The organism is Streptomyces sp. NPDC049837, from assembly GCF_040674455.1.
In the GTDB taxonomy this organism is placed as follows: Bacteria; Actinomycetota; Actinomycetes; order Streptomycetales; family Streptomycetaceae; genus Streptomyces.
Genome location: NZ_JBFAMP010000008.1, coordinates 112,126 through 224,287, shown reverse-complemented (window position 1 = coordinate 224,287; position 112,162 = coordinate 112,126). Strand labels below are relative to the sequence as shown.

Annotated in this window: 109 protein-coding genes and 1 pseudogene (2 of these 110 running past the window's edge); 77 read left to right on the top strand and 33 right to left on the bottom strand. The window is 71.9% G+C overall.

Going from position 1 to position 112,162, the window contains the following annotated elements; translation table 11 throughout:
- The 3 genes from AB0J57_RS22885 to AB0J57_RS22875 all read left to right on the top strand — a co-directional run.
- Nucleotides 1-105 carry the end of a lytic transglycosylase domain-containing protein gene (locus AB0J57_RS22885; RefSeq protein WP_366130128.1) on the top strand. 1,599 nt of this gene lie to the left of the window's left edge, so only the last 105 of its 1,704 coding nucleotides appear in the window; its start codon lies off the left edge, out of view; its stop codon occupies nt 103-105.
- A 124-nt stretch (nt 106-229) separates the two neighbouring features.
- A complete protein-coding gene (locus tag AB0J57_RS22880; protein WP_366130127.1) occupies nt 230-370 on the top strand; it encodes an SPW_0924 family protein in 141 nt (46 codons plus the stop codon).
- A 13-nt stretch (nt 371-383) separates the two neighbouring features.
- Nucleotides 384-1,403: a DUF3068 domain-containing protein gene (locus AB0J57_RS22875; protein ID WP_366130126.1), complete on the top strand. Its 1,020-nt coding sequence runs from the start codon at nt 384-386 to the stop codon at nt 1,401-1,403.
- Here AB0J57_RS22875 and hrpB read toward each other — a convergent pair.
- Both hrpB and AB0J57_RS22865 read right to left on the bottom strand, forming a co-directional pair.
- Nucleotides 1,360-3,885 carry an ATP-dependent helicase HrpB gene (gene hrpB / locus AB0J57_RS22870; protein ID WP_366130262.1) on the bottom strand — a complete coding sequence of 842 codons (2,526 nt, stop codon included), beginning with the start codon at nt 3,883-3,885 and terminating at the stop codon, nt 1,360-1,362. The genes AB0J57_RS22875 and hrpB overlap by 44 nt on opposite strands.
- On the bottom strand, nt 3,882-4,676 hold the full coding sequence (locus AB0J57_RS22865) for a class I SAM-dependent methyltransferase (RefSeq protein ID WP_366130125.1): 795 nt from the start codon (nt 4,674-4,676) through the stop codon (nt 3,882-3,884). The genes hrpB and AB0J57_RS22865 overlap by 4 nt, the downstream gene beginning before the upstream one ends.
- A 350-nt stretch (nt 4,677-5,026) precedes the next feature.
- Here AB0J57_RS22865 and rpsA point away from each other — a divergent pair, with 350 nt between their 5' ends.
- Entirely contained in the window at nt 5,027-6,529 is a 1,503-nt protein-coding gene (gene rpsA, locus AB0J57_RS22860; RefSeq protein WP_366130124.1) for a 30S ribosomal protein S1, read from the top strand.
- A 98-nt stretch (nt 6,530-6,627) separates the two neighbouring features.
- Here the strand turns inward: rpsA and AB0J57_RS22855 are convergent, their stop codons facing one another.
- On the bottom strand, nt 6,628-7,635 hold the full coding sequence (locus tag AB0J57_RS22855) for a right-handed parallel beta-helix repeat-containing protein (protein ID WP_366130123.1): 1,008 nt from the start codon (nt 7,633-7,635) through the stop codon (nt 6,628-6,630).
- Nucleotides 7,636-7,875: 240 nt separating this feature from the next.
- On the opposite strand from AB0J57_RS22855, the gene AB0J57_RS22850 reads away from it, so the two are divergent.
- The 3 genes from AB0J57_RS22850 (at nt 7,876) to AB0J57_RS22840 (ending at nt 10,013) form a co-directional block, all read left to right on the top strand.
- Entirely contained in the window at nt 7,876-8,814 is a 939-nt protein-coding gene (locus AB0J57_RS22850; RefSeq protein ID WP_366130122.1) for a PAC2 family protein, read from the top strand.
- Between the two features lie 32 nt (nt 8,815-8,846).
- Complete coding sequence (gene coaE, locus AB0J57_RS22845) at nt 8,847-9,470, top strand: dephospho-CoA kinase (protein WP_366130121.1); 624 nt, start codon at nt 8,847-8,849, stop codon at nt 9,468-9,470.
- Between the two features lie 150 nt (nt 9,471-9,620).
- Nucleotides 9,621-10,013: a tetratricopeptide repeat protein gene (locus AB0J57_RS22840; RefSeq protein WP_366130120.1), complete on the top strand. Its 393-nt coding sequence runs from the start codon at nt 9,621-9,623 to the stop codon at nt 10,011-10,013.
- A 47-nt stretch (nt 10,014-10,060) separates the two neighbouring features.
- Here AB0J57_RS22840 and AB0J57_RS22835 read toward each other — a convergent pair whose 3' ends face one another.
- Nucleotides 10,061-10,321 (bottom strand): DUF6343 family protein, encoded by a 261-nt coding sequence (locus AB0J57_RS22835; RefSeq protein ID WP_366130119.1) that lies wholly within the window; start codon nt 10,319-10,321, stop codon nt 10,061-10,063.
- Nucleotides 10,322-10,427: 106 nt separating this feature from the next.
- Here AB0J57_RS22835 and AB0J57_RS22830 point away from each other — a divergent pair, with 106 nt between their 5' ends.
- From AB0J57_RS22830 to AB0J57_RS22800, 7 genes are all read left to right on the top strand, one after another.
- A complete protein-coding gene (locus AB0J57_RS22830) occupies nt 10,428-11,135 on the top strand; it encodes a class I SAM-dependent methyltransferase (RefSeq protein WP_366130118.1) in 708 nt (235 codons plus the stop codon).
- 64 nt (nt 11,136-11,199) lie between these two features.
- Nucleotides 11,200-11,625 carry a DoxX family protein gene (locus AB0J57_RS22825; protein ID WP_366130117.1) on the top strand — a complete coding sequence of 142 codons (426 nt, stop codon included), beginning with the start codon at nt 11,200-11,202 and terminating at the stop codon, nt 11,623-11,625.
- 97 nt (nt 11,626-11,722) lie between these two features.
- Nucleotides 11,723-13,165, top strand: a complete 1,443-nt coding sequence (locus tag AB0J57_RS22820; RefSeq protein ID WP_366130116.1) for a carboxylesterase family protein — start codon at nt 11,723-11,725, stop codon at nt 13,163-13,165.
- 81 nt (nt 13,166-13,246) lie between these two features.
- Nucleotides 13,247-16,096, top strand: a complete 2,850-nt coding sequence (locus AB0J57_RS22815; protein WP_366130115.1) for a DEAD/DEAH box helicase — start codon at nt 13,247-13,249, stop codon at nt 16,094-16,096.
- A complete protein-coding gene (locus AB0J57_RS22810; protein WP_366130114.1) occupies nt 16,093-17,475 on the top strand; it encodes an SWIM zinc finger family protein in 1,383 nt (460 codons plus the stop codon). The genes AB0J57_RS22815 and AB0J57_RS22810 overlap by 4 nt, the downstream gene beginning before the upstream one ends.
- 45 nt (nt 17,476-17,520) lie before the next feature.
- Complete coding sequence (locus AB0J57_RS22805; protein ID WP_366130113.1) at nt 17,521-18,033, top strand: hypothetical protein; 513 nt, start codon at nt 17,521-17,523, stop codon at nt 18,031-18,033.
- Between the two features lie 169 nt (nt 18,034-18,202).
- Entirely contained in the window at nt 18,203-18,934 is a 732-nt protein-coding gene (locus tag AB0J57_RS22800) for a chaplin (protein WP_366130112.1), read from the top strand.
- Nucleotides 18,935-18,982: 48 nt separating this feature from the next.
- On the opposite strand, the gene AB0J57_RS22795 is transcribed toward AB0J57_RS22800, so the two are convergent.
- Both AB0J57_RS22795 and AB0J57_RS22790 read right to left on the bottom strand, forming a co-directional pair.
- Complete coding sequence (locus AB0J57_RS22795; RefSeq protein ID WP_366130111.1) at nt 18,983-19,651, bottom strand: DUF2293 domain-containing protein; 669 nt, start codon at nt 19,649-19,651, stop codon at nt 18,983-18,985.
- A 1-nt stretch (nt 19,652) separates the two neighbouring features.
- Entirely contained in the window at nt 19,653-20,099 is a 447-nt protein-coding gene (locus AB0J57_RS22790; RefSeq protein WP_366130110.1) for a hypothetical protein, read from the bottom strand.
- Nucleotides 20,100-20,156: 57 nt separating this feature from the next.
- Between AB0J57_RS22790 and AB0J57_RS22785 the strand changes: the two genes are divergently transcribed.
- Nucleotides 20,157-20,894, top strand: a complete 738-nt coding sequence (locus AB0J57_RS22785) for a hypothetical protein (protein ID WP_366130109.1) — start codon at nt 20,157-20,159, stop codon at nt 20,892-20,894.
- Nucleotides 20,895-21,259: 365 nt separating this feature from the next.
- Here the strand turns inward: AB0J57_RS22785 and AB0J57_RS22780 are convergent, their stop codons facing one another.
- Complete coding sequence (locus tag AB0J57_RS22780) at nt 21,260-22,471, bottom strand: pyridoxal phosphate-dependent aminotransferase (protein ID WP_366130108.1); 1,212 nt, start codon at nt 22,469-22,471, stop codon at nt 21,260-21,262.
- Nucleotides 22,472-22,556: 85 nt separating this feature from the next.
- On the opposite strand from AB0J57_RS22780, the gene AB0J57_RS22775 reads away from it, so the two are divergent.
- Together AB0J57_RS22775 and AB0J57_RS22770 are read left to right on the top strand one after the other, a co-directional pair.
- Complete coding sequence (locus tag AB0J57_RS22775) at nt 22,557-23,237, top strand: helix-turn-helix domain-containing protein (protein ID WP_366130107.1); 681 nt, start codon at nt 22,557-22,559, stop codon at nt 23,235-23,237.
- A 154-nt stretch (nt 23,238-23,391) separates the two neighbouring features.
- Nucleotides 23,392-24,045 (top strand): uridine kinase, encoded by a 654-nt coding sequence (locus tag AB0J57_RS22770; RefSeq protein WP_366130106.1) that lies wholly within the window; start codon nt 23,392-23,394, stop codon nt 24,043-24,045.
- Between the two features lie 30 nt (nt 24,046-24,075).
- On the opposite strand, the gene AB0J57_RS22765 is transcribed toward AB0J57_RS22770, so the two are convergent.
- Both AB0J57_RS22765 and AB0J57_RS22760 read right to left on the bottom strand, forming a co-directional pair.
- On the bottom strand, nt 24,076-24,969 hold the full coding sequence (locus AB0J57_RS22765; protein WP_366130105.1) for a sugar kinase: 894 nt from the start codon (nt 24,967-24,969) through the stop codon (nt 24,076-24,078).
- Complete coding sequence (locus AB0J57_RS22760; RefSeq protein ID WP_366130104.1) at nt 24,966-25,874, bottom strand: pseudouridine-5'-phosphate glycosidase; 909 nt, start codon at nt 25,872-25,874, stop codon at nt 24,966-24,968. The genes AB0J57_RS22765 and AB0J57_RS22760 overlap by 4 nt, the downstream gene beginning before the upstream one ends.
- A 94-nt stretch (nt 25,875-25,968) precedes the next feature.
- Between AB0J57_RS22760 and AB0J57_RS22755 the strand changes: the two genes are divergently transcribed.
- Complete coding sequence (locus AB0J57_RS22755) at nt 25,969-26,325, top strand: cupin domain-containing protein (RefSeq protein ID WP_366130103.1); 357 nt, start codon at nt 25,969-25,971, stop codon at nt 26,323-26,325.
- Between the two features lie 24 nt (nt 26,326-26,349).
- On the opposite strand, the gene AB0J57_RS22750 is transcribed toward AB0J57_RS22755, so the two are convergent.
- From AB0J57_RS22750 to AB0J57_RS22740, 3 genes are all read right to left on the bottom strand, one after another.
- Nucleotides 26,350-27,618 carry an MFS transporter gene (locus tag AB0J57_RS22750; protein ID WP_366130261.1) on the bottom strand — a complete coding sequence of 423 codons (1,269 nt, stop codon included), beginning with the start codon at nt 27,616-27,618 and terminating at the stop codon, nt 26,350-26,352.
- Nucleotides 27,619-27,786: 168 nt separating this feature from the next.
- Nucleotides 27,787-28,329, bottom strand: a complete 543-nt coding sequence (locus tag AB0J57_RS22745) for a methylated-DNA--[protein]-cysteine S-methyltransferase (protein ID WP_366130102.1) — start codon at nt 28,327-28,329, stop codon at nt 27,787-27,789.
- Between the two features lie 58 nt (nt 28,330-28,387).
- Nucleotides 28,388-29,215, bottom strand: coding sequence for a glycerophosphodiester phosphodiesterase family protein (locus AB0J57_RS22740; RefSeq protein WP_366130260.1), 828 nt, complete (start codon nt 29,213-29,215; stop codon nt 28,388-28,390).
- Nucleotides 29,216-29,553: 338 nt separating this feature from the next.
- Between AB0J57_RS22740 and AB0J57_RS22735 the strand changes: the two genes are divergently transcribed.
- From AB0J57_RS22735 to AB0J57_RS22710, 6 genes are all read left to right on the top strand, one after another.
- Nucleotides 29,554-30,429, top strand: a complete 876-nt coding sequence (locus AB0J57_RS22735; RefSeq protein ID WP_366130101.1) for an MHYT domain-containing protein — start codon at nt 29,554-29,556, stop codon at nt 30,427-30,429.
- 164 nt (nt 30,430-30,593) lie between these two features.
- The gene (gene uvrB / locus AB0J57_RS22730; RefSeq protein ID WP_366130100.1) at nt 30,594-32,750 is read left to right on the top strand and encodes an excinuclease ABC subunit UvrB; all 2,157 of its coding nucleotides are present in this window, start codon (nt 30,594-30,596) and stop codon (nt 32,748-32,750) included.
- Nucleotides 32,751-32,886: 136 nt separating this feature from the next.
- The gene (locus tag AB0J57_RS22725) at nt 32,887-33,465 is read left to right on the top strand and encodes a TerD family protein (RefSeq protein WP_366130099.1); all 579 of its coding nucleotides are present in this window, start codon (nt 32,887-32,889) and stop codon (nt 33,463-33,465) included.
- A 108-nt stretch (nt 33,466-33,573) separates the two neighbouring features.
- Nucleotides 33,574-35,550 carry a TerD family protein gene (locus AB0J57_RS22720; RefSeq protein ID WP_366130098.1) on the top strand — a complete coding sequence of 659 codons (1,977 nt, stop codon included), beginning with the start codon at nt 33,574-33,576 and terminating at the stop codon, nt 35,548-35,550.
- 245 nt (nt 35,551-35,795) lie between these two features.
- Nucleotides 35,796-36,788, top strand: a complete 993-nt coding sequence (locus AB0J57_RS22715; protein ID WP_366130096.1) for a TerC/Alx family metal homeostasis membrane protein — start codon at nt 35,796-35,798, stop codon at nt 36,786-36,788.
- A 124-nt stretch (nt 36,789-36,912) separates the two neighbouring features.
- Nucleotides 36,913-37,215, top strand: a complete 303-nt coding sequence (locus AB0J57_RS22710; RefSeq protein WP_366130095.1) for an RNA-binding protein — start codon at nt 36,913-36,915, stop codon at nt 37,213-37,215.
- Nucleotides 37,216-37,227: 12 nt separating this feature from the next.
- Here the strand turns inward: AB0J57_RS22710 and AB0J57_RS22705 are convergent, their stop codons facing one another.
- The 3 genes from AB0J57_RS22705 to AB0J57_RS22695 all read right to left on the bottom strand — a co-directional run bounded on the left by AB0J57_RS22705 (nt 37,228) and on the right by AB0J57_RS22695 (nt 40,005).
- Nucleotides 37,228-38,511: an MFS transporter gene (locus AB0J57_RS22705; RefSeq protein ID WP_366130259.1), complete on the bottom strand. Its 1,284-nt coding sequence runs from the start codon at nt 38,509-38,511 to the stop codon at nt 37,228-37,230.
- A 126-nt stretch (nt 38,512-38,637) separates the two neighbouring features.
- Nucleotides 38,638-39,294 carry an MBL fold metallo-hydrolase gene (locus AB0J57_RS22700; protein WP_366130094.1) on the bottom strand — a complete coding sequence of 219 codons (657 nt, stop codon included), beginning with the start codon at nt 39,292-39,294 and terminating at the stop codon, nt 38,638-38,640.
- Between the two features lie 9 nt (nt 39,295-39,303).
- Nucleotides 39,304-40,005, bottom strand: coding sequence for a maleylpyruvate isomerase family mycothiol-dependent enzyme (locus AB0J57_RS22695; RefSeq protein WP_366130093.1), 702 nt, complete (start codon nt 40,003-40,005; stop codon nt 39,304-39,306).
- A 195-nt stretch (nt 40,006-40,200) separates the two neighbouring features.
- On the opposite strand from AB0J57_RS22695, the gene uvrA reads away from it, so the two are divergent.
- Nucleotides 40,201-43,197: an excinuclease ABC subunit UvrA gene (gene uvrA / locus AB0J57_RS22690; RefSeq protein WP_366130092.1), complete on the top strand. Its 2,997-nt coding sequence runs from the start codon at nt 40,201-40,203 to the stop codon at nt 43,195-43,197.
- Nucleotides 43,198-43,506: 309 nt separating this feature from the next.
- On the opposite strand, the gene AB0J57_RS22685 is transcribed toward uvrA, so the two are convergent.
- On the bottom strand, nt 43,507-44,409 hold the full coding sequence (locus tag AB0J57_RS22685) for a carbohydrate kinase (RefSeq protein WP_366130091.1): 903 nt from the start codon (nt 44,407-44,409) through the stop codon (nt 43,507-43,509).
- 123 nt (nt 44,410-44,532) lie between these two features.
- Here AB0J57_RS22685 and AB0J57_RS22680 point away from each other — a divergent pair, with 123 nt between their 5' ends.
- On the top strand, nt 44,533-44,961 hold the full coding sequence (locus AB0J57_RS22680) for a Rieske (2Fe-2S) protein (RefSeq protein ID WP_366130090.1): 429 nt from the start codon (nt 44,533-44,535) through the stop codon (nt 44,959-44,961).
- 32 nt (nt 44,962-44,993) lie between these two features.
- Here AB0J57_RS22680 and AB0J57_RS22675 read toward each other — a convergent pair whose 3' ends face one another.
- The gene (locus AB0J57_RS22675; protein WP_366130089.1) at nt 44,994-45,923 is read right to left on the bottom strand and encodes a hypothetical protein; all 930 of its coding nucleotides are present in this window, start codon (nt 45,921-45,923) and stop codon (nt 44,994-44,996) included.
- 224 nt (nt 45,924-46,147) lie between these two features.
- Here AB0J57_RS22675 and AB0J57_RS22670 point away from each other — a divergent pair, with 224 nt between their 5' ends.
- The 17 genes from AB0J57_RS22670 to AB0J57_RS22590 all read left to right on the top strand — a co-directional run bounded on the left by AB0J57_RS22670 (nt 46,148) and on the right by AB0J57_RS22590 (nt 66,261).
- Nucleotides 46,148-46,756, top strand: coding sequence for a papain-like cysteine protease family protein (locus AB0J57_RS22670; RefSeq protein ID WP_366130088.1), 609 nt, complete (start codon nt 46,148-46,150; stop codon nt 46,754-46,756).
- A 5-nt stretch (nt 46,757-46,761) separates the two neighbouring features.
- Nucleotides 46,762-47,556, top strand: coding sequence for a hypothetical protein (locus tag AB0J57_RS22665; RefSeq protein ID WP_366130087.1), 795 nt, complete (start codon nt 46,762-46,764; stop codon nt 47,554-47,556).
- Between the two features lie 183 nt (nt 47,557-47,739).
- Nucleotides 47,740-49,737, top strand: coding sequence for an excinuclease ABC subunit UvrC (gene uvrC / locus AB0J57_RS22660; protein ID WP_366130086.1), 1,998 nt, complete (start codon nt 47,740-47,742; stop codon nt 49,735-49,737).
- A 10-nt stretch (nt 49,738-49,747) separates the two neighbouring features.
- Nucleotides 49,748-50,719 carry an RNase adapter RapZ gene (rapZ, locus tag AB0J57_RS22655; RefSeq protein ID WP_366130258.1) on the top strand — a complete coding sequence of 324 codons (972 nt, stop codon included), beginning with the start codon at nt 49,748-49,750 and terminating at the stop codon, nt 50,717-50,719.
- Entirely contained in the window at nt 50,716-51,738 is a 1,023-nt protein-coding gene (gene yvcK, locus AB0J57_RS22650; protein ID WP_366130085.1) for a uridine diphosphate-N-acetylglucosamine-binding protein YvcK, read from the top strand. The genes rapZ and yvcK overlap by 4 nt, the downstream gene beginning before the upstream one ends.
- Complete coding sequence (whiA, locus tag AB0J57_RS22645; RefSeq protein ID WP_366130084.1) at nt 51,729-52,718, top strand: DNA-binding protein WhiA; 990 nt, start codon at nt 51,729-51,731, stop codon at nt 52,716-52,718. Before yvcK ends, whiA begins: the two co-directional genes overlap by 10 nt.
- Before the next feature lie 289 nt (nt 52,719-53,007).
- Nucleotides 53,008-55,974, top strand: coding sequence for a M14 family zinc carboxypeptidase (locus AB0J57_RS22640; RefSeq protein WP_366130083.1), 2,967 nt, complete (start codon nt 53,008-53,010; stop codon nt 55,972-55,974).
- Between the two features lie 251 nt (nt 55,975-56,225).
- Nucleotides 56,226-57,230, top strand: coding sequence for a type I glyceraldehyde-3-phosphate dehydrogenase (gene gap, locus AB0J57_RS22635; RefSeq protein ID WP_366130082.1), 1,005 nt, complete (start codon nt 56,226-56,228; stop codon nt 57,228-57,230).
- A gap of 123 nt (nt 57,231-57,353) precedes the next feature.
- The gene (locus AB0J57_RS22630) at nt 57,354-58,565 is read left to right on the top strand and encodes a phosphoglycerate kinase (RefSeq protein ID WP_366130081.1); all 1,212 of its coding nucleotides are present in this window, start codon (nt 57,354-57,356) and stop codon (nt 58,563-58,565) included.
- Nucleotides 58,566-58,571: 6 nt separating this feature from the next.
- Nucleotides 58,572-59,348, top strand: coding sequence for a triose-phosphate isomerase (gene tpiA / locus AB0J57_RS22625; protein WP_366130080.1), 777 nt, complete (start codon nt 58,572-58,574; stop codon nt 59,346-59,348).
- A 173-nt stretch (nt 59,349-59,521) separates the two neighbouring features.
- Nucleotides 59,522-59,752, top strand: a complete 231-nt coding sequence (gene secG, locus AB0J57_RS22620; RefSeq protein WP_064073089.1) for a preprotein translocase subunit SecG — start codon at nt 59,522-59,524, stop codon at nt 59,750-59,752.
- Between the two features lie 110 nt (nt 59,753-59,862).
- Entirely contained in the window at nt 59,863-60,198 is a 336-nt protein-coding gene (locus tag AB0J57_RS22615; RefSeq protein ID WP_003957010.1) for an RNA polymerase-binding protein RbpA, read from the top strand.
- 122 nt (nt 60,199-60,320) lie between these two features.
- Nucleotides 60,321-61,586 (top strand): MFS transporter, encoded by a 1,266-nt coding sequence (locus AB0J57_RS22610; RefSeq protein ID WP_366130079.1) that lies wholly within the window; start codon nt 60,321-60,323, stop codon nt 61,584-61,586.
- A gap of 58 nt (nt 61,587-61,644) precedes the next feature.
- Nucleotides 61,645-63,297, top strand: coding sequence for a glucose-6-phosphate isomerase (pgi, locus tag AB0J57_RS22605; protein WP_366130257.1), 1,653 nt, complete (start codon nt 61,645-61,647; stop codon nt 63,295-63,297).
- A 4-nt stretch (nt 63,298-63,301) separates the two neighbouring features.
- Nucleotides 63,302-63,802 (top strand): PH domain-containing protein, encoded by a 501-nt coding sequence (locus AB0J57_RS22600; protein ID WP_366130078.1) that lies wholly within the window; start codon nt 63,302-63,304, stop codon nt 63,800-63,802.
- Nucleotides 63,799-65,355 (top strand): PH domain-containing protein, encoded by a 1,557-nt coding sequence (locus AB0J57_RS22595; RefSeq protein WP_366130077.1) that lies wholly within the window; start codon nt 63,799-63,801, stop codon nt 65,353-65,355. Before AB0J57_RS22600 ends, AB0J57_RS22595 begins: the two co-directional genes overlap by 4 nt.
- Before the next feature lie 57 nt (nt 65,356-65,412).
- The gene (locus AB0J57_RS22590; protein ID WP_366130075.1) at nt 65,413-66,261 is read left to right on the top strand and encodes a poly-gamma-glutamate hydrolase family protein; all 849 of its coding nucleotides are present in this window, start codon (nt 65,413-65,415) and stop codon (nt 66,259-66,261) included.
- Between the two features lie 73 nt (nt 66,262-66,334).
- Here AB0J57_RS22590 and pgl read toward each other — a convergent pair whose 3' ends face one another.
- Genes pgl through tkt form a run of 5 tightly spaced genes read right to left on the bottom strand, consistent with a single transcriptional unit; the run spans nt 66,335 to nt 72,946 of the window.
- On the bottom strand, nt 66,335-67,117 hold the full coding sequence (pgl, locus tag AB0J57_RS22585) for a 6-phosphogluconolactonase (protein ID WP_366130074.1): 783 nt from the start codon (nt 67,115-67,117) through the stop codon (nt 66,335-66,337).
- Nucleotides 67,114-68,172, bottom strand: a complete 1,059-nt coding sequence (gene opcA / locus AB0J57_RS22580; protein ID WP_366130073.1) for a glucose-6-phosphate dehydrogenase assembly protein OpcA — start codon at nt 68,170-68,172, stop codon at nt 67,114-67,116. The genes pgl and opcA overlap by 4 nt, the downstream gene beginning before the upstream one ends.
- Nucleotides 68,169-69,701, bottom strand: coding sequence for a glucose-6-phosphate dehydrogenase (zwf, locus tag AB0J57_RS22575; protein WP_366130072.1), 1,533 nt, complete (start codon nt 69,699-69,701; stop codon nt 68,169-68,171). Before zwf ends, opcA begins: the two co-directional genes overlap by 4 nt.
- 3 nt (nt 69,702-69,704) lie before the next feature.
- A complete protein-coding gene (gene tal / locus AB0J57_RS22570; RefSeq protein WP_366130071.1) occupies nt 69,705-70,823 on the bottom strand; it encodes a transaldolase in 1,119 nt (372 codons plus the stop codon).
- 35 nt (nt 70,824-70,858) lie between these two features.
- Nucleotides 70,859-72,946 (bottom strand): transketolase, encoded by a 2,088-nt coding sequence (tkt, locus tag AB0J57_RS22565; RefSeq protein ID WP_366130070.1) that lies wholly within the window; start codon nt 72,944-72,946, stop codon nt 70,859-70,861.
- A 356-nt stretch (nt 72,947-73,302) separates the two neighbouring features.
- Here tkt and AB0J57_RS22560 point away from each other — a divergent pair, with 356 nt between their 5' ends.
- From AB0J57_RS22560 to AB0J57_RS22550, 3 genes are all read left to right on the top strand, one after another.
- A complete protein-coding gene (locus AB0J57_RS22560; protein ID WP_366130069.1) occupies nt 73,303-74,244 on the top strand; it encodes a heme o synthase in 942 nt (313 codons plus the stop codon).
- Between the two features lie 57 nt (nt 74,245-74,301).
- Nucleotides 74,302-74,652, top strand: a complete 351-nt coding sequence (locus AB0J57_RS22555; protein WP_366130068.1) for a hypothetical protein — start codon at nt 74,302-74,304, stop codon at nt 74,650-74,652.
- Between the two features lie 82 nt (nt 74,653-74,734).
- Nucleotides 74,735-75,814 (top strand): amidohydrolase family protein, encoded by a 1,080-nt coding sequence (locus AB0J57_RS22550; RefSeq protein WP_366130067.1) that lies wholly within the window; start codon nt 74,735-74,737, stop codon nt 75,812-75,814.
- Here the strand turns inward: AB0J57_RS22550 and AB0J57_RS22545 are convergent.
- From AB0J57_RS22545 to AB0J57_RS22535, 3 genes are read right to left on the bottom strand one after another with little or no spacing between them, the layout of a single operon-like run.
- Nucleotides 75,811-76,791: a COX15/CtaA family protein gene (locus AB0J57_RS22545; RefSeq protein WP_366130066.1), complete on the bottom strand. Its 981-nt coding sequence runs from the start codon at nt 76,789-76,791 to the stop codon at nt 75,811-75,813. The two genes, AB0J57_RS22550 and AB0J57_RS22545, sit on opposite strands and share 4 nt — an antisense overlap.
- A 46-nt stretch (nt 76,792-76,837) precedes the next feature.
- Nucleotides 76,838-77,605, bottom strand: coding sequence for an ABC transporter permease (locus AB0J57_RS22540; protein WP_366130065.1), 768 nt, complete (start codon nt 77,603-77,605; stop codon nt 76,838-76,840).
- The gene (locus tag AB0J57_RS22535) at nt 77,602-78,528 is read right to left on the bottom strand and encodes an ABC transporter ATP-binding protein (protein WP_366130064.1); all 927 of its coding nucleotides are present in this window, start codon (nt 78,526-78,528) and stop codon (nt 77,602-77,604) included. The genes AB0J57_RS22540 and AB0J57_RS22535 overlap by 4 nt, the downstream gene beginning before the upstream one ends.
- Nucleotides 78,529-78,825: 297 nt before the next feature.
- On the opposite strand from AB0J57_RS22535, the gene AB0J57_RS22530 reads away from it, so the two are divergent.
- From AB0J57_RS22530 to AB0J57_RS22460, 15 genes are all read left to right on the top strand, one after another.
- Entirely contained in the window at nt 78,826-79,554 is a 729-nt protein-coding gene (locus tag AB0J57_RS22530; RefSeq protein ID WP_366130063.1) for a metalloregulator ArsR/SmtB family transcription factor, read from the top strand.
- On the top strand, nt 79,551-80,966 hold the full coding sequence (gene sufB / locus AB0J57_RS22525; RefSeq protein WP_366130062.1) for a Fe-S cluster assembly protein SufB: 1,416 nt from the start codon (nt 79,551-79,553) through the stop codon (nt 80,964-80,966). The genes AB0J57_RS22530 and sufB overlap by 4 nt, the downstream gene beginning before the upstream one ends.
- A gap of 139 nt (nt 80,967-81,105) precedes the next feature.
- Nucleotides 81,106-82,302, top strand: a complete 1,197-nt coding sequence (gene sufD, locus AB0J57_RS22520) for a Fe-S cluster assembly protein SufD (RefSeq protein WP_366130061.1) — start codon at nt 81,106-81,108, stop codon at nt 82,300-82,302.
- The gene (locus AB0J57_RS22515; RefSeq protein ID WP_073752594.1) at nt 82,302-82,619 is read left to right on the top strand and encodes a non-heme iron oxygenase ferredoxin subunit; all 318 of its coding nucleotides are present in this window, start codon (nt 82,302-82,304) and stop codon (nt 82,617-82,619) included. The genes sufD and AB0J57_RS22515 overlap by 1 nt, the downstream gene beginning before the upstream one ends.
- Nucleotides 82,620-82,626: 7 nt before the next feature.
- Entirely contained in the window at nt 82,627-83,391 is a 765-nt protein-coding gene (gene sufC / locus AB0J57_RS22510) for a Fe-S cluster assembly ATPase SufC (RefSeq protein ID WP_366130060.1), read from the top strand.
- Nucleotides 83,388-84,644, top strand: a complete 1,257-nt coding sequence (locus AB0J57_RS22505; RefSeq protein WP_366130059.1) for a cysteine desulfurase — start codon at nt 83,388-83,390, stop codon at nt 84,642-84,644. The genes sufC and AB0J57_RS22505 overlap by 4 nt, the downstream gene beginning before the upstream one ends.
- Before the next feature lie 8 nt (nt 84,645-84,652).
- Complete coding sequence (gene sufU / locus AB0J57_RS22500) at nt 84,653-85,117, top strand: Fe-S cluster assembly sulfur transfer protein SufU (protein ID WP_366130058.1); 465 nt, start codon at nt 84,653-84,655, stop codon at nt 85,115-85,117.
- A 92-nt stretch (nt 85,118-85,209) separates the two neighbouring features.
- A complete protein-coding gene (locus AB0J57_RS22495; protein WP_366130256.1) occupies nt 85,210-85,524 on the top strand; it encodes a metal-sulfur cluster assembly factor in 315 nt (104 codons plus the stop codon).
- A 55-nt stretch (nt 85,525-85,579) separates the two neighbouring features.
- Nucleotides 85,580-85,945, top strand: coding sequence for a VOC family protein (locus AB0J57_RS22490; protein WP_366130057.1), 366 nt, complete (start codon nt 85,580-85,582; stop codon nt 85,943-85,945).
- 24 nt (nt 85,946-85,969) lie between these two features.
- Nucleotides 85,970-86,290 carry a multidrug efflux SMR transporter gene (locus AB0J57_RS22485; protein ID WP_366130056.1) on the top strand — a complete coding sequence of 107 codons (321 nt, stop codon included), beginning with the start codon at nt 85,970-85,972 and terminating at the stop codon, nt 86,288-86,290.
- Nucleotides 86,290-86,847: a TetR family transcriptional regulator gene (locus AB0J57_RS22480; RefSeq protein WP_366130055.1), complete on the top strand. Its 558-nt coding sequence runs from the start codon at nt 86,290-86,292 to the stop codon at nt 86,845-86,847. Before AB0J57_RS22485 ends, AB0J57_RS22480 begins: the two co-directional genes overlap by 1 nt.
- Nucleotides 86,848-86,908: 61 nt before the next feature.
- Complete coding sequence (locus tag AB0J57_RS22475) at nt 86,909-87,508, top strand: RNA polymerase sigma factor (RefSeq protein WP_366130054.1); 600 nt, start codon at nt 86,909-86,911, stop codon at nt 87,506-87,508.
- Complete coding sequence (locus AB0J57_RS22470) at nt 87,501-88,409, top strand: hypothetical protein (RefSeq protein WP_366130052.1); 909 nt, start codon at nt 87,501-87,503, stop codon at nt 88,407-88,409. The genes AB0J57_RS22475 and AB0J57_RS22470 overlap by 8 nt, the downstream gene beginning before the upstream one ends.
- Nucleotides 88,410-88,596: 187 nt before the next feature.
- Complete coding sequence (gene dapD / locus AB0J57_RS22465) at nt 88,597-89,580, top strand: 2,3,4,5-tetrahydropyridine-2,6-dicarboxylate N-succinyltransferase (protein ID WP_366130051.1); 984 nt, start codon at nt 88,597-88,599, stop codon at nt 89,578-89,580.
- 91 nt (nt 89,581-89,671) lie between these two features.
- Nucleotides 89,672-89,878 (top strand): hypothetical protein, encoded by a 207-nt coding sequence (locus AB0J57_RS22460; protein WP_366130050.1) that lies wholly within the window; start codon nt 89,672-89,674, stop codon nt 89,876-89,878.
- Here AB0J57_RS22460 and AB0J57_RS22455 read toward each other — a convergent pair.
- Complete coding sequence (locus AB0J57_RS22455; protein ID WP_366130049.1) at nt 89,854-90,780, bottom strand: 4-hydroxy-tetrahydrodipicolinate synthase; 927 nt, start codon at nt 90,778-90,780, stop codon at nt 89,854-89,856. The two genes, AB0J57_RS22460 and AB0J57_RS22455, sit on opposite strands and share 25 nt — an antisense overlap.
- Before the next feature lie 143 nt (nt 90,781-90,923).
- On the opposite strand from AB0J57_RS22455, the gene AB0J57_RS22450 reads away from it, so the two are divergent.
- From AB0J57_RS22450 to AB0J57_RS22435, 4 genes are all read left to right on the top strand, one after another.
- The gene (locus tag AB0J57_RS22450; protein ID WP_366130048.1) at nt 90,924-91,313 is read left to right on the top strand and encodes a phage holin family protein; all 390 of its coding nucleotides are present in this window, start codon (nt 90,924-90,926) and stop codon (nt 91,311-91,313) included.
- Nucleotides 91,310-91,567 (top strand): DUF3618 domain-containing protein, encoded by a 258-nt coding sequence (locus AB0J57_RS22445; protein WP_366130047.1) that lies wholly within the window; start codon nt 91,310-91,312, stop codon nt 91,565-91,567. Before AB0J57_RS22450 ends, AB0J57_RS22445 begins: the two co-directional genes overlap by 4 nt.
- Nucleotides 91,568-91,576: 9 nt before the next feature.
- Entirely contained in the window at nt 91,577-91,861 is a 285-nt protein-coding gene (locus tag AB0J57_RS22440) for a DUF4235 domain-containing protein (protein WP_366130046.1), read from the top strand.
- A 111-nt stretch (nt 91,862-91,972) separates the two neighbouring features.
- Nucleotides 91,973-92,689 carry an antibiotic biosynthesis monooxygenase gene (locus tag AB0J57_RS22435; protein ID WP_366130045.1) on the top strand — a complete coding sequence of 239 codons (717 nt, stop codon included), beginning with the start codon at nt 91,973-91,975 and terminating at the stop codon, nt 92,687-92,689.
- A 5-nt stretch (nt 92,690-92,694) separates the two neighbouring features.
- On the opposite strand, the gene AB0J57_RS22430 is transcribed toward AB0J57_RS22435, so the two are convergent.
- A complete protein-coding gene (locus tag AB0J57_RS22430) occupies nt 92,695-94,542 on the bottom strand; it encodes an endonuclease/exonuclease/phosphatase family protein (RefSeq protein ID WP_366130044.1) in 1,848 nt (615 codons plus the stop codon).
- A gap of 195 nt (nt 94,543-94,737) precedes the next feature.
- On the opposite strand from AB0J57_RS22430, the gene AB0J57_RS22425 reads away from it, so the two are divergent.
- Nucleotides 94,738-96,201 carry a hypothetical protein gene (locus tag AB0J57_RS22425; RefSeq protein WP_366130043.1) on the top strand — a complete coding sequence of 488 codons (1,464 nt, stop codon included), beginning with the start codon at nt 94,738-94,740 and terminating at the stop codon, nt 96,199-96,201.
- A 361-nt stretch (nt 96,202-96,562) separates the two neighbouring features.
- Here the strand turns inward: AB0J57_RS22425 and AB0J57_RS22420 are convergent, their stop codons facing one another.
- The 3 genes from AB0J57_RS22420 to AB0J57_RS22410 form a co-directional block, all read right to left on the bottom strand.
- Nucleotides 96,563-97,339 (bottom strand): SDR family oxidoreductase, encoded by a 777-nt coding sequence (locus tag AB0J57_RS22420; RefSeq protein ID WP_366130042.1) that lies wholly within the window; start codon nt 97,337-97,339, stop codon nt 96,563-96,565.
- A gap of 5 nt (nt 97,340-97,344) precedes the next feature.
- A complete protein-coding gene (locus AB0J57_RS22415; protein ID WP_366130041.1) occupies nt 97,345-98,559 on the bottom strand; it encodes a TerD family protein in 1,215 nt (404 codons plus the stop codon).
- Between the two features lie 61 nt (nt 98,560-98,620).
- Entirely contained in the window at nt 98,621-99,430 is an 810-nt protein-coding gene (locus AB0J57_RS22410; RefSeq protein WP_366130040.1) for an NAD(P)-dependent oxidoreductase, read from the bottom strand.
- Nucleotides 99,431-99,675: 245 nt separating this feature from the next.
- Here AB0J57_RS22410 and AB0J57_RS22405 point away from each other — a divergent pair, with 245 nt between their 5' ends.
- Together AB0J57_RS22405 and AB0J57_RS22400 are read left to right on the top strand one after the other, a co-directional pair.
- Nucleotides 99,676-100,605, top strand: a complete 930-nt coding sequence (locus AB0J57_RS22405) for a 5-dehydro-4-deoxyglucarate dehydratase (protein WP_366130039.1) — start codon at nt 99,676-99,678, stop codon at nt 100,603-100,605.
- The gene (locus tag AB0J57_RS22400) at nt 100,602-101,783 is read left to right on the top strand and encodes a hypothetical protein (RefSeq protein ID WP_366130038.1); all 1,182 of its coding nucleotides are present in this window, start codon (nt 100,602-100,604) and stop codon (nt 101,781-101,783) included. Before AB0J57_RS22405 ends, AB0J57_RS22400 begins: the two co-directional genes overlap by 4 nt.
- A gap of 1 nt (nt 101,784) precedes the next feature.
- Here AB0J57_RS22400 and AB0J57_RS22395 read toward each other — a convergent pair.
- From AB0J57_RS22395 to AB0J57_RS22385, 3 genes and pseudogenes are all read right to left on the bottom strand, one after another.
- Nucleotides 101,785-102,009, bottom strand: a pseudogene (locus tag AB0J57_RS22395) (MFS transporter); the annotation flags it as partial.
- A gap of 22 nt (nt 102,010-102,031) precedes the next feature.
- A complete protein-coding gene (locus AB0J57_RS22390) occupies nt 102,032-102,484 on the bottom strand; it encodes a hypothetical protein (RefSeq protein ID WP_366130037.1) in 453 nt (150 codons plus the stop codon).
- Between the two features lie 29 nt (nt 102,485-102,513).
- The gene (locus AB0J57_RS22385; protein ID WP_366130035.1) at nt 102,514-102,840 is read right to left on the bottom strand and encodes a ribbon-helix-helix protein, CopG family; all 327 of its coding nucleotides are present in this window, start codon (nt 102,838-102,840) and stop codon (nt 102,514-102,516) included.
- 193 nt (nt 102,841-103,033) lie between these two features.
- On the opposite strand from AB0J57_RS22385, the gene AB0J57_RS22380 reads away from it, so the two are divergent.
- The 9 genes from AB0J57_RS22380 to AB0J57_RS22340 form a co-directional block, all read left to right on the top strand.
- Complete coding sequence (locus AB0J57_RS22380; RefSeq protein WP_366130034.1) at nt 103,034-103,681, top strand: GntR family transcriptional regulator; 648 nt, start codon at nt 103,034-103,036, stop codon at nt 103,679-103,681.
- 20 nt (nt 103,682-103,701) lie between these two features.
- On the top strand, nt 103,702-104,604 hold the full coding sequence (locus AB0J57_RS22375) for a dihydrodipicolinate synthase family protein (protein WP_366130033.1): 903 nt from the start codon (nt 103,702-103,704) through the stop codon (nt 104,602-104,604).
- Nucleotides 104,601-106,316 (top strand): L-arabinonate dehydratase, encoded by a 1,716-nt coding sequence (araD, locus tag AB0J57_RS22370; protein WP_366130032.1) that lies wholly within the window; start codon nt 104,601-104,603, stop codon nt 106,314-106,316. Before AB0J57_RS22375 ends, araD begins: the two co-directional genes overlap by 4 nt.
- 97 nt (nt 106,317-106,413) lie before the next feature.
- The gene (locus AB0J57_RS22365; protein WP_366130031.1) at nt 106,414-107,352 is read left to right on the top strand and encodes a sugar ABC transporter permease; all 939 of its coding nucleotides are present in this window, start codon (nt 106,414-106,416) and stop codon (nt 107,350-107,352) included.
- Entirely contained in the window at nt 107,349-108,263 is a 915-nt protein-coding gene (locus tag AB0J57_RS22360; RefSeq protein WP_366130030.1) for a carbohydrate ABC transporter permease, read from the top strand. The genes AB0J57_RS22365 and AB0J57_RS22360 overlap by 4 nt, the downstream gene beginning before the upstream one ends.
- 15 nt (nt 108,264-108,278) lie before the next feature.
- The gene (locus AB0J57_RS22355) at nt 108,279-109,394 is read left to right on the top strand and encodes a Gfo/Idh/MocA family oxidoreductase (protein WP_366130029.1); all 1,116 of its coding nucleotides are present in this window, start codon (nt 108,279-108,281) and stop codon (nt 109,392-109,394) included.
- A complete protein-coding gene (locus AB0J57_RS22350) occupies nt 109,391-110,221 on the top strand; it encodes a PmoA family protein (RefSeq protein ID WP_366130028.1) in 831 nt (276 codons plus the stop codon). Before AB0J57_RS22355 ends, AB0J57_RS22350 begins: the two co-directional genes overlap by 4 nt.
- On the top strand, nt 110,218-111,798 hold the full coding sequence (locus AB0J57_RS22345; RefSeq protein ID WP_366130026.1) for a family 43 glycosylhydrolase: 1,581 nt from the start codon (nt 110,218-110,220) through the stop codon (nt 111,796-111,798). Before AB0J57_RS22350 ends, AB0J57_RS22345 begins: the two co-directional genes overlap by 4 nt.
- Nucleotides 111,799-111,826: 28 nt before the next feature.
- Nucleotides 111,827-112,162, top strand: the 5' portion of a protein-coding gene (locus AB0J57_RS22340; protein ID WP_366130025.1) for a pectinesterase family protein. The gene runs 1,656 nt beyond the window's last position; only the first 336 of its 1,992 coding nucleotides appear in the window; the start codon lies at nt 111,827-111,829; its stop codon lies beyond the right edge, outside the window.

The window sequence follows — 112,162 nt, the reverse complement described above, 5'->3', positions numbered from 1 at the left end:
CTCACGCTGCCGAAGATCTTCGCGGACGGCCAGACCGGCACGTTCCTGCTCCGCCTGACCACCACCGGCGGCGCGACCCTGACCATCGAGCTCAAGGTCGCCTGACCGCCCCCTGGCACCGCACGCACCGCCCCACCCGCCGGTGGGGCGGTGCTACGTGTTCTCATCTCGCGGCGCGATTGCTACGGTGCCTGCCACCTGACGGAGCATCAGACAGGGAGGCCGACCCATGCGCGCCCTCGTAGCCGCCGCCATAGGCCTGGCTCCAGTCCTGCTCCTGGTCCTGCTTCTGGCCGTGACCAACCCCGCGCCCGAGGGCGAGACCTCACCCGAGCCGCTGCTCACGACGGTCCCCGGACCCAAGAAGTAAGGGGGCGCCCGCCATGCGCCGCCGAGCCGGGCTCGTCCTCCTCTCCTTCGCGGTGTTCTTCGCCGCCATGGCACCCACACTGCGCTGGTACGCCTTCCCGCGCCTGGCGAAGATCCCGGCCGGCCAGTACCAGGAGATGGTGCTGGAGGCGAAGCCCGCGACCCTCCTGAAGTACGACACCATGAAGGCCGAGCAGGTCGACAAGGTCACCATCGTCCAGACCCTCAAGGGCAACGTCGAGGAGTCCCGGAGGATCGAACGCGACGCCGGCCGCGACGTCGTCGTCTGGGACACCCTCTCCCACGTCGTCGGCCCCGACGGCGCGATGGTGTCCCAGATCCCCGAGCGCTACATCTTCGACGCCCACACCCAGCAACCCGTCCACGCCACCGGCGAGACGGTCGACGGCGACCCCGTGCGACGCGAGGGCATCGAGTTCAAGTGGCCCTTCCTCACCGAGAAACGGGACTACGAGTACTTCGACGCCCAGACCCGCACCTCCGCTCCCATCCACTACAAGGGCACCCGTACGTTCCGGGGCCTTGAGGTCTACTACTTCGAGCAGACCATCCCGTGGACGAAGGTGCCGTACCCCAAGAAGATGCCGCTGCCGGGCATCGACGCGACGCGACTGGAGCAGCAGACCGGCACCACCCGCTGGTACACCACCAAGCGCATGTTCTGGGTGGAACCGGTCACCGGCGCCCCCGTCAACGGCGAGGAGATCCACCGGGAGGAACTGCGCGGCGGCACCCTGCTCGGCGGCCGCGACAAGGTCACCGCCTTCGCCGGGCACGTCAGGATGCGCGAGGACTACCTGGACCACACCGTCGACCTGGTGCGCTCCCAGCGCCGCCTGGTCCTGCTGATGACGTCGTACCTGCCCTGGGGCTTCCTGTCCCTCGGTACGGGACTGGCGGCGCTGTCCCTGTGGCTGGAAGCACGCGCACGGCGCGGTGCCGTCGAGGGGCCGCCACGCCGCCCGGCCGTCAGCGGCGCCCGTTCGTCCGCCGGGTCGGCTCCGCCGCCGTAGGGTCCTCCGGCCACGGGTGCTTCGGGTACCGGCCGCGCAGCTCCGCGCGTACGGAGCGGTACCCGTCGCGCCAGAAGGACGCCAGGTCCGCCGTGACGGCGGCAGGGCGCCCGGCCGGGGACAGCAGGTGCACCAGAACCGGAACGCCCGCTATGGAGGGCGTTTCCGACAGGCCGAACATCTCCTGGAGCTTCACCGCCAGTACGGGCTGCCCGTCGCCGTACTCGACACGGATCCGCGACCCGCTCGGCACCTCGATCCGCTCCGGCGCCAGCTCCTCCAGGCGGGCCGCGTCCCCCGTGGACCACGGCAGCAGCCGCTGAAGGGCTTGCCCCGCGTCGATCCGGCCCAGGTCCGCGCGGCGCCGGGCGCGCGACAGCTCCGGCTCCAGCCACTCCGCCGCACGCTCCAGCAGCGCGCCGTCCGACACGTCGGGCCACGGCGTGCCCAGCACCCGGTGCAGGAACGCCAGCCGCTGCCGCAGCTCGACCGATCCCTGTGACCAGCGCAGCAGCCCCAGTCCGTCGCGCCGCAACCCCTCCAGCAGCGCCTCCCGCACGAGCGCGGGCTCCGGGTCCCTCAGTGGCCGTACGGCCGTCTCGACGGCGCCCAGCCGCTCCACCGAACGCGCGACGACGTCGCCGTCCTCCCAGCGCACCTCCTCGCCCGCCACGAGCAGATGCCGGGCCGCCGCCCGGGCGGTCTCCTCATCCACCACGGCGGCCAGCCGCACGCGCGCGGAGACGGCGTGCGAGGGCCGGTCCGCGACCGCGACGGCCAGCCAGGGAGCCGCCCGCAACCGGGACCCCTCCCCGAGCTCCGCGCCGGTCCCCGACGCCATGAGGAAGGCCCCCTCGCCCCTGGCCCGTGCCACCCGCTCGGGAAAGGCCAGCGCGGCGACGAGCCCGGTGACGGCATCGTCATGCGGCGCACCGGACGCACTCGCCGATGACCCGGACGCACCGGACGATGACCCGGAGGCGTCTGACGAGCCAGTCGCCTCCAACTGCCCCGCCAGCCGCCGGGCCTCCTGGCGCCACCGCGCCCCATACGCGTCACCGCCCCGCCGCGCCGCGCGCCACGCGGCCGACAGGTCGTCGCCGTACTCGCGCGGCGGCTCCTCGCTCAGCAGCGCCACCACCTCCGCGGCGCGCCGCGCACCCACCACCGGCGCCCCGTCCAGCAGCGCGCGGGCCAGCCGCGGGTGCAGGCCCAGCCGGGCCATCCGCGCGCCCCGGTCCGTCACCCGGCCCGCCCCGTCCACGGCGCCGATCGCCGCCAGCACCGACCGGGCGGCGGCCATCGCGCCCGCCGGCGGCGCGTCCAGCAGTGCCAGCCCCGCCGCGTCCGGGTCGCCCCAGGCGGCCGCCTGGAGCGCGAACGCGGCCAGGTCGGCCACCTGGATCTCGGGCGCCGGGTACCGGGGCAGGCGCCCGTCCTCCGCCTCCGTCCAGCACCGGTACACCACGCCCGGCGCCTCGCGCCCGGCCCGGCCCGCCCGCTGCCGGGCGGCCGCCCTGGACGCCCGTACCGTCGTCAGCGAGCCGAGGCCCCGCGCGTGGTCCACGCGCGGCTCACGGGCCAGGCCCGAGTCCACCACCACCCGCACACCGGGCACGGTCAGCGAGGACTCGGCGACGGACGTCGCGAGCACCACCCGCCGCCGACCGCCGGAACCGGCCAGCACCGCGTCCTGCACGGCCGCCGCTGCCCGCCCGTGCACCTGGAGCACCTCGGCGTCCACGGAGGACAGCAGGCCCGCCACGCGCGCGATCTCCCCGACACCGGGCAGGAAGCACAGGACGTCACCCGAGCGCTCCACCAGCGCCCGCCGCACCACCGCCGCCACATGCGCCGGCAGCGCCGGGTCCACCCTCATCCCGTGCGGCGGCCGCACCGTCCCGGCCGGAGGAGCCCACACCACCTCCACCGGATGGGCCGTGCCCCGTGCCTCCACCACGGGCGCGCCGCCCAGCAGCCGGGCCCAGCCCTCGGCGTCGGTCGTCGCGGAGGCGGCCACCAGCCGCAGGTCGGGCCGCAGGGTGGCCCGTACGTCCAGCAGGAAGGCGGCGGCGGTGTCGGCGTCCAGGTGCCGCTCATGGCACTCGTCCAGGATCACCACGTCCACCCCGGCCAGCTCCTGGTCCCGCTGGAGCCGCTGGAGCAGCACGCCCGTCGTGACCACCTCGACGACCGTCCCTCGCGAGACGGCCCGCTCGCCGCGCACCGTGAAGCCCACCCGGCCGCCCACCTGCTCGCCGAGCAGCCAGGCCATCCGCCGGGCCGCCGCCCGCGCCGCGATCCGCCGCGGTTCGGCGACCAGCACCCGGGCGCCCTTCTCGGCGAGCGCCAGCGGCACCAGCGTCGTCTTGCCGGTCCCCGGCGGCGCGCACAGGACCGCCGCCCCGTGCCCGTCCAGCGCACGCTCCAGGGCGGGCAGGGCGGTGCGTACGGGAAGTTCCAGCGCCTCGGCACGCATCAGGCGCGCTCGCACACGAAGACCGCCGTCCCCGGGATCAGGTTGCCGCGCAGGGGGGACCAGCCGCCCCACTCCTGGGTGTTCCAGGCAGGCCACTCCGGCTCGACGAGGTCGACCAGGTGGAAGCCGCCCGCCACGACGTCCCGCACCCGGTCCCCGATGGTCCGGTGGTGCTCCACGTACACGGCCCGTCCTTCCTCGTCCTGCTCCACATAAGGGGTGCGGTCGAAGTAGGAGGCCGAAATGGACAGGCCCTCCGGGCCCGGCTCGTCGGGGAAGGCCCACCGGATCGGATGGGTCACCGAGAACACCCACCGCCCGCCCGGCCGCAGCACCCTGTGCACCTCCCGGAAGACCCGCACCGGATCGGCCACGAAGGGCACCGCCCCGTACGCCGAACACGCCAGGTCGAAAGCGCCGTCCCGGAAGGGCAGCGCAGTGGCGTCGGCCTCCACCAGGGGCACGTCCTGTCCGATACGGAGGGCGTGCTGGAGCTGCCGGTGGGACAGGTCCAGCGCGACGGGACGGGCACCCTGGGCGGCCAGCCACCGCGAGCACTGGGCGGCGCCCGCGCCGATCTCCAGTACGTCGAGCCCCGCGACGTCCCCCAGGAGGCCCGCCTCGGCCTCGTCCAGCCCCTCCGGGCCCCACACGAACCGGTCGTCCCCGAGGAACGCCCCGTGCTCGCTCTGGTACTCGTCCGCGTTCCGGTCCCACCAGCCACGGCTCGCCCGGCTGCTCTCCTGGTCACCGGCGTGGCGCCGAGTGGCTTCAGGCTCGTACTCTTGGATCATCCCGCCCGCCGTTGTAGGTTGCGCACGGCCCTCCGGAAGCGGCAGCCGCGGCCACGATGGCCTTGGGAAACTTTAAATGTGCCGGGTATGCGGCGTTCTGCCCCGGGTGTGCGCCTTCGCGCATTGACCGTGTCCGGCCGTCCCCGTATGCTAAAGGTTGCGCTGCGGGCCTGCGCGCCTCAGACGGAGCAGGTCGCGCTCGCATCTGTTGTATGTCCCCTCGGTTGTCGAGGCGCCTCCCCTGGCAGGGTTGGGCGCTTCCTTGGCTGTCCGGCTTCTTCAGCTGCGATACGGGCTCTCGGCGTAGCAGTACCTACGACTTCAATGTCCGTACCGGAGCCCTTTCCCACATGACGAGCAGCACCGAGACCACCGCCACCACCCCGCAGGTTGCGGTCAACGACATCGGTAACGAGGAAGCCTTCCTCGCAGCGATCGACGAGACGATCAAGTACTTCAACGACGGCGACATCGTCGACGGCGTCATCGTGAAGGTCGACCGGGACGAGGTCCTGCTCGACATCGGTTACAAGACCGAAGGTGTCATCCCGAGCCGCGAGCTCTCGATCAAGCACGACGTCGACCCGAACGAGGTCGTCAAGGTCGGCGACGAGATCGAGGCCCTTGTTCTCCAGAAGGAGGACAAGGAAGGCCGCCTGATCCTCTCGAAGAAGCGCGCCCAGTACGAGCGTGCCTGGGGCACCATCGAGAAGATCAAGGAAGAGGACGGCATCGTCACCGGCACCGTCATCGAGGTCGTCAAGGGTGGTCTCATCCTCGACATCGGCCTCCGTGGCTTCCTGCCGGCCTCCCTCGTCGAGATGCGCCGTGTCCGCGACCTCCAGCCCTACGTGGGCAAGGAGCTCGAGGCGAAGATCATCGAGCTGGACAAGAACCGCAACAACGTGGTCCTGTCCCGCCGCGCCTGGCTCGAGCAGACCCAGTCCGAGGTGCGCCAGACGTTCCTCACGACCCTGCAGAAGGGTCAGGTCCGCTCCGGCGTCGTCTCCTCGATCGTCAACTTCGGTGCGTTCGTGGACCTGGGCGGCGTCGACGGTCTGGTTCACGTTTCCGAGCTGTCCTGGAAGCACATCGACCACCCCTCCGAGGTTGTCGAGGTCGGCCAGGAGGTCACCGTCGAGGTTCTCGACGTCGACATGGACCGCGAGCGTGTCTCCCTGTCGCTGAAGGCGACGCAGGAGGACCCGTGGCAGCAGTTCGCCCGTACGCACCAGATCGGTCAGGTCGTCCCGGGTAAGGTCACCAAGCTGGTTCCGTTCGGTGCGTTCGTCCGCGTGGACGAGGGCATCGAGGGCCTGGTCCACATCTCCGAGCTGGCCGAGCGCCACGTGGAGATCCCGGAGCAGGTCGTCCAGGTCAACGACGAGATCTTCGTCAAGGTCATCGACATCGACCTCGAGCGCCGCCGCATCAGCCTCTCGCTGAAGCAGGCCAACGAGTCCTTCGGTGCCGACCCGGCCTCGGTCGAGTTCGACCCGACCCTGTACGGCATGGCCGCGTCGTACGACGACCAGGGCAACTACATCTACCCCGAGGGCTTCGACCCGGAGACCAACGACTGGCTGCCGGGCTACGAGGCCCAGCGCGAGGCGTGGGAGACCCAGTACGCCGAGGCGCAGCAGCGCTTCGAGCAGCACCAGGCCCAGGTCATCAAGTCCCGCGAGGCCGACGAGGCCGCCGCTGCCGAGGGTGGCGCCGCCGCTCCGGCCGGTGCCCCGGCGGGTGCCTCCGGCGGCTCGTACTCCTCGGAGTCGGACGACCAGTCCGGCGCCCTGGCGTCGGACGAGGCCCTGGCCGCGCTCCGCGAGAAGCTGGCCGGCGGCCAGAGCTGAGCCATCGGCTCCGGCTCACCGCTGAGCGGTAGAGGCTGAACATTGAGGCCCGTCCCCGGAAGGGGGCGGGCCTCAGTCGTGTGCCTGGCCGCAGGTCGCTAGCCGATGGGTACGCCCGGTGTGACCAGGCCCCGGCCGCCGGTGCGGGTGTTGTCCGCGTACACCGTCGTCCGGCACGAGGACGAGTAGTGCGGGACGTGGATGGCGTACCGGTGGGCGCCCGTCGCGCCGGTCAGGTCGGCCTTGTTGGCTCGGAAGACGGTGCCGCAGCCCCAGCCGCTCTGCTGGGTGTGGACCTCGAAGCCGTTGTTGAGGGTGTTGCGGCCCGTGTTGTTCTCGACGAGGACGTTGTTGCCCTTCACGTCGACCCACGAGTCGTCGTAGTGGACCCCGGTCATGCCGCGGCCGTCGAAGGTATTGCCGATGATCTTCGCGCCGGTGGTGCCCTCCTTGATGTCGATGCTCTCGCCCCCGACGTCCGGGCCTATGACGTTGCCGAGGATCTGTACGTTGTCACTGCGGTCCGACAAGGTGTTCGCCGTGCCCACGTAGACGCCCTCGCCCATGCCTCGGCCGTCGTTCCCGGTGTCGTATATGCGGGAGTTCTTGATGACGCCGTTGCTGCTGGACTTGCGGAAGTGGACGCCCTCCATGTCGAGGCCGTGGACGGTGACGGAGTCGACGACGACCCCGGTCGCCGTGTCGATCATGATGCCCTTCTGGCCGCCGGTGACGCTGATCCCCTTGACGGTCCAGTGGGAGGCGCCGTTGAGGTGCAGGCCATAGCCGCCGCCCGCCGTGAGTACGGCCCGCGAGGAGCCGGTGAGGGTGATGCGGGCGGAGGCGGTCGCGGGGGTCGTGGCCTTGAAGTTGCCGGTGTACGTGCCGTCGGCGAGGCGGATCGTGTCGCCGGGGCGGGCGGAGGTCAGGGCGGACTTCAGTTGGGCGGCGGTCGTGACGTCGATGACCGCGGCGGTCGTGGCTCGGCCGGTGGACGGCGCTCCGTCGGCGGGCGTTGCTCCGCCGGCGGTCGGGGCGAGGGCGGTGAGTCCTGCGGCGACGGCGAGCGTGGTCGCCAGGGCGGGGAGCAGTGTTCGGGTGCGCATGTGGGGGTGCCTTCCCGTGGGGGCGCGAGGGCTGTTCGCGTATATGTACGCCGGGCGGGTTTCTGAACCAGCGCGTTGCCCCGTGACGGTAGGGATGGGGTGTGGGCATGTCAAGGTCTGGACCAAGACCCCACAGGCAACTGCCCGTCCTGTACCGCAGGCCGGATATGGGCCCTCCATGGGGAATGCCTGTACGGCGAGTGACGTTCTTCCGTACGAACACGAGGAGGAGCGGTAATCGTGCTTGATCCGCAGGATTTGTACGAATGGGAGCCGAAGGGCCTGGCCGTCGTCGACATGGCGCTGGCCCAGGAGTCGGCCGGCCTGGTCATGCTCTACCACTTCGACGGATACATCGACGCGGGTGAGACCGGCGAGCAGATCGTCGACAGCCTGCTGGACTCGCTGCCCCACCAGGTGGTGGCCCGCTTCGACCACGACAGGCTCGTGGACTACCGGGCACGCCGCCCGCTGCTGACCTTCAGGCGCGACCGCTGGACCGCGTACGAGACCCCGGCCATCGAGGTCCGCCTCCTCCAGGACGCCACCGGCGCGCCCTTCCTGCTGCTGTCCGGGCCCGAGCCGGACGTGGAGTGGGAGCGGTTCGCCGCGGCCGTCCGGCAGATCGTCGAGCGGCTCGGCGTGCGCCTTTCGGTCAACTTCCACGGCATCCCCATGGGCGTGCCCCACACCCGCCCCGTCGGCCTCACGCCGCACGGCAACCGCACCGACCTGATGCCGGGCCACCGCAGCCCGTTCGACGAGGCGCAGGTGCCGGGCAGCGCCGAGGCGCTGATCGAGTACCGGCTGATGGACGCCGGGCACGACGTCCTCGGTGTCGCCGCCCACGTCCCGCACTATGTGGCCCGGTCCGCCTACCCGGACGCGGCACTGACCGCCGTGGAGGCCATCACGGCCGCCACCGGTCTCGTCCTGCCCGGAATCGCGCACTCCCTGCGTACGCAGGCACAGCGGACCCAGACCGAGATCGAGCGCCAGATCGGGGAGGGCGACGAGGAGCTGATCGCGCTCGTCCAGGGGCTTGAGCACCAGTACGACGCGATGGCCGGCGCAGAGACGCGCGGGAGCCTGGTCGCCGAACCGGTCGACCTGCCCTCGGCGGACGAGCTGGGCCGCGAATTCGAACGGTTCCTCGCCGAGCGGGAGGGCGACCTGTAGGGCCCGTTCGGCAAGGGCCTAGGCTTCCGCTCATGCTGAAGGTTGGGTTGACCGGCGGAATCGGCGCCGGGAAGAGCGAGGTGTCGCGGCTGCTCTCCTCGTACGGGGCGGTGATCGTCGACGCCGACAAGATCGCCCGCGAGGTCGTCGAGCCCGGAACGCCTGGGCTCGCGGCCATCGTGGCGGCGTTCGGGCCGGACATCCTGACGCCCGAGGGGACCCTCGACCGCCCCAGGCTCGGCTCGATCGTCTTCTCCGACGCCGAGCGGCTGGCCACGCTGAACGGCATCGTCCACCCGCTCGTCGGTGCCCGCTCGGCCGAGCTCGAAGCCGCGGCGGGGCCGGACGCGGTGGTCGTCCACGACGTACCGCTGCTCACGGAGAACGGCCTGGCGCCGCTCTACGACGTCGTCGTGGTCGTCGACGCGTCCCCCGAGACGCAACTGGACCGGCTCGTACGGCTGCGCGGCATGACCGAGTCCGAGGCCCGCGCGCGGATGGCCGCACAGGCCACCCGCGAGGAGCGGCGAGCCGTCGCGGACCTGATCATCGACAACGACGGCCCGCTGGAGGACCTGGAACCCCAGGTCCGCAAGGTCTGGGCGCGGCTCACCGGACGCGCCGCCGCCGGTCCGTCGGCCGACCGGGGCGTGTGAGTCCGCCGGGGCGTGTGAGCGCGGCGGTACGGGAGAGACGCCGGGAGGGGGCAGCGGGCGGCCCGGAGGTATCCGGCAGCCGGAGGTATCCGGAGGAATACCGCCCGCGCCAGGCATGTTGAACCGCCGCAGCGAGGGAAGGATGCGAGCGTGCCCGAGACCAACCCGGAGACCCACGTCATCGACTACCGCGCGGCGGAGCAGCTCCTCGCCGCACGGGACCCACGCGGGGCCGTCAAACTGCTCGATTCCGTGATCGCGGCCCATCCCGAGAACACCGCCGCCCGGCTGCTGCGCGCCCGCGCCTTCTTCGCGGCCGCCCAGCTCCGGCCCGCCGAGCTGGAGTTCGAGCTGGTGCTGGAGCGCGAGCCGGACAACGCCTTCGCGCACTTCGCGCTGGCCCGCACCTTCCAGCGCTCCGGCCGCCCCGAGCAGGCCAAGCGCCACTTCCGCCTCGCCGCCGCCCTCGACCCCAAGCCGGAGTACCTGGAGGCGGCGCGTTTCCCCGTCGACTTCCCGGCCGACCTCCCGCCCGAGGAGTGACCACGCCCTGACCGGTCCTGGCGGACATGCGGCCGGCCGGGCACTCCCTAGCGCCGGTCGTCCGGTTCGTACGGGGGGACGTCGCGGCCCGGCTGGAAGTGCGGGCCCTGGCGGATGTGGCGGACGATGACCACGAGGTCCACCAGGACGACCACGGCCAGCAGCCCGCAGGCCACCGCCCAGCCGGTCCGGCCGGCCAGGGCGAAGGCCGCCGTTCCGGCGCCCGCCCAGATCAGGCCCCACACACCCAGCCAGAAGCGGATCCGAAGGGGGCTGCGTGCGGTTCTCGGTTCACTGCCAGTACGCATGGTGATCGCTCTCCCTGCCCGCCGGGTACCCGGCCATGAACCGTTCGATCCAAGCCAAAGGAGCACCGGGCGGGAACGGGCCCCTGATGCCGGCCGTTCAGGGCACATGAGCGGACAGACGCGCGAGGGTTACGGGGGCACGGGCCCGGGGGCGATCACCCCGGACGGTTGTGCCGTGGACCTGTACAGCAGGCTCGTCGCGGGCCCCGAGCCCGGCATCATCGCCGCCGCCGTCCCGGCGCGGGCGACCCTGCTCGAACTCGGCAGCGGGGCGGGCCGGATGACCGGGCCACTGGTCGACCGCGGCCTGGCTGTGACGGCCGTGGACGAGTCGGCCGAGATGCTGGAGCGGGTCCGTGAGCGGGTCCCCGGCATCAGGACCGTACAGAGCCCGATAGAAACGCTCGACCTGGAGGAGCGGTTCGACGTCGTGCTGCTCGCGTCGTTCCTGGTGCACACGGCCGACCGGCGGGTGCGCGACGGGCTGCTCGCGACCTGCCGACGGCACGTCGAGGACGACGGGTGCGTACTGATCCAGCGCGAGGGCGTGGACTGGCACACCCACGTGCCGCGTGAGCGGGTGGACCCGTCCGGCTGCACGGTGCGGATCGCGTCGGCGGAACCGGTCGGGGACGGGGTGAACTCGGTGGTCGCCGAGTACGTCTTCCCCGACGCCCGCTGGACACAGACCTTCCTGTCACGGCCGTTGACGAAGGAGGACTTCGAGGGCTGCCTGGACCGGGCCGGTCTCACCGTCGAGACGTACCTGACCGACGACGGCACCTGGGTGCGGGCACGGCCGAAGGACCGATGAGTTCCGGGCGGCCGTCCGGTCTACCTCCATGACACGTACGCAACACCCCTAGGAGGAGACCGACATGACCACCCCTGCCGCCCCCGCCCCCGCCGCTCCCGTACTGAGCCGCCGCGCCGACATCGGGGTGTGGACGCTGCAAATCGTCCTGGCCCTCTTCTTCGCGATCCCGAGCGCAGCGCCCAAGCTGGTCGGGCACTCCTCGGCGGCGGAGGCCTTCGACACGATCGGGTTCGGGGACTGGTTCATGTACGTGGTGGGCGCCCTGGAACTGGCCGGTGCCATCGCCCTGGTGATCCCTGTCCTGTCCGGGGTCTCCGCCCTGGCACTGATCGGTCTGATGGCCGGCGCGCTCGTCACCCAACTGGTCTTCCTCGGCGGGCAGTACTGGTTCACGCCGGTGATCTTCGCCGCGCTGCTGGGCGTCGTCGCCTGGCACCGCCGCCACCAGAACACCCGGCTCCTGGCGCTGCTCCGCGCGCGGCGGTAGACCCGGGACGCCTACCGGAGGACGCCTTTACGCCGGGCGCGGCGGCACGGTACGAGAGAGGCACCACGACGAAGGGATGCCGATGCGACCGGTGTGCATGACCAAACAGGGGGCGGTACGCGGCACCGTCTCGGCCGACGGGACCGCCTCCTTCCTCGGCATCCCGTACGCCGCCCCGCCCTTCGGCGCCCGCCGCTTCCAGCCACCGGCCCCGCCGGCCGCGTGGACCGGCACACGGGACGCGACGACCCACGGCCCGACCCCGCCCAAGGCGCCCTACACCCCGCCCTTCGACGCCCTCATCCCGGAGGCCATGATCCCGGGCGAGGACTGCCTCAACCTCAACGTATGGACACCGTCGCCCGGCCCCGGCGCCCGACTGCCCGTCATGGTCTGGCTGTACGGCGGGGCCTTCGCCAACGGGGCGGCGTCGACGTCCGCGTACGACGGCAGCGCCTTCGCCCGGGACGGTGTGGTGTTCGTGTCGCTCAACTACCGCCTCGGTACGGACGGGTTCCTGCACCTGGACGGAGTGCCGGACAACCGGGGACTGCTGGACCAGATCGCCGCGCTGGAATGGATACGCGACAACATCGCGGCCTTCGGCGGTGACCCGGACCGGATCACCCTCTTCGGTCATTCGGCCGGCGCGATCAGCATCGGCGTCCTGCTGAACGACACACGGGCGCGTGGCCTGTTCCACCGGGCCATCCTCCAGAGCGGTGCCGCCCACCACTTCCTCCGCCCCGCGTCGGCCCGCCGGATCACCGCCCACCTGGCCGGCAAGCTCGGGATCGAACCGACCGCCGACGCCTTCGCCGCCGTACCCCTCGACCGGCTCCTGACCGCGCAAGCGGAACTGCGCCGTGAGATCGGCGCCCGCCCCGACCCCGCCGTGTGGGGCGAGGCCGCGCTCAACGCGATGCCCTTCGAGCCGGTCATCGACGGCCTGGCGCCGGCGGGGCCCGACTGCGGCGTCGACCTGCTGGTCGGCAGCAACCGCGAGGAGTACCGGCTCTTCCTCGTCCCCACCGAGCGGCTCCACCTGCTGTCCGAGACGAAGCTCCGGGCCACCGCCGAGGCCTACGGCCTCGACCCGGACAAGGCCCTGCCCGTCTACCGGGACGCGCGGCCCGGCGCCGTGCCGGGGGAGATCTTCGACGCCATGGTGACGGACTGGTTCTACCGGATTCCGGCGATCCGGCTGGCCGAGTCGGTGCCGGGGTCGTACATGTACGAGTTCGCCCGGCGCTCCTCCGCCTTCGACGGGCGGCTCGGCGCCTGCCACGGCGGCGAGCTGGCCTACGTCTTCGACCGGCTCGACGACCCGGCGTACGCCCCGATGACCGGCGAGGACCCGGCCCGGGCCGTGGCGGACGCGATGCACGGGGCGTGGGTGGCCTTCGCGACGACGGGCGAGCCGGGGTGGGCCGCGTACGAACCCTCCAGCCGTACGACGATGATCTTCGACGACACCGGGCCGGGCGTCGTGAAGGACCCGCGAGCGGCGGAGCGCGCCCTGTGGGAGGGCGTGCGCTGAGGGGGCTCGGGCCGATTGTCAGACCCTCGCCGTAAGGTCGTAGATCCACGGAACGACCAGCGTGAGGGGAGGTGACCGGCCATGGGACAGGCCCCGCTGCACACCTGTGCCGCCGTCTTCCTCCCCGCCGCGCTGCCGCGCGAGGGCCGCGTCGCCTTCTGGTCCCCGGACGCCCGCCCCCTGCCCTCGCCCTGGGAGCCGGGGAGCACCGCGCAGCGGGGCGCTCACGAGGAAGGCGGCGGCACGGACGACACGATCACGGTGGTGCGGGCGCACGGGGCCGGCGTCCGGAGCCGTACCGTCCCCGCGCTGGTGCTGCCCGTCGCCGATGCCCTGCCCGTGCTGGTCGCGGCCCGGCACGACCCGGCCGCGCACCCCGCCGCCGCCTGCTGGGGCGCGGCCGCCCTGCACGCCCTCCACCTGGCCGGGCGCGGCCGGCTCCTGCCCGGGCTCACCGCCGACGACCTGGACGCCTGGCGGGCCGGCCCCCTCGACGCCGACGACATCGCCCACCTGCGGGCCGTCGCGGCGGCGATGCCGTACGAAGCCCATGCCGTGCCCGTCGCCGGCCGGCGCCCGCTCCAGTTGCCCGAGCCGGAGGCGCTGGTGCGGGCGTTCCTCGACGCGGTCGCCGACACGCTGCCCCGCACACCGGCCGCCGCGTACGCCGCCGGGGCACCGTTCGCGGCCCGCACCCCGCAGCACCTGCCCCGCGCGCGTGCCTGGGCCGCCGAGGCCGCGGCGGGCATGGACGCCGGCGTCCGCGTCTCGTTGCGCCTCGACCTGTCCGGGTACGAGCTGTTCGACACCGTCCAGGAGGGCGGCGCCGAACGGGAGGCCGCCGCCGCGCTGGTCCAGGTCCACAGCCTCGCCGACCCCACCCTCGTCATCGACGCGGCCGCGCTGTGGGCGGGCGAGGGCACCGAGCACTTCGGGCCGCGCGCCCGGATCGACGCCGTGCTGGCGCTGCGGCGCGCGGCCCGCGTCTGGGCGCCGCTCGCCCGGCTGCTGGAGCGGGACGTCCCCGACGTCGTCTCCCTCACCGAGGACGAGCTGTACGAGCTGCTGGGCCCCGCGGCGACCCGGCTCGCCGGGGCCGGCGTGACCGTGCACTGGCCCAGGGAGCTGGCCCGGTCCCTCACCGCCACCGCGGTCGTCCGGCCCGCGCCCGGCTCGGCCACCGACGGCACGGCCTTCTTCGACGGCGAGGAGCTGCTGAGGTTCAACTGGCAGCTCGCGCTGGACGGCGACCCGCTGACCGAGCGGGAGATGGACGCCCTCGCCGAGGCCCACCGCCCCGTCGTGCGGCTGCGCGACCAGTGGGTGGTCGTCGACCCCGCGCTCGTACGCAAGGCGCGCAAGCGGGAGCTGGGCCTGCTGGAGCCGGTCGACGCGCTCGCCGTCGCCCTGACCGGTACCGCCGAGGTGGACGGTGAAACGGTCGAGGCCGTGCCCGTGGGTGCGCTCGCCGCGCTACGCGACCGCCTCATGGCGGGCCCCGGCGACATCGCCCCGCCACCCGGCCTGGACGCCACGCTGCGCGACTACCAACTGCGCGGCCTGGCCTGGCTGGACCTGATGACGTCCCTGGGCCTCGGCGGCTGCCTCGCCGACGACATGGGCCTCGGCAAGACCGTCACGCTCATCGCCCTCCACCTGCGCCGCGCCCGCCGTGCCCCCACCCTCGTCGTCTGCCCGGCGTCCCTGCTCGGCAACTGGCAGCGCGAGATCGCCCGGTTCGCCCCCGGCGTCCCCGTGCGCCGCTTCCACGGCGCCGACCGCACCCTGGACGGGCTCGACGGCGGCTTCGTCCTCACCACCTACGGCACGATGCGCACCAGCGCCGAGCGGCTGGCCGCCCACGAGTGGGGGATGGTCGTCGCCGACGAGGCCCAGCACGTCAAGAACCCGTTCTCCGCCACCGCCAAGGCGCTGCGCACCATCCCCGCGCCCGCGCGCGTCGCCCTCACCGGCACCCCCGTCGAGAACAACCTCTCCGAGCTGTGGGCGCTGCTCGACTGGACGACCCCGGGGCTCCTCGGCCCGCTCAAGGCGTTCCGCTCCCGGCACGCGCGAGCCGTCGAGAACGCCGAGCAGATCGAGAACGACGAGGCGGTCGAGCGGCTCGCCCGGCTCGTCCGCCCCTTCCTGCTGCGCCGCAAGAAGTCCGACCCGGGCATCGTGCCCGAGCTGCCGCCCAAGACCGAGTCCGACCACCCCGTGCCCCTCACCCGCGAACAGGCCTCCCTCTACGAGGCGGTGGTGCGCGAGACGATGGCGCAGATCGAGGGCGCGGAGGGCATCGCACGCCGCGGGCTGGTCATGAAGCTGCTGACGTCCCTGAAGCAGATCTGCAACCACCCCGCCCAGTACCTGAAGGAGGAGCCCGCGCGGCTGGCCGGCCGCTCCGGGAAGCTCTCGCTTCTCGACGAGCTCCTCGACACGATCCTGTCCGAGGACGGCTCCGTCCTCGTCTTCACCCAGTACGTGACCATGGCCCGGCTCCTCACCTCCCACCTGGCGGCCCGCGCGGTCCCCTCCCAACTCCTGCACGGCGGGACGCCGGTGGCGGAGCGGGAGCGCATGGTCGACCGGTTCCAGTCCGGCGAGGTCCCCGTGTTCGTCCTGTCCCTCAAGGCCGCCGGCACCGGCCTCAACCTCACCCGGGCCGGCCATGTCGTGCACTACGACCGCTGGTGGAACCCGGCCGTCGAGGAGCAGGCCACCGACCGGGCGTACCGCATCGGCCAGACCCAGCCGGTCCAGGTCCACCGGCTGATCGCCGAAGGAACGGTGGAGGACCGCATCGCGGAGATGCTGCTGGCCAAGCGCGCCCTCGCCGACGCGGTCCTCGGCTCCGGCGAGGCCGCCCTGACGGAGCTGACCGACCGCGAGCTGGCCGACCTCGTCTCCCTGAGGAGGCTGTCATGAGCCCCCGCAGCCCCGGCCCCGGCCTCAACGGCCCCGACCGACCCGGCCCCGGCCTCAACGGCCCCGACCGACCCGGCCCCGGCCCCAACGGCCCCGACCGACCCGGCCCGGGCCCCGGCTCCCGTCCGCGCTCCGGCGTTCGGCGCGCCCCGCTGCACGACGACCGGCGCCGTACGTTCCCCCAGCTCGCCCCGGCGCAGGGCCCCGAGGGGAAGTTCGCCGCCACCTGGTGGGGCAACGCGTGGGTGGAGGCCCTGGAGGACACGGCCCTGGACGCGGCGCGCCTGGCGCGGGGGCGTGCGTACGCGTCCACCGGCCACGTCGACGCGATCACCGTCACGCCGGGCCGGGTCGTGGCGTACGTCCACGGCAGCCGCCCCCGCCCGTACCGCACGGAGATCCGGCTGCGGGTCCTCGGCGACGGCGACTGGGAGCGTTTTCTGGATGCCGCCGCCGCGCGCCCCGACCACATCGCCGCCCTCCTCGACAAGGACGTCCCGCACGCCCTGGCCGCGGCGGTCGACCTGCTGCCCGGCCCCGGCGACCTGATCCCCGACTGCTCCTGCCCCGACCACGGCTATCCCTGCAAGCACGCGGCCGCCCTGTGCTACCAGGCGGCGCGGCTCCTCGACGAGGACCCGTTCGTGCTGTTCCTGATGCGCGGCCGGGGCGAGCAGGAGATCCTCGCGGCGCTCAGCCACCGCAACGCCGCCCATGAGGCGGCCGAGACCACCGCCGCGCCCCCGCCCATGCCGGCCGTGCCCGCCCGCGCGGCCGTCGCCTCCCCGCCCGCCATGCCCCTGCCGCCCCCGCTGCCCGTTCCCGACCGGTCCGGCCGGCCGCCCCTCTACCCCGAGGACCCGGACGCCCCCGACCCGCTGGCCCTCGAAATGCTGGCCACCGAGGCGGCCGCCCGCGCGCACACGTTCCTGGCCACCGGGCAGGACCCGGTCGCCGCCCTCACCCCCTGGCAGGACGCCGTCCGCCTCGCGGCCGCCCACCCGGGCTCCGGTCTGACCGCCTCCACCCGGGCCCTCTACCGTGACCTCGCCGCCGCCCTGGACCGCACCCCCGCCGACCTGGCCCGCGCGGTCGCCGCCTGGCGCCAGGGCGGACCGGCCGGGCTCGCCGTCCTGGAGGAGCCCTGGGACCCGCCCGCCGGCCCGTTCGACCGTGCGCGCCCCGCCCTGATCGCCGCCGACCTCCCGCACTTCCGCCCCTGGCGCAACCGCCTCTCCACCCGCTCGCTGCAACTGCGTTACGGCCGCGACGGCCTGTGGTACGGGTACGAATCGGACCCCGACCGCGAGGACTGGTGGCCGAGAGGCACCCCTGACGCGGACCCGGTCGGAGCGCTCACCGACCTGCTGGAGCGCTGATGGGTACGCTGCTGTACGTACCGCCATTGGCGAATGGGGGGTCCGGTGGAAGCCGAGTTGGTGGCACTGGCGACGGCGGGGGCGACCGCCCTCGTCCAGCAGATGGTCGGCGAGAGCTGGGAGCAGGTGCGCGGCCGGGTCGTCGACTTCTTCGCCCGCCGAAGCGCCACGGCCCCCGGCCCGGAGTCCGGAAGCACCGGACCGGAGTCCGGAACCAGTGGCCCTGACCCGGAGACGGTGGCCGCCGAGCTGGAGACGGTCCGCGCGGAACTGCTCGCCGCCGAGGCGTCGGGCAGCGAGGAGGCCACCGCCGACGCCCAGAGCGAGGCCCGCACCGAATGGCGGGCCCGGATGCGCCGCACCCTCCGGGCGGACCCCGCCGCGGCGGCCGAACTGCGAGCCATTCTGGCCGAGTTGATGTCGGCCCCGCCGCCCGTGGTCACCGCCCGCTCCGGCGACGTCCACAACACGGTCAGCGGAGGCGTCCAGCACGGTGGTGTGATCCAGGCGGGCTCCGTCGGCAGCGTCAATCTCGGCGGCCAGGGGGACGTCAGGTAAAGAGCATGTGAGGGTTCGAATGAGGTGCCACTCGATGGGGTGAATGGCGGATGCGTCATAACCCCCGTTGGCTGTAACGCGTTAACTCCGGTGCGGGCGGGTGCCCGTGAAAGTCTCCGGAAGGCAGGAAGCCATGAGGCACACTCGCCGAAATGGTCTGGTCACACTGATGGCCACGGGTGGCGCGCTCGCTCTGGCGGCGGGTTATGCGCAAGCCGACTCGGACGCGAAGGGCGTCACGGCCGATTCGCCGGGGCTGATCTCCGGCAACACCATTCAGTTGCCCGTGGACGTCCCGGTCAACATCTGCGGGAACACCGTCAACGTGGTCGGGGTGCTCAACCCCGCGGCCGGCAACAAGTGCGAGAACAAGGACAAGGGCCACCACCACAAGGACCGCCCGGGCACGCCGCACGGTGAGCACGGCGGCAAGGGAAGCAAGAACGGCGGCAAGAAGGGCAGCGGAGGCGGCGGCGCTTCGGCGGACGGCGCCGCCGTGAAGTCGCCCGGTGTGATCTCCGGCAACGGCATCCAGCTCCCCATCGACCTGCCGGTCAACGTCAGTGGCAACTCCATCAGCCTGGTCGGCATCCTCAACCCGGCCTTCGGCAACGCGTCCAGCAACGGCGGCAGCAAGCCCCCCGTCATGCCGCAGAAGCCGAAGCCGCAGAAGCCGCGCGAGCCCGTCGCGCCGCCGGAGCACGACGAGCCCGCCGCCCCGGCTCCCGCCCCGGCCGACCGGGCCCCGTCCACGCCGCTGCCGCAGACCAGCTCGACGTCGCTGGCGGAAACGGGCGCCGGCGCCGGCCTCATCGGCATCGGCGTGCCCGCCGCCATGGGCCTGATGATCGGCGGCGGCCTCCTCTACCGCCGCTTCCGCCCCACGTCCGACCGCGCGTAACGCGTCCCGGAGGCGGCCGGTCGCCCCGAGCACCAGGCCGCCCCGGAGTCACCGCCGCCAGGCGGCCAGCACCGCCTCGATGACCGGTGCCACACGGTTGCGCGCCTGGCGGCGGGGGACACCGCGCATCAGCAGGGCGTCGTACTCGGTGTCGAGGTGCCGTACCGACGCCCGTACCGCCGCGGTGACCGCCCCCTCGTCCAGCGCCCGCCCCGCCGCCGTACGGCCCACGCGCCCACTCCCGCGCTCCCCGGCGTGCCCGGCGATCTCGGCGGCACGCTCCGGCGGGCAGCCCGGGAACAGGCGCAGGACCTCCGCCGCCAGCACCGCCCTGAACCGTTCGTCCTCGGCGGTGCGGCGCACCGCGTCCCGGGCCCGGCGGCGGGCCCGGGCCTCCGCGTCGGCCAAGCACGCGGCCTCGGCCCGCGCGAGGGCGGCCTCCTCCACGAGGATGCCCTGGCGTTCGTACCGCGTACGGCGCCGGTTGTGGCGCACGACCACCGCCCACAGGCCGCTCGCCTCGCGGGCCCGGCGGGTGAGTGCCGCGTCGCCGCGCGGCAGGTAGACCAGGTGGCCGAGGTCGGCGCAGTCCAGGCAGAGCGGCGCGTTGAACTCCAGGACCAGCCGGGCCAGCGGCCCGCCGCGGCACTCCGCGCAGTGGCGCCGCTTGCGCGGCTCGATCACCACGAGCGAGGCTGATACCGCCGGGGCCGCCATGTCAGCGCACGCCGGGGGCCGCGGCCTCGATGAACGCGGTCAGCGCCTCGACGGCCTCCTCGGAGCGCCGCGTCCGCTCGTCCTCGTCCTTCGCCTCATGCATGCAGTGCGTCACCTCGAAGGCCTTCCGGGCCAGTTCCACGGTCGCCGCCTCGTCGCACACCAACTGCACTCGGACGAGGGCCTGCCGGGCGGCGGCGCGCCGCTCGTACGACTCCAGGCGCGTCGACTCGGCGTGCGAGCCGTTCCTGCGGTACCAGCGGGCGTTCTGCGCCCTGCGGTACTCGACGACCGCGTCCGCGAACGCGCTGTACGTCGAGATCCGCTCCTGGCGCAGTTGTTCGGCGCGCGTCAGGGCGGCGGCGCGCTGGGCCGCTCGGCCCTGGAAGAAGTGCGTGACGACCGCGCCGAGCAGCGTGCCGATCACGGCTATGAGCGCCGTCTCCATCGCTCGCTCTCCTAAATTCGTTCGATCCGCGCACACCGGTGCTGATTCAATTCCCCCGTGGCAACGACAAGACTCAATCAGATCATCGCCGTTGAGAAGGGCGTCAAGGCGAAGGCCCAGCAGGACCTGAGCGCGGCGCACCAGGCGTTGCAGAAGCCGGCGCTGCTCGCGGGCATCTCCCGGACGTACCAGCCGAAGGACGAGGAGGGCGAGCAGTTGCCGCCCGAGTCCACCCTGGTGCAGGTCAAGGCCGAGGACGTGCTGCGGGACACGGCGAAGACGCTGACCAGGCTCTTCGATGTCACCGCCACCAAGGACTGGGCGAACTGCGCGGCGCACGCGGACGTCACCGTGGACGGGCGGGTGGTCCTGAGCCAGGTGCCCGTCGCGTATCTCCTCTTCCTGGAGAAGCAGTTGACGGACATCGCCGGCTTCATCCGCAAGCTGCCGGTGCTGGACGCGGCCGAGTCGTGGAGCCAGGACCCGTCGACCGACGCGTGGAAGACCGAGCCGGTACGGACGGTGCGGACGAAGAAGGTGCCGCGCAACCATGTGAAGGCGGAGGCGACCGAGAAGCACCCGGCCCAGGTCGAGGTCTACTACGAGGACATCCCGGTCGGGTACTGGACCACGGTCAAGTTCTCCGGCGCGCTGCCCGCGCGGCGCGTCAACGAGCTGCTGGAGCGGGTGGACAAGCTCCAGCAGGCCGTGAAGTTCGCCCGGGAGGAGGCGAACAGCGCGGAGGTCACCGACCAGCGCGTCGGCGACGCCGTGTTCGGCTACCTGTTCGGGTAGCCGGGGCGCGGTACACAGAAGACTCCCCGGCCGTACGCACCGTAGGGCCGGGGTGCGCGAGGAGCGCAAAGCTGAAGCTGAAGCTTGTCGTGATGGAGCGGTTCCGGTAAGGCACCGCCCTCAATCTCAGACTCTTGCTCCAGACTCAGCATTCGCCGCTCATCGCCGGAACGACCGGGCCCGGGCCCTGGTGCGTCGAAATGCCGGTTCGACTCCGGCCCGCGCAGCTCGATGTGCGGTCGTCTAAAGGCAGGACGCGGCGACATAACGACTGACCCGGGCACAACCGTGCCGGCGTGTGATGTGAGCGGTATCCACAGGGCTCGGGGGCCGGCTACGCCTCCGGGCCCGCTCCTTTTCCGGTGCTACTGGCGGTATCCGCTCAGGAAGCGGCCGATCCGGCTGATCGCCGCGTCGAGGTCGTCGGCGTGGGGGAGGGTGAGGATACGGAAGTGGTCCGGGTGGGGCCAGTTGAAGCCGGTGCCCTGGACGACCTGGATCTTCTCGCGCAGCAGCAGGTCCAGGACGAACTTCTCGTCGTCGTGGATGCGGTGCACCTTCGGATCGAGGCGCGGGAACGCGTACAGCGCGCCCTTGGGCTTGACGCACGAGACGCCGGGGATGTCGTTGAGCTTCTCCCACGCCTTGTCGCGCTGCTCGTGGAGGCGGCCGCCGGGGGCGCACAGTTCGCGGATGGACTGGCGGCCGCCGAGGGCGGCCTGGATGGCGTACTGGGCGGGCGCGTTGGGGCACAGGCGCATGGAGGCGAGCATGGTGAGGCCCTCCAGGTAGTTGCGCGCGTGCTGCTTGGGGCCGGTGACGACGAGCCAGCCGGAGCGGAAGCCGGCGACGCGGTACGTCTTGGAGAGGCCGGAGAAGGTCAGGACGACCAGGTCGGGGGCGAGGGAGGCGGCGGTGTGGTGGACGGCGTCGTCGTACAGGACCTGGTCGTAGATCTCGTCGGCGAACACCATGAGCTGGTGGCGCCGGGCGAGGTCGAGGATGCCCTCGATGATCTCGCGCGGGTAGACCGCTCCGGTGGGGTTGTTGGGGTTGATGATCACGACGGCCTTGGTGCGGTCGGTGATCTTCGCAGCCATGTCGTCCAGGTCCGGGTACCAGTCGGCGGACTCGTCGCACAGGTAGTGCACGGGCCGGCCGCCGGCGAGGGTGGTGACGGCGGTCCACAGGGGGTAGTCGGGCGCGGGGATGAGGACTTCGTCGCCGTCCTCCAGGAGGGCCTGGACGGCCATGGAGATGAGTTCGGAGACGCCGTTGCCGAGGAAGACGTCGTCGACGTGCACATCGGTGAGGCCGAGGGTCTGGTAGCGCTGCGCCACGGCGCGGCGGGCGGAGAGGATGCCGCGGGAGTCGGTGTAGCCATGGGCCTGGGGGAGCATCCGGATCATGTCCTGGACGATCTCCTCGGGCGCCTCGAAACCGAAGAGTGCCGGGTTGCCGGTGTTCAGGCGCAGGACGCTGTGACCGGCCTCCTCCAGGGCGTTGGCGTGTTCTATCACCGGGCCGCGGATCTCGTAGCAGACCTCGCTGAGTTTGCTCGACTGCCGGAACTCCATGCGCGACGACCTCCCAGAAGTGGTGTTGCTTGGTTTTACCAAGTGGGAGCTTGGAAAGTCCAACAACATGTCTAGACTGCGTCGCATGCCACGTCGACGAAGTTACGACCAGTACTGCGCCGCCGCCCGTGCCCTGGACGCCGTCGGGGACCGCTGGACGCTGCTGATCGTCCGCGAACTGCTCGCGGGTCCGCGCCGGTACACCGACCTGCACGCCGATCTCCCCGGCGTCAGCACGGACATGCTCGCCTCGCGGCTCAAGGACATGGAACGCGACGAACTGGTCACCCGGCGCCGCCTGCCCCCGCCCGCCTCCGCGTATGTGTACGAACTCACCGACCGGGCACGGGGCCTGCTGCCCGTGCTCCGCGCACTGGCGGCCTGGGGCGCCCCGGCGCTCGATACGCCCCGCCCCACGGACGCGGTACGGGCGCACTGGTTCGCCATCCCGTTGCTGAGCGCCCTGGAGGCGGCCATGGGACCCGGTGTCGTCGAAGTGCGGCTCGACGAGGGGACGTTCCACGTGCGGGTGGGCGGCGCCGACGGCGAAACGGCGTACGCCGACGGCCCCGCCGCCCAGGAGCCGGACGTCCGCCTGCGGATGGACGCCGAGACGTGCGTTGCCGTGGCACGCGGGGACCTGTCGGTCGCGGAGGGCGTGCAGGCTGGGCGTATCGAGGTCCTGGCCGGGCGGATCGAGGCGGTACTCGGGACGGCCCTCGGCACCGGCGGGGCCGGGGCGCATGCGGGGAGCGCGCGTATGTGACGGGTTTGAGGCAGGGGCCGGGGCCGGGTGTCGGGGCCCGGGGTGGGGGCCGGGGGTCGGGGCCGGGTGTCTCCAACGTCGGCCCGCCGTTCGGGAGATGTCGCCGGTGCGCATGTACGCGGACGGCGGCACCCGCGTCGTGCAGCATGGAGCCGTGCGACTCGAACCGATCACCTGGGAACGGCTGGCCGACACCCTCGCTGCGCACGTGGACGGGCTGAGCCCCGGCGACGGCGGGCCGTGGCTGAAGGTCGCCGTCGACGGGGCGCCCGCGGCGCGGCCCGACGAGCCGGCCCGGCTGCTGGCGGAGGCGCTGCGGCTGCGCGGGCGGGCGGTGATGACCGTGGGCACGGAGGGGTTCCTGCGGCCGGCGTCGCTGCGGTACGAGTACGGCAAGGAGGACCCCGACGCGTACTACAGCGGCTGGTTCGACACCGGCGCGCTGTGGCGGGAGGTCTTCGGGCCGCTGGAGCCGGGCGGGAGCGGGCGGGTGCTGCCCGATCTGTGGGACCCGGTCACGGACCGGGCGACGCGCACCCCGTACGCGACGCTGCCGCCGGGCGGGGTGCTGGTCCTCCACGGGCCGTTCCTGCTCGGCCACTGGTTCCCCTTCGACCTGACGGTCCACCTGCGGCTGTCACCCGGCGCGCTGGCCCGCCGCACGCAGCAGGCGTGGACGCTCCCGGCCTTCGAGCGGTACGAGGCCGAGGTCGGCCCGGCGGACACCGCCGACGTCGTCGTCCGCGCCGACGACCCCCGCCACCCCGCCTGGACGGGTCTGGGCCGGCCGGGGGAGCCCACCGACTGAGGACGGGCACCGCGCTGCCGGCAGGTCACCTCACCGGACTTCCGGGCGCCCGCCCACCAGGGTGACCGCCCTCGCTCCCGCGCGGCAGCCGGCTTCGGCGGCGGCGGTGGGGTCCGCGCCGGACAGGCGGGCCGCCAGGAAGGCGCCGGTGAACGCGTCACCCGCGCCCGTGGAGTCGACCGCCCGTACCGCGGGGGCCGGGACGCGCGAGACGACCCGCCCCGACACGGCGACCAGCGCGCCCGCCGAGCCCAGGGTCACCGCGACGAGCGGGAAACGGCGGCTCAGCGCGGCCGCCGCGGCGGCGGGGTCGGCCAGGCCCGTCAACAGCGCCGCCTCGTCGGCATTCGGCAGGAACACGTCCACGCCTTCCACCGCGGCCAGGAAGGGGGACACGCCCAACTCCGAGACGAATCCGGCCGATGCGGGGTCCACGCTCACCGGAACGCCCCGCTGCCGTGCTGTTGCCAGGGCCAGCCGCGCCGTCTCGCGGCTGGTCCCGGCAAAAAAGAGATACCCGGACAGGTGCAGGTGGGACACCCCGTCCAGCAGGGTTGGCGACCAGTCGCCAACGCCGAGCCGGAGTGCCGCGCCGCTGTCCGTGAGGAACGTCCGCTCGGCGGCCGCGTCGACCAGCGCCACCACCGTCGCGGTCGGCGCCCCCGGGTCCCGTACCAGCAGCGGCCGTACCCCCGCGTCCCGTAGCCGCTCCTCGTGCCAGGCCGCCCAGTCGGTTCCCACCCGCGCCAGTATCCGCACGTCCGCGCACCCGGAACGCGCCGCCCAGCACGCCACGTTCGCCCCCGCCCCGCCCGGCAGCGTCCGGATCCGCGCGGCCGTGTCGGTGGCCGGGGCGAGCGGCGCGCCGTGCCGGGCCACGACGTCGGTGACCACGTCCCCGACCACGAGCAGCGCGCCGCTCACAGCGCGGCCGCGATACGCGCCGCCAGCCGCACATTGCCCCGCACCGCCGCGAGGTTGGCCTCCAGGGACGCCCCGTCGGTGTGCCGCATCAGGTACTCCAGCAGGAACGGCGTCACGCCCTGCCCGGTGATCCCGCGCTCCCGGCACTCGTCCAGCGCCCGCGCGAGCACCCGGTCGTGCAGGCCCGGGTCCAACTGCTCCTCCTCCGGCACCGGATTGGCGACGATCAGCGCCGCCTCCGGGCCGCCCAGCGCGTCCTGCGCCCGCATCACCGCCGCGACCTCCTCCGGCGACCGCACCGTCCAGTCGACCGGCTCGCCGGAGGACGTCAGGTAGAAGCCGGGGAAGTGGTCCGTCCCGTAGCCCAGGACGCCGACGCCCAGCGTCTCCAGGCGCTGGAGCGTCGCGGGCACGTCCAGGATGGACTTGACCCCCGCGCACACCACGGTGATCCGGGTCCGCGCCAGCAGCCGCAGGTCGGCCGACTCGTCCTGGGTCTGTGCCCACTCGCGGTGGACGCCGCCGAGCCCGCCGGTCGCGAAGACCCGGATGCCCGCCCGCGCCGCCAGGAACGCGGTGGCCGACACCGTCGTCGCACCGCTCGCCCCCGCTGCCACGGCGGGCGCGAGGTCGCGGTGGCCCAGCTTGCGCATGCCGGGATCGGCCGCGACCCGCTCCAGCTCCTCCTTGCCCAGTCCCACCCGCGCCACGCCGTCCAGCACGGCCACCGTGGCCGGGACGGCGCCGCCCGCCCGTACCAGCGCCTCCAACTCCTCCGCCACGGCCAGGTTCCGTGGCCGGGGCAGGCCGTGGGCGATGATCGTCGACTCCAGGGCGACGACGGGCCGGCGCGCGGCCATCGCCTCCCGTACCTCTTCCGACAGGGTCACTGTGGTCTCCGGCATGTCCCCATCCCTGGCGCGATGACGCCCCGCGCAAACGTCCGAACGGTCACCTGTGTCACACGGCTCCCACCGGCCCCCGCTACAGTCACCGGCCATGACGACCATGGACCGACCCTCGTTTGCCGTGCACATACCCGACGCCGAGTTGGAGCCCGAGCCGCTGGACCCCGGGCAGATCGTCTCCGGCGACCCGGTCGTGACCGGCAAGGTGCTGTGGGAGTCCGCCGACGGCACGCAGGTGCGCGGCATCTGGCAGATCACCCCCGGCGTGGTGACCGACACCGAGGCCAACGAACTCTTCGTCGTCGTCAGCGGCCGCGCCACCGTGGAGGTCGAGGGCGGCGACACCCTGGAACTCGGACCGGGTGACGCCTGCGTGCTCCGCGAAGGCGACCGTACGACCTGGACGGTGCACGAGACGCTGCGCAAGGCGTACCACATCTGCCTCTGACGCGACCGGCCGCGCGGCCGGTGATCAGACCCGCTTGCGCCGTACCGCCAGGGCGGCCAGCGGGAGGAGGAGCAACGCCCCCACCGCGTTCAGCCAGCCGTACCCCGCCTGGGCGACGATCAGGCCGGCCCCCACGCCGCCGACGCCCGCCGCCGTGTTCATGGTCAGGTCCGACAGACCCTGCACGGCGGCGCGGGCGGCCTGCGGCACGGAGTCCGTCAGCAGCGCGGAGCCGGACACCAGCCCCGCCGACCAGCCCAGCCCCAGCACGAACAGCCCCGCCGCGGTCTGCCCATGGCTCGCCCCGGCCGTCCCGGCCAGGAGCGCGGCGACGGCCAGCAGCCCCACCGCCAGGCCGATCACCGACAGCCGGCCCAGCCGGTCCGACAGCCAGCCCATCACGGGCGAGAACGCGTACATGCCCGCGATGTGACCGCTGATGACGAGCCCGATCAGGGTGATGTCCGCCCCGTGGTGGCTGAGCGCCACCGGAGTCATCGACATGATCGAGACCATCGCGGTGTGCGAGACCGCCACGGTCACCAGCGCCAGCCGGGCGCGCGCCGACTCCCGCACCGCCCGCACACCGGCCCGCAGCGACCGGCCCTCGGACCCCTCGGCCTCCTCGGCGCCCGCCGCCAGGGCCCGCGCGGTCAGCAGCGGATCGGGCCGCAACAGGACCGCGACCAGTGCCGCCGACACGAGGAACACCCCGGCCGCCCACAGGAACGGGCCCGCTGCCGCCGGTATCCCCAGCCCCGCCACGCTCCGCCCGGCGGGCGCGGCGATGTTGGGCCCCAGCACCGCGCCGATGGTCGTCGCCCACACCACGGTGGAGATGGCCCGCCCGCGCCGCTCCGGCTCCGCCAGGTCCGCCGCCGCGAACCGGGCCTGGAGATTGGCCGACGACCCGGCGCCGAACCCCGCCATGCCGGCCAGCAGCAGCGGGAAGCTCCCGAGGACCGCGGCGATCACCACCACACCCGCCCCGGCCGCGCCGATCAGATACGCCAGCACCAGCCCCGGCCGCCGCCCCCGCGCCGTCATCAGCGCGGCCAGCGGCATGGACAGCAGCGCCGTCCCGGCGACGGTCGCGGTCGGCGCCAGACCCGCGAGCGCCTCGGTCCCGCTCACCTCCTGCGCCAGTACGGAGGCGAGCGCGATCCCGGTCGCCACCCCCAGCCCTCCCAGGATCTGGCTGGCGATGAGGACGGCCGAGATCCGCCGCCGCAGCGCGGGCAGTCCGGCGGCCGTGACGGAGGCCGTGACGGACGCCGTGACGGGCGCCGGCACGGCTTCGGGTGCGACCCCGGAACGAGCGCCCGAGCGGGTGCGGGGGCTGGAGGGGGCGTCGAAGGGGGTGCTGGAGGGGGTGTCGGAGCGGGACGTCCTCACTGGCCCGGAGGCCGGCGGTATGTCGGGGTCTGTAGTCACCGCGGCAGTTTGCCACCCCTTACAGGATCAGAACAGTGGCTGCGGCAACACCCCTTCCAGCGCGAGCAGCCGGCGCTTGGTCTCCAGCCCTCCGCCGAACCCGCCGATTCCCCCGTCGCTCTCCACCACGCGATGGCACGGCACCACCACCGGCAGCGGATTGGCGCCCATCGCCGCGCCGACCGCCTGTGCGGCACCCGGCTGGCCCACCCGGTCGGCCAGGTCCCCGTACCCGACGACCGTTCCGTACGGCACCCCCGATGCCAGCTCGCGCAGCACCTGCCGGTTGAACCCGGTCGTCAGCGACCAGTCGAGCCGCAGCCCGAACTCCCGCAGCCCGCCCGCGAAATACGCCTCCAGCATGCGTATCGGCTCGGCCAGCCGCCCCGTCGCACTCTCCACGAGCTCCGCGCCGAGCTGCCCCTCCAGCCGCTTCAGCGCCCGGTCGCGCACCGCGTCGTCGGCGTGGAACGCCACGCTCACCAGCCCCTCGCCCGTCGCGGCGAGGAACAGCGGGCCGATGTCGCTGCCGACGACGGCCCACTCCACGAACTGCCCGTTGCTGTCCATGCCGACCACCGTACGACCGGCCACTGACAACGCCGGCCGGGACGAGGAACGCCCCAGGTCAGCGCACCGCTTCCCGTACCACGTCCGGGTTGTTGGTGATGATCCCGTCCACTCCGAAGCCGTCGGCCCGCACCGCGCCCACCGCGTCGTTCACGGTCCACGTGTTCACCCGCAGCGGCTTGCCGTGCGCGCCCTTCAGCCGGTGCACGGCCGCGACGTAGTCGGCGGTGAGAGTCGTGTGGGCGGGATTGATCTGGTCGGTGAAGGCCGCGTAGGACGGCAGGTCGCCGACCGCCGGGGTGCCGAGGAACCCGGTGGTGATGTCGGGCCGCCGCTGGTGCACCGCCTTCACGGTCGCGGCGCTGAAGCTCTGGATGACCAGCCGGCCGGCGACGTGCCGGCGGTCCAGCCAGCCCTCCTCGCCCAGGACGCGCAGGGTGTCCCGCTCGATCCCGGGGTACAGCTCCGGCTTCTTGATCTCCAGGAGCAGCTTCTGGTGGTTGCGGTCCACACGGTTCAGGTACTGCTCCAGCGTCGGCACCCGCGCGCCGGCCCACTTGTCGCCGAACCAGCCGCCGGCGTCCAGCGTGGCGATCTCCGCGGCCGTGAAGTCCGCGACCTTCCACGGGGCCCGGCCGGGGAAGCGCTGTTCCACGTCCGTGGTGCGGGCCAGGCTGTCGTCGTGGAGGACGACCAGTTCGCCGTCCTTGGTGCGCTGGACGTCGTTCTCCACCCAGGTGAAGCCCATGTCGCGGGCGAGGTCGATCGCGGCCAGGGTGTTCTCCGGCGCGTACGCGGAAGCGCCGCGGTGCGCGATGACGAGCGGATCGCCGTCCCGGACCGCCGCCGGGGCCCCGGCGGCCGTCGCGGAACCGGTGGGGGACAGCACGAGGGCGCCGGCCGTGGCGAGCGCGGCGGCCGTGACCAGTGCGGGCCGTAGGGACACGTGAGCTCCTCGGGTCGGGGGTGTCCGGACGGCCCGAGCCTGGCAGGTTACTGTCAACGGGGCACAGGCGAAGGATGGCCGGAATGTGAACGGTTCGGCCCCCGCCCCCGCGTCGGCACCCTTCTGTCGACAAATCTCCGTGCAAATGTTTGTTCGGTCCTTGACGCGCCATAGCCTCGCCCCCGTACCAGCGGGTACACATGGCACCAGCACCGGCGCCGCCGCACGCGCGCGAGGCTTCCGGACAGGCGGGGCACCAGGAGTGAAGGGCGTACGGGATGCAGGGCACGGTCGACGGATTCAGCTACGGCTTTGTCACACCCGTGGCCGCTTTTCTCATGGCGTGCCTGGGCGGTGCCCTGGGGCTGCGCTGCACCACCAGGTCCCTTCGCAAGCACGGCCCCGCCAAGATCGGCTGGCTGACACTCGGCGCCACCTCCATCGGCTCGGGCATCTGGACCATGCACTTCATCGCGATGATGGGCTTCACCGTCCAGGAAGCGCCGATCGGCTACGCCCCATTGATCACCTTCGCCAGCCTCGCCGTGGCGATCGTGATGGTCGGCATCGGGATCTTCATCGTCGGATACCGGGGCGCCACCGCGATGGCCCTGGTCACCGGCGGCACCCTCACGGGTCTCGGCATCGCCACCATGCATTACCTCGGCATGGCCGGAATGCGCCTGCCGGGCCGGCTCCAGTACGACACCCTCACCGTCGCCCTCTCCGTCGTGATCGCGGTCGTGGCGGCGACCTCGGCGCTGTGGGCGGCCGTCTCGATCCACGGGTTCCTGCCCAGCCTGGGCGCCAGCCTGGGCATGGGCGTCGCGGTGACCGGGATGCACTACACGGGCATGGCCGCCGTCAGCGTCCACCTGCACGGCGACGCCCTCACGGCGGGCGCCGGCGACACCGCCACCTCGCTCCTCGCCCCCATGCTGGTCGGCCCGGCGGTGTTCCTGCTGCTCGCCGGGTTCGTGGTGGTGGCCGACCCGCTGCTGGTGACGGGCAACCGCGACCGGGGGCGCCCCACGCTCACGGCTTCCCGCGGCGCCGGTGTGCCGGCCCAGTGGCGGAGCCACCCGTACCGCGAGCCGGGCATCCGGTCACGGGACGGGATGCCGCGCCGCCGGCAGCGCGCCGGCGACCGCTGACTGGCCCGGCGCCCTGACTGCCCCGGCGACCGCTGACGGCCCGGGCGACCGCTGACGACGGCTGACGATCGCTGAGGGCCGCCGACGGCTGCCGACGGCCGTCGATCGCCATCGAGGGCCCCGCTCGGCCCCCGACTGTCAGTGCCGGGTCGTACGGTGGTTTCATGCGGCCCGTTTCCAAGATCGAACGCTCGGTGGCGCCCTTCGAGGTCGTCAGCCCCTACCAGCCCAGCGGCGACCAGCCGACGGCCATCGCCGACCTGGCCCGGCGCATCCGCGCAGGCGAGAAGGACGTCGTCCTCCTCGGCGCGACCGGCACCGGCAAGTCGGCGACGACCGCCTGGATGATCGAGCAGTTGCAGCGCCCCACGCTCGTGATGGCGCCGAACAAGACGCTGGCCGCCCAGTTGGCCAACGAGTTCCGCGAGCTCCTGCCGAACAACGCGGTCGAGTACTTCGTCTCGTACTACGACTACTACCAGCCCGAGGCGTACGTCCCGCAGTCCGATACCTACATCGAGAAGGACTCCTCGATCAACGAGGAGGTCGAGCGGCTGCGCCACTCCGCCACGAACTCCCTGCTGACCCGCCGGGACGTGGTCGTGGTGGCCTCCGTCTCCTGCATCTACGGCCTGGGTACGCCCCAGGAGTACGTCGACCGGATGGTCCCCCTCAAGGTCGGCGAGGAGATCGACCGGGACCAACTGCTGCGCCGCTTCGTCGACATCCAGTACACCCGCAACGACCTGGCGTTCGCCCGGGGCACCTTCCGCGTGCGCGGCGACACCATCGAGATCTTCCCGGTCTACGAGGAGCTCGCCGTCCGGATCGAGATGTTCGGCGACGAGATCGAGGCCCTCTCCACGCTCCACCCGCTCACGGGCGAGGTCATCAGCGACGACCGGGAGCTGTACGTCTTCCCGGCCAGCCACTACGTGGCGGGCCCGGAGCGCATGGAGAAGGCGATCAACGGCATCGAGCGGGAGCTCGAGGAGCGCCTGGCCGAGCTGGAGAAGCAGGGCAAGCTGCTGGAGGCCCAGCGGCTGCGGATGCGCACCACGTACGACATCGAGATGATGCGCCAGATCGGGTCCTGCTCCGGCATCGAGAACTACTCGATGCACTTCGACGACCGCGAGCCCGGCTCCCCGCCCAACACCCTCCTCGACTACTTCCCGGAGGACTTCCTGCTCGTCATCGACGAGTCCCACGTCACCGTGCCCCAGATCGGCGCGATGTACGAGGGTGACGCCTCCCGCAAGCGCACCCTCGTCGACCACGGCTTCCGGCTGCCGTCCGCGCTCGACAACCGGCCGCTGAAGTGGGAGGAGTTCCAGGAGCGGATCGGGCAGACCGTCTACCTGTCCGCGACGCCCGGACAGTACGAGCTCTCCCGCTCCGACGGCTTCGTCGAGCAGATCATCCGCCCCACCGGTCTCGTCGACCCCGAGGTCGTCGTCAAGCCCACCGAGGGGCAGATCGACGACCTGGTCCACGAGATCCGCCTGCGCACCGAGCGGGACGAGCGGGTCCTGGTCACCACCCTCACCAAGAAGATGGCCGAGGACCTCACCGACTACTTCCTGGAGCTGGGCATCCAGGTCCGCTACCTGCACAGCGACGTCGACACCCTGCGCCGGGTGGAGCTGCTGCGCGAACTGCGGGCCGGTGACTACGACGTGCTCGTCGGTATCAACCTCCTCCGTGAGGGCCTCGACCTCCCCGAGGTCTCGCTCGTGGCGATCCTCGACGCCGACAAGCAGGGCTTCCTCCGCTCCGGCACCTCGCTGATCCAGACCATCGGGCGCGCGGCGCGCAATGTCTCCGGCCAGGTCCACATGTACGCGGACACCATCACCCCGGCCATGGCACAGGCCATCGACGAGACCAACCGCCGGCGCGAGAAGCAGGTCGCGTACAACACGGCCAACGGCATCGACCCGCAGCCGCTGCGCAAGAAGATCAACGACATCGTCGCGACCATCGCGCGCGAGGAGGTCGACACCGAGCAGCTCCTCGGCAGCGGCTACCGCAAGTCCAAGGACGGCAAGGGCGCCAAGGCCCCCGTCCCGTCGCTCGGCTCCGCGCCGGCGAAGGGCGGCGCCAAGGCGGGGGCCAAGGCGGCCAAGGCGGGCGCCGGCAAGGGCGCGCTGGTCAGCGACCGTCCCGCGGCCGAACTGGCCGGAATCATCGAGGAGATGACCGACCGGATGCGAGCTGCCGCCGCCGAGCTCCAGTTCGAGGTGGCGGCGCGACTGCGCGACGAGGTGAGCGAGTTGAAGAAGGAGCTGCGGCAGATGAAGGAGGCGGGCATCGCCTGAGCCGCCGCGGCCGGTGTGTTGCAACACCGCCACAAAAGAGGGCCTGGCCTGATGCCGTCTCGCGGCCCCTGCGTAGGGTGCTGGCAACCGCACTCTTAAGACGGTCGCGGGGGTACGCAACGAGAGGGGACAGCGCGTGACGGTCAACATGACCAAGGGCCAGGCCATCAGCCTGCAGAAGAGCGACGGGGGTACTCTCACGGCGGTGCGGATGGGGCTCGGCTGGCAGGCGGCGCCGCGTCGCGGTCTGTTCGGCTCGCGCACCCGTGAGGTCGACCTGGACGCCTCGGCGGTGCTCTTCGCCGAGAAGCAGCCCGTGGACGTCGTCTTCTTCCGTCACCTGGTCAGCGACGACGGCTCCGTCCGCCACACCGGTGACAACCTGGTGGGCGGCGCGGGGCAGGGCGGTGACGACGAGGCCATCCTCGTGGACCTGGAGCGGGTCCCGGTCCACATCGACCAGATCGTCTTCACGGTGAACTCCTTCACCGGCCAGACGTTCCAGGAGGTCCAGAACGCCTTCTGCCGCATCGTCGACGAGACGAACGGTCAGGAGCTCGCGCGATACACCCTGGACGGCGGCGGCCAGTACACCGCGCAGATCATGGCCAAGGTGCACCGGGCCGGTTCGGGCTGGCAGATGACGGCTCTGGGTAACCCGGCCAACGGCCGGACGTTCCAGGACCTGATGCCGTCGATCCTGCCGCACCTGTAGGCACGCGGCGCAGTCGCACGCACCCGCACACGCAGATCCACCCGCAGCTCCCGGAGGCCAGGCCGCCGGGAGCTGCGGCCCACACCGAGGCAGCGAGGGGACACAGGCATGACGGCCGAGCTGGTCCGGGGGCAGAACCATCCCCTGCCCCACACCCGACTCGAGATCCGGGTGTCGGCCGGCGCACCGGTCATCGCCGGTGCCACGCTCGGCGACCAGAACGGCACGGTGGCCGGCCCCGAATGGGTCGCCCACCCCGGCTCACCCGCCCTGCCGGGCCTCGAGGTGTCCAGGCAGGCGGCCGCCGACCACCGGCTCGCCGTGGACCTCGGCGCCCTGCCCGAGGAGTGCCACCGGGTGACGGTGCTCCTCGCACTGCCCCTCACCGCGGGCGGCCCGGCCCGGTTCGGCGCCGTCGCCGCGCCCTTCGCCGCGGTCACCGCCCTCGACGGCACCGAGGTCGCCGGCTACACCATCACCGGGCTGGACACCGAGTCCGCCGTCGTCGCCCTGGAGCTGTACCGCCGCCAGGGCGCCTGGAAGATGCGCGCGGTCGGCCAGGGGTACGCGGGCGGGCTCCCCGCGATGCTCGCCGATCAGGGCCTCGACCGGGCCGCCGAGCTCGCGGACACCATCCAGCGAGCGGTCGCGACCGGGATGACCCGGTCGGTCGCCGCACCCCCGCCCCGTACCGCCGAGGGTGACCGGGCCAGGCGCGGTGCCTCACTGACCACGTCCGGCGCCCCCGCCCCGGCGGACGCCGCCCCCGTCCCCGGCCCGGCCCAGGACAACGGCCCGGCCCCGGACACCGCCCCGGCCCCGGACACCGTCCCGGCCGCCCAGGTCTCCGCCGGGCCCATCAGCTACGCCCACCCGCGCCGCGCGGTCACGGCTCCCCAGACCCCGGGCGCCGCCACCGGCCGCCCCGGGACACCGCCGCCCGGCCGGCCCGCCGCGCCGGTCGCCGGTGACGCAACCGGATGGTCCATGGACGAGCGCCTGTACAACCAGGTCTGGGGCATGTTCGAGGACCTGGCCCGCACCACGGCCGCCTACCGCAGCGCCGTCGACTTCGCCGAGTCCCGCATGGACCAGGAGCTCGACCGCGTGCTGTCCGACCCGCGCAGCCGTATCGGCTCTGCCGGTGACGCCGCCCGCGCGGCGGCCCGTGCGAAGTGCGACGAGCTGACCGCCCGGGCCCGTGAGGCGCTCGACCGGGACCTGGCGCAGCTCACCGCCGAGGCGGAGGTCGTCGAGCCCGCCCTCCCGGTCGCGTACGCGGACTGGGACAACCCTGTCTGGCACGGCTACCGCGTTCCCACCGAGGCCCCGATGGCGGTGCGCCTCGGCGACCTGCACCTGCCCGAGAGCCCCGGGCTGCGCATCCCGATGCTGGTGCGGCTGCCGCTGGAGCGCGGCCTGTGGGTGGACAGCGGCCGCTCCGGTTCCGACGCCGCCGTCCTGATGGACGACGGCGAGCTGCGCCGCCTGGCCGTGGACACGGCGGTCCTGCACGCGGCGCGGCTGCTCGCGGTCCATCCGGCGGGCGGGTACGCCGTCCACGTCATCGACCCGGCGGGTTCGGCGGCCGCGTCGCTCGCCCCGCTGGCCGCCTCCGGCGTGCTGGCCGCACCGCCGGCGGCCGGGGCCGGGGGAGTGGCCTCGGTCCTCACCCGCCTCACCCAGCGCGTCGAGCTGGTGCGGATGGCGGTCAGCGGTGGTGCGACCGACGCCCTCCCGCCCGACCTGGACACCGCCGACCAACTGCTGATCGTCAACGACTTCCCGCACGGCTTCGACGACCGGGCCGTCACCCAACTGCGCTACCTGGCGGACGAGGGCCCGGCGGTCGGCGTCCACCTGCTGCTCGTCGCCGACCGCGAGGACGCCCGTGCCTACGGGCCGGTGCTCGACCCGCTCTGGCGGTCGCTGCTGCGCCTGACGCCCGTCCCGGACGACCACCTCGCCGACCCGTGGGTCGGCCATGCCTGGACGTACGAGCCGCCCCGGCTGCCGGCCGGCAGCGGTGTGCTGCGTCACGTCCTGTCCCAGGTGGCCGGGGCCGGGCCCAACTGGCGCCGCTGACCTGCGCACTTGGAGTTCTCTTTACTTTTGCCTTTACCTTTCTTTGGTCTTTGCGGTAACGTTCTTGGTGCGGAGGGGAGTACTCCCGTGCGCGGCGTGCCCGTCAGTACGGACGGTCGGACATGAGACCGGTCCCGGGGCGCCGGCCCGTGGTGTGACTCGGTGAAGGACGCCGGGCCGCCCGGGTGGAAGAGACCTCCGGCAGCGACGACGCTGATCAGTAGCCGTACGACGCCGGAGGCGCAGTGGACGTTTCGATGAGTCTGTGGGTGGCGACCGTTCTTGGTCTGTCCGCCCTGATCGCGGTCGACTTCTTCATCGGGCGCAAGCCCCATGACGTATCGATCAAGGAAGCCGGTACCTGGACGGTCGTCTGGATCGTCCTCGCCGCACTGTTCGGTCTGGGACTGCTGTTCTTCGGCGAGAGCCAGGCGTCCGGCGAGTTCTTCGCCGGTTACATCACCGAGAAGTCGCTGAGCGTCGACAACCTCTTCGTCTTCGTCCTGATCATGGCGAAGTTCTCGGTGCCCAGCCACCTCCAGCAGCGGGTGCTGCTCATCGGTGTTCTGGTGGCCCTGGTCCTCCGCGCGATATTCATCGCCGCGGGCGCGGCGATCATCGCCAGCTTCTCCTGGGTCTTCTACATCTTCGGCGCGTTCCTGATCTACACCGCCTGGAAGCTCATCCAGGAAGCGCGTGCCGATGAGCCGGAAGAGGAGTTCGAGGAGAACCGCCTCCTCAAGTCCATCGAGAACCGCTTCGGTGTCGCCGACAAGTACCACGGCACCAAGCTCTTCATCCGCAACAACGGCAAGCGGGTGCTGACCCCGCTGATGGTCGTCATGCTCGCCATCGGCACCACGGACGTCCTGTTCGCGCTGGACTCCATCCCCGCGATCTTCGGCCTGACCCAGGACCCGTACATCGTCTTCACCGCCAACGCCTTCGCCCTGATGGGTCTGCGACAGCTCTACTTCCTCATCGGCGGCCTGCTGAAGAAGCTGGTCCACCTGAGCTACGGCCTGTCGGTGATCCTCGGCTTCATCGGCGTCAAGCTGGTGCTGCACGCCCTGCACGAGTCCGGGGTGCACGTGCCCGAGATCTCCATCCCGTTCTCGCTGGCGGTCATCTGCGGCGTGCTGATCATCACCACGATCACCAGCCTGATCGCCTCCAAGAAGCAGGCGGAGCGCGAGGCCGCCGAGCAGGAGACCCCGAAGGACAGCGTCGGCGCCTGAGTGACCGACGCCGGCACAGCACGGCACCGGCCGGTACGGGCTCGCATTGCGACCCGCACCGGCCGGTGCTTGTTTGGACGGTGAACGCCCCCGCTCATGAGGGGCCCCCGGCGTGGAGACACCCATGAAGTTCACGCAGATCATCGACTTCGAGACCGAGCGCATCGACGAACTGGAGGCCCTGCTGGAAGAGCGCAGGGCCTCGCTGGCCGACAAGGACTACGGCCCGGTCGACCGCATCCTGCTGCGCGACCGCGACAACCCCAACCGCTATCTGGCGATCGTGGGCTTCGCGTCCCATGAGGACGCCATGCGCAACAACGACGACCCCGACACCCAGAAGATCGCCGAGAAGCTGTCCGCCCTGTGCACCAGGCCCCCGGCCTTCACCAACTGCGATCTCATGGCGCGGCAGGATCTGCGCTAGGGCGCCGGGGCCTCATGCGGTGGCCGACTCCATGGCGGGCCGCGCCACCGGTTTGGGCAGCGTCTCCGGCAGCAGGGCGAAGCAGCCCAGACTGAGCAGCGCGATCCCCGTCAGGTACGCGGCCACGCCCCACGGCGGCCCGGATCCGCCGGCCGCGGCCGTGGCCACGATCGGGGTCAGCGCCCCACCCAGCACGCCCGCCAGGTTGTACCCGACGGCCGCGCCGGTGCAGCGCACCCTCGGCTCGTACAGCTCCGGCAGATACGCGGCGACCACGGCGAACATGGTGATGAACGCCAGCAGCGCGCCCGTGAAGCCCAGGAACATCAGCAGCGGCCGCCCCGTGTGCAGCAGGCTCACCATCGGGAACATCCACAGCGCGGCGGCCGCGCACCCCGCCAGGCACAGCGGCCGCCGCCCGTAACGGTCGCCCAGCATCGCGGCGAACGGCGTGGCCACCCCCTTGACCGCCACCGCCGCCATGATGCAGACGAGCATCACGGTACGGCTCACCCCGAGCCGCTCCGTGCCGTACGCCAGCGCCCACGTGGACACCGCGTAGAACACGGCGTACCCGACCGCCAGCGCCCCGGCCGTCAGCAGCACCAGCCGCCAGTGCCCGCGCGCCACCTCCACCAGCGGCGCGCTCGCGCGCGTGCCGGTCTCGGCCAGCTCCCGGAACTGGGGCGTCTCCGTCAGCGACGTACGCAGCAGCAGCCCTCCGGCCGCCAGCAGCCCCGCCGCCCAGAACGGCACGCGCCAGCCCCACTCCCGGAACTGGGCGTCGCTCAGCCCCGCCGAGAGCGCCAGCATCACCCCGTTCGCCAGCAGGAACCCGACCGCGGGGCCGATCTGCGGGAAGCTCGCCCACAGCGCGCGCCGCCGCTCGGGCGCGTGTTCCGCCGTCAGCAGCACCGCCCCGCCCCACTCCCCGCCGAGCCCCAGCCCCTGGAGGAACCGCAGTACCAGCAGCAGCACCGGAGCGGCCACGCCGAGTGTCTCGTACGACGGCACGCAGCCCACCGCGACGGTCGCGGCCCCGGTCAGCACCAGGGACGCGAACATCACCGGCCGCCGCCCGTACCGGTCACCGATGTGCCCGAAGATGACGGAACCGAGCGGACGCGAAAGGAAACCGATCGCGAACGTACCGAAAGCCGCCAGCGTCCCGGCGACCGGCGAGAACGTCGGAAAGAACAGCGGTCCCAGGACCAGCGCGGCCGCCGTCCCGTAGACGAAGAAGTCGTAGAACTCGACGGCGGTCCCGGCGAGCGAGGCGGCGGCGAGCCGCACCATGGAGGGCGTGGTCGAGGACGCACGCGGACTATGACTCTGGCGCATGTCGCGCCAACTACCCACGACCCGCCCGGGTTACGGGGCGCACGGGGGTCGCACGGGAGTGTCCAGCGGCCGGGAGTGTGTCTACCAGCCGCGCTCGCGCCACTCCGGGAGCTTCGGGCGCTCCTCGCCCAGCGTGGTGTCCTTGCCGTGGCCCGGGTAGATCCAGGTCTCGTCCGGCAGCACGTCGAACAGCTTCGTCTCGACGTCGAGGATCAGGCTGGCGAAGGCGTCGGGGTCCTTCCAGGTGTTGCCGACGCCGCCGGGGAAGAGGCAGTCGCCGGTGAAGACGTGCGGGTGGCCGTGCGGGTCGTCGTAGATGAGAACGATCGAGCCGGGGGTGTGCCCCACCATCCGGCGGGCGGTGAGCTCCACCCGGCCGACCCTGATCGTGTCCCCGTCGTCGACCGGCACGTCCGTCGGGACGTCGATGCCTTCGGCGTCGTACCGCCCGGCGTACGTACGGGCGCCGGTGGCCGCCACCACTTCCGCCAGCGCGTCCCAGTGGTCGCGGTGGCGGTGGGTGGTGACGACGGACGCGATGCCGTCGTCACCGATCAGCCGGAGCAGTGTCGCGGGCTCGCTGGCCGCGTCGATCAGGAGCTGCTCGCCGGTGGCCCGGCAGCGCAGCAGGTAGGAGTTGTTGTCCATCGTCCCGACCGCGACCTTGGAGATCATCAGGTCCGTCAGCTCGTGCACATCGGCGGGTCCGCCCACCTTCACCGCTCCGCTGTACGTCATGTTTCCAGCCTATAGCGGGGGCAGTACGGGAAGGGTGCCACCCGAGACCTCCAGCGCCGCACCGTCGCGGCGGCCCGCGAGCCAGCCGAGGAGGTCCGGCGCCGGGCCGGAGACGGTCACCGCGGCGCCCTCGTCGCCGCCCGTGCGCCACTCCTTGCCGGCCGCGTCGCCGGTGCCGGTGGCCACCAGGCGGGTCGGCGGTACGGTGGGATGGCCGGTGAAGCGTTCGGCCAGGAAGTCGATCTCGCGCTCGGTGAACTCCTGCGGCAGGTCCTCCAGCTCGTACCCGACGCCCAGGTCGACGTGGTGCAGCTCCACCTCGACGAGGCGGCGGAAGGGCAGCCGCGCGGCCCGGTCGGTCACACCGTTGCGCAGCTCCACCGTGCGGTCCCAGTCGGCCGGGACGTCGCTCTCCGCCTGGAAGCGGGCGGCGCTCTCGCGGACGTCGTCGAGCTGGACCGCCAGGGGCCGGTGGGCGTCGCGCTCGATGTCGGCGTCGCGTGCCTCGGCGCTGACGTACATCGGGCGGCCCTGGAGGACGTTCACGAGGGCGTCGGCGTTGCGGGCGAGGTGGGCCAGGACGTGGCCGCGCGTCCAGCCCGGGAGCCGCGAGGGAGCGGCCAGGGCGGCGTCGTCGAGTTTGGCGGTCGCGGTGAGCAGCCGGTCGGTCGCCTCACGTACAGAGGCCAGGTCATGCACATGGTCGATCATGCTGCTGACCCTAGCGCCGCCACACGATCGGGTGAAGGTGGCGGAGCGCGGCCGGAAATCGAATGCACGTGCTATACGCTCGGTGGAGGCATCCTTGAAAGTCAGGCATCCATCCATTTGGCGGCCCCCCGTAGGCTTGAACAGTCTGGGACGGGGGCTGTGCCCCCGCTTCTCTCAAGAAAGGTGCGGACCGGCGTGGCCGACCGTCTCATCGTCCGTGGCGCGCGCGAGCACAATCTGAAGAACGTCTCGCTCGACCTCCCGCGCGACTCCCTCATCGTTTTCACCGGGCTCTCGGGGTCGGGCAAGTCCTCCCTCGCGTTCGACACGATCTTCGCCGAGGGGCAGCGCCGGTACGTCGAGTCGCTCTCCTCCTACGCCCGGCAGTTCCTCGGCCAGATGGACAAGCCGGACGTCGACTTCATCGAGGGCCTCTCCCCGGCCGTCTCGATCGACCAGAAGTCGACCTCGCGCAACCCGCGCTCCACGGTCGGCACCATCACCGAGGTCTACGACTACCTGCGGCTGCTCTTCGCGCGCATCGGCAAGCCGCACTGCCCCGAGTGCCGCCGGCCCATCTCGCGCCAGTCGCCGCAGGCCATCGTCGACAAGGTGCTGGAGCTGCCCGAGAGCAGCCGCTTCCAGGTCCTGTCGCCGCTGGTGCGCGAGCGCAAGGGCGAGTTCGTCGACCTCTTCGCCGACCTCCAGACCAAGGGCTACAGCCGGGCCCGGGTGGACGGGAAGACCATCCAGCTCGCCGAGCCGCCCACGCTGAAGAAGCAGGAGAAGCACACCATCGAGGTGGTCGTCGACCGCCTCACGGTCAAGGACAGCGCCAAGCGGCGGCTGACCGACTCCGTCGAGACCGCGCTGGGCCTGTCCGGCGGCATGGTCGTGCTCGACTTCGTCGACCTCCCCGAGGACGACCCCGAGCGCGAGCGGATGTACTCGGAGCACCTGTACTGCCCGTACGACGACCTGTCCTTCGAGGAGCTGGAGCCCCGCTCCTTCTCCTTCAACTCGCCCTTCGGCGCCTGTCCCGAGTGCACCGGCATCGGTACGCGCATGGAGGTCGACCCGGAGCTGGTGGTCCCCGACGAGGAGCGGTCCCTCGACGAGGGCGCGATCCACCCCTGGTCGCACGGCCACACCAAGGAGTACTTCGGGCGGCTGATCGGCGGGCTGTCCCAGGCCCTCGGCTTCCGCACCGACATCCCCTGGGCCGGGCTGCCCGCCCGCGCCAAGAAGGCGCTGCTGTACGGGCACAAGACCCAGGTCGAGGTGCGCTACCGCAACCGGTACGGCCGGGAGCGGGCGTACACCACGCCCGCCTTCGAAGGCGCCGTCTCCTTCGTCAAGCGGCGCCACAGCGAGGCCGAGAGCGACTCCAGCAGGGAGCGCTTCGAGGGCTACATGCGCGAGGTGCCCTGCCCCACGTGTGAGGGCACCCGGCTCAAGCCGATCGTCCTCGCGGTCACGGTCATGGAGAAGTCCATCGCGGAGGTCTCCGCGATGTCCATCAGCGAGTGCGCCGACTTCCTCGGCGAGCTGAAGCTGAACGCCCGCGACAAGAAGATCGCCGAGCGGGTGCTCAAGGAGGTCAACGAACGGCTGCGCTTCCTGGTCGACGTGGGCCTGGACTACCTGTCGCTGAACCGCGCGGCCGGCACGCTGTCCGGCGGCGAGGCCCAGCGCATCCGGCTGGCCACCCAGATCGGCTCCGGCCTGGTGGGCGTGCTGTACGTCCTGGACGAGCCGTCCATCGGCCTGCACCAGCGCGACAACCACCGGCTCATCGAGACCCTGGTACGACTGCGCGACATGGGCAACACCCTGATCGTCGTCGAGCACGACGAGGACACCATCAAGGTGGCCGACTGGGTCGTCGACATCGGCCCCGGCGCGGGCGAGCACGGCGGCAAGGTCGTGCACTCGGGCCCGTTGAAGGAGCTCTTGGCCAACAAGGACTCCATGACCGGGCAGTACCTGGCCGGGAAGCGGTCCATCCCGGTGCCGGACATCCGCCGCCCGGTGGACCCGGCACGGCGGCTGACCGTGCACGGCGCCCGGGAGAACAACCTGCGGGACATCGACGTCTCCTTCCCGCTCGGCGTCCTCACGGCGGTCACCGGGGTGTCCGGCTCCGGCAAGTCGACGCTGGTCAACGACATCCTGTACACACACCTGGCGCGCGAGCTCAACGGCGCCAAGTCCGTGCCCGGGCGGCACACGCGCGTGGACGGCGACGACCTCGTCGACAAGGTCGTCCACGTCGACCAGTCGCCCATCGGCCGCACGCCGCGCTCCAACCCGGCGACGTACACCGGTGTCTTCGACCACGTCCGCAAGCTGTTCGCCGAGACGATGGAGGCGAAGGTCCGGGGCTACCTGCCGGGCCGGTTCTCCTTCAACGTCAAGGGCGGCCGCTGCGAGAACTGCGCCGGTGACGGCACCATCAAGATCGAGATGAACTTCCTGCCGGACGTGTACGTCCCGTGCGAGGTCTGCCACGGGGCGCGCTACAACCGGGAGACCCTGGACGTCCACTACAAGGGCAAGTCCATCGCCGAGGTGCTGGACATGCCGATCGAGGAGGCCCTGGAGTTCTTCGAGGCCGTCCCGACGATCGCACGCCACCTGCGCACCCTCACCGAGGTCGGCCTCGGGTACGTCCGGCTGGGCCAGCCCGCGCCGACGCTCTCCGGTGGCGAGGCGCAGCGCGTGAAGCTGGCGTCCGAGCTCCAGAAGCGGTCGACGGGCCGCACGGTGTACGTCCTGGACGAGCCGACCACCGGTCTGCACTTCGAGGACATCTCGAAGCTGATCAACGTCCTGTCCAACCTCGTCGACAAGGGCAACTCGGTGATCGTCATCGAGCACAACCTGGACGTCATCAAGACGGCCGACTGGGTCGTCGACATGGGCCCCGAAGGCGGCAGCGGCGGCGGCCTGGTCGTCGCCGAGGGTACGCCCGAGCAGGTCGCGGGCGTCCCTGCCAGCCACACCGGCAAGTTCCTCCGGGACATCCTCGGCGCGGACCGCATCAGCGACGCGGCACCGGCGGTACCGGCGGCGCGGAAGCGGACGGCCACGAGGAAGACGGTCTCGGCGGTGGACGGGGTACCCCGCAAGACGGCCACGGCCAAGACCACCAAGCCGAAGAAGCAGACGGCCCGGTCCACCACGTCCTGACGGACGTCCTGTCCGGAGCGCCCTGGCCGGGACGTTGCGCCCCGACGGCTGGTCCTGATGGGTGCGCCCTGGCCGGGACGTCCTGCCCGGACGTCCTGGCCGCGGCCGGTGCGTAGCCGGGCGGACGCGCGGCGCGGTACGGGGTCCGGACGCCCGGCGCGGCACGAGCCCGGGCGGCCGGCTCGGCTCTTCGGCGGGCCCGGCCCGGCGAAACCCGGCCGAGCCGGGCTGCGCGGGGCGGCCCTCAGGGGCGTCCCCGGCGGGCCGTCCCGCGCCAGGCACCGGCTCGGCCCTGGGCGCGCCGGGGCGTCAGGCGGGACGCGTGAGCTCCGCGGCGTACGGGGGCTCCGCGCCCGGGCGGGAGCAGGTGATCGCCGCCGCGCGGGCGGCGAAGGACAGCAGGTCCGCCCAGGCCGGGGCGTCCAGCGCGGACAGGGGCCGGTCGCCCAGGCCGTGCAGCAGCGCCGCGTTGACCGTGTCGCCCGCGCCGATGGTGTCGGCGACCGTCACCGGGGCCCCGGGCACCGAGACGGTCAGGTCGCCCGTGAAGACCGTCAGCCCGTTCCCGCCCCGGGTCAGCACCACCGCCGACGGCCCCTTCGCCAGCCACTCCTCCGGCGAGCCGCCCAACCACCGCGCGTCCTCCTCGGACAGCTTCAGCAGCGAGACGTACGGGAGCCAGCCCACGAAGCGCGCCCGGTAGGCGTCCGCGTCGGGGATCAGGCCGGGCCGGACGTTCGGGTCCAGCAGCGTGAGCACCCCCCGCTCCGCCTCCCGCCGCAGCAGCGCCTCGTACGCGCTCGCGCCCGGTTCCAGGACCAGCGAGCACGTGCCGAAGGCGATGGCCCGTACCGCCTCCGGCAGTGGCCCGGGCAGCTCGAAGAGCCGGTCGGCCGTGCCCTCCGCGTAGAAGGAGTACCCCGCCGAACCGTCCGCCCCGACCGACGCCACCGCCAGCGTCGTCGGTTCGGGACCGCGCTGTACGAGGCCGGTCGCGACGTCCGCGGCTCGCAGCCCCTCCAGCAGCGCCTCGCCGAACGCGTCCGTGGAGACCCGCGAGCAGAAGGCGGCCTCGGCACCGAGCCGGCCCAGCGCCACCGCCGTGTTGTACGGGCCGCCGCCCCGTCGCGGCACCAGGGCCGACAGCGGCCCGGTGCCCGGCGGAGCGTCGGGAACGAGGTCGATCAGGGACTCTCCCGCGGCGACGATCATGAGCCCGAACGTAGCCCATCGCCTCCGCCCACGACAGCCCCCGAACCCGGGCGAAGGGCCGCCGATCTACCCCGGTATCGTCGGTTCCGTCACCCGCTGCCCCCAGCCCACCGTGGAGCCCCCATGCCCGGCCAGCCGACCGCCCGCCGTACCGTGCTGAAAGGCGCCGCCCTCGCCGGTGCCGCCGGGCTCGGCGCGGCCGCCTGCTCCACCGAGTCGAAGCTCGGCCACGCCCAGACCCCCACCCCGACCGCTCCCGTGGACCTGGGCGCGGCGGACGCGGTGCCGGTCGGCGGTGCCAAGCTCTACCGCGAGCAGCGCCTGGTGGTGAGCTGCCCCGCGAAGGGCCAGTACAAGGCGTTCAGCGCCCAGTGCACGCACGCGGGGTGCGTCTTCGACAAGGTCGAGGGCACCGAGGGCAACTGCCCCTGCCACGGCAGCCGTTTCGACGTCACGACCGGCCAGCCGCTCAAGGGCCCGGCGACCGCCGCCCTGCCCGAGGTCCCGGTCAAGGTCACCGACGGCAAGCTCGTCGCCGGCCCCGACGCGTAAGCCGTGTAAGCCGTGTAAGCCGCGTAAAGGGGTCACTCCCAGTCCCAGTCGATCCCCAGAATCCCGGGCCGGACCCCCTGCTCCACGAAATGGACCGTGCGGTGCCGTCCGCTCAGCGTCAGGTCGCCGCGGGCACCGCGCGGCGCGCCCGCCGACGTCTGGGCGAAGCGCCGGCACCGTACCGGCAGGGCGCTCTCGTGGAACCGCACCTGAAGGACGTACTGCCCGCCCGCGAAGCTGAAGCCGCGCACGTACTCGCCGCTCACCCCGCCCGTGCCGTCCTCGAAGCCGTACCCGAAGAAGTACGTCTCGCCCGCCCGCAGCCGCGCGTCGAACAGCAGCTCCGCGACCACCACCCCGGTCTCCGCGTGCCGCCGCACCCGCCCCGTACGGCAGTTCTCGCCCGCCCGTACGACCACCCGCTCCGGGTCGCAGCCGGGGTCCCCGTGGTGGATGGCCAGGTAGCGGTCGACGCCGTCCCGGTGGGCCCGCACGACCTGCTGCGAGTCCCGGCCGACCAGCTCCCGCGCCGCCCCTATCCGTACCCGCTCCTGGTGCCCCACCGTGTGCAGCCCGCCGTCCGCCGGCGTCTCCAGCTCCGCGATCAACTGCTCCACCACGCCGGACGCCTCCACCAGCGACCGGTAGGAACGCCCCGCAGGCCTGGTCGCCGCCGTTCCCTCCGCGACCGGGTCGCCGAGCAGCCGGATCAGTGACTCGCCGGGGAGCTGGAGCAGCTCCTCCAGGGCTCGCACCGCCTTCAGCGACTCCGGCCGCTGCGGCCGGCGGGCGCCCTGCTGCCAGTAGCAGAGGCTGGTCACCCCGACCTTGATGCCGCGGTGGGCCAGATGGTGCTGGACCCGCTGGAGCGGCAGCCCGCGCACCGCCAGGGCCGCGCGCAGTGCCAGGTGGAAGGGGCCGGTGTGCAGGATCTGCGCCAGATCGGTCTCGGTGTGTGCCATGGGGAGTCCTCAGTGAACGTTCACGACGGGGCGGTGCGACTCCGGGCCGGTGGTGACGGGCGGGCTGGTGGGGGCGGGGATCCGTTCACTCGTCAACCAGTGGCGTTCACAGCGCGGTGTCACCCCGCATTGAAGCGTGTTGACCTGCTCCCGACAACGATCGATGCTCCCAGCAGCGTCCGGACGCGATCCTCCCTCCCCACATCCCCAGCCGGAGGAACGCGATGCGCAATCCGAACAACCCCCCAGGAAAGGCAAGGCAGTTCGTCCTCGCGGTGCTCCTCGCCGCCACCACCGTCCTCTCCCTCCCGGTGACCGCCGCCACCGCCCAGGAGAACCCCGCGACGGCGCTCGCCGCCAAGCGCCTGAACATCACCATGCAGGCACAGCAGAAGACCAACTGGTGCTGGGCCGCCGGCGGCAACACCATCGCCGCCTGGTTCGGCCGTTCGTACTCGCAGAACCAGTTCTGCAACGCCGCCTTCAACCGGCAGCAGGGCACCGACTGCCCCAACTGGCAGGCCACGCTCGGCAACGTACAGACCGGGCTGCGCTGGGCCGGCATCAACCCGGGCTCGTACGTCGACGGCTGGCTGCGCTACTCGACCGTGCAGACCGAGATCAACGCCAACCGCCCGGTCGAAACCCGCATCCAGTGGTCGAGCGGCGGTGGCCACATGCACGTGATCTACGGCTACGACGACGCGAGCAACTGGGTGTACTGGGGCGACCCCTGGCCCTCCAGCGACCGCTACAACTGGGCGTCGCACGCCTGGTACGTCGACAACAACTCCTTCTCCTGGACCCACTCGCTCTACCGGATAGGGGCGTGAGACCGATGACCCGAGGTCGTGTCACGGCAGCCGCCGCGCTCGCCCCCGCACTGCTGCTCCTCGCCGCCCCCACCGCCACCGCCGCCGACACCCCCGGCGCGGCGGTGACCGCCCCCGCCACCCTCGACACGCTGTCGCGGTTCTTCGCCCGCGACGGTGCCGTGACGCGGTCCGCCGCGCAGCCCCGCATCGAGGGCTCCACCGTCCCCGTACGCGTCCTGTCGCCCAGCTTCGTGGCGGGCAGGCCGGGGGCACCGGTGGCGAGGATCGAGTTCCACGCCGCCGGGGCGGTCTCCTCGGACGGACAGAAGGCGTCCGTGTGGACCGCCCGCCAGGGCGCCAAGGGATGGCAGGTCGTGAACATCGCGACCGGCGACGACGAGATCCGGTACGCGCGCGAGGGCGCCCGCCGACTGCCCGGCGGGGTGGTCTTCCGCGAGCCCCAGATCGACGCCTGGTACGTCCACAAGGGCACCAAGGTGCTCCCGCTGGACGAGGACGCCACGCGCGCGGTGGGCGCGAACGGCACCACGCTCGCCGCCTACCGGGACCGGGTCGCGGCGGCGTACGGGGACAAGCTCCCCGGCACGGCGTACGCCCGCAAGGGCGCCGCCGGCGGATACGGAGCCCCCGCCTCCGCTACCGCCGCCACCACCGCCTCCGCTGCCGCATCCACCACCGCCGCCTCCGCCCCCGCCGGGCCGGCCATGCCCGCCGCCCCCGTGGCGGCAGCCGCACTCGCCGGCCTCGCCCTGGCGGGCCTGGCCACCGCCCGTACGCGGCGCCGCCGCCGTACCTGACCGCCCCGCCCCGGGGCACCGGGCCGCCGGGCCGCCCGGCCCCGCCGGGACACCGCGCCGGGCACCGCCCGGCCCGGCGGTCGCCGTGGAGCGCTTCCGTCCCCACCGGAGGCGCTCCACGGACGTTCCGCGGACACCTCGGGGACACCCGTGGTGTCAGTGGACGCCAGTAGGGTGTGAGACATGGCAGACCCCTCCAGCTACCGCCCCAAGCCGGGACAGATCCCCGACTCGCCGGGGGTCTACAAATTCCGTGACGAGCACCGCCGGGTGATCTACGTCGGGAAGGCGAAGTCCCTGCGCCAGCGGCTCGCCAACTACTTCCAGGACCTGGCGGGCCTGCACCCGCGCACGCGCACGATGGTTACCACGGCCGCCTCCGTCGAGTGGACCGTGGTCTCCACCGAGGTCGAGGCGCTCCAGTTGGAGTACTCGTGGATCAAGGAGTTCGACCCGCGGTTCAACGTCAAGTACCGCGACGACAAGAGCTATCCGTACCTGGCCGTCACCCTCAATGAGGACTTCCCGCGCGTGCAGGTCATGCGCGGCCAGAAGAAGAAGGGCGTGCGGTACTTCGGGCCGTACAGCCACGCCTGGGCCATCCGCGACACGGTCGACCTGCTGCTGCGCGTCTTCCCCGTGCGTACGTGCTCGGCCGGGGTGTTCAAGAACGCCGAGCGCACCGGCCGCCCCTGCCTGCTCGGGTACATCGGCAAGTGCTCGGCGCCGTGCGTGGGCCGCGTGGACCCGGAGGAGCACCGGGAACTGGCCGAGGAGTTCTGCGACTTCATGGCCGGCCGCACCGGCACGTACATCCGCCGCCTGGAGAAGGACATGATGCTGGCGGCCGAGGACATGGAGTACGAGAAGGCCGCCCGGCTCCGTGACGACATAGAGGCCCTCAGGCGGGCCATGGAGAAGAGCGCCGTCGTCCTCGCCGACGCCACCGACGCCGACCTGATCGCCGTCGCCGAGGACGAGCTGGAAGCCGCCGTGCAGATCTTCCACGTCCGTGGCGGCCGGGTGCGCGGCCAGCGCGGCTGGGTCACCGACAAGGTCGAGGCCGTCGACACGGCGGGCCTCGTCGAGCACGCGCTCCAGCAGTTGTACGGGGAGGAGAGCGGCGACGCCGTCCCCAAGGAGGTCCTCGTCCCGGCGCTTCCCGAGGACCTGGACGCGATCACGCAGTGGCTCAGCACCCGCCGCGGGTCGAACGTCTCCCTGCGCATCCCGCAGCGCGGTGACAAGAAGGCGCTGATGGAGACCGTGGGCCGCAACGCCCAGCAGGCCCTGGTGCTGCACAAGACCAAGCGCGCCAGCGACCTGACCACCCGCTCGCGCGCGCTGGAGGAGATCGCCGAGGCCCTGGACCTGGAGACGGCGCCGCTGCGCATCGAGTGCTTCGACATCTCCCACCTCCAGGGCGAGGACGTCGTCGCCTCCATGGTCGTCTTCGAGGACGGCCTGCCCCGCAAGAGCGAGTACCGCCGCTTCCAGATCAAGGGCTTCGAGGGCCAGGACGACGTCCGCTCCATGCACGAGGTGATCAGCCGCCGCTTCAAGCGGTACCTCGCCGAGAAGGAGAAGACCGGCGAGTGGGCCCTGGAGGAGACCGACGGCGAGGTCCCGGCCGGGGCGCCGGAGGACGACGGCCGGCCGAAGAAGTTCGCGTACCCGCCGCAGCTCGTCGTGGTCGACGGCGGACAGCCGCAGGTCGCCGCCGCCCGGCGGGCCCTGGACGAGCTCGGGATCGACGACATCGCCGTCTGCGGCCTCGCCAAGCGCCTGGAAGAGGTCTGGCTGCCCGGCGACGACGACCCCGTCGTCCTGCCCCGCTCCAGCGAGGGGCTGTACCTCCTCCAGCGGGTCCGTGACACGGCTCACGACTTCGCCATCCGCTACCAGCGCACCAAGCGCCACAAGCGGATACGGACCAGCCCGCTGGACGCGGTCCCGGGCCTGGGCGACACCCGCAAGCAGGCGTTGATCAAACACTTCGGCTCGGTGAAGCGGCTGCGGCAGGCGACAATCGAGCAGATCTGCGAGGTGCCGGGATTCGGCCGGAAGACCGCCGAAGCCGTGGCCGTGGCCCTCGCCCAGGCGGCTCCGGCCGCTCCCGCCGTGAACACGGCGACAGGAGAGATCATGGAAGACGACGACGGGGGAACCGGAAATGACTGAGCACCACCCGATGGCGGAACCGGAGCCGAGCACGCGGCCGCCGGAGCCGACAGCGCGAGAAGACGGAGCAGCACACGTGAGTACGGGCACGACGATCGAGGCCGGAGAGGCCGCCGAGGCGGCCATCCCCGAGCTGGTGATCATCTCCGGCATGTCCGGCGCCGGTCGCAGCACCGCCGCCAAGTGCCTGGAGGACCTCGGCTGGTTCGTCGTCGACAACCTGCCGCCCGCGCTGATCCCCACCATGGTGGAGCTCGGCGCCCGTTCCCAGGGCAATGTGGCGCGCATCGCCGTCGTCGTCGACGTGCGCGGCCGCCAGTTCTTCGAGAGCCTCCGCGAGTCGCTCGCGGTCCTCGACGCCAAGCAGGTCACCCGCCGGATCGTCTTCCTGGAGTCGTCCGACGAGGCGCTGGTCCGCCGCTTCGAGTCGGTGCGCCGCCCGCACCCGCTCCAGGGCGACGGCCGGATCGTCGACGGCATCGCCGCCGAGCGCGACCTGCTGCGCGAGCTGCGCGGCGACGCCGACCTGGTGATCGACACCTCCAGCCTCAACGTCCACGAGCTGCGCGCCAAGATGGACGCCCAGTTCGCCGGGGACGAGGAGCCGGAGCTGCGCGCCACGGTCATGTCGTTCGGCTACAAGTACGGCCTGCCCGTCGACGCCGACCTGGTGGTGGACTGCCGCTTCCTGCCCAACCCGCACTGGGTGCCGGAGCTGCGCCCGTTCACCGGCCTCAACGAGGAGGTGTCGGGCTACGTCTTCAACCAGCCGGGCGCCAAGGAGTTCCTCGACCGGTACACCGAGCTGCTCCAGCTCATCTCCACCGGCTACCGCCGGGAGGGCAAGCGGTACGTGACCATCGCGGTCGGCTGCACGGGCGGCAAGCACCGCTCCGTGGCCATGTCCGAGAAGCTCGCCGCCCGGCTCGCCTCGGAAGGGGTCGAGACCGTCGTCGTCCACCGGGACATGGGGCGCGAGTGAAGCAGTACCGTCGGCGTACGCGGTCGCTGTCCGTCCGTACGCTCCGCAGACGCGGCGCCCAGCCCAAGGTCGTCGCCCTCGGCGGCGGCATGGGCCTGTCCGCGTCCCTCGCCGCGCTGCGCCGCATCACCGGCGACCTGACCGCCGTGGTCACGGTCGCCGACGACGGCGGGTCCAGCGGCCGCCTCCGCGAGGAGCTCGGCGTGCTGCCGCCCGGGGACCTGCGCAAGGCCCTGGCGGCGCTGTGCGGCGACGACGACTGGGGCCAGACGTGGGCCCGCGTCATCCAGCACCGGTTCCAGTCCAAGGGCGACCTGCACGAGCACGCCGTCGGCAACCTGCTGATCGTCGCCCTGTGGGAGCAGCTCGGCGACCACGTCCAGGCGCTGGACCTGGTCGGCAAGCTGCTCGGCGCGCACGGCCGGGTGCTGCCCATGTCGGCCGTGCCGCTGGAGCTCCAGGCGCTGGTCAAGGGCCATGACCCCGAGCGCCCGGAGGACGTGGACACCGTCCGCGGTCAGGCGACCGTGGCGCTCACGCCCGGCGAGGTGCAGTCCGTGCACCTCGTGCCGAACGACCCGCCCGCCGTACCGGAGGCGGTCGCGGCCGTGCTGGACGCGGACTGGGTGGTGCTCGGCCCCGGCTCCTGGTTCTCCTCCGTCATCCCGCACCTGCTGGTGCCCGAGCTGCTGGAGGCCCTCGTCGAGACCAAGGCGCGCCGGGTCCTGTCGCTGAACCTCGCGCCGCAGCCCGGAGAAACCGAGGGCTTCTCCCCGCAGCGTCATTTGGAGGTTTTGGGGCGACACGCCCCTAAACTCGCCCTGGACGTGGTGCTGGCCGACGAGGCCGCCGTGCCCGACCGCGAGTCCCTCGCAGACGCCGCCAAGCGGCTCGGTGCCGCGGTCGAGCTGGCCCCGGTGGCCAGGAAGGACGGCTCGCCGAAGCACGACCCGGAGCTGCTGGCCGCCGCGTACGACCGTATTTTTCGGATGCATGGAAGGATCGGCCCATGGCGATGACGGCAGCGGTGAAGGACGAGATCTCCCGGCTCCCCGTCACCCGGACCTGCTGCAGAAAGGCGGAGGTCTCGTCGATCCTGCGGTTCGCCGGCGGGCTGCACCTGGTCAGCGGGCGGATCGTGATCGAGGCGGAGCTGGACACCGCGATGGCGGCGCGCCGCCTGAAGCGGGACATCGCGGAGATCTTCGGGCACAACTCCGAACTGATCGTGATGGCGCCGGGCGGGCTGCGGCGCGGCTCGCGCTTCGTCGTCCGCGTGGTGGCGGGCGGCGACCAACTGGCCCGCCAGACCGGGCTGGTCGACGGCCGGGGCCGGCCGATCCGGGGCCTGCCGCCGCAGGTGGTCTCCGGGGCGACCTGTGACGCCGAGGCCGCTTGGCGCGGAGCCTTCCTGGCGCACGGCTCGCTGACCGAGCCCGGCCGCTCCTCGTCCCTGGAGGTCACCTGCCCGGGCCCGGAGGCCGCGCTCGCGCTGGTCGGTGCCGCGCGGCGGCTGTCCATCGCCGCCAAGGCCCGCGAGGTGCGGGGCGTGGACCGCGTGGTGGTACGGGACGGTGACGCGATCGGCGCGCTGCTGACCCGGCTGGGGGCGCACGAGTCGGTGCTGGCCTGGGAGGAGCGGCGGATGCGCCGCGAGGTGCGCGCCACCGCGAATCGGCTGGCCAACTTCGACGACGCCAACCTCCGCCGCTCGGCGCGCGCCGCGGTCGCGGCCGGCGCCCGGGTGCAGCGCGCCCTGGAGATCCTCGGCGAGGAGGTCCCCGAGCACCTGGCGGCGGCCGGCCGGCTGCGCATGGAGCACAAGCAGGCCTCCCTGGAGGAGCTCGGCGCCCTCGCCGACCCGCCGCTGACCAAGGACGCGGTCGCCGGCCGCATCCGCCGCCTGCTGGCCATGGCCGACAAGCGGGCCCAGGACCTCGGCATCCCCGGTACGGAGTCCAACCTCACCGAGGAAATGGCCGACGGCCTCGTCGGCTGACCCCCGCCCCACGTGCGCGCCGCCGCCCCACCCGGGCGGCGGCTTGCCGGGACCGCACGGCCCGCACCGGCCACGGCTCCCACACCCGCACGGCCCCGCACCCGCCACGGCCCCCGCACCCGCACCCGCACGGGAGCGCACCGGACCGCACCCGCCCCCGCACCCGGCACGACACCGCCCCCACCCCCGCACACCGGCCACGGCCACCGAGGCGGTATTGACATGATCATGAGGTGTCACAAGCCTGGCGCCTGTCCACTTCCGTGGCAGACAACAGCAAGGGGGGCACATGAGACGTAGAGCGAGATCGATCCTCGCCGCGGCTTCACTGCTGATGGCCGGACTGGCGGCGGCACCCGTCGCCGGGGCGGAGCAGAAGGACGGGCAGGACACCGGGGGCGGCGGCGACAGCCTCTCCGTATGGCACGCGAAGGTCGGCAAGGAGCAGATCCCGCTCCTCCTCGACGCCGGTACCGACGGCCATGAGCTGAGCGAGCGGATTCCCGAAAAGGGCACCGCCACCGTCGAGTTGTACCTCACCGAGCGGCAGGCGGAGGCGCTGCGCGACAAGGGCGTCGCCGTCACCGAGCACGACCTCACCGCGACCGCCGAGAAGCGTGTCGCCGCCGCTGGTGACGGCGTGTTCCGGCCGTACGGAGGCAAGGGCGGGCTCAAGGAGGAGATCCTGGCGACCGCCCGGGCCAACCCGGCGCTCACCAAGGTCGTCAGCATCGGCAAGACGATCAAGGGCCAGGACATCCTCGCCCTCAAGCTCTCCAAGGGCGCCAAGAAGTACAGGGACGGCTCCAGGCCCGCCACCCTGTACCTCTCCAATCAGCACGCCCGCGAGTGGATCACGCCCGAGATGAACCGGCGGCTGCTCCACCACTACCTCGCCGGGTACGGCAAGGACCCGCGTATCACGAAGATCGTCGACACCACCGAGCTGTGGTTCGTGCTCTCCGCCAACCCCGACGGCTACGACCACACCCACGCCGCCCCCGCCAACCGCCAGTGGCGCAAGAACCTGCGCGACAACAACGGTGACGGGAAGATCGCCCCCGGCGACGGCGTCGACCTCAACCGCAACTTCTCCTACAAGTGGGGCTACGACAACGAGGGGTCGTCCCCCGATCCCGCCGACGAGACCTACCGCGGCACCGGCCCGATGTCCGAGCCCGAGACGAAGGCGCTGGACGCGTTCCAGAAGCGGATCGGATTCCAGTACGGCATCAACTACCACTCCGCCGCGCAGCTCATCCTCTACGGCGTCGGCTGGCAGGTCGCCACCGACACCCCCGACGACGTCCCGCTCAAGGCACTGGCCGGCACCCCCGCCAAGTCCGCGGTCCCCGGCTACCGCCCGCAGGTCTCCTCCGAGCTCTACACCACCAACGGCGAGGCCGACGGACACGCGGCCAACGTCAACGGGATGCAGATGTTCACCCCGGAGATGTCGACCTGTGCCACCGCCTCCCGCGTCGATCCGAACGACGCCTGGGAACCGGCCGACTGCGCCTCCATCTTCACCTTCCCCGACGACGAGAAGCTCATCCAGCAGGAGTTCGCCAAGAACATCCCGTTCGCGCTCGCCGTCGCCGAATCGGCCGCCCGCCCCGACGACCCCGTCTCCCCGGTCGGCGCCGACGCCCCCGCCTTCGTCCCCGACACCTTCACCACGTCGTACGCGTACGACGGCGACGACCAGGAAGTCGCCGTCACCGCCCGCAAGTCGCTGCGCGACAAGGAGCTGAAGTACCGCGTCAACGGCGGCCGGACGCACGACCAGCGCCTGAAGGCGTGGGAGGGCGGCGAGACCTACGGCGGCGAGGACAACCTCTACTACGACGAGTACCGCGCCGAGGTCCAGGACGGCGAACCCGGCGACACCGTCGAGGTCTGGTTCACCGGCCGCACCCGCGACGGCAAGCGCGTCTCGTCCACCCCGTTCACGTACACCATCGCCGAGCGGCCGCGCGGCGACGTCCTGGTGCTCGCCGAGGAGGGCGGCACCGCGCCGGCGCGGCACACCGCCGCGTACACCAAGGCGCTGAAGGACAACGGACGCAAGGCCGCCGTCTGGGACGTCGCCACCCAGGGCGCCCCGCACCCGCTCGGAGTGCTCGGCCACTTCGGCACCGTCGTCTGGTACACCGGCGCCGAACGGCCCTCCGGGCCCACCACGCTCGCCGTGCGGGAGTACCTCAACGAGGGCGGCAAACTGATCAACGCCGGCGAGAGCTCCGGCGGGCTCGTCGACATCGGCCGCGCCGACTCCGACGACTTCGCCCAGTACTACCTCGGCGCCCACCGCCGCACCGGCATGGCGTCACCCGGCTCCTTCGCGGGCACGGGCCGCTTCGCCGGTACGGGGGCCTCCCTCGGCGACGCGACCGGCAACCCGCTCGACAGCGCCGGCGCCTACACCGTCACCTCCGACACCCTCGACCCCAAGGTGTTCCCGCAGTTCCGCAGCGCCGCCGCGGGCGACTACCCCGGCGTACGCACGCCCTTCGAACCGTACGAGGGCGAGTCCTTCGCCGCCGCCCGGCACGTCGACAACGCCTGGATGCGGCTCACCAGGACCGTCGACCTGACCGGTACGGACGCCGCCGCCAAGCCCACCCTCCAGTTCCGGCTCAGCCATGACACCGAGCCCGGCTACGACAACGTGGTGGTCGAGGCGCACACCGTGGGCCAGGACGACTGGACGACCCTGCCCGACGCCCACGGCCGCTCCTCCAGCGAGGTCCCGACCGACTGCGCCGAGGGCTTCTACATCGGCGGGCACCCCTTCCTGGCGCACTACCTCACCGACGGCGAGGACGGCTGCACCGCCACCGGCACCACCGGCGCCTGGCACGCCTTCACCGGCACCTCGGGCGGCTGGCAGCCCGTCGCCGTCGACCTGAGCGCGTACGCCGGCAAGCGGGTCGAGCTGTCCATCTCCTACATCTCCGACTCCGGGGTGGGAGAGACGGGCGTCTTCGTCGACGAGACGAAGCTCGTCGTCGGCGGCACGGCACGGGACAGCGAGGGCTTCGAGGCCTCACTCGGCGCCTGGAGCGTGGCCGGCCCGCCGGCCGGCAGCCCGGGCAACGCCACCGACTGGGCCCGGTCACCCGCGCTATACCACTCCCGGGCCGCCGTCACCACCCGCGACACCGTGCTCCTCGGATTCGGTCTGGAGCACGTACCCGATTCCGTTCAGCGCAAGCGGCTGCTCGGCACAGCGCTCGGCGCACTCCGTCGCTGACGAACGCATTCCGTCGCTGACGAGCGCACCCGTGCACCGACGAGCGCTCTCCGCTGACGCTCGGTAGCCGGACGAACGCCCCGGTGGACCGTACTGTCCAGTAGGACAGGGGTTCCGGTTCACCGGGCTCGTCCGGGTGCGCTAGATGTCACTCCGCCGCCTGGAGGGAGGTAGGGTCGTAAGCGGTCGGGGACATCCCAATACATCTCGCCGGCGTCGAAACCCGGCGTACCTAACGAGGAGATCGGTTCGTGACGATCCGCGTAGGCATCAACGGCTTTGGCCGCATCGGTCGTAACTACTTCCGCGCGCTGCTGGAGCAGGGTGCAGACATCGAGATCGTGGCTGTCAACGACCTGGGCGACACCGCGACCACGGCACACCTCCTGAAGTACGACACGATTCTGGGCCGTCTCAAGGCCGAGGTCAGCCACACCGCCGACACCATCACGGTCGACGGCCACACCATCAAGGTGCTCTCCGAGCGCAACCCGGCCGACATCCCGTGGGGCGAGCTGGGCGTCGACATCGTCATCGAGTCGACCGGCATCTTCACCAAGAAGGCCGACGCCGAGAAGCACATCGCCGGTGGCGCGAAGAAGGTCCTCATCTCGGCTCCGGCCACCGACGAGGACATCACCATCGTCATGGGTGTCAACCAGGACAAGTACGACGCGGCCAACCACCACGTCATCTCCAACGCCTCCTGCACCACCAACTGCGTGGCGCCGATGGCCAAGGTCCTCGACGAGAACTTCGGCATCGTCAAGGGCATGATGACGACGGTCCACGCCTACACCAACGACCAGCGCATCCTGGACTTCCCGCACAAGGACCTGCGCCGCGCCCGCGCCGCCGCGGAGAACATCATTCCGACGTCGACGGGTGCCGCCAAGGCCACCGCTCTGGTCCTCCCGCAGCTCAAGGGCAAGCTGGACGGCATCGCCATGCGCGTCCCGGTCCCCACCGGCTCGGTCACCGACCTCGTGCTGGAGCTGGACCGCGAGGTCACCAAGGACGAGATCAACACCGCGTTCCAGAAGGCCGCCGAGGGGCAGCTCAAGGGCATCCTGGAGTACACCGAGGACCCGATCGTCTCCTCGGACATCGTCAACTGGCCGGCCTCCTGCACCTTCGACTCGAAGCTCACGATGGTCCAGGGCAAGCAGGTCAAGGTCGTCGGCTGGTACGACAATGAGTGGGGCTACTCCAACCGCCTCGTGGACCTCACCGTGTTCGTCGGCGGCCAGCTCTAAGCAACTGGGCGGCGAGGGCACAAGGGTAGGTACCTCGATGTGAGCACAGGGCTCGGGCAGCGCAACGCCGCGCTGTACGAGCCCTGTCGCTTGCGTCGGTTCTTCCAAGGAGCAACAGGACAGATGAAGACGATCGACGAACTCCTCCGCCAAGGGGTCGAAGGCAAGCGCGTATTCGTCCGCGCGGACCTCAACGTGCCGCAGGACGGCACCACCATCACCGACGACGGCCGCATCCGCGCCGTCCTGCCGACCGTCAAGGCGCTGACCGAAGCCGGTGCCAAGGTCGTCGTGGCCTCGCACCTCGGCCGCCCCAAGGGCGAGCCGGACCCCGCATTCACGCTGCGGTTCGCCGCCTCCCGGCTCGGCGAGCTGCTCGGCCGGCCCGTCGCCTTCGCCGGCGACACCATCGGCTCCGAGGCCCACGCGGCCGTCGCGGGGCTGGAGAACGGCCAGGTCGCCGTCCTGGAGAACCTCCGCTTCCACCCCGGTGAGACCTCCAAGGACCCCGCCGAGCGCGCGGAGCTGGCCGCCCGCCTCGCCGCCTTCGCGGACGTGTACGTGGGCGACGGCTTCGGTGCCGTGCACCGCCAGCACGCCTCCGTGTTCGAGCTGCCGCGCCTGATGCCGAAGTACGCCGGCTACCTGATCGCCACCGAGGTCGGCGTCCTCAAGAAGCTCACCGACGACGTCAAGCGCCCCTACGTGGTCGTGCTCGGCGGCGCCAAGGTCTCCGACAAGCTGGGCGTCATCGACCACCTGCTGGAGAAGGCCGACCGCATCCTGATCGGCGGCGGCATGGCGTACACCTTCCTCAAGGCCAAGGGCCACGAGGTCGGCATCTCGCTGCTCCAGGAGGACCAGGTCCCGGCCTGCCTGGAGTACCTGGCCAGGGCAGAGAAGAAGGGCGTGGAGTTCGTGCTCCCCGTCGACGTGCTGGTCTCGGCCGACTTCCCGGACCTGAAGACCAAGGCCCCGGCCAACCCCACGCTGGTCGCCTCGACCGCCATCCCGGCCGACCAGGAGGGTCTGGACATCGGTCCGCAGACCCGCAAGTTGTACGCATCGAAGCTCGCCGACGCGGCCACCGTCTTCTGGAACGGCCCCATGGGCGTCTTCGAGCACCCCGACTACGCCGAGGGCACCAAGGCCGTCGCCCAGGCGCTCGTCGACTCCCCGGCCTTCACGGTCGTCGGCGGTGGCGACTCCGCCGCGGCCGTCCGGATCCTGGGCTTCGACGAGGACGCATTCGGCCACATCTCGACCGGTGGCGGCGCGAGCCTCGAGTACCTCGAGGGCAAGACGCTTCCCGGCCTCGCCGCACTGGAGGACTAACACTTAATGAGCACCCGTACCCCGCTGATGGCGGGCAACTGGAAGATGAACCTCAACCACCTGGAGGCCATCGCCCACGTCCAGAAGCTCGCCTTCGCACTGAACGACAAGGACTACGAGGCCGTCGAGGTCGCCGTCCTCGCGCCCTTCACCGACCTGCGGTCCGTGCAGACCCTGGTCGACGGCGACAAGCTGAAGATCAAGTACGGCGCCCAGGACATCTCGGCGCACGACTCCGGTGCGTACACCGGTGAGATCTCCGGCGTGATGCTGTCCAAGCTGAAGTGCACGTACGTCGCCGTCGGCCACTCCGAGCGCCGCCAGTACCACGGCGAGAGCGACGAGCTGTGCAACGCCAAGGTGAAGGCCGCCTTCCGCAACGGCCTGGTCCCGATCCTCTGCGTCGGCGAGGGCCTGGACATCCGCAAGGCCGGTGACCAGGTCTCCTACACGCTCGCGCAGCTCGACGGCGGACTGAAGGACATCCCGGCCGAGCAGGCCGAGACGATCGTGATCGCGTACGAGCCGGTGTGGGCCATCGGCACCGGCGAGGTCGCCACCCCCGAGGACGCGCAGGAGGTCTGCGGGGCGATCCGCGGCCGGCTCGCCGAGCTGTACTCCAAGGAGCTGGCCGACAAGGTCCGCATCCAGTACGGCGGCTCCGTGAAGTCCTCCAACGTCGCCGCGATCATGGCGCAGCCCGACGTGGACGGCGCCCTGGTCGGCGGCGCGGCACTGGACGCCGACGAGTTCGTCAAGATCGTCCGGTTCCGGGACCAGTGAGCCGGTTCCGGTGCGTCCGGTTCCGCGACCGGTGAGTATGCGGTAGGGCGGAATCGTCGTACCCTTGCGGGGGCCGAGGCTCTTTTCGTGGGAGCCTGGGCCCCCGTCGTCCGTAGACGTCCGATAGTCCGTGTAATCCGAGAATTGCCAGGAAGTAGGGTCCAGCCGTGGTTATGGGGTTCTCGATCGCCCTCATCGTCTTCAGCGCGCTGCTGATGCTGCTGGTGCTGATGCACAAGGGGAAGGGCGGCGGCCTCTCCGACATGTTCGGTGGCGGCATGCAGTCGTCCGTCGGCGGCTCCTCGGTCGCCGAGCGCAACCTGGACCGCATCACCGTGGTCGTCGGTCTGCTGTGGTTCGCGTGCATTGTCGTACTTGCTCTTCTGATCAAGCTGGACAACTGACGTCTCGGTTCCGCGTCCCGGGGAGGGGTGTAACTCCAATCACTGGACGCGCGTTGGGCCTTACGTAGACTGGGGCATCTTCGAGCACCATCACGCAGGGAGTTACAACCGTGGCAAGTGGCAACGCGATCCGGGGAAGCCGGGTCGGCGCGGGGCCGATGGGGGAGGCCGAGCGGGGCGAGTCCGCGCCGCGACTCCGCATCTCCTTCTGGTGCTCGAACGGGCACGAGACGCAGCCGAGCTTCGCGAGTGACGCGCAGGTCCCCGACACCTGGGACTGCCCGCGGTGCGGGTTCCCGGCCGGCCAGGACCGGGACAACCCGCCGGACCCGCCGCGCACCGAACCGTACAAGACGCACCTCGCGTACGTGCGGGAGCGCCGCAGCGACGCGGACGGCGAGGCGATCCTGGCCGAGGCGCTGGCCAAACTCCGAGGCGAGATCTGAGCAGTTGAGGGCCCTGTGGGTGGTTTCCACCGACAGGGCCCGTTTCGTTCTTCCCGCTCCCGTACTCCCCGCTCCACCCGGCGTTGTCAGTGGTGCCCTCTACCGTCGTTGGTGAGCAGATCATGCGACATACGGGGGGGTGGACGGCTGTGGCGACGGCCGAGGCGGTGGGCGTCCCGCGGGCGCCGGCGTGGCGGGGCGGTTTCGGGCGGCTGTGGGCGGCCGCGGTCGTGTCGAAGTTCGGCGACTCGCTGCGCACGGCGGCGATGCCGCTGCTCGCCGTCTCGCTGACCCGCGAGCCCCTGCTGATCGCCGCGGTGACGGCGTGCGGGCACCTGCCGTGGCTGCTGTTCGGGCTGGTCGGCGGGGCCGTCGCCGACCGGGTCGACCAGCGGCGCGCCATGTGGACCGTCGATCTCGTGCGGGGCGGGCTGATGGCCGCCTTCGCGGTCGCGGTCGCGCTGGGGCACGCCTCCATCGCCCTGCTGATCGCGCTCGCCTTCGTCCTCACGGCCCTCCAGACCCTGTTCGACAACGCGGCGACGTCCCTGTTGCCGTCCCTGGTGCCCGCCGACGCGCTCGCCGGGGCCAACGCCCGGCTGCTGGCCGGGCAGCAGCTCGCGGGAGCCTTCCTGGCGGCCCCGCTGGTGCCGGTGCTGCTCCTCGCGGGCGCCGCCGTGCCGTACGCGGCGGACGCGGCCACCTACCTGCTCGCCGCGCTGCTCGTGGCTTCGCTGCGGATACCGGCGCCCGAGCGGGCGCCCCGCAAGGGCGGCTCCACCCTGCGCGCCGAGATCGCCGAAGGGCTGCGCGTGCTGTGGCGGGACCGGGCACAGCGGGCTCTGTGCGTGGCCACGACCCTGATGAACATCGGCGTGGGCGCCCTCATCGCCACCCTGGTCCTGCACGTCACCGACTGGCTGGGTGCGGGCAGCGGCGGCTATGCCGCGGTTCTCACCGCGTACGGCGTGGGCAGCGTGGCGGGCGGGGCGGTGGCCGCCCGGTTCTCCGGCCGGACCGGCGGGACCGGCGGGCGGATACGGGCGGTGCTGATCGCCGGGCTCGTCCAGACCGGCGCCCTGGTCGCCCTGGGAGCGGTGCGCGAGCTGTGGGTGGCGATGGCGGCGATGGCGGTGTTCGGGCTGATGGGCATGGTGTGGAACGTCCACCAGGTGACGCTGATGCAGGAGCGCAGCCCGGCCGGGATGCTCGGCCGGATCAGCGCCGCGTTCCGCACCCTCGCGATCGGTGGCGCACCCCTCGGCGCGCTGCTGGGCGGAGCGGCGGCAGCGGCATGGGGTGCGAACATCCCCGCCCTGCTGGCGGCCGGGCTGTTCGCACTCGCCGTCGCCTCCCTGGCGGCCTCGTCGGTGCGGCAGATCAATTAGGTTGGAGGGGCAGCGGGGCAAGCAGGCAGGTACGAGAAGAAGTGGGCTGATGTCCGAGATGAATGCAGAAAGCCGCACGAGGCTCAACCGGATGCCCGAGTGGACGGCCCTCGGCAAGCACCGTGAGCAGTTGGGGCAGACGCATCTGCGCGAACTGTTCGCCGCCGACCCGGCGCGCGGCACCGCATACACGCTGCGGGTCGGCGACCTGTATCTGGACTACTCCAAGCACCTGGTCACCGACGAGACGCTGCGGCTGCTGCGCGAGCTGGCCGCCGCGACCGGGGTGGCGGAGCTGCGGGACGCCATGTTCCGTGGCGACAAGATCAACACCACGGAGGACCGCGCGGTCCTGCACACGGCGCTGCGCGCCCCGCGCGAGGCCGTGATCGAGGTCGACGGCGAGAACGTGGTGCCGGGCGTGCACGCGGTGCTCGACAGGATGGCCGCCTTCTCGCAGCGCATCCGGTCCGGCGAGTGGACCGGCCACACCGGCAAGCCCATCAAGAACGTCGTCAACATCGGCATCGGCGGCTCCGACCTCGGCCCGGCGATGGCCTACGAGGCGCTGCGCTCGTACACCCGCCGGGACCTGACGTTCCGTTTCGTCTCCAACGTGGACGGCGCCGACCTGCACGAGGCGGTCCGGGACCTGGACCCGGCCGAGACGCTCTTCATCATCGCCTCGAAGACGTTCACCACCATCGAGACGATCACCAACGCCACCTCCGCCCGCGACTGGCTCCTCACCGGGCTGAGGGCCGGTCAGGAGGCCGTGGCCAAGCACTTCGTGGCCCTGTCGACCAATGCCGGGAAGGTCGAGGACTTCGGCATCGACACGGCCAACATGTTCGAGTTCTGGGACTGGGTCGGCGGCCGGTACTCGTACGACTCCGCCATCGGGCTCTCCCTGATGATCGCCATCGGTCCGGACCGGTTCCGGGAGATGCTCGACGGCTTCCACCTCGTCGACGAGCACTTCCGCACCGCCCCGCCCGAGGAGAACGCGCCGCTGCTGCTCGGCCTGCTGGGCGTCTGGTACGGGGCGTTCTTCGACGCCCAGTCCCACGCCGTCCTGCCCTACAGCCACTACCTGTCGAAGTTCACGGCCTACCTCCAGCAGCTCGACATGGAGTCCAACGGCAAGTCCGTGGACCGCGACGGCAACCCGGTCGACTGGCAGACCGGCCCGGTCGTCTGGGGCACGCCGGGCACCAACGGGCAGCACGCCTACTACCAGTTGATCCACCAGGGCACCAAGATGATCCCGGCCGACTTCATCGGCTTCGCCAGGCCGGTCGCCGACCTGGAGCCCGGCCTGGTGCCCCAGCACGACCTGCTGATGGCCAACTTCTTCGCCCAGACCCAGGCGCTCGCCTTCGGCAAGACGCCCGACGAGGTCCGTGCCGAGGGCGTGGCGGAGGACCTGGTGCCGCACAAGACCTTCCGCGGCAACCACCCCACCACCACGATCCTCGCCGACGAGCTCACGCCGTCCGTGCTGGGGCAGCTCATCGCGCTGTACGAGCACAAGGTGTTCGTCCAGGGCGCCATCTGGAACATCGACTCCTTCGACCAGTGGGGCGTCGAGCTCGGCAAGGTGCTGGCCAAGAAGATCGAGCCCGTCCTGACCGAGGGCGAGGGCGGCGAACAGCTCGACAGCTCCACGGCCGCGCTCGCCGGCCGGTACCGGACGCTTCGGGGCCGGTGACCCGATGCGGGGGGAGGACGCGGTGCGGCTGCGGCCGCCGAACAACACGCTGAACGAGCGGGCCGTTGGTTGGTGGCGGACGCAGTGGCTGCTGCTGACCGGGGCGCCCGTGGTGGTGCTGGCCGTGCTCGGCGCGCTGATCGAGCCGGCCCGGTTCTGGCTGTGGCTGCCCGCCGGGGCCCTGGCCGTGACCGGGCTCGCCTGCACCGCGTTCTTCCCCCGCTGGTGGTTCAGGGTCCACCGCTGGGAGGTCACGGACGACGCCGTCTACGTCCGGACCGGCGCCTTCTGGCAGGAGTGGCGGATCGCGCCGATGTCCCGGATCCAGACCGTGGACACCGTACGCGGACCGCTGGAGCAGGCGTTCCGCCTCGCCACGGTCACCGTGACCACCGCCTCCGCCAAGGGCGCCATCCGGATCGAGGGGCTCGACCACGAGCTGGCCGCCGAGCTGGCCGAGCGGCTCACCCGGATCACCCAGGCCACGCCCGGGGACGCGACATGACCGGCCCCGGGGCCGACGGCGCGGACGCCACCGACGGCTGGCTGCGGCTCGACAGGCGGGCCGTGCTGGTGACCGCGCTCGTCATGGCCGGGGTCGCCTGCGGTGTCTGCGTGCCGGTCCTGTTCGGCCTGAGCGGCGGCGCCTGGTTCGGCGACGGGCCACGCCGGGGCATGGGCACCCTCCTCCTGCTCGCCGGGGGTGCGCTGCTCGTGCCGGCCGGGGCGGCCGTGGAGTACGTGCGCTGGACCCGCACGCGCTACCGCATCGGGCCCGAGCGCGCCGAGCTCCACACCGGGCTGCTGCTGGTCAAGCGCCGGTCCCTGGCCCGCGAGCGCATCCGCAGCGTGGACCTGACGGCCAGTCCGCTGCTGCGCGTCCTCGGCCTGGTGAAGGTGCGGATAGGCACCGGCGAGCACACCGGTGGCGGTGAGTCCACGCTGGAGCTGCACCCGGTCAGCAGGGCGGAGGGCGAACGGCTCCGACGCGAACTGCTCGGCCGCGCCACGGAGCCGGCCGGGGACGGTCACCGTGACGGCCGGCTGGCGGCCCTGGACGCCCGCTGGATCCGGTACGCCCCCATATCGTTCGTCGCCCCGCTGCTCGGTGGCGCGGCGGCGGGCGCCGTGATGCAGGTCAGCGAGTGGTTCGGGGCCCAGGACGAGGTCATCGACTGGGTGGGCGACCGGTTCCGGGACACGCCCGTCGTGTGGGTCGTCCTCGCCCTCACCGTCGTCGCCCTGCTCGCGGGCGCCGTCGGGGCGCTCGGCCTGTGGGGCGAGATGTGGTGGAACTACCGGCTGGAGCGGGAGCCGGGCGGCACCCTCAGGGTGCGGCGCGGCCTGCTCACCACCCGGTCGATCTCCATCGAGGAGCGGCGCCTGCGCGGGGTGGAGCTGGTCGAGCCGCTGGGCGCCCGGCTGTGCGGCGCCGCCCGGCTCGACGCGGTCGCCACCGGCCTCGCCAAGGCCGAGGACGACCAGCACGCCGACCACAAGACGCTGCTGCCCGCCGTGCCCCGCGCCGTGGCGGACGACGTGGCCGCGCGGGTGCTCCGCGAGGCCGCCGCCCCCACCGGCGCACCGCTCACCGCCCACCCCCGTGCGGCCCGCACCCGGCGGCTGCGGTGGGCCCTGGCGGCCGCGCTGCTGCCCGTCGTGGTCCTCGCCGCCCTCGGAGCCCTGCTCACCAGCGCGCTGCTCCACGTCGCCGTAGTGTGCGCCGTGGTGCTGCTGCCGCTCGCGGTGCTCCTCGCCCTCGACGCGTACCGCGGCCTGGGCCACGGGCTCACCGGCGACTACCTGGTCACCCGCTCCGGCACCGCCCGCCGCGCCACCGTCGCCCTCCACCGGCGCGGCGTCATCGGCTGGACGGCCAGGCAGTCGTACTTCCAGCGCCGCGCCGGCCTCATCACGCTGACCGCGACGACGGCGGCGGGGGCGGGCGCGTACGACGTGTACGACGCGGACGAGAGCGAAGGACTGGGCTTCGCCTCCACGGCCGTCCCCGGCCTGCTGGAGCCGTTCCTTGAGCGGGGCGCACCAGAGGGCCAGTGACGCACAGCACAGCGTTGACGGCCCCCGGGCCGGGCCGGTGCCGTGATCATGATGGGCATGACACAGACCAGCCGTCGTACGGTCCTCGCCGCCCTCGCCACCGCCGCCGTCAGCGGCCCGCTGCTGGGCGGTGTCGCCGCCGCTCCGGCGTACGCGACCGACGAGTTCGACCTCTACACCTCCAACACCGACCTCTACACCGAACTGGCCGGCAAGGAGGGCACCGACTTCGCCCGCCGCTACAAGCGGCACGAGTACCTGGACAGCAGCCTCGCCGAGAGATACCCGTACAACCGCACCACGATCATGGCCATGCACGGCGGTGGCATCGAGACGGGCACCTCCGAGCTGTGCCTCGGCATCGCCGGGTACCACCCCGCCACCCTCGCGCCGCTCCAGGACGGCTACGGGTCCCACGACTACTGGATGTTCGAGGGCCTGCGCTCCTCCAACAACCGTGAACTGCACGTCACGGCGAAGAACAACGACGACCGCGTCGCCCTCTCCATGGCCGCCGGCAGCCTCAACGTCCTGAGCCTGCACGGCTGCACGGCGGCGCAGGCGGGGACCGCCGACCCGCGGGCGGTGGTCGTCGGCGGGCTCAACGAGCGGTTCAAGACGCTTCTGAAGGCGGAGTTCGGCAAGGCTGGGATCGCCTGGCGCGACGGCAACGACCCCGAGGTCCGCGACCTGGCCGGCATCAACCCGGACAACCCCTGCAACCGCACCATGCTCGGCAAGGGCGGCCAGCTCGAACTCACCACCGAGTTGCGGGCCGCGATGTTCTCCGTCAACACCCGCGCGGGACGGGCCGGCAGCACGACGGAGGTCTACGACCGGTTCGTCCGGGCCTGCCGTGCCGCGATCGCCACGCTGGAGAAGGACGCGGACCAGGTCATCCTCTGATCCGGTCGACGACGAGGCCCGGTCCACCCACCAGGGGTGAACCGGGCCTCGTAGCACGCGGGCTGAGCCGCCGTCAGGGAATCGCCGGCGGGTACAGGGCACGCGGGAGCCGCGCGGCCGCCGCCTGGTCCAGCAGCCACAGCGTCCGCGACCTGCCGTACGCGCCGGCGGCCGGGGCCTGGATCTCGCCGGCGCCCGACAGCGCGATCGCCGCCGCCTGCGCCTTGTCCTCGCCCGCCGCGAGCAGCCACACCTCGCGCGCCGCCCGGATCGCCGGGAGCGTCAGGGATATCCGGGTCGGCGGCGGCTTGGGCGCGCCGTGCACGCCGACCACCGTGCGCTCCGTCTCCCGCACCGCCGGAAGCTCCGGGAAGAGGGAGGCGACATGCGTGTCGGGCCCGACGCCCAGCATCAGGACGTCGAACGTCGGCACCGGGCCGTGGTCCTCCGGCCCGGCCGCGGCGGCCAGTTCGTCCGCGTACGCGGCGGCCGCGGCGTCCACGTCCACCCCGTGGGCGCCGCCCGCCACCGGCATGGTGTGCACCCGCGCCGGGTTGAGCGGGACGCTGTCGAGCAGCGCCTCGCGGGCCTGGGTGTCGTTCCGGTCGGGGTCGCCCTCCGGGAGGAACCGCTCGTCGCCCCACCACAGGTCCAGGCGCGCCCAGTCGATCGCGTCCCGGGCGGGGGACGAACGCAGCGCGGCCAGCAGGCCGTTGCCGTTGCGGCCACCCGTCAGGACCACCGAGGCGGAGCCGCGGGCGGCCTGGGCGTCCACGATCTTCGTGATCAGCCGGGCCGCGGCGGCCTGGGCCATCAGCTCCTTGTCGCGGTGGACGACGAGCTGCGGAGCGCTCACTTGGCCGCCGCCTTCTTGGCCGGCGACTTGGCCGCGGCCTTCTTCGCGGCGGGCTTCCCGGCGGCATCCTCCGAGGACTCCGAGGACTCCGAGGGTTCGTCCGCCGACGCGGACCCCTCCGTCCGCGCCGCCTGGTCCAGCCGGTCCACCCCGTACCGCAGCACCGACGCGTACGTGTCGTCCGGGTCGAGGCGCCGCAGCTCCTCGGCGATCAGCTCGGACGTCTCACGGCGCTTGAGCGCCACCGCGCGGTCCGGCTGGCCCTGGATGCACAGCGTGGCGAGCGAGGCGTCCGGCCGGTGCAGCACGATGGGGCCGCAGGTGGTCTCCATCCGTACCGCGGTCAGGCCGGGCCCCGAGGACGCCGAGCGCTTCACGCGGATCTTCAGCCGGTCCGCCAGCCACATGGCCAGCAGCTCCACGCTCGGGTTGAACTCCTCGCCCTCCACCTCGGCCGACGTGACCTCGCACGTGACCTGGTCCAGGGCAGCCGCCAGCATCGAACGCCACGGCGTGATCCGGGTCCAGGACAGGTCCGTGTCGCCCGGCGTGTAGGCGGCGGCGCGCGCGGCCAGCTCACGCACCGGGTGCTCGGAGGCGTACGAGTCGGTCACACGCCGCTGCCCGAGGGAGCCCAGCGGGTCGTTGGCCGGGTCGGTCGGCGCGCCCACCGGCCACCAGACCACCACCGGGGCGTCCGGCAGCAGCAGCGGCAGGACCACCGACTGGGCGTGGTCGATGACCTCGCCGTACAGCCGCAGCACCACGGTCTCGCCGGTGCCCGCGTCCGCGCCCACCCGCACCTCGGCGTCCAGGCGCGCCTTGGAGCGGTCGCGCGGCGAGCGCGAGACGCGCTTGATGACGACCAGGGTGCGCGACGGGTGCTCGCGGGACGCCTCGTTGGCGGCCTTGAGCGCGTCGTACGCGTTCTCCTCGTCCGTGACGATGACCAGGGTGAGCACCATGCCGACGGCCGGCGTGCCGATCGCCCGCCGCCCCTGCACCAGCGCCTTGTTGATCTTGCTGGATGTGGTGTCCGTGAGGTCGATCTTCATGGCCGGCGCCAGCTCCGTCCGTCTCGTGCGAGCATTTCGTCCGCCTCGACCGGACCCCAGGTCCCGGACTGGTACTGCGCGGGCTTGCCGTGCCGGTCCCAGTACTGCTCGATCGGGTCCAGGATCTTCCAGGACAGCTCGACCTCCTCCGTGCGCGGGAAGAGGTTGGCGTCACCGAGCAGGACGTCGAGGATCAGCCGCTCGTACGCCTCGGGGCTGGACTCCGTGAAGGACTCGCCGTACGCGAAGTCCATCGAGACGTCCCGGACCTCCATCGAGGTGCCCGGCACCTTCGAGCCGAACCGCATGGTCACGCCCTCGTCCGGCTGGACGCGGATGACCAGGGCGTTCTGCCCCAGCTCCTCGGTGGCCGTGTGGTCGAAGGGGGAGTGCGGGGCGCGCTGGAAGACGACCGCGATCTCGGTGACCCGGCGGCCGAGCCGCTTGCCGGTGCGCAGGTAGAAGGGGACGCCCGCCCAGCGGCGGTTGTCGATCCCCAGCTTGATGGCGGCGTAGGTGTCGGTCTTCGACTGCGGGTCGATGCCCTCCTCCTCCAGGTAGCCGACGGCCTTCGCGCCGCCCTGCCACCCGGCGGCGTACTGGGCGCGCACCGTCGACTTGCCGAGGTCCTTGGGCAGCCTGACCGCGCCCAGCACCTTGGTCTTCTCGGCCGCGAGCGCGTCCGCGTCGAAGGAGGCCGGCTCCTCCATCGCGGTCAGTGCCAGGAGCTGGAGGAGGTGGTTCTGGATGACGTCGCGGGCGGCGCCGATGCCGTCGTAGTACCCGGCGCGGCCGCCGATGCCGATGTCCTCGGCCATGGTGATCTGCACGTGGTCGACGTACGACCGGTTCCAGATCGGCTCGAAGAGCGTGTTGGCGAACCGGAGCGCCAGGATGTTCTGGACGGTCTCCTTGCCCAGGTAGTGGTCGATGCGGAAGACCTGGTCGGGCGAGAAGACCTCGTGGACGATCTCGTTGAGCTCCTTGGCGGAGGCCAGGTCGTGCCCGAACGGCTTCTCGATGACCGCGCGCCGCCAGGACCCGCCCTTCTCGTCGGCCAGCCCGTGCTTCTTGAGCTGCTGGACGACGACGGGGAAGAACTTGGGCGGTACGGAGAGGTAGAACGCGAAGTTGCCGCCGGTGCCCTGGGCCTGGTCCAGCTCCTCCATCGTCTTCTTCAGGGTCTCGAACGCCTCGTTGTCGTCGAAGTTGCCCTGGACGAACCGCATGCCCTGGCTGAGCTGCTGCCACACCTCCTCACGGAAGGGCGTCCGCGCGTGCTGCTTGACGGCCTGGTACACCTCGTCCGCGAAGTCCTCGTCCGCCCACTCGCGGCGGGCGAACCCGATCAGCGAGAAACCCGGCGGGAGCAGGCCCCGGTTGGCGAGGTCGTACACCGCAGGCATCAGCTTTTTCCGGGACAAATCGCCCGTGACGCCAAAGATCACCAGGCCCGACGGCCCCGCGATGCGCGGGAGCCGTCGGTCTGCGGCGTCACGGAGCGGATTCGCTCCATGAACTGCGTTCAAGGTTTACGCCTCCGAAGGGGCGAGGCGCCTGAGCTCCGCCTCGGTCGACTTGAGCAGGTCGTTCCAGGACGCCTCGAACTTGTCGACGCCCTCGTCCTCCAGGAGCTGCACGACGTCGTCGTAGCCGATGCCGAGCTTCTCCAGGGCCGCGAGGTCGGCGCGCGCCTGGTCGTACGTGCCCGAGATCGTGTTGCCGGTGATCGAGCCGTGGTCGGCGGTGGCCTCCAGCGTGGCCTCCGGCATGGTGTTCACCGTGCCCGGCGCGACCAGCTCGTCGACGTACAGCGTGTCCTTGTACGCCGGGTCCTTGACGCCCGTCGAGGCCCACAGCGGACGCTGCTTGTTGGCCTGCGCCTTGTCCAGCGCCGCCCAGCGGTCCGACGAGAAGACCTCCTCGTACGCCTCGTACGCCAGCCGGGCGTTGGCGAGGGCGGCCTTGCCGCGCAGCGCCTTGGCCTCGTCGGTGCCGATGGAGTCCAGCCGCTTGTCGATCTCGGTGTCCACGCGGGACACGAAGAAGGACGCCACCGAGTGGATCTTCGACAGGTCCAGGCCGCGCTCCTTGGCCTTCTCCAGACCGGCCAGGTAGGCGTCCATGACCGCGCGGTAGCGCTCCAGCGAGAAGATCAGCGTGACGTTGACGCTGATGCCGAGGCCGATGACCTCGGTGATCGCCGGCAGACCCGCCTTGGTGGCCGGGATCTTGATCAGCGTGTTCGGCCGGTCCACCAGCCACGCCAACTGCTTCGCCTCGGCGACCGTCGCCTTGGTGTTGTGCGCCAGGCGCGGGTCGACCTCGATCGACACCCGGCCGTCCTGGCCCTGCGTGGCGTCGAAGACCGGGCGCAGGATGTCGGCGGCGTCGCGCACGTCCGCCGTCGTGATCATGCGGATGGCTTCCTCGACGGTCACCTCACGCGCGGCGAGGTCCGAGAGCTGCTGGTCGTAGCCGTGGCCCTCGGAGATCGCCTTCTGGAAGATCGACGGGTTGGTGGTCACGCCCACCACGTGCTGCTGGTCGATCAGCTCGGCCAGGTTGCCCGAGGTGATCCGCTTGCGGGACAGGTCGTCCAGCCAGATCGCGACGCCTTCGTCGGAGAGGCGCTTGAGTGCGTCTGTCATGAGAATTGCATCTCCTACTAGTTCGTATACCGGCGTCAGCGCGCTGCGGCTTCGATCGATTCCCTGGCCGCGGCGGCGACCGCCTCGGCAGTGAAGCCGAACTCGCGGAAGAGCACCTTGCCGTCGGCCGAAGCACCGAAGTGCTCCAGCGAAACGACCCGGCCCGCGTCACCGACGTACCGGTGCCAGGTCAGGCCGACCCCGGCCTCGACCGCGACACGCGCCTTCACCGACGGCGGCAGCACCGCATCCCGGTACCCCTGGTCCTGCTCCTCGAACCACTCGACGGACGGCATCGACACGACACGGGTCGGGATGCCGGCGGCCTGGAGCTCCTCGCGGGCCTGGACGGCCAGGTGCACCTCGGAGCCCGTACCGATCAGCACGACCTGCGGCTCGCCGCCGTCGGCGTCGAACAGCACGTAGCCACCGCGGGCGGCGTCGTCGTTCCACTCGTACGTCGGCACGCCCTGGCGGGTGAGCGCCAGACCGTGGGGGGCGCCCTTGCCGAACTCCTTGGTCCAGCGGCGGAGGATCTCGCGCCAGGCGATCGACGTCTCGTTGGCGTCGGCCGGGCGCACGATGTTCAGGCCAGGGATGGCGCGCAGCGAGGCCAGGTGCTCGACCGGCTGGTGCGTCGGGCCGTCCTCGCCGAGGCCGATGGAGTCGTGCGTCCACACGTACGTCACCGGCAGGTGCATCAGCGCGGAGAGGCGGACGGCGTTGCGCATGTAGTCGGAGAACACCAGGAACGTGCCGCCGAAGACGCGGGTGTTGCCGTGCAGCGCGATGCCGTTCATCTCCGCGGCCATGGCGTGCTCGCGGATACCGAAGTGGATGGTGCGGCCGTACGGGTTCGCCTCGGGCAGCGGGTTGCCCTCGGGGAGGAACGACGACGTCTTGTCGATCGTCGTGTTGTTCGAGCCGGCCAGGTCGGCGGAGCCGCCCCACAGCTCGGGGATGACCGCGCCCAGCGCCTGGAGCACCTTGCCGGAGGCGGCACGGGTGGCGACGCCCTTGCCGGTCTCGAAGACCGGGAGCTTCTCCTCCCAGCCCGTGGGCAGCTCGCCCGCGGCGATGCGGTCGAACTCGGCGGCGCGCTCCGGGTTGGCGGAACGCCACTCCTGGAACTGCTTCTCCCACTCCGCGCGGGCCTCACGGCCGCGGTCGAGGGCCTGGCGGGTGTGGCCGATAACCTCGTCCGAAACCTCGAAGGACTTTTCGGGGTCGAAGCCCAGGACGCGCTTGGTGGCCGCGACCTCCTCGTCGCCGAGCGCCGAGCCGTGAGCGGCCTCGGTGTTCTGCGCGTTGGGCGCCGGCCAGGCGATGATCGAGCGCATCGCGATGAACGACGGGCGCGAGGTCTCGGCCTTGGCCGCCTGGAGGGCACGGAAGAGGGCCTCGGGGTCGAGGTCGCCGTTCTCCTTGGGCTCCACGCGCTGGACGTGCCAGCCGTAGGCCTCGTACCGCTTCATCGTGTCTTCGGAGATGGCGGTCTCGGTGTCGCCCTCGATCGAGATGTGGTTGTCGTCCCACAGCAGGACCAGGTTGCCGAGCTTCTGGTGCCCGGCCATCGAGGACGCCTCCGCGGAGATGCCCTCCTGGAGGCAGCCGTCACCGGCGATGCAGTAGACGAAGTGGTCGAACGGCGAGGTGCCGGGCGCCGCCTCCGGGTCGAACAGGCCGCGCTCGTAGCGGGCGGCCATGGCCATGCCCACGGCGTTGGCGACACCCTGGCCCAGCGGACCGGTCGTCGTCTCGACGCCGACCGTGTGACCGTACTCGGGGTGGCCCGGGGTCTTGGAACCCCAGGTCCGGAAGGCCTTCAGGTCGTCCAGCTCCAGGCCGAACCCGGCCAGGTAGAGCTGGATGTACAGCGTCAGGGACGAGTGTCCGGCGGACAGCACGAAACGGTCGCGCCCGGTCCAGTCGGCGTCCGCCGGGTCGTGCCGCATCACCTTCTGGAAGAGGGTGTACGCGGCCGGGGCCAGGCTCATCGCCGTACCGGGATGGCCGTTGCCGACCTTCTGTACGGCATCGGCGGCCAGGATGCGGGCGGTGTCGACGGCCCGCTGGTCCAACTCGGTCCACTCGAGGTCTGTGGTGGTCGGCTTGGTGCTCACCCTGGGTCAGGGCTCCTCTCCACATGTCGAATGCCGGCGGCGGAGATCCCACCGGCCGCTGTTGAGCCTACCCCCGCGAGAACGTCCATTTTTTCGAGTCATTCCAGAGTGCCGGGATCGGTCGGGATCCGCCTCCTGACTGGGCTCCACGGCTTTCAGCAAGTGAATACGGAGGCGCTCATCCGATCGCTCATCCGAGCGTGCGATCCACCCTTTGCGGTGCCCTCTCCAACACGACCCACCCCCGCGAAGGGCGAGGTATGGGCAACGTCTAGAGTGGCGTGGTACGCGCGAGTCTTTACCGGGCCTTCACGCCCAGAGGGCGACTCGCTGGGATGTCTCTGTCAGGGGTGTGCGTGACGGCCGTCGAATCCCGTCCGGCGGGTGTGCTCGGGACGAGCACGGGGAAGCGGCCATTCGGGGCCCGCGTGAAGGGCTTCGTGGCCCTGACCAAGCCGCGGATCATCGAGCTGCTGCTCATCACCACGGTCCCCGTCATGTTCCTCGCCGAGCAGGGCGTGCCCGACCTCTGGCTGGTGCTCGCCACCTGCCTCGGCGGCTACCTGTCGGCCGGTGGCGCCAACGCCCTGAACATGTACATCGACCGCGACATCGACGCCCTCATGGACCGTACGTCGCAGCGCCCGCTGGTGACCGGCATGGTCTCGCCGCGCGAGGGGCTGGTCTTCGGCCTCACCCTCGCCGTGGTCTCCACGCTCTGGTTCGGACTCCTCGTCAACTGGCTGTCCGCCTGGCTGTCGCTCGGCGCGCTCCTCTTCTACGTCGTCGTCTACACGATGATCCTCAAGCGGCGCACCTCGCAGAACATCGTGTGGGGCGGCATCGCCGGCTGCATGCCGGTCCTCATCGGCTGGTCGTCCGTGACCAATTCGATGTCCTGGGCCGCTGTCGTCCTCTTCCTGGTCATCTTCTTCTGGACGCCGCCGCACTACTGGCCGCTGTCGATGAAGGTGAAGGAGGACTACGCGCGCGTGGGCGTGCCCATGCTCCCCGTCATCGCCTCCAACAAGGTGGTGGCCCGCCAGATCGTCCTCTACAGCTGGGTGATGGTCGCCGTCTCGCTGCTGCTGACGCCGCTCGGCTACACCGGCTGGTTCTACACGGCGGTGGCCCTGGCGACGGGTGGCTGGTGGCTGTGGGAGGCGCACGCCCTCCAGAACCGCGCGAAGGCGGGCGAAACGGGCGGAAAGCTCAAGGAGATGCGGCTGTTCCACTGGTCGATCACCTATGTGTCGCTGCTGTTCGTGGCGGTCGCGGTCGACCCGTTCCTGCGGTAGTCCGCCGGGTCCGGCAGGCTCTGGCGGGTTTTACTACCGGTGGGTAGCATCCTGTTCATGGCAGACACCAAGCAGGGCGACACCGAGCAGGGCGACACCAAGCGGGCCGAACACAAGGCGTCCAGGCTCGCCAAGCAGATCCAGGCGTTCTCCAAGCAGCACGGCGGCGCCGAGGGCCAGCTCGCCTACCTCGGCCAGATGGGCACCCGCATCGTGCTCGTCGGTGAGGACGGCGGCTGGGGCGACCTCGTCGCGCCGAGCCACGAGATCGCGCGGCGCGCCGCCGACAAGGCGGGCCTCACCCTCCACGAGTCCTTCGACGGCGACCTCGCGGCGAAGGTCCGCACCGGCCGGTACGAGTGGAGCCGCATGGCGGGCATCCAGGTCGGCGGCCCGTCGAACGACTGAGACAACGCCCCGAGGCAACACCTTGGGCGGGGGTCACCCGTTAGGACCTGTGACGGTTCAGCCATCGCAGGGAGCCCCCGCAATGATCGACACCCCGACGCTGGTGGACCAGTACTGCCACGGGGTGCTCCGGACGGAGCTGGGCCTGGGCACCTTCGAGACCCTGCTCGGCAGGGCGGAAGGGCCACCGGCGGCCGGTACGACGTTCTTCGACACCCAGACCGGTTTCGCCGTACGGCGCTGGTGCCCGCCCCTGCTCGGCCTCGAACCGCACTGCCCGCCCGCCCGTTACCTGGCCCGCCGCCGCGAGCTCGGCGTCCTGGAGTCGGGCCGCCGGCTGCTCCGCTCCACCGGGATCTCCACCTACCTGGTGGAGACCGGGCTGCCCGGCGACCTCACCGGACCGGTCGAGATCGCCGCGGCGGGTGACGCCCAGGCCCACGAGATCGTCCGCCTGGAGCTGCTCGCGGAGCAGGTCGCCGACACCTCCGGCACCGTCGACGCCCTGCTGGCCAACCTCGCCGAGGCCGTCCACGGAGCGGCCGTCTCCGCCGTCGCGTTCACCTCCGTCGCGGCGGTGGGCCACGGGCTCGCCCTGGCGCCCGCGCCGCCCGGACCCGGTGAGGTACGGGGCGCGGCAGGGCGCTGGCTGGCCCGCCGCCAGGTCGGCGGGGCGCTCACCGACCCCGTACTGCTGCGGCACCTGCTGTGGATCGCCGTCGCGTCCGGGCGGCCGCTCCAGCTCCACGTGGGCATGGACGACCCCACCACGCTCGGCGACTTCGCGGCGGCCACCGCGGGACTCGGCACCGACCTGGTGCTGCTGCACGGCTATCCGTACCACCGGCAGGCCGCCCACCTGACGAGCGTGTTCCCGCACGTGTACGCCGACCTCGGCCCCGCGCTCGCGCGGACGGGCGCCAGGGCGGCGGCCGTGCTGGCCGAGACCCTGGAGCTCGCGCCCTTCGGCAAGCTGCTGTTCTCCAGCGGCGCCCGGGGGCTGCCCGAGCTGCACGTGGTCGGGGCGCGGGCGTTCCGCGAGGCGCTCGGCCGGGTGCTGGCCGACTGGGTCTGCGACGGCGCCTGGTCCCGGGCGGACGCGCAACGGGTCGCCGACATGATCGCGGCGGGGAACGCCCGGCGGGTGTACGGGCTCGGTTAGGAGGCCGGGCTCAGTTCCGCGTCCGCCGCCTGTGCGGGAATCCCGGTGGCCGGCGACGCGACGGGCCGCTCGCGCAGGCTGAGCGCGAGGCGCAGTACCGCGATCCACATCAGCGACGAGCCCAGCATGTGCAGGCCGACCAGGATCTCCGGCACACCGGTGAAGTACTGCACGTACCCGATCCCGCCCTGCGCCAGCAGCACCAGCAGCAGGTCACGGGCGCGCGCCCGGGTGTCGTCGGGGGCGTCGACCACGCGCAGCACGAAGAACATGGCGAGCGCCAGGGCGCACACCGCCCAGGCGAAAAGGGCGTGGATCTGGGCCACGGAGGTGTAGTCGAACGGCATGCGCGGTACGTCGCTGCTGTCGCCCGCGTGCTCGCCCGAGCCCGTCACCGTCGTGCCCGCCGCGACGAGCAGACCGGCCACGACCACCAGCGTCCAGCCCAGCTTCCGTACCGGCCCCGGCACGCGCGGGCGTGCCGCGCCGTCACCCTCGCCGGCGCGCACCCAGGAGACCGTGGTCACGGTCAGCAGCGCGTTGGCGGCGAGGAAGTGGACGGCCACCGTCCACGGGTTGAGCTCCAGCCGTACCGTGATGCCGCCGATCACCGCGTTGAGCGCCACGATCCAGAACTGGAGCCAGCCCAGGCGGCTCAGCTCCCGCCGCCACGGCTTGGCGCAGCGCGCCGCGATGATGAACCAGCCCACGGCCGCCGAGACCACATACGTCAGCATCCGGTTGCCGAACTCGATGGCACCGTGGATGCCCTGCTCGGAGGTGGTGAAGAGGCTGTCGTCCGTGCACTTGGGCCAGGTGTCGCAGCCCAGCCCGGAACCGGTCAGCCGGACGGCGCCGCCCGTCACGATGATGACGACCGTCATGATCATGGCGGAGAGCGCGGCACGCCGGACCGTCTTGGGGGAGGGGGTCCAGCGCTGGGCAATAAAGGCGAGGGGGGTCAACACGGACTCCATCGTAGGCGCCTGCTTGTGCATGCATTCACGAGGGTCCCCGTCAGGGTTACTCCCAGCGGAAGAACCGTGCCGCGGCGCCCAGCCCGGCGACCGCCCACACCGTCAGCACCCCCGCCGCGCCCCACGGCGTCGACGCCCCGCCCTGGAGCACGTCCCGCAGCCCGTCCGACAGGGCGGAGATCGGCAGCAGCTCCAGCACCGCGCGGGCCGCGTCCGGGAACCTGTCCAGCGGCACGATCACCCCGCCGCCCACCAGGAGCAGCAGGAACACCAGGTTCGCGGCGGCGAGCGTCGCCTCGGCCTTCAGCGTGCCGGCCATCAGCAGACCGAGCCCCGAGAAGGCCGCCGTGCCGAGCAGGAGGAGCAGAAGCACGGAGAGGACGCCGCCCTGCGGCGACCAGCCCAGCGCCAGCGCGATCACGGTCAGCAGCGCGACCTGGAGCACCTCGGTGACCAGGACCGACGCCGTCTTGGCCGTCATCAGCGCCCAGCGGGGGAGCGGTGAGGCCCCGAGGCGCTTGAGCACCCCGTACCGCCGCTCGAAGCCGGTCGCGATGGCCTGCCCGGTGAACGCGGTCGACATCACGGCGAGCGCGAGGACACCGGGGGCGAGGAAGTCCACGGCCTTCCCGTTCCCCGTGTCGATGATGTCGACCGTCGAGAAGAGGACGAGCAGCAGCGAGGGGATGATCACGGTGAGCAGCAGTTGCTCGCCGTTGCGCAGCAGCATCCTCGTCTCGAACGCGGCCTGCGCCGCGATCATGCGCCCGACCGGCGCCGCGCCCGGCTGGGGCGTGTAGGTCCCGGCGCTCATGAACGCAGCTCCTTGCCGGTCAGTTCCAGGAAAACGTCTTCGAGGGTGTGCCGCTCGACCGCGATGCCGTCCGGCATCACCCCGTGCTGCGCGCACCAGGTGGTGACCGTGGCGAGGAGCTGCGGGTCGACCGTGCCGCTGATGCGGTACGCGCCCGGGGTCAGCTCGGCGGCGGCGGTGCCGTCCGGGAGGGCCTTCAGCAGGGAGCCGAGGTCGAGGCCCGGGCGGCCGGTGAAACGGAGGGTGTTCTCGGCGCCGCCCCGGCACAGCTCCTCGGGGCTGCCCTGGGCGGCGACCCGGCCCGCGTCGATGATCGCGACGTCGTCGGCCAGCTCCTCAGCCTCGTCCATGAAGTGCGTGGTCAGGACGGTGGTGACGCCGTCGGCGCGCAGCTCGCGGATGAGCTGCCAGGTGGCACGGCGGGCCTGCGGGTCGAGTCCGGCCGTCGGCTCGTCCAGGAAGACCAGCTCGGGGCGGCCGACGACGGCCATGGCGAGCGCCAGGCGCTGCTGCTGGCCGCCGGAGAGCCGCCGGTAGGCCGTGCGGCCGCAGGAGCCGAGCCCGAGGCGCTCGATCAGCGCGTCCACGTCAAGGGGGTGGGCGTGCAGTTTCGCCATGTGGCGGAGCATCTCGTCGGCGCGGGCGCCGGAGTAGACGCCGCCGGACTGGAGCATCACGCCGATGCGGGGGCGCAGCGCCGCGGCGTCGGCGACCGGGTCGAGCCCGAGGACGCGGACGGTGCCGGCGTCGGGGCGGCGGTAGCCCTCGCAGGTCTCGACGGTGGTGGTCTTGCCGGCCCCGTTGGGGCCCAGGACGGCGGTGACGGTGCCCGCCCGGACGTCGAGGTCGAGGCCGTCCACCGCGGTCTTGGTCCCGTACCGCTTGACCAGGCCCCGGACCTGGACGACGGACTCGTATCGCATGGCAAGGAAGTCTAGAGAGCGGGACGGGGCGCCCCGTTCGGCGGGTGCCACCCGACCGGAAATGACGTGCCCGAACCCGGGTCGGCGGGGCTCCCCGCAGGGCCCCGGGCACAAGGGCGAGCTCCACCGGCGATCGGGCAAAACGGGCAGGTCAGGCGCGGGTGCGGCGGGTCGCGCGCGCCGCCGGCGCTGATCGTTTCCGCAGGTCAGGTTAGGTTTCCCTTAGTGATGTACGGCACCGTCCACCCCTCAGGACGTCGCTTGTCAGGCTCTGAGGAATTACGCAACAATGGCGTTGTGAAAAACGTCGGTGAGGCTCCCGCGGCTCCAGCGGAGGAACTCGCGACCGGGGAGCGCTCCACGCGCAACCGGGTCGCGCGGTCCATCCTGGATCACGGCCCGTCCACCGTGGCCGAGCTCGCGAAGCGGCTCGGCCTCACTCAGGCCGCCGTCCGCCGGCACCTCGACGCCCTGGTCGCCGACGACGTGGTCGCCCCGCGTGAGCAGCGTGTCTACGGCGCCCGCACCCGGGGCCGCCCCGCCAAGGTGTTCGCCCTGACGGACTGCGGCCGGGACGCCTTCGACCAGTCGTACGACTCGCTCGCCGTCGACGCCCTGCGCTGGATCGAGCAGAACGCGGGCGGCGAAGCCGCCGTCGCCGCGTTCGCCCGGGACCGGATCGAGGCCCAGGCGGAGGCGTACCGCGAGGCGGTCGAGGCGGCGGCGCCCGAAGAGCGCGCCGAGGCACTCGCCAAGGCCCTGAGTGCGGACGGGTACGCTGCGACGGCGCGCAACGCGCCGGTCGGACAGCAGCTCTGCCAGCACCACTGCCCGGTCGCCCACGTCGCCGAGCAGTACCCGCAGCTCTGCGAGGCCGAGACGGAGATCTTCAGCCGTCTGCTCGGAACCCACGTGCAAAGACTGGCGACCATCGCCCACGGCGATGGGGTCTGCACGACGTACATCCCGCACACCACATCATCAGCATCTGCATCTGCAAGCACGGCCGGGAGGAACCCCGCATGACCACCGAGATCAGCCACCCCGAGCTCGAGGGCCTGGGTCGGTACGAATATGGCTGGGCCGACCCGGACGCAGCCGGAGCCGCCGCCAAGCGCGGTCTCTCCGAAGAGGTCGTCCGCGACATCTCCGCGAAGAAGAACGAGCCGGAGTGGATGCTGAAGCTGCGGCTGAAGGGTCTGCGCCTCTTCGACAAGAAGCCCATGCCGACCTGGGGCTCCGACCTGTCGGGCATCGACTTCGACAACATCAAGTACTTCGTGCGGTCCACCGAGAAGCAGGCCGAGTCGTGGGAGGACCTGCCCGAGGACATCAAGAACACGTACGACAAGCTCGGCATCCCCGAGGCGGAGAAGCAGCGCCTCGTCGCCGGTGTCGCGGCCCAGTACGAGTCCGAGGTCGTCTACCACCAGATCCGTGAGGACCTGGAGGAGCAGGGCGTCATCTTCCTGGACACGGACACCGCCCTCAAGGAGCACCCGGAGCTCTTCCAGGAGTACTTCGGCACGGTCATCCCGGTCGGCGACAACAAGTTCGCGTCGCTGAACACCGCGGTGTGGTCCGGCGGCTCGTTCATCTACGTCCCGAAGGGCGTGCACGTCGAGATCCCGCTCCAGGCCTACTTCCGTATCAACACGGAGAACATGGGCCAGTTCGAGCGGACGCTGATCATCGTCGACGAGGATGCCTACGTCCACTACGTCGAGGGCTGCACCGCGCCGATCTACTCCTCGGACTCGCTGCACAGCGCCGTGGTCGAGATCATCGTCAAGAAGGGCGCCCGCTGCCGTTACACGACCATCCAGAACTGGTCGAACAACGTCTACAACCTGGTCACCAAGCGCGCCGTGGCCTACGAGGGCGCGACCATGGAGTGGGTCGACGGCAACATCGGCTCCAAGGTGACGATGAAGTACCCGGCCGTCTACTTGATGGGCGAGCACGCCAAGGGCGAGACCCTGTCCATCGCCTTCGCGGGCGAGGGCCAGCACCAGGACGCCGGCGCCAAGATGGTCCACATGGCCCCGAACACCTCCTCCAACATCGTCTCCAAGTCGGTGGCGCGAGGCGGCGGCCGCACCTCCTACCGCGGGCTCATCGAGATCGGCGAGGGTGCCCCGGGTGCCAAGTCCAACGTGCTGTGCGACGCGCTGCTCGTCGACACGATCTCCCGCTCGGACACGTACCCCTACGTGGACGTCCGCGAGGACGACGTGTCCATGGGCCACGAGGCGACCGTCTCCAAGGTCTCCGAGGACCAGCTCTTCTACCTGATGAGCCGCGGCATGACCGAGTTCGAGGCCATGGCCATGATCGTGCGCGGCTTCGTCGAGCCGATCGCCAAGGAGCTGCCCATGGAGTACGCGCTCGAGCTCAACCGGCTGATCGAGCTGCAGATGGAAGGCGCGGTGGGCTAACAGCCCCCCTGGCCGTATCGATCACGTCCCCGGGCTCACCCGGTGAGCCCAGTGAGCGGCCCGCGGCACGACCGGTCCCGGCCGGCCGTCCCGCGGGCGGCGAACGCACCGAACGCAGAAAGCGAGCAGACCGACAGCCATGGCTGAGGCTCAGACCAACCCGACGGGGACCATCCCCGTGGGCTCCACCACCGCCGGCTCCATCGCGGTGGCCGCCGAGTCCACCGTCGCCACGCGCATGAGCGCGCCCCCGTCCTTCGACGTCGCGGACTTCCCCGTCCCGCACGGCCGCGAGGAGGAGTGGCGGTTCACGCCGCTGGAGCGGCTGCGCGGTCTGCACGACGGCACCGCGATCGCCACCGGCGACGGCGTCCGCGTCGAGGTGGAGGCCCCCGAGGGCGTCACCGTCGAGACCGTCGGCCGCGACGACGCGCGGCTCGGCAAGGCCGGCACGCCGGTGGACCGGATCGCCGCCCAGGCGTACTCCGCCTTCGAGAAGGCCTCGGTCGTCACCGTGCCCAAGGAGACCGTGCTCACCGAGCCGATCCGGATCTCCGTGCACGGCGAGGGCGCCACCGCCTTCGGCCACCAGGTGATCGAGCTCGGCGCGTTCGCCGAGGCCGTCGTGGTCATCGACCACACCGGTGACGCGGTCCTCGCCGCCAACGTCGACTACCTGATCGGCGACGGCGCCAAGCTCACCGTCGTCTCCATCCAGGACTGGGACGAGAAGGCCGTCCACGTCGCCCAGCACAACGCGCTGGTCGGCCGCGACGCGTCCTTCAAGTCGGTCGTCGTCACCTTCGGCGGTGACGTCGTGCGCCTGCACCCGCGCGTGAAGTACGCCGCGACCGGCGGCGAGGCCGAGCTGTTCGGCCTGTACTTCACCGACAAGGGCCAGCACCAGGAGCACCGCCTCCTCGTCGACCACAACACCCCGCACTGCAAGTCGAACGTCGCCTACAAGGGCGCGCTCCAGGGCGACGACGCGCACGCGGTGTGGATCGGTGACGTGCTGATCGAGGCCAAGGCCGAGGGCACCGACACGTACGAGATGAACCGCAACCTGGTTCTGACCGACGGCGCCCGGGTCGACTCCGTGCCGAACCTGGAGATCGAGACCGGTGAGATCGTCGGCGCCGGTCACGCCTCGGCCACTGGCCGCTTCGACGACGAGCAGCTCTTCTACCTGATGGCTCGCGGCATCCCGGAGACCGAGGCCCGCCGCCTCGTCGTCCGCGGCTTCTTCGCCGAGCTCGTCCAGCAGATCGGTCTGCCGGACGTCGAGGAGCGCCTGATCGCGAAGATCGAGGCCGAGCTGGAGGCGTCCCTCTGATGCCCTTCGTCCGAGCCTGTGGGCTGAGCGAGCTGGAGGAGGACACCCCGAAGCGGGTGGAACTCGACGGCACGCCCATCTCCATCGTCCAGACCGAGGGCGAGGTGTTCGCGATCCACGACATCTGCTCGCACGCGAACGTCTCGCTGTCGGAGGGCGAGGTCGAGGACTGCCAGATCGAGTGCTGGCTGCACGGGTCCGCCTTCGACCTCCGCACCGGCAAGCCGTCCGGCCTTCCCGCGACGCGCCCCGTCCCCGTATACCCCGTAAAGATCGAAGGGGACGATGTGCTCGTCTCCGTCACCCAGGAGTCCTGAGTCACCCATGGCAACGCTTGAAATCCGCGACCTGCACGTCTCCGTCGAGGCCGACAACGCCACGAAGGAGATCCTCAAGGGCGTCGACCTGACCGTGAAGCAGGGCGAGACCCACGCCATCATGGGCCCCAACGGCTCCGGCAAGTCGACGCTCGCGTACTCGCTCGCGGGTCACCCCAAGTACACGATCACCAGCGGCACCGTCACCCTCGACGGCGAGGACGTCCTGGAGATGTCCGTCGACGAGCGCGCCCGCGCGGGCCTCTTCCTCGCCATGCAGTACCCGGTCGAGGTCCCGGGCGTCTCGGTGAGCAACTTCCTGCGCACCTCCGCCACCGCCGTGCGCGGCGAGGCCCCCAAGCTGCGCACCTGGGTGAAGGAGGTCAAGGAGGCCATGGAGCGCCTCAACATGGACCCCGCCTTCGCCGAGCGCAACGTCAACGAGGGCTTCTCCGGCGGTGAGAAGAAGCGCCACGAGATCCTCCAGCTCGAACTCCTCAAGCCGAAGGTCGCGATCCTCGACGAGACCGACTCCGGCCTGGACGTCGACGCGCTGCGCATCGTCTCCGAGGGCGTCAACCGCGTCCGCGAGAGCGGCGAGGTCGGCACCATGCTGATCACGCACTACACGCGCATCCTCCGCTACATCAAGCCGGACTTCGTCCACGTCTTCTCCGCCGGCCGGATCGTCGAGTCGGGTGGCCCCGAGCTCGCCGACAAGCTGGAGAACGAGGGCTACGAGTCGTACACGAAGGGTGGCGCATCCGCGTGACACAGATGCCGGGCCTTCTCGACACCGAGGCGATCCGCAAGGACTTCCCGATCCTCGACCGGGTGCTCCACGACGGCAAGAAGCTCGTGTACCTGGACAACGCGGCGACCTCGCAGACGCCGCGCCAGGTCATCGACGTGCTGAGTGAGTACTACGAACAGCACAACGCCAACGTGCACCGCGGCGTGCATGTGCTGGCCGAGGAGGCCACGGCGCTGTACGAGGGAGCGCGTGACAAGGTCGCCGCCTTCATCAACGCGCCGAGCCGCGACGAGGTGATCTTCACCAAGAACGCCTCGGAGTCGCTCAACCTCGTCGCCAACATGCTGGGCTGGGCCGACGAGCCCTACCGGGTCGACCACGAGACCGAGATCGTCATCACGGAGATGGAGCACCACTCCAACATCGTTCCGTGGCAACTGCTCTCGCAGCGCACCGGCGCGAAGCTGAAGTGGTTCGGCCTGACCGACGACGGCCGTCTCGACCTGTCCAACATCGACCAGGTCATCACCGAGAAGACGAAGATCGTCTCCTTCGTGCTGGTCTCCAACATCCTGGGCACGCTCAACCCGGTCGAGGCGATAGTCCGCCGGGCCCAGGAGGTCGGCGCGCTGGTGCTGATCGACGCGTCGCAGGCCGCCCCGCACATGGTGCTGGACGTGCAGGCGCTCCAGGCCGACTTCGTCGCGTTCACCGGCCACAAGATGTGCGGCCCGACCGGCATCGGTGTGCTGTGGGGCCGCCAGGAGCTGCTGGAGGACCTCCCGCCGTTCCTCGGCGGCGGCGAGATGATCGAGACCGTGTCGATGAACTCGTCGACGTACGCCCCGGCGCCGCACAAGTTCGAGGCGGGTACGCCCCCGATCGCCCAGGCCGTCGGCCTCGGCGCGGCCGTGGACTACCTCACCTCGATCGGCATGGACAACATCGCGCGCCACGAGCACGTGATCACCGAGTACGCGGTCCGCCGCCTCCAGGAGGTCCCCGACCTGCGGATCATCGGCCCGGTGACGGCCGAGGACCGCGGCGCCGCGATCTCCTTCGTCCTCGGTGACATCCACCCGCACGACGTGGGCCAGGTCCTCGACGAGCAGGGCATCGCCGTCCGGGTCGGCCACCACTGCGCGCGGCCGGTCTGCCTCCGGTACGGAATTCCTGCGACCACGCGGGCGTCGTTCTATCTGTACTCCACGCCGGCCGAGGTCGACGCCCTGGTCGAAGGCCTGGAGCACGTCCGGAACTTCTTCGGCTAGGAGCGGGTGTGAAGCTGGATTCGATGTACCAGGACGTCATCCTGGACCACTACAAGAACCCGCACGGGCGGGGCTTGCGGGACGGCGACGCCGAGGTGCACCACGTCAACCCGACGTGCGGCGACGAGATCACGCTGCGCGTGAAGTACGACGGGTCGCGGATCGCGGACGTGTCGTACGAGGGCCAGGGCTGCTCCATCAGCCAGGCATCCGCCTCGGTCCTGAATGAACTCCTCGTCGGCAAGGAACTCGCCGAGGCGCAGAAGATCCAGGCCACCTTCCTGGAGCTGATGCAGTCCAAGGGCAGGATCGAACCCGACGACGCGATGGAGGAGGTGCTGGAGGACGCGGTCGCGTTCGCCGGTGTCTCCAAGTACCCGGCCCGGGTGAAGTGCGCCCTGCTGAGCTGGATGGCCTGGAAGGACGCGACCGCCCAGGTGATGGGTGACGGCGCGGAGAGGAATACCGCATGACTGAGAACGACACGGCCGGGAAGCTCGCGGCCGGTGGCGAGACGGCCGAGACGGTTCCGGCCACGCCGGCGACCGGCGGCGGGACGGCCGGGATGAAGCCGGCGTCCGAAGAGGAGATCCGCGAGGCGCTGTACGACGTCGTCGACCCCGAGCTGGGCATCGACGTGGTCAACCTCGGCCTCATCTACGGCATCCACATCGACGACTCCAACATCGCGACCCTGGACATGACGCTGACGTCGGCGGCCTGCCCGCTGACCGACGTGATCGAGGACCAGGCGAAGGCCGCGACGGACGGCATCGTCAACGAGCTGAAGATCAACTGGGTCTGGATGCCGCCGTGGGGTCCGGACAAGATCACGGACGACGGCCGCGAGCAGTTGCGCGCGCTCGGCTTCAACGTCTGACGCCCTCGGCCTTATTCGGCTGCGACGGCCATGCCCCCCAGGCAGACTGGCGGGCATGGCCGTTTCTCTGTACCAGATCGCGATCGACACCCATGACGCCCCGGGGCTCGCCCGGTTCTGGACCCAGGTCCTGGACTGGAAGGTCTTGTACGAGGACCCCGAGGAGATCGTCATCGGGGCCGACGAGAACGCGATGCCGGGGATCGTCTTCCTCACCGTGCCGGAGGGGAAGACCGTCAAGAACCGGCTCCACCTGGACCTGGCGCCCGACGACCAGGCCGCCGAGGTGGAGAGGATCATCGGCCTCGGAGCGCGGCGGGTGGACATCGGGCAGGGCGACGACGTGACCTGGGTCGTCCTCGCGGACCCCGAGGGCAACGAGTTCTGCGTGCTGCGGCCGAAGAAGTCGCTCGTGGAGTGAGCACCCATGTGTACGCTCGTACACATGGGATACGGAATGCTCGCCGCCGCCATCGCGGCGGAGGTGGCCGGCACGACGGCCATGAAGTACAGCGAGGGCTTCACCCGGCTGTGGCCCTCGCTGATCACCGTCGCGGGCTACCTGCTCGCCTTCGGCCTGCTCGCCCAGACCCTCAAGACGCTGTCCGTGGGCACCGCGTACGCGATCTGGGCGGGCGTGGGCACCGCGGCCGTCGCCGCGATCGGGATGCTCTTCCTCAACGAGTCCACCAGCCTGGTCAAGGTCACCGGCATCGCCCTGGTCATCGCCGGCGTGGTCGTCCTCAACCTCGGCGGGGCCCACTGATGGCGCCCCGCGCACCCCGCGCGCCGCGCCGGTACGACCCCGACCGGCGCACCCGCATCATCGACGCGGCGATCCGGGTCGTCGGGCGCGCCGGCATCGCGGGGCTGAGCCACCGCACGGTGGCGGCGGAGGCGGACGTGCCGCTCGGCTCGACGACGTACCACTTCGCCTCCCTCGACGAACTGCTGGTCGCCGCGCTGCGCCGGGCCGGTGAGGGCTTCGCCGCGGCCGTCCGCGACAGCGGCGCGCTCACCGGCCCCGGGGCGGACCTCGCGGCGGAGCTCGCCCGGTTGATGGGGCGGTGGCTCGGCGGCGAGCGTACGGGCGTGGAGCTGGAGTACGAGCTGTACCTCGCCGCCCTCCGGCGCCCCGCGCTACGGCCCGTGGCCGCCGAGTGGACGGACGACCTGGTGGCCACCCTGTCGGCAGGAACGGACCCGGCCACCGCCCGCGCGCTCGCCGCCCTCATGGACGGCATCTGCCTCCAGGTGCTGCTGACGGACACGGCGTACGACGAGGAGTACGCCGCTGAGATGCTGGGGCGACTGCTCGCGTGAACCCGATCCGTGACCGCGGGGAACAGAGGGTGTGACCACACCCGTAACAGACGGAGACCCAGTGACCGGCTCACCGGGCAGCGACGACGCGACCGTCATAGCCACCTCCCTGGAGCGGCCGGAGGTTTTCGCCGAGCTGTACAGCCGGTACGCCGCCGACATCCACCGCTACGCCACCCGGCGGCTGGGCGACGCGGCCGCCGACGACATCACCGCGGACACGTTCCTGGCCGCGTTCCGGGCCCGCTCGGGCTACGACCTGGGCCGCGCCAACGCCCGCCCCTGGCTGTACGGCATCGCCGCCAACCTGATCGGCAAGCAGCGCCGCACCGAGGTCCGCGCCCTGGGCGTGCTGGCCCGCACCGGACACGACCCGGTCGCCGAGTCCTGGGTGGACCACGCAGACGACCGCGTCACCGCACAGGCCGCCCACGGGCCCCTGGCCGGAGCGCTCGCGGCCCTGTCCGGCGGCGACCGGCACGTCCTGCTGCTGGTCGCCTGGGCGGACCTGACGTACCAGGAGGTCGCCGAGGCGCTCGCCATCCCGGTCGGCACGGTCCGCTCACGGCTCAACCGGGCGCGCAAGAAGGTACGGGCGGCGCTCGGCGACTGCGACCCCACCCTCGTACAGGACTTCGCCACGGAGGTCACCCATGGATGAGATGCGGACGCTCCAGGACTTCCGCGCGGACGCCCCCGCCCCGGACCGCGCCCGCCTCGCCCCCGGCCGGCAGCGCCTCCTCGACGAAGCCGCCCGCCCCCGGCGCCGCCTCAGGGGCGGGTGGCTCGCGGTCGTCGGCGCGGCGGCGGGCGTGGCCGTCGCGGCGGTCCTCGTCACCCAGGTCGTGCCTCCGGCGGACACGCCACGGGTGAAGGCCGACCGTGCGGCCTCGGCCGCCGTGCCCACCGACGGGCAGTGGCTCTACGAGAAGACCCTCATCCGGCAGTCGACGCTCAACTTCCGCGACGACCTCAACCCCGTCACGCAGAAGGGCGAGCCGCCCTACGGCGAGTTCACGGTGGAGACCTGGACGCAGTACGGCAGCGGCAAACGGCGCACCATGCTGCCGGGCGGCAACCTCGATTCCGTGATCGTGAAGTCGGAACCGCCCAAGAGCCTGCGGCAGAAGGTGGCGGATCTCCCCGACGAACCCAAGCAGGTGCTGAAGGCCCTCCAGACCATCGACTCCCCCCCGGGGGACTACCAGCGGATCCACTTCACCTACACCCAGGTGGACACCATCCCGCCCGAGTCCCGGCTGTCCCTCTTCCGCGCACTGACGTCGATCCCCGGCGTCGTGGTCCGGGAGGAACACGTCGAGGACGCGCTGGGCCGGCCGGCCATAGCGGTCCACGTCTCGGACGACAACCCGTTCACCAAGGAGACCCACCGCCGCGAGGAACTGCTCCTCGACCCGGAGACCTACGAGTACCGGGGCGAGCGCAGGATGTTGCTGGCCGGCGGCATGATCGACTCCAAGGTGACGACGAAGGAGACCATCATCCAGGTCTCGGCCGTCGAGCGGCCCGGCGCCGTGAACGCGCCCGGCAAGCGTCCCTGACCCGCCCCCGGCCGCGCGCCCGCCCCGGGACGGGGGTCCGGGGCGGGCGCGCGGCCGGGGTGACGGGCCGGGGGCCGGCCGGGGTGACGGGCCGGGCGGGCGCGTGGCTGGGGAGACCGGCCGGGGCGGGCGACCGGGACGTGAGACCGGTTCGCCCGGGTGGCGGGGCGCCGGTTAGGTTTCTGGCATGACTTCTGCACCTCGCACCACCGGCGCCGTCGCCGCCGGCCTTGCCACCATCGCCGGCGACGGCACCGTTCTCGACACCTGGTTCCCGGCCCCCGAGCTCGTCGCCGAGCCCGGGCCCGCCGGGACCGAGCGGCTCACCTCCGACCAGGCCGTGAACCTCCTCGGCGAAGGCGCCGCCAAGGCCGTCGGCGTCGACGCCCGCCGCGGCGTCGAGGTCGTCGCCGTACGCACCGTCATCGCCTCCCTGGACGACAAGCCGCTCGACACGCACGACGTCTACCTCCGTCTGCACCTGCTCAGCCACCGGCTCGTCAAGCCGCACGGCCAGAGCCTGGAAGGGATCTTCGGGCTGCTCGCCAACGTGGCCTGGACCTCCCTCGGGCCCGTCGCCGTCGACGACCTCGAGAAGGTCCGGCTCAACGCCCGCGCCGAGGGCCTGCACCTCCAGGTCACCAGCGTCGACAAGTTCCCGCGCATGACCGACTACGTCGCCCCCAAGGGCGTCCGCATCGCCGACGCCGACCGCGTGCGGCTCGGCGCGCACCTCGCCGCCGGGACCACCGTCATGCACGAGGGCTTCGTGAACTTCAACGCCGGCACGCTCGGCACCTCGATGGTCGAGGGCCGCATCTCCGCGGGCGTCGTCATCGGCGACGGCAGCGACATCGGCGGCGGCGCCTCCACCATGGGCACCCTCTCCGGCGGCGGCAACGTCGTCATCTCCGTCGGCGAGCGCTGCCTGATCGGCGCCGAGGCGGGCGTCGGCATCGCCCTGGGCGACGAGTGCGTCGTCGAGGCCGGCCTCTACATCACCGCCGGTACGCGCGTCACGATGCCCGACGGCCAGATCGTCAAGGCCCGCGAGCTGTCCGGCGCCTCCAACATCCTCTTCCGCCGCAACTCGGTCACCGGCACCGTCGAGGCCCGCCCGAACAACGCGGTGTGGGGCGGTCTCAACGACATCCTCCACAGCAACGACTGATTCGTGTGATGGTGCGTGACCTTTCCGCCACTCGGGTGGATAAGCAGGTCGCGCACGGTCACACGATTCGGCAAGGCGAGGGACGGTTCATATGAAGATCAGCAGGCTGGTCGTACCGGGTGTGTTCGCGCTGGCGGCCATCGTCTCGCCGGGCGTCGCCCACGCGGACGAGGCCCACAGCGGCTCGGACAACGGCCATCATCTGACGCTGCTGTCGATCGGCCAGATCGACGACCCGATGGAGGACGTGCTGGAGCACGTCGCCATCCTCGGTCACAACAAAGTCGTCGGCTCCTGAACCGGGCCCTTGACCAGCTCCTCGTACGCCGCCCTCAGCCCGTCGACCGTCTCCCGGCCGGCGGGCTGAAGCGGTTCGCGGACCGGGCCCGCGTCCAGCAGCGCCTTCACCGTCACCGTGCCCGGCAGGCCGGACGCCATCATCAGCTCCGCCAGCCCGATCGTGAGCTGGTTCAGCCGGGCCGCCAGCGCGGTGTCGCCCGCGTCGAACGCGTCCAGCACCGCCCGCATCCGGCCCGGGGCCACATTGGCGACCGTACTGATGAAACCCGCGCCGCCGATCGCGTACAGCGGGAGGTTCATCTCCTCGCAGCCCGAGTAGTACGCCAGTGACGTGCGGGCCAGCACCTTGGTCGAGCCGAGCAGGTCGTACGCGCAGTCCTTGACGGCCACGATCCGCGGGTGCTCGGCCAGCCGCAGCACGGTCTCCGGTTCGATGCGCGTGGCGGTGCGGCCGGGGATGTCGTACAGCGCCAGGGGCAGACCGGTCGCGTCCGCCACCCGCCGGAAGTGGGCCTCGACGGCCGCCTGGGGCGGGCGGCTGTAGTACGGGGGGATCACCAGCAGGCCGTCCGCGCCCGCCCGCTCCGCCTGGCGGGCCAGCTCCACCGTGTGCGCGGTGTCCGCGGTGCCGACGCCCGCCACGAGGGCGACGCCCGGGCCGAGCGCGTCCCGTACCGCCCGTACCAGCGCGGCCTTCTCGGCGTCCGTCGTGGTCGGGGACTCGCCGGTGGTCCCGTTCAGCACCAGGCCGTCGCAGCCCCCCGCCACCAGCTCGGCGGCGAGCCGCTGCGCCCGGTCCAGGTCGAGGGCCCCGGAGGCGGTGAAGGGCGTGACCATCGCGCACAGCGCGCGGCCGAAGGGACGAGGGGGCGGCCCGGAAGGTGAGGCGATGAGGGTCATGATCGCAGTCTGCGGTGACCGACGGTGTAGGTCTACTTAGATCTTCTTCGGGCTAAGGGGAAGTGTTGCTGAAGGATCGGCTGGTTCCGGGCCCGCTCGGCGGGGTACCCGGAGCTTCCCGTAGGAGATGGGAGGCGATCCGCGTGGCCGGAGAACCGTCGGTCGGCGAGCTGGTGAAGCAGGCGTCGGAACAGCTCTCCGACCTGGTGAAGACCGAGATGCGCACCGCGCAGGCCGAGATGATGCAGAAGGGCAAACGCGCGGGCAAGGGCGGCGGGATGCTGGGCGCCGCGGCAGCGGTCGGCTATGTCGGGCTCATCGGCGTGTGGGCCAGCGTGGCCGCGGCGCTGGCGATACCGCTCGACGTGTGGCTGGCCGTCCTCATCGCGACCGCACTGTTCCTGGCGCTGGCCGGTGTGCTCGCCCTGCTGGGCCGCACACAGCTCAAGCGCGCGGTGCCGCCCAAACCGGAGCGGGCCATCGACGGTGTGCGTTCGGACGTCCACGAGATCAAGGAGAGGGTCCACCGATGACACGGGACACCCACCGGAGCCCGGGACCTGACGAACTCCGCCTCCAGGCGGCACGCAAACGGCAGGAACTGGGCGAGACCATCGACCAGTTGATGGCCAAGACGGACGTGAAGGCGCGCGCCGCCCACCTGGTGCACGACAAGACCCCGGAACCGGTGCGCGAACATCCGCGCCGGCTCCTCGCGGCGGTCGCCGTGGTCGTGGTCGCGGGCGTCGTGTTCTGGCAGCTCCGGCGCACCGGGAAGTGGGGGTGAGCGCGGGAAATGGGAAAGCAGCCGAAGAAGAAGCGCAAGCAGAAGCTGCTCTACCGGCCCGTCGGCATCCTCCTCGGCATGGCGAGCGGTGCCGTGGCGAGCGCACTGTTCTCCCGCGCGTGGGCGGCGATCGGGAGCGGTGACGCCCCGGACGCCATGGACGAGGAACGGCAGTGGAAGGAGATCCTGCTGGCCGCCGCCCTGGAGGGCGCGATCTTCGCGGTGGTCAAGGCCGCGGTGGACCGCTCCGGCGCGGTGGGGGTCCGGCGCCTGACGGGTACCTGGCCGGGCTGACGGACGCCATGTCCGCAGCGCCTTGACCTCAACCGCACTTCACTTCCGAGCATGGTCATGCGAGCCGCGCCACACGGGTGGCGCGGCGTCCCATCCCCGAGAGGACACGACATGACCGTGATCAGCCGGCCTCACGCCCGCCCGGACCTGCACCGCCCCGGCGTCGGCGTCGTCAAGGTCAGTACTTGGCGCGTCGGTACGCCGGAGCGGCAGCGGGCCGCCGTCGACGCCATCGAGGCGACGTGGCGGAAGCGGGACTGGCCGGACGTGGGGCTGCTCTCGTACAGCGTCCACATCGGCGAGGACGGGGACACGCTCCTGCACTACTCGCAGTGGACGGACGAGGAGGCCTACCAGGAGTTCTCCCGGACTCACCGGGACGGCAGGAACGCGGAGATCGACGCCGCCGTGCCCGGTATCGAACGGGTCGGGCTGTACTCCTACGAGCGCTACCGCAGCGGTGCGCTGAACCCCGACGACACCCGCGTACCCGGCTGCGTGGTGATCGTGGACGTCGAGTTCGACGGTCCGGACGCCGACCGCCAACGCGACTGGGTGGACGGGGTGTTCGAGGCGCTGGAGACCGACCCGAACCCGCATCCGGGCGGGATCTCCGGGCACTTCCACGTCAGCCTCGACGGAACCCGCGTGCTCAACTACGCCGAGTGGGAGAGCGCCGAGGCCCACAAGGAGGCGCTGGCCGCGCCCGGCGACGGGGTGGGGTCGGCCACGCCGCAGTGGACGCGGGTGCGCGCCTACCCGGGCGTGGTGCGCAACGGTGTGAAGCGGTACACGCCCGCGCTGAGCCTCAGCGCGGGCGTGTCCTGAACGAGTTACGGGCGGAAGCGCAGCACCTGCGGGTCGTGGTCGCTGTTCTGCTCGGCGAACTCGGCGTTGATGTGCACACTGTCGTACTCGAAGTGGCGGATCGACGGGCTGGTCAGGATCTGGTCCAGCACCTGGCTGTTGCCCTGGAACACGTACGAGTAGCGCTCGCTGCGCGGCAGCGACGTGATGGCCGCGTGCAGCGCGCCGCCGTCCGTCAGCGCCTTCGTCGTCTCGGAGAACTCGAAGTCGTTGATGTCGCCGAGCACGACGACGTCGGCGGTGCGCTGGACGTCGAGGATGTCCTTGACGAAGGTGTTGACGGCCTTGGCCTGCTGGAGACGCTTGACCTCGGAGGAACGGTTCGGCGGCTGGCGGTGCGAGACCAGCGACTCGTCGCCGCCCTTCGAGCCGAAGTGGTTGGCGATCACGAAGACCGTACGGCCCCGGAAGGTGAACTCGCCCGCCAGCGGCTTGCGGCTGTTGTCCCACGCCGTGTTCGCCGGGTCGATCCGGCCGGGGGAGTGGGTCAGGGCCGCCCGCCCCTTCTCCCGTACGACACCGGTCGCCGTCGCCGCGTCGCCGCCCGCGCGGTCCGTGAACGACACGCGCTCGGGGTTGAAGAGGAAGACCTGGCGGATGTTGCCGCCCGGCTCGCCGCCGTCCTTGTTGTTGACGGGGTCGATGCTGCGCCACTCGTACGCCGGGCCGCCGGCCGCGGCGATCGCGTCCGTGAACTTCTTCAGCGTCTGGTCGGCGGCGACCGTACCGTCGTTCTTGGCGCCGTTGTTGTCCTGGATCTCCTCCAGGGCGACGATGTCGGGCGACGCCAGGTTCTCCACGACCGCCTTCGCGAGCGCGTCGAACTTCTCCTGCGGGTCGGACGGGTCGAGGTTCTCGACGTTGTACGTCGCCACCGCGAGCTCGCTGCGGTGCTGCTGCTCGGTCGTCTCCCGCTCCAGGCCCCGGTCGGCCACCGTGCCCAGGGTGCGGGCCGTGAGGGCGTAGCCGCCGAACTGGTTGAAGTCCAGCGGGCCCTCGGTCGTGCCGGTCAGCCAGTCGCCCACGTTCGCCTTCGGGAACGGCTGCTGCGCGATCGGCGTCAGCGACTGGACCTGGAGGCGGCCGGTGTTCTGCGAGGTGTACGAGCCGTAGACGGTGCCGCCGCGCCGGTTGTCGTTCTCGTGCGGCTTCACCGTCACCCACAGCTCGTGGTGCGGGCTCGTCGCGCCGACGACCCGGGAAGAGCCGATGCGGACGTTCGTGCCCTCCAGGGACTCGTAGTAGTCAAGGGCGTACGTACCGGGCTGGAGGGTCCGGCCGTTGATGGACCCGCCGGCCGCCGGGTCGCCCTCGGGCGCGTACGCGGCGGGGACGGAACGGGCCGTGATGGTGGTCGGCGCGGGGAGCGGGTTGCCGGAGGAGGTGACGGTGACGGTGGGCTTGGTGATCTGGGTGAGCGACTGGTTCCCGGAGGACGTGCCGCCCGGGACGTACTCGGTGACCGTGCCGGAGACGGTGACCGCGTCGCCGACGGCGACGGTCGGGGCGGAGCCGGTGTAGACGAAGACGCCCTCGCTGGTGGCCGGGTTGTCGTCGGCCCGCGAGTCCTGGAGCCAGAAGCCGCGCGAGCCGTAGGTGCGGACACCGGTGACGATGCCGGGGACGGCGGTGACCTGCTTCCCGGCAAGCGGGGATATCCGGGTGGTGCCCTGGATGTCGTGGATGCGTATCGCGTCGGCCGGGTCGGCGGCGGTGGCCGATCCGGCGGCGATGAGGCCGGCGGCGAGGGCGGTGGCGACGACGGCCGAGACGGCGGCGGTTCGCGGCGCGGATCTCGGGAGGGAGGAAGACATCACAGGACTCCGGTGGTCGTGGGAGGTACTGAGCGGTAGCTCTACGCGCGTCAATCTCTTGGCTGGGGCCTGTACTTGTCAAGGGTTCGCGGGTGGCCGGATCTTGACCGGTACATGAACGGCTGGGTGGGTGCGTGAATGCGTCTACGCTGGGGGCCGCCCGATCCCCACGTACGTCCCGAGGAGAGACCGCTGATGTCGTCGGATCGCCCCACCCTGCCGCCGGTGCGGCTGCCCTCGGACGCGGAGCTCGCGCGGGACGCGCTCGTCGCCCCGCTGCTGGCCCGGGCCGTCCGGCTCGCCCGCTGGGCAGGGCCCGAGACCAGGGTCGGCGCCGGCGGCGAGCTCGTCGAGGAGCAACTGCCGGCCGCCGCCGAGGCGCTCGGGCTCACCCCGGACGACGACGGCGCGGCGTACGCCAGCGAGGCGTGGCGCGTCGCCGTCGACACCGGGCTCGTGGTGGTCGACGACCCGCAGGAGGACGAACAGGGCGGCGACGGCGGTGCCGTCGAGGCGGGCGGGCAGCTCGCGCTGGTCACCGGCGGGGCGCCCCAGGACGTCCTGGCGCTGTGGCTGGACGCCCTGGAGACGGCGCTCGCCGACGCGACCGCGCCGCTGCTCGACGACCTCGCGGACGCCTTCGGCGAGGACGGCGACCTCGACCTGGACTCGCTGGACTGGGACCCGCAGCGCGAGGCCGAGTTCCTCGACGGCGTCCTCGCCAACCTGTACCTCCTGACCGTCACGGAGGGCGGCGCCGGGGACGCGCCGGTGCCGCTGCCGGCGCTCGCCGCGTCGATGATCGTGCCCGACGACATGGGCGAACCGACCGACGACATCCTGGAACAGGTGTCGGAGGCCATGATGCGGCTGGACGACCAGTTCCGGGTGCTGGAGCCGGTCGGGCTCGTCGAGTACCAGCCGGTCGACGAGGCGCTGATGGCGGAGGAGGACGAGGAGCCGCCCGCGCCGGTAGGTGACGACGAGGACGTGTCGCGGTACGGGATGGTGAAGCTGACCCCGCTCGGGCTGTACGGCGTCCGCGCCCGGATGCTGGAGGCCGGCATGGACGCGCCGGCCGTCGGCGACCTGGCGGACAAGGGCGCGGACGTGCTGCTCGACGGGGTGGCCCACTACCCGGAGGCGTCGGCGCGGGCGGAGACGCAGGCGTGGCTGGCCCGCCGCGACCCGCTGCCCGCGGCGCGCGAGCTGCTCGCAGCGGCGAAGGGCGCGGACGCCGGCTCGCCCCTGCGCCGGCTCCGCTGCCAGCAGGCCCTGTCCCTGGTGGGCGCGGAGGCGGAAGAGGCGGTACGGGAGGTCCTGGGCGACTCCGAACTCGGTGGCCTCGCGCGGGTCTGGCTCGCGGAGCGGGGAGCGGCGGACGTGCCGCCGCCTCCGGAGCCGATGATCTTCTGGCTGGCCATCGACACGATCGCCGCCCAGCTCGACGCGGCGGGCGGCGGCGACCTGGACGAACTCCAGGAACTCGTCGAGGGGCTGACCAGCCAGCACAGCGGCTTCTTCGACGCCGCCTGGCGGGTGGAGCACCCGGCCACACCGGAAGTCCTGGAGGCCATGGGCCGCCTGCACCGCGACAAGCGGGTGGCCAAGGAAGCCCGCAAAGCCGCGTTCAAGGCCCGCTCGCGGGCGGGCGGCTGACGGGGGGCGACTCGGGCGTGAGCCCCGGGCTCCCGTGGCGGGGCGGTGCCTTTGGGTGCGGGCCGGTGGGGCGCCCCTCCCGCTTGGCCCGTTGTGGGCAGTCGTTCCGCAGGGCGATGGGGGTCCCCCTGCTCGAGCGAAGCCGAGAGCTTGGGGGAGGGTGGGCACAACGGACAGGGGCGGTGCCTGTTCCCGGTTCGCCCGGGGGCGGTGCCCCTTGCGCGGTGACCCCGGGTGCGGGTCTGTGGGGCGGGCGGCCACCCCGGTGGGTGGGGGCCGGGGCCCCTCCGGGCTCGCCTCCTCGACGGGGGCGACCCTGCACGGCCCCGCCCGGCCGGACGCCGGGTGCGGACCGTGGGGGTCAAGTCCGGAGGTGCGACGCTCCGTTGAGGTCCAGGATCGTGCCCGAGGACCATTCGGCCGCCGGGGAGGCGAGCCAGAGCACCGCCGCCGCGATCTCCTCGGGCGCGGCCACCCGCCCGAAGGGGCTCTGGGCGCGGATCGCGTCGCCTTCCGGGCCGGTCAGGCGGGGCGCGACGCGTTCCGTGGCGAAGAAGCCGGGCGCGACCGAGGCGACGGCGATGCCGTACGGCGCCAGGGAGACCGCCAGGGACTGGCCCAGGGCGTGGACGGCCGCTTTGGTGGCGCCGTAGGCGGGGTGGTCCGGTTCGCCCCGGAAGGCGCCCCGGGAGCCGATGTTGACGATGCGTCCGCCCGTGCCCTGGTCGATCATGCGGCGCGCGGCCAGGTGGCTGAGGTTCGCGGTGGCGAGGAGGTTGACGGCGACGTGCTGCTGCCAGGCGGTCACCCACTCCTCGTACGGCGTCTCGGGCAGCGGGTGACGGGTGTTCACCGCCGCGTTGTTGACGAGGACGTCCAGGCCGCCGAGCGCGGAGGCGGCGGCGTCCGCGACGCGGGCCGCCTCCACGGGGTCGGTGAGGTCCCCGCCCGTCAGGACGTGGCCCGTGCCCGGTAGGGAGCCGAGGGTCGTACGGGCCTCGTCGGCGCGCGACGAGTAGTGCACCGCGACCCGGTCGCCGTTCGCGGCGAAGGCCTGGGCGACCGCGCGGCCGAGGCCCCGGGAGGCACCGCTGACGAGGACACGGCGGCCGGTGCCGGGGAGGGTACGGGTGGCCACGTCGCCTACAGGGCCTGGGCGGCCGGCTTGACCATGCCGCGTACGGTCCGCGACTTCACGAACTCGCCCATGGCGGTCATCTCCCACTCACCCGAGAACTGCTTGATCAGCTTGGCCATCATGACGCCGGTCTGCGGCTCGGCCGAGGTGAGGTCGAAGCGCACCAGCTCCTCGCCGGTCGCCGCGTCCATCAGCCGGCAGTACGCCTTGGCGACTTCGGTGAACTTCTGGCCGGAGAAGGAGTTGACCGTGAAGACCAGGCCCGTGGCGTCGGCGGGGAGCCGGCCGAGGTCGACCACGATCACCTCGTCGTCGCCCGCGCCCTCGCCGGTGAGGTTGTCGCCGGAGTGCTTGATGGCGCCGTTGAGGATGCTCAGCTTGCCGAAGTAGCAACTGTCGAGGTGGTTGCGCTGGGGGCCGTACGCGATGACGGAGGCGTCCAGGTCGATGTCCTTGCCCCGGAACGCGGGCTCCCAGCCGAGGCCCATCTTGACCTGGGAGAGCAGCGGGCGGCCGCCCTTGACGAGGGAGACGGTCTGGTTCTTCTGGAGGTTGACCCGGCCCTTGTCGAGGTTGATCTTCCCGGCGCCGGGCGCCGGAGCGGCGGGCGGAGCCGGGGGCGCGGGCGGGGTGGCCCGGGTCACCGGCGGGGGCGCCTGGGCGGGGGCGGGGGCGGGGGCGGGCGTGGGCGCGGGCGCGGGGGCGGCCTGTGCCGGCTCCTCGTCGACCGAGACGCCGAAGTCGGTGGCGATGCCGGCCAGCCCGTTGGCGTACCCCTGGCCGACGGCGCGCGCCTTCCAGGCGCCGCCCCGGAGGTAGACCTCGACCACGACCAGCGCGGTCTCCGTGCCGAGCTGCGGCGGGGTGAAGGTGGCGAGCACGCTGCCGTCGTCGGCGTTGCGGATGGTCGCGGTGGGTTCGACGCCCTGGAACGTCTGCCCGGGGGCGTCCGGGCTCGCCGTGACGACGATCTTCTCGATGCCGGGCGGGACGGCGGCCGTGTCCACGATGATCGCGTCGGGTGCCGTGCCACCGCCGGACCGGTAGGTCACGCCCGGTCCGGACGGCTGGTTGTAGAAGATGAAGTCGTCGTCGGAGCGCACCTTGCCGTCGGCGGTGAGCAGCAGGCCCGATACGTCGAGGCGCACGGGCGCGGCGACGTCCACCGCCACGCGGGTGACGGGAAGGGGGATGTTCGAGCCGGGGGTCATAGCTGTCATGCCGGGGTAACGAGCGAGGCCGCTTTGCCGTTCCCTTACCTTGGGCCACTCCGGTTACGCGTCAGTGCGGCCACTGGGGCGGGTTCGTACAGAAGTGGCCGCCCAGGTGGGCGTGGTCGGGGTTGGCGTCGTCCAGTTCGCCGTGCTCGGCGATGAGCTTCTCCGCGTACTGCTCGGAGTCGTCCTGCGGCTCGTAGCCGAGCGCCCGGGCCGTCGAGAGGTCCCACCACAGGCGGGTATTGGCGGACGAGCCGTGGACGACGGTGTGCTTGACGTCCTCGGCGGTGAGGGCGGCGTGGAAGAGGCGGGCGCAGTCGCCGGGGCTCATCCAGACCGAGAGCATCCGTACGGAGGTGGGCTCCATGAAGCAGGAGCCGATCCGTACGGAGACGGTTTCGATGCCGTGCAGGTCCCAGTAGAGCTGGGCCAGGTCCTCGCCGAAGCACTTCGACAGGCCGTAGTACGTGTCGGGGCGGTGCGGGGTGCCGACCGGGATGAGGGGGTCCCCCTCGCGCGGGCGCGCGGTGAAGCCGATGGCGTGGTTGCTGGACGCGAAGATGATCCGGCCCACACCTTCGTCGCGGGCGGCTTCGTAGAGGTTGTACGTGCCTTCGATGTTGGCGCGCAGGATCTTGTCGAAGGACGCCTCCAGGGAGATGCCCGCCAGGTGGATGACGGCGTCGACACCCCGGACGGCCTCGCGCAGCGCGTCCTTGTCGGCGAGGTCGGCGGTGATGGCGGCCGGTTCGCCCTCGATGGGGGTGACGTCGAAGAGACGCAGCTCGTATCCGTACGCCGGCAGCAGCCCCCGCATCAGGGTGCCGAGGCCGCCGGCGGCTCCGGTGAGCAGGAGCGTGCGGGGAGCGGGCATGGGCGGATCTCCTTGGTAGGGCGGCATGCTTACGTACATGAGCGGCATTCACATGTGTGGACACGCTAGAGAGCGGCTCCGAACACCGTCAAGTGTGGCGGTGAGCGGTCAACTCCGCCCCTGAGTTGCGGATTTCCGGCAATCCGCCGCCTTGACCGGCCCAAAGCGGCGGGTCTAGCGTGGCGTTGTTCAGAAACGTGGACGCTGATCATAATTGTGTACGATGCCTTGTTCAGGGAGCGCCCGTGACCTCAGCCCCGCTCGCCGGCCGACTCGACGGCCTGCTCTTCTTCCCCGTCACCGCGTACGGAACCGACGGCGCGCTCGACCTCGACGCGTTCCGCGCGCACGTGCGCGCCGGGGTCGAGGCCGGCGCCGGCGCGGTCTTCGCCTGCTGCGGCACGGGTGAGTTCCACGCCCTCACGCCCGAGGAGTACCGCGCCTGCGTGGCCGCCGCCGTCGAGGAGACCGCCGGACGGGTACCGGTCGTGGCCGGCGCCGGATACGGCACGGCCCTCGCGATCCGGTACGCCGAGCTCGCCGAGGAGGCCGGCGCCGACGGGCTGCTCGCCATGCCGCCCTACCTCGTCGTCGCCGGCCAGGAAGGACTGCTGCGCCACTACACCGCTCTGGCCGGGGCCACCGGCCTCGACGTCATCGTCTACCAGCGCGACAACGCCGTGCTCACCCCGGAGACGGTGGTGGAACTGGCCCGGGTCGACGGCGTCATCGGGCTCAAGGACGGGCACGGCGACCTGGACCTGATGCAGCGCATCGTCAGCGCCGTACGCGCCGAAGGGCTGGACCTGCTGTACTTCAACGGCCTGCCCACCGCCGAACTCACCGGCCTCGCCTACCGGGGCATCGGCGTCACGCTCTACTCCTCCGCCGTCTTCTGCTTCGCCCCCGACATCGCCCTCGCCTTCCACCGGGCGCTGAACAGCGGCGACGACGAGACGGTCAACCGGCTCATCGACGGCTTCTACCGGCCCCTGGTCGAACTGCGCGCCAAGGGGCGGGGATACGCCGTCTCGCTGGTCAAGGCGGGCGTACGGCTGGGCGGTCTGGACGTCGGCGAGGTCCGGCCGCCGCTCAGCGAGCCCGCGCCCGCCCACGTCAAGGAGCTCGCCGAGATCATCGAGCGCGGCCGCGCCCTGCTGGGGGACCGGCGGTGAGGGCCTCCGCCTTCGTCTACCCCTGGGACGTCATCGGCGACCCGGACGCCGCCGCGCGGCTCGTGGACCTCGGGGTCCAGCAGGTCACCCTCGCCTCCGCGTACCACTCCACCCGCGCCCTGACGCCACGGCACCCGGCCCACCGCCTGGTCACCGCCGAGTACGCCGCCGTCCTCTACCCGCCGGACCGCTCCCGCTGGGCTCGGCACCGACTGCGGCCGCATCCGGCGGGGGACTGGGCGCCCGGCGACGCGTACGGGGAGGCCGCCGGGGCACTGGAGGCCGCGGGGCTGGACGTCCACAGTTGGGTGGTCCTCGCGCACAACTCCCGCCTCGGCGCCGAACACCCCGAAACCTCCGTCGTCAACGCCTACGGCGACCGCTACCCGTGGGCGCCCTGCGTCGCGCGACCCGCCGTGCGGGACCACCTCGTCGAGCTGGCCGCCGAGGCGGCCGTACGGCCAGGGGCGCGCGGCACCGAACTGGAGTCGTGCGGCTGGTACGGGATGGCCCACCTGCACGCCCACGACAAGATCGCGGGTGTCGCCCTCGGGGATGCCGCGCAGTACCTGATGTCCCTGTGCTTCTGCGCCGCCTGCCACGCCGGTTACGAGGAACAGGGCCTGGACTCGGACCAACTGGCCGCCGCCGTGCGCCGCGCCCTGGACCCGGTCTGGGCCTCGGGAGGGTCACCCGACGCGGGGTGGCCCGCCGTCGAGCGACTGCTGGGCGCCGGCCTCGCCTCGGCCACCCTCGCCTGGCGCACCCAGGCCGCCCGCACCCTCCAGGAGGCGGCCGTCGCCGCGGTACGGGCCGCCGCGCACCCGGCCTTTCAGGTCCTGCTGCACGCCGACCCCGCGCCGTACCGCACGGGCGCCAACGCCGGCGTGGACCCCGCGCACATCCTGACCGTCGCGGACGGCGTCGTCCTGCCCTGCACGGGCGGCGGCGCGGAGACGGTGCTGCCGCCGTTCGCCGCCCACGCGCGCGTGGACACCGTCCTGGCGGCCAACTTCACGGTGGTGACCGGCATGGGAGGGTCCCCGTCCACCCTCGCCGCAGACGCGGCCCACGCCCGGAAGCTGGGCGCCACCGAACTGCGCCTCTACCACGCGGGCCTGGCCTCCGACCCCGACCTGGCCGCCGCCAGGGCCGCCCTGGCCCGCCTGGCCGCCTGAGCAGCGCCACGGCCACCACCAGGCCGGCCGCCGCCAGCAGCGGCAGCAGGACACGCACGTCCACGACGGCGACCAGGGCGGCCCCCAGCGCCAGGGCCAGTGCGTTCGGGACGAACAGGAGGGTGTTGGCCGTGGCGGCGGTGCGGCCCAGGACCGCGTCCGGGGCCCGGTGCTGCACCGCCGTCAGCGCGCCGACCAGCACGCACGGCAGGCCCACGCCGATGAGCCCCGCGCGGGCCGATCGCGGCTCACACCGGGACGACGTGCACGTCCGCCGGGTTCAGCACCGCCAGGTACGCTGCAATGTCGTCCGGGTCGCTGGTGAAGATCACCGCGCTGCCGTGCTTGGTCGCGGCCAGTGCGACCCAGGCGTCGACCGCGTCGGGCCGCTTCTTCGGCGGCAGCGCCGCTTCACCCAGCGCCGTGCCCACCCGCCGCCAATCCGTGACGTCCGGGCCGGTCGCGCAGGCGACGCACTCCGGCAGCCCGGCGCTCGTCGCCCGCATCGGTGTGGCAGAACTCCGTGCCTGGGGCACCGAACAGTCCTTCAGCACCGCGGACAGCGCGTGCACGAGCGCAGGCTGGGGCCGCCACACCTGTGCGAGGACCGGTCCGAGCACCAAGGCGCGATGCGGGGTCGCTTTCAGGCCGACGTGCATCTGGACCGCCTTGGCCTTGCGATCCGCGAGTGCGATCAGCATCCCTGTGTCATAGACCGGGACGCGTGCGCTCACGCCGCTCGTCCAGGACGCGTGCCGGTCTGCTCGGCCCCGTAGACCAGACCCAGGGCCTCGTCGACTTCGAGCCGCTCGGAGTCGGTCAGGTCGTCCCTCGTGATCTCCGGTTCACGCGGCAGTGCTGCGGCCTCATCCTCGGCCGCCGCGATGAGCGAATCGACCCCGGCGAACTGTTCCTCTATGGCCTCGGTCTCGGCCATCTGCCGCGTCGCGGCATGCACCAGATACGCCGAGAGGTCCATGCCCGCGCGCTCGGCGTGTCGCCTGATGCGCGCCGCCTGCTCCTGATCAAGGCTGATGCTGATCCTGGTCTTGGCCATGACGTGAGTGTATGACGCGTAATACGGGCGGATCAACCTTGCGGACGGTGCCCCGGCGAGCCGGACCGACACAAGGTCCACGGGTTTTGTCAGAAGCGTTGACGAATACCTGCCACCGCCCTACCTTCATCGCGTCGTACTTCGTACGTCATATATGAGACGCGATACGCGAGATATGAGAGCAGCCGCCCCTATGGCCTTCGCCGCCGCCCCCAGTCCCATCCCCTCCCGCACCCAGTACGTCCTGGAGGCGATCAAGCACGCGATCCTCACCGGGCAGTTGCCCCCCGGAAAGCCCCTGGTGGAGACGGAACTGGCGGCCCGGTACGGGGTGTCCAAGACGCCTGTACGGGAAGCCCTCAAGACCCTCGCCGGGACCGGGCTCGTCGTCATGAGCCAGTACAAGGGCGCCACCGTCCGCACCGTCGACGCCGCCATGGCGCGCGAGGTCTACGACGTGCGGCTGCTGCTCGAACCCGAGGCGCTGCGCCGCACCGTCACCCGCCGCGCCTCCCTCGACGCCGCCCATCAGGCGCTCGCCGACGCCGACGCGGCCGCCGACCGGGCCGAACGGTCCCTCGCCAACCGCGAGTTCCACCGCGCCCTGTACCTGCCGTGCGGCAACCCGCTGCTCGCCAGGATGCTCGACGAGGTGCGCGACCAGGCCGCGCTGGTGTCGACCGTCGCCTGGAGCGCCCAGCCCTCCTGGCGGCAGGAGGCCGACGAGCACCGGGAGATCCTGAGCCTGGCGCGGGCCGGGGACGCCGAGGGCGCCGCCCGTGCCCTGCGCGTGCACATCGCCTCGTTCGTCGAGCGCGCCTTCCCGGAGGACGCCCAGTGATCACGGAAGAGGACAGCCGCATGGACCACACATCGCTGAGGGCGGCACTCGCGGACGTCGTCGCGATCCCCGTGACCCCGTTCGGCGCCGACGGCCGCGTCGAACGCGACACCCACCGCGCTCTGCTGCGCAGGCTGCTCGACGGCGGCGTACGGGCCGTCACCCCCAATGGCAACACGGGCGAGTTCTACGCCCTCACCCCCGAAGAGCGGGTCCTGGTCACCGAGTTGACCGTCGAGGAGACCGGCGACCGCGCCGCCGTCATCGTCGGCGTCGGGCACGACCTGCCGACCGCGACCGCCGCCGCCCGGCACGCGCGCGCGTGCGGCGCCGGCATGGTCATGGTCCACCAGCCCGTGCACCCCTACGTCTCGCGCGACGGCTGGATCGAGTACCACCGCGAGATCGCCGACGCCGTCCCCGAGCTCGGCGTCGTGCCGTACGTGCGCAACCCGCTCCTCGACGGCGCCACCATCGCCCGCCTCGGCGAGCTGTGCCCCAACGTCATCGGCGTCAAGTACGCGGTGCCCGACGCCGCCCGCTTCGGCGCCGTCGCCCGGGACGCCGGCCTGGACCGGTTCGTGTGGATCGCCGGCCTCGCCGAGCTGTACGCACCCGCCTACTGGGCCATGGGCGCCACCGGCTTCACCTCCGGGCTGGTCAACGTGGCCCCGGCCGTCTCGCTCGCCATGCTGACGGCCCTGCGCGCCGGGGACCAGCAGGCCGCCGCGAAGGTGTGGGAGCGGATCCGCCCCTTCGAGGAGCTGCGCGCGGCCGACCAGTCCGCCGACAACGTCACCGTCGTCAAGGAGGCCCTGGACGCCCTCGGCCTGTGCCGCCGCGACGTGCGCCCGCCGAGCCGGCTCCTGCCCGAGGGCCGCCGTGCCCAGGTCGCCGAAATGGTCGGGGGCTGGTCGATATGAGGCCCGACGAGCTCCGCAGCCACCAGTGGTACGGCACTGACGGCCTGCGCTCGTTCAGCCACCGCGCCCGCACCCGCCAGCTCGGCTACCTCCCCGAGGAGCACCTCGGCAAGCCGGTCATCGCCATCCTCAACACCTGGTCCGACATCAACCCCTGCCACGTCCACCTCCGCGACCGCGCCCAGGCCGTCAAGCGGGGCGTGTGGCAGGCCGGGGGCTTCCCGCTCGAATTCCCGGTCGCCACGCTCTCCGAGACCTTCCAGAAGCCCACCCCCATGCTCTACCGCAACCTCCTCGCCATGGAGACCGAGGAACTGCTGCGTTCGTACCCCGTCGACGGCGCCGTGCTGATGGGTGGCTGCGACAAGTCGACGCCCGCGCTGCTGATGGGCGCCGCCTCAGCCGATCTGCCGGCCGTCTTCGTACCGGCCGGGCCGATGCTGCCGGGCCACTGGCGGGGCGAAGTCCTCGGCTCCGGCACGGACATGTGGAAGTACTGGGACGACAAGCGGGCCGGGCTCATCGGCGACTGCGAGATGGCCGAGCTGGAGAGCGGCCTCGCCCGCTCACCCGGCCACTGCATGACCATGGGTACCGCCTCCACCCTCACCGCCGCCGCCGAGGCGCTGGGCGTCACCGTGCCGGGCGCCTCCTCGGTCCCGGCCGTCGACTCCGGCCACGACCGGATGGCCGCCGCCTCCGGGATGCGGATCGTCGAACTCGTACGCCAGGACCTGAAGCTGTCGGCGATCCTCACCAGGGAGGCGTACGAGGACGCGGTGACGACCGTCCTCGGGCTGGGCGGCTCCACCAACGCCGTGATCCACCTCATCGCCATGGCGGGCCGCTCCGGGGTCACCCTCACGCTCGACGACTTCGACCGTATCGCCCGCACCGTGCCGGTCCTCGCGAACCTCCGCCCCGGTGGCCGGTACCTGATGGAGGACTTCCACTTCGCCGGCGGGCTGCCCGGCTTCCTCTCCCGGGTCACCGACCTGCTCCACCTGGAGCGGCCGACCGTCGCCCACGCCACCCTGCGCGAACAGCTCGACGGGGCCCTGGTGCACGACGACGACGTGATCCGCACCCGCGACAACCCGGTCGCGCGTGAGGGCGGTGTCGCCGTCCTGCGCGGCAACCTCTGCCCCGACGGCGCGGTCATCAAGCACATCGCCGCCGAGCCGAACCTGCTCAAGCACACCGGCCCCGCCGTCGTCTTCGACGACTACCGGACCATGCAGCGCACCATCAACGACCCGGCCCTCGGCATCACCGCCGACCACGTCCTGGTGCTGCGCAACGCCGGACCCAAGGGCGGCCCCGGGATGCCCGAGTACGGGATGCTCCCCATCCCCGACCACCTGCTCAAGCGGGGCGTGCGGGACATGGTGCGGATCTCCGACGCCCGGATGAGCGGCACCAGTTACGGCACGTGCGTGCTGCACGTCGCGCCCGAGTCGTACGTCGGCGGCCCCCTGGCCCTGGTGCGCACCGGCGACCTCATCACCCTCGACGTCGAGGCGCGCACGCTCCACCTGGACGTGACCGAGGAGGAGCTGCGGCGGCGCCGGGACGCCTGGACCCCGCCGCCCGCCCGGTACGGGCGCGGCTACGGGGCGCTCTACAGCGAGCACATCACCCAGGCCGACACCGGCTGCGACTTCGCGTTCCTGGCCAGGGCCGGCGAGGTCCCGGACCCCTACGCGGGCTGAAACGCCCCGGTACCGACTCGGGAATCCGGTGCGTCCGGGATCTCGAACGTGATCCGGAAAGCGCTTCACTCCACGCAATGACGAACGGAGACATGTCATGGCCCAAGCCGCAGCCGTGGCGGAACGCCCCCGGGCCGGCCGCCGCCGCACGGGGACCGGAGCCGAACCACGCCGCCTGCCGTACCTGCTGATCGCGCCCGCCGGCCTGCTGATGCTGGGCTTCATCGCCTATCCGGTACTGAGCGTCTTCTACTACAGCCTCCAGCACTACAACGTCACCAAGCCGTGGAAGAACGGCTATGCGGGCCTGGACAACTTCACCCGCGTCTTCACCGAGGACCCGCTCTTCTGGTCCACGCTCGGCTTCAGCGCCAAGTGGGTCGTCGTCCAGGTCGGCCTGCAACTCGCCCTCGGGCTGGTGCTGGCCCTGCTGGTCAACCAGACGTTCGTCGGCCGGGCCGTCGCCCGCGCCCTGGTGTTCTCGCCGTGGGCCGTCTCCGGCGTGCTGACCACCACCATCTGGATGCTGCTCTACAACCCCTCCACGGGCGTCAGCCGCTACCTCGCCGACGTCGGCATCGGCTCGTACGGCACCTCCGTGCTCTCCGACACGGGCACCGTGTTCTGGGCGGCCGTCGTCGCCGAACTGTGGCGCGGCGTCCCCTTCTTCGCCATCCTCATCCTCGCCGACCTCCAGTCCATCCCCAGGGACCTGTACGAGGCGGCGTCCGTGGACGGGGCGGGCCGGCTGCGGCAGTTCTTCCACATCACGCTGCCGCACCTCAAGGACGCGATCATCCTCTCCACGCTGCTGCGCGGCGTCTGGGAGTTCAACAACGTCGACCTGCTCTACACCCTCACCGGCGGCGGCCCCGCCGGGGTCACCACGACGCTGCCCCTGATGATCGCCAACACCGGTATCGAGGGCCACGACTTCGGTTACGCCTCCGCGCTCACCACCGTCGCGTTCGTGATCCTCCTCTTCTGCTCGATCCTCTATCTGCGCCTGAGCAAGTTCGGAGGCGACCGCTCATGACCGCCCAACTCGCGGAAAAGGGCAGCCACGCGCGCGTGCCCGCGCCCCAGCCGCCGCTGCCCCCGTCGGGGACACGACGCACGCCCCAGCGGGAGCGCGCCTTCGACGACGTACCGCGCTGGCAGATCTACGTCCCGCTCGGGCTGTACCTGCTCTTCACGCTCGTCCCGTTCTACTGGATGCTGCTGTTCGCCCTGCGGCCCGCCGGATCGACGTCACTGGTGCCCTGGCCGCTGACCTTCGAACACTTCGACAAGGTCTGGAACGAGCGCAGCTTCGGGGTCTTCTTCCAGAACAGCATGCTCGTCGGCGTCGCCACGCTGGTGACCACGACCCTCATAGCCCTCTCCGGCGGTTACGCGCTCGCCCGCTTCGACTTCCGGATCAAGAACGGCTTCATGCTGGCGCTGCTGTGCTCCCAGTTCATCCCGGGCGCGCTCATGCTGGTGCCACTCTTCGAGATCTTCCGCGAGATGCGGTTGATCAACTCGCCGGCCAGCGTCATCATCGCCGAAACGGTCTTCCAACTGCCCTTGTCCATCATCCTGATCAGCGGGTTCATCAAGAACGTGCCGGTCTCCCTGGAAGAGGCCGCCTGGGTGGACGGCTGCTCCCGCTTCCGCGCCTTCCGCGCCGTCGTCCTGCCGCTGCTGCGGCCCGGGCTGATCGCGGTCGGCTCCTTCGCCTTCGTCCACAGTTGGAACCACTTCCTGTTCGCCCTGATGTTCCTGAGCCGGCAGGACAAGCAGACCATCCCCGTCGGCCTCAACACCCTCATCGGCTCCGACAGCGTGGACCTCGGCGCGCTGGCGGCGGGCGGTGTCGTCGCCGCCGTACCGGTGGTGATCGTCTTCGCGTTCATCCAGAAGTGGCTCATCACCGGCTTCAGCGCCGGCGCGGTGAAGGGCTGAGACCTCATGGACCTCATGACCCCGATACCGCTCGTCCTGGCGGGCGCCCGAGGCCACGGGCGCTGGCACCTGGACAACATCCTTCGCCTCCAGCGGGCGGGCCTCGTACGCCTCGTGGGCGTCTGCGAGCTGCGGCCCCTCGACGCGGCTGAACGGGACGGCGTCGGCGACGTGGCGCAGTCCGCCGACTTCGCGGCCCTTCTGGAGGCCACGGACGCTCGTATCGCCGTGATCTGCACGCCCATCGACACCCACACCCCGCTCGCCCTCACCGCCGCCCGGCACGGCGCGCACATCCTGCTGGAGAAGCCCCCCGCGCCCTCCTGGGCCGAGTTCCGGCGCATGGCGGACGGGGTACGCCGGGCCGGCACCGCCTGCCAGATCGGCTTCCAGTCGCTCGGCTCGCACGCCCTGCCCGCCATCGCCGAACTCGTCGCGGACGGCGCCATAGGGAGTCTCAGGGGCATCGGGGCCGCCGGGGCGTGGGTCCGCGACGAGGCCTACTTCCGGCGCGCCCCGTGGGCCGGGAAACGGCGCCTGGACGACGGCACGGACGTGGTCGACGGGGTCCTCACCAACCCGCTCGCCCACGCCGTGGCCACCGCCCTCGCCCTCGACGGCAGCCCGCATGCCGAGGACGTCACCGGCATCGAACTCGACCTCGCTCGGGCCAACGACATCGAGGCCGACGACACCTCCTGCGTACGCATCACCACGGCACGCGGCACACCCGTCACCGTCGCCGTGACGCTCTGCGCCGAGCGGCCCGGCGAGCCGTACGTCATCGTCCACGGCAGCCACGGCCGCATCACGTTCTGGTACAAGCAGGACCGGGTCCTGGTGCAGCGCGCCGGGCACGGCCCCGTGGAGACCCTCCACGGCCGCACGGACCTGCTGGAGAACCTGATCGCCCACCTGCGTGGCGGCGACGACCTGCTCGTACCGCCGCACCGCACCGGCGCCTTCATGCGCCTCGTCGAAGCCGTCCGCACCGCCCCCGACCCGCGCCCGCTCCCCGAGGGGTCCTGGTACGCGGACGGGAACCGCCGCGTGGTCAAGGGCATCGACGGGCTCGTCCACGCGAGCGCCGACACCCTCTCCCTCTTCGCCGAACTGGAGAGCTCCCCATGAACGTTCTTCTGCGCTGTGCGGGCCGCCCCGTCGCCCGCTACCTCCACCGGCCGGACCTCGCCCTCCGCCTCTCGCCCCGCCCCTACCTCCACCCGGTCACCACCCTCGGGGGCACCCCCGTCACCGAGGAGCGCCCCGAGGACCACCTTCACCACCTGGGCGTCTCGGTCGCCGTCCCCGATGTGTCGGGCCACAACTTCTGGGGCGGCCGCACCTATGTGCGCGACCGGGGGCCGGCCGACCTCGACAACCACGGCGTCCAGTACCACGAGGGCTGGAAGCTGCGCGACCCGGACGGGTTCGTCGAGGACCTCTCCTGGCGCGCCGAAGGCCGCGAGCTGCTGCGCGAGCGGCGGACCGTCGCCGCCACCGAACTGACGGCCACCGCCTGGGCCCTGGACTTCACCTTCTCGCTCACCAACCCCGGCCCCGAAAACCTCTCCATAGGGTCCCCCGCCACAAACGGCCGCCAAGGTGCCGGTTACGGCGGCTTCTTCTGGCGCGCCCCTCGACAGGCCGCCGCGCCGGGCGTCTTCACCGCCGACGTGCAGGGTGAAAGCTCGGTTCACGGACGGGTCGCCGATTGGCTCGCCCTCACCGGCCCCGACTGGACGCTCGTCTTCGCCGGCGCCACCGAGGGGACCCGCAAGGACCCCTGGTTCGTCCGCACCGGGGAGTACCCCGGCGTCGGCTCCTCCCTCGTCTGGGACGAGCGCCTGCCCATCGCGACCGGGGCCACCGTCGTACGCCGCGTGGTGACCGTCGTCGCCGACGGCGCCCTGGGCCGGGGCGAAGCCGCCGCCCTCGTACGAAAGGCCCTGTCATGACACCGGTGTGGACCGCCGACCTCGGCGACGGCACCTACCGCAACCCCGTCCTGAACGCCGACTGGTCCGACCCGGACGTCGTCGCCGTCGGGGACGACTTCTACCTGACCGCCTCCAGCTTCGGCCGCGCCCCCGGGCTGCCCCTCCTGCACTCCCGCGACCTCGTCAACTGGTCGCTCATCGGGCACGCCCTGGACCGGCTGGAGCCGGCCGCCGACTTCGCCGCGCCCCGCCACGACCGGGGCGTGTGGGCGCCGTCCCTGCGCCACGCCGACGGCCGCTTCTGGATCTTCTGGGGGGATCCCGACCACGGCATCCACCAGGTGCATGCCGAGCACATCCGGGGACCGTGGAGCGAGCCCCACCTGCTGAAGGCGGGCAAGGGCCTGATCGACGCCTGCCCCCTGTGGGACGACGAGACCGGCGAGGCGTACCTCGTGCACGCCTGGGCCAAGTCCCGGTCGGGCGTGAAGAACCGGCTCACCGGCCACCGGATGAGCCGGGACGGCCGCACCCTCCTCGACGAGGGCGAGGTCATCGTCGACGGTGACCGGATCCCCGGCTGGTTCACCCTGGAGGGGCCCAAGCTCTACCGGCACGGCGGCTGGTTCTGGATCTTCGCCCCGGCCGGGGGAGTGGAGACCGGCTGGCAGGGCGCCTTCCGGTCGCGGGACTTCTTCGGGCCGTACGAGGAGAGGGCCGTCCTCGCGCAGGGCTCCACCGACGTCAACGGTCCCCACCAGGGCGGCTGGGTGCGCACCCGGGCGGGCGAGGACTGGTTCCTGCACTTCCAGGCACGCGGCGCGTACGGGAGGGTCGTCCACCTCCAGCCGATGGCGTGGGACGCGGACGGCTGGCCCGTGCTCGGCGACGGCGGCGAGCCCGTGCGCGTCCACCGCAAACCGGCCGCCCCGCCACAGCCCGTCGGGGAGCCCGCGACCGACGACGCCTTCCCGGGCGGGCGGTACGGGCGGCAGTGGCAGTGGACGGCGAACCGGCGTGCCGGGTGGACCGTCGAGCACGGCGGTGACGGGCTGCGGCTGGCCTGCGTGCGGAGCCCCGACGCGCATGACCTCCGCCTCCTGCCGAACGTCCTCACCCAGCGGCTGCCCGCCGAGACGTTCACGGCCGAGGTGTCCCTGACCCTGGGGTCCACCGAACCGGGCGCCCGCGCGGGGCTCGCCGTCCTGGGTGACGCCTTCTCATGGATCGGGCTGGAGCGGGGCGCGGGCGGTGAGGTGCGGCTGGTCCACCGGTTCGCCGAGGCGGTCGCCGAGCGCGAGCGGGACGCGGCGCACGCGCGCGTGGTGCCTGATTCCGGGGGCGGGGGAGGGGGCGGGAGCGGGAGCGGGGATGAGGTCGGGCGGGCGGTGCGGCTGCGCGTCGAGGTGTCGCCGGGCGCGCGCTGCCGGTTCTCCGCCGACACGGGGGACGGAGACGGGTGGCGGTCTTCGGGCCCGGTCTTCGCCGCCACGCCCTGGCGCTGGGTCGGGGCCCTGCTCGGCCTGTTCGCGGTGGCGCCCGAGGGACAGGGGAGTGCCGGGACGGCCACGTTCACCGAGTTCCACGTCAACTGACTTGTCATGTACGTCGATTGGAGCCGCCATGCCGTACCTATGCAGCAAGCGCTTGCCGGGCAGGGCCCTGGCAGCGGTCACCGCCCTCGTGGCCGCGCTCGGCCTGGGCGCGGCCGCCCCGGCCGAGGCCGCGCCCGTACCCGTACCCGTGCCGGCGCAGAGGCACCAGGCATGGGCGGACGAACCCCACGGCTTCGCCTCCCTCGCCGGCGGCACCACCGGCGGCCGGGGCGGCAAGGTCGTCACCGTCCGCACCCAGGCCGACCTCGCGAAGTACGCGGGCGCCGCCGAGCCCTACGTCATCCGGGTCGCCGGCGCGATCGCCGTCGAACCCTTCGGGTCCTCGATCACCGTCGCCTCCGAA

What these genes read in the sequence shown, in the direction of transcription:
- AB0J57_RS22555 (WP_366130068.1), top strand. Translation starts at nt 74,302, where the DNA reads ATGGCAGACACCAAGCAGGGCGACACCGAGCAGGGCGACACCAAGCGG.
- AB0J57_RS22830 (WP_366130118.1), top strand. Translation starts at nt 10,428, where the DNA reads ATGAGCGGACAGACGCGCGAGGGTTACGGGGGCACGGGCCCGGGGGCG.
- AB0J57_RS22790 (WP_366130110.1), bottom strand. Translation starts at nt 20,099, where the DNA reads ATGGAGACGGCGCTCATAGCCGTGATCGGCACGCTGCTCGGCGCGGTC.
- AB0J57_RS22735 (WP_366130101.1), top strand. Translation starts at nt 29,554, where the DNA reads ATGCAGGGCACGGTCGACGGATTCAGCTACGGCTTTGTCACACCCGTG.
- AB0J57_RS22680 (WP_366130090.1), top strand. Translation starts at nt 44,533, where the DNA reads ATGCCCGGCCAGCCGACCGCCCGCCGTACCGTGCTGAAAGGCGCCGCC.
- AB0J57_RS22820 (WP_366130116.1), top strand. Translation starts at nt 11,723, where the DNA reads ATGACCAAACAGGGGGCGGTACGCGGCACCGTCTCGGCCGACGGGACC.
- sufB (WP_366130062.1), top strand. Translation starts at nt 79,551, where the DNA reads ATGACCACCGAGATCAGCCACCCCGAGCTCGAGGGCCTGGGTCGGTAC.
- AB0J57_RS22800 (WP_366130112.1), top strand. Translation starts at nt 18,203, where the DNA reads ATGGCCACGGGTGGCGCGCTCGCTCTGGCGGCGGGTTATGCGCAAGCC.
- AB0J57_RS22445 (WP_366130047.1), top strand. Translation starts at nt 91,310, where the DNA reads ATGACACGGGACACCCACCGGAGCCCGGGACCTGACGAACTCCGCCTC.
- AB0J57_RS22880 (WP_366130127.1), top strand. Translation starts at nt 230, where the DNA reads ATGCGCGCCCTCGTAGCCGCCGCCATAGGCCTGGCTCCAGTCCTGCTC.
- AB0J57_RS22350 (WP_366130028.1), top strand. Translation starts at nt 109,391, where the DNA reads ATGAACGTTCTTCTGCGCTGTGCGGGCCGCCCCGTCGCCCGCTACCTC.
- AB0J57_RS22815 (WP_366130115.1), top strand. Translation starts at nt 13,247, where the DNA reads ATGGGACAGGCCCCGCTGCACACCTGTGCCGCCGTCTTCCTCCCCGCC.
- AB0J57_RS22345 (WP_366130026.1), top strand. Translation starts at nt 110,218, where the DNA reads ATGACACCGGTGTGGACCGCCGACCTCGGCGACGGCACCTACCGCAAC.
- AB0J57_RS22875 (WP_366130126.1), top strand. Translation starts at nt 384, where the DNA reads ATGCGCCGCCGAGCCGGGCTCGTCCTCCTCTCCTTCGCGGTGTTCTTC.
- AB0J57_RS22670 (WP_366130088.1), top strand. Translation starts at nt 46,148, where the DNA reads ATGCGCAATCCGAACAACCCCCCAGGAAAGGCAAGGCAGTTCGTCCTC.
- uvrC (WP_366130086.1), top strand. Translation starts at nt 47,740, where the DNA reads ATGGCAGACCCCTCCAGCTACCGCCCCAAGCCGGGACAGATCCCCGAC.
- rpsA (WP_366130124.1), top strand. Translation starts at nt 5,027, where the DNA reads ATGACGAGCAGCACCGAGACCACCGCCACCACCCCGCAGGTTGCGGTC.
- AB0J57_RS22490 (WP_366130057.1), top strand. Translation starts at nt 85,580, where the DNA reads ATGGCCGTTTCTCTGTACCAGATCGCGATCGACACCCATGACGCCCCG.
- AB0J57_RS22470 (WP_366130052.1), top strand. Translation starts at nt 87,501, where the DNA reads ATGGATGAGATGCGGACGCTCCAGGACTTCCGCGCGGACGCCCCCGCC.
- AB0J57_RS22355 (WP_366130029.1), top strand. Translation starts at nt 108,279, where the DNA reads ATGACCCCGATACCGCTCGTCCTGGCGGGCGCCCGAGGCCACGGGCGC.
- dapD (WP_366130051.1), top strand. Translation starts at nt 88,597, where the DNA reads ATGACTTCTGCACCTCGCACCACCGGCGCCGTCGCCGCCGGCCTTGCC.
- AB0J57_RS22425 (WP_366130043.1), top strand. Translation starts at nt 94,738, where the DNA reads ATGTCGTCGGATCGCCCCACCCTGCCGCCGGTGCGGCTGCCCTCGGAC.
- AB0J57_RS22610 (WP_366130079.1), top strand. Translation starts at nt 60,321, where the DNA reads ATGCGACATACGGGGGGGTGGACGGCTGTGGCGACGGCCGAGGCGGTG.
- AB0J57_RS22665 (WP_366130087.1), top strand. Translation starts at nt 46,762, where the DNA reads ATGACCCGAGGTCGTGTCACGGCAGCCGCCGCGCTCGCCCCCGCACTG.
- AB0J57_RS22590 (WP_366130075.1), top strand. Translation starts at nt 65,413, where the DNA reads ATGACACAGACCAGCCGTCGTACGGTCCTCGCCGCCCTCGCCACCGCC.
- AB0J57_RS22705 (WP_366130259.1), bottom strand. Translation starts at nt 38,511, where the DNA reads ATGGTGCGGCTCGCCGCCGCCTCGCTCGCCGGGACCGCCGTCGAGTTC.
- AB0J57_RS22440 (WP_366130046.1), top strand. Translation starts at nt 91,577, where the DNA reads ATGGGAAAGCAGCCGAAGAAGAAGCGCAAGCAGAAGCTGCTCTACCGG.
- AB0J57_RS22760 (WP_366130104.1), bottom strand. Translation starts at nt 25,874, where the DNA reads ATGCCGGAGACCACAGTGACCCTGTCGGAAGAGGTACGGGAGGCGATG.
- AB0J57_RS22675 (WP_366130089.1), bottom strand. Translation starts at nt 45,923, where the DNA reads ATGGCACACACCGAGACCGATCTGGCGCAGATCCTGCACACCGGCCCC.
- AB0J57_RS22600 (WP_366130078.1), top strand. Translation starts at nt 63,302, where the DNA reads ATGCGGGGGGAGGACGCGGTGCGGCTGCGGCCGCCGAACAACACGCTG.
- AB0J57_RS22630 (WP_366130081.1), top strand. Translation starts at nt 57,354, where the DNA reads ATGAAGACGATCGACGAACTCCTCCGCCAAGGGGTCGAAGGCAAGCGC.
- opcA (WP_366130073.1), bottom strand. Translation starts at nt 68,172, where the DNA reads ATGAAGATCGACCTCACGGACACCACATCCAGCAAGATCAACAAGGCG.
- AB0J57_RS22485 (WP_366130056.1), top strand. Translation starts at nt 85,970, where the DNA reads ATGGGATACGGAATGCTCGCCGCCGCCATCGCGGCGGAGGTGGCCGGC.
- AB0J57_RS22695 (WP_366130093.1), bottom strand. Translation starts at nt 40,005, where the DNA reads ATGATCGACCATGTGCATGACCTGGCCTCTGTACGTGAGGCGACCGAC.
- AB0J57_RS22540 (WP_366130065.1), bottom strand. Translation starts at nt 77,605, where the DNA reads ATGAGCGCCGGGACCTACACGCCCCAGCCGGGCGCGGCGCCGGTCGGG.
- secG (WP_064073089.1), top strand. Translation starts at nt 59,522, where the DNA reads ATGGGGTTCTCGATCGCCCTCATCGTCTTCAGCGCGCTGCTGATGCTG.
- AB0J57_RS22710 (WP_366130095.1), top strand. Translation starts at nt 36,913, where the DNA reads ATGAAGTTCACGCAGATCATCGACTTCGAGACCGAGCGCATCGACGAA.
- AB0J57_RS22385 (WP_366130035.1), bottom strand. Translation starts at nt 102,840, where the DNA reads ATGGCCAAGACCAGGATCAGCATCAGCCTTGATCAGGAGCAGGCGGCG.
- AB0J57_RS22810 (WP_366130114.1), top strand. Translation starts at nt 16,093, where the DNA reads ATGAGCCCCCGCAGCCCCGGCCCCGGCCTCAACGGCCCCGACCGACCC.
- sufD (WP_366130061.1), top strand. Translation starts at nt 81,106, where the DNA reads ATGGCTGAGGCTCAGACCAACCCGACGGGGACCATCCCCGTGGGCTCC.
- AB0J57_RS22435 (WP_366130045.1), top strand. Translation starts at nt 91,973, where the DNA reads ATGACCGTGATCAGCCGGCCTCACGCCCGCCCGGACCTGCACCGCCCC.
- AB0J57_RS22380 (WP_366130034.1), top strand. Translation starts at nt 103,034, where the DNA reads ATGGCCTTCGCCGCCGCCCCCAGTCCCATCCCCTCCCGCACCCAGTAC.
- AB0J57_RS22775 (WP_366130107.1), top strand. Translation starts at nt 22,557, where the DNA reads ATGCCACGTCGACGAAGTTACGACCAGTACTGCGCCGCCGCCCGTGCC.
- AB0J57_RS22480 (WP_366130055.1), top strand. Translation starts at nt 86,290, where the DNA reads ATGGCGCCCCGCGCACCCCGCGCGCCGCGCCGGTACGACCCCGACCGG.
- AB0J57_RS22835 (WP_366130119.1), bottom strand. Translation starts at nt 10,321, where the DNA reads ATGCGTACTGGCAGTGAACCGAGAACCGCACGCAGCCCCCTTCGGATC.
- uvrB (WP_366130100.1), top strand. Translation starts at nt 30,594, where the DNA reads ATGCGGCCCGTTTCCAAGATCGAACGCTCGGTGGCGCCCTTCGAGGTC.
- AB0J57_RS22460 (WP_366130050.1), top strand. Translation starts at nt 89,672, where the DNA reads ATGAAGATCAGCAGGCTGGTCGTACCGGGTGTGTTCGCGCTGGCGGCC.
- AB0J57_RS22825 (WP_366130117.1), top strand. Translation starts at nt 11,200, where the DNA reads ATGACCACCCCTGCCGCCCCCGCCCCCGCCGCTCCCGTACTGAGCCGC.
- pgi (WP_366130257.1), top strand. Translation starts at nt 61,645, where the DNA reads ATGAATGCAGAAAGCCGCACGAGGCTCAACCGGATGCCCGAGTGGACG.
- AB0J57_RS22390 (WP_366130037.1), bottom strand. Translation starts at nt 102,484, where the DNA reads ATGCTGATCGCACTCGCGGATCGCAAGGCCAAGGCGGTCCAGATGCAC.
- AB0J57_RS22430 (WP_366130044.1), bottom strand. Translation starts at nt 94,542, where the DNA reads ATGTCTTCCTCCCTCCCGAGATCCGCGCCGCGAACCGCCGCCGTCTCG.
- AB0J57_RS22780 (WP_366130108.1), bottom strand. Translation starts at nt 22,471, where the DNA reads ATGGAGTTCCGGCAGTCGAGCAAACTCAGCGAGGTCTGCTACGAGATC.
- AB0J57_RS22700 (WP_366130094.1), bottom strand. Translation starts at nt 39,294, where the DNA reads ATGACGTACAGCGGAGCGGTGAAGGTGGGCGGACCCGCCGATGTGCAC.
- AB0J57_RS22365 (WP_366130031.1), top strand. Translation starts at nt 106,414, where the DNA reads ATGGCCCAAGCCGCAGCCGTGGCGGAACGCCCCCGGGCCGGCCGCCGC.
- AB0J57_RS22535 (WP_366130064.1), bottom strand. Translation starts at nt 78,528, where the DNA reads ATGCGATACGAGTCCGTCGTCCAGGTCCGGGGCCTGGTCAAGCGGTAC.
- tal (WP_366130071.1), bottom strand. Translation starts at nt 70,823, where the DNA reads ATGACAGACGCACTCAAGCGCCTCTCCGACGAAGGCGTCGCGATCTGG.
- rapZ (WP_366130258.1), top strand. Translation starts at nt 49,748, where the DNA reads ATGGCGGAACCGGAGCCGAGCACGCGGCCGCCGGAGCCGACAGCGCGA.
- AB0J57_RS22415 (WP_366130041.1), bottom strand. Translation starts at nt 98,559, where the DNA reads ATGACAGCTATGACCCCCGGCTCGAACATCCCCCTTCCCGTCACCCGC.
- AB0J57_RS22545 (WP_366130066.1), bottom strand. Translation starts at nt 76,791, where the DNA reads ATGGAGTCCGTGTTGACCCCCCTCGCCTTTATTGCCCAGCGCTGGACC.
- whiA (WP_366130084.1), top strand. Translation starts at nt 51,729, where the DNA reads ATGGCGATGACGGCAGCGGTGAAGGACGAGATCTCCCGGCTCCCCGTC.
- AB0J57_RS22795 (WP_366130111.1), bottom strand. Translation starts at nt 19,651, where the DNA reads ATGGCGGCCCCGGCGGTATCAGCCTCGCTCGTGGTGATCGAGCCGCGC.
- AB0J57_RS22360 (WP_366130030.1), top strand. Translation starts at nt 107,349, where the DNA reads ATGACCGCCCAACTCGCGGAAAAGGGCAGCCACGCGCGCGTGCCCGCG.
- AB0J57_RS22865 (WP_366130125.1), bottom strand. Translation starts at nt 4,676, where the DNA reads ATGATCCAAGAGTACGAGCCTGAAGCCACTCGGCGCCACGCCGGTGAC.
- AB0J57_RS22455 (WP_366130049.1), bottom strand. Translation starts at nt 90,780, where the DNA reads ATGACCCTCATCGCCTCACCTTCCGGGCCGCCCCCTCGTCCCTTCGGC.
- coaE (WP_366130121.1), top strand. Translation starts at nt 8,847, where the DNA reads ATGCTGAAGGTTGGGTTGACCGGCGGAATCGGCGCCGGGAAGAGCGAG.
- AB0J57_RS22855 (WP_366130123.1), bottom strand. Translation starts at nt 7,635, where the DNA reads ATGCGCACCCGAACACTGCTCCCCGCCCTGGCGACCACGCTCGCCGTC.
- sufC (WP_366130060.1), top strand. Translation starts at nt 82,627, where the DNA reads ATGGCAACGCTTGAAATCCGCGACCTGCACGTCTCCGTCGAGGCCGAC.
- AB0J57_RS22410 (WP_366130040.1), bottom strand. Translation starts at nt 99,430, where the DNA reads ATGCCCGCTCCCCGCACGCTCCTGCTCACCGGAGCCGCCGGCGGCCTC.
- AB0J57_RS22550 (WP_366130067.1), top strand. Translation starts at nt 74,735, where the DNA reads ATGATCGACACCCCGACGCTGGTGGACCAGTACTGCCACGGGGTGCTC.
- AB0J57_RS22375 (WP_366130033.1), top strand. Translation starts at nt 103,702, where the DNA reads ATGGACCACACATCGCTGAGGGCGGCACTCGCGGACGTCGTCGCGATC.
- AB0J57_RS22745 (WP_366130102.1), bottom strand. Translation starts at nt 28,329, where the DNA reads ATGGACAGCAACGGGCAGTTCGTGGAGTGGGCCGTCGTCGGCAGCGAC.
- AB0J57_RS22685 (WP_366130091.1), bottom strand. Translation starts at nt 44,409, where the DNA reads ATGATCGTCGCCGCGGGAGAGTCCCTGATCGACCTCGTTCCCGACGCT.
- AB0J57_RS22640 (WP_366130083.1), top strand. Translation starts at nt 53,008, where the DNA reads ATGAGACGTAGAGCGAGATCGATCCTCGCCGCGGCTTCACTGCTGATG.
- AB0J57_RS22515 (WP_073752594.1), top strand. Translation starts at nt 82,302, where the DNA reads ATGCCCTTCGTCCGAGCCTGTGGGCTGAGCGAGCTGGAGGAGGACACC.
- AB0J57_RS22595 (WP_366130077.1), top strand. Translation starts at nt 63,799, where the DNA reads ATGACCGGCCCCGGGGCCGACGGCGCGGACGCCACCGACGGCTGGCTG.
- AB0J57_RS22720 (WP_366130098.1), top strand. Translation starts at nt 33,574, where the DNA reads ATGACGGCCGAGCTGGTCCGGGGGCAGAACCATCCCCTGCCCCACACC.
- araD (WP_366130032.1), top strand. Translation starts at nt 104,601, where the DNA reads ATGAGGCCCGACGAGCTCCGCAGCCACCAGTGGTACGGCACTGACGGC.
- tpiA (WP_366130080.1), top strand. Translation starts at nt 58,572, where the DNA reads ATGAGCACCCGTACCCCGCTGATGGCGGGCAACTGGAAGATGAACCTC.
- AB0J57_RS22755 (WP_366130103.1), top strand. Translation starts at nt 25,969, where the DNA reads ATGACGACCATGGACCGACCCTCGTTTGCCGTGCACATACCCGACGCC.
- AB0J57_RS22495 (WP_366130256.1), top strand. Translation starts at nt 85,210, where the DNA reads ATGAAGCCGGCGTCCGAAGAGGAGATCCGCGAGGCGCTGTACGACGTC.